Origin of the sequence: Lysinibacillus sp. Y5S-8 (assembly GCF_036894365.1) — a bacterium.
Classification (GTDB): Bacteria; Bacillota; Bacilli; order Bacillales_A; family Planococcaceae; genus Lysinibacillus; species Lysinibacillus fusiformis_D.
In genome coordinates this window covers 235,343-350,685 of the sequence record NZ_CP145889.1, presented here as the reverse complement: position 1 = coordinate 350,685, position 115,343 = coordinate 235,343, and the positions used below count along the sequence as shown (strand labels likewise).

At 38.0% G+C, this 115,343-nt stretch carries 104 protein-coding genes, 18 tRNA genes, 3 rRNA genes, 1 other RNA gene, 1 pseudogene, 3 riboswitches and 1 other annotated feature (1 of these 131 cut by a window edge); of the genes and pseudogenes, 39 read left to right on the top strand and 88 right to left on the bottom strand.

Going from position 1 to position 115,343, the window contains the following annotated elements; genetic code table 11:
- The 5 genes from V6670_RS01725 to V6670_RS01705 form a co-directional block, all read left to right on the top strand.
- Nucleotides 1-1,010, top strand: the final stretch of a protein-coding gene (locus V6670_RS01725) for an ATP-binding protein (RefSeq protein ID WP_338652318.1). It extends 2,032 nt beyond the left edge of the window; the window shows 1,010 of its 3,042 coding nt (coding positions 2,033-3,042); the start codon falls outside the window, past its left edge; its stop codon occupies nucleotides 1,008-1,010.
- A gap of 137 nt (nucleotides 1,011-1,147) precedes the next feature.
- The gene (locus tag V6670_RS01720; RefSeq protein ID WP_338652317.1) at nucleotides 1,148-1,837 is read left to right on the top strand and encodes a response regulator transcription factor; all 690 of its coding nucleotides are present in this window, start codon (nucleotides 1,148-1,150) and stop codon (nucleotides 1,835-1,837) included.
- Nucleotides 1,834-2,820 carry a sensor histidine kinase gene (locus V6670_RS01715; RefSeq protein WP_338652316.1) on the top strand — a complete coding sequence of 329 codons (987 nt, stop codon included), beginning with the start codon at nucleotides 1,834-1,836 and terminating at the stop codon, nucleotides 2,818-2,820. Before V6670_RS01720 ends, V6670_RS01715 begins: the two co-directional genes overlap by 4 nt.
- Before the next feature lie 168 nt (nucleotides 2,821-2,988).
- Nucleotides 2,989-3,750 (top strand): ABC transporter ATP-binding protein, encoded by a 762-nt coding sequence (locus V6670_RS01710; RefSeq protein ID WP_036117879.1) that lies wholly within the window; start codon nucleotides 2,989-2,991, stop codon nucleotides 3,748-3,750.
- Nucleotides 3,740-5,581: an FtsX-like permease family protein gene (locus V6670_RS01705; RefSeq protein ID WP_338652315.1), complete on the top strand. Its 1,842-nt coding sequence runs from the start codon at nucleotides 3,740-3,742 to the stop codon at nucleotides 5,579-5,581. The genes V6670_RS01710 and V6670_RS01705 overlap by 11 nt, the downstream gene beginning before the upstream one ends.
- 152 nt (nucleotides 5,582-5,733) lie before the next feature.
- On the opposite strand, the gene V6670_RS01700 is transcribed toward V6670_RS01705, so the two are convergent.
- Nucleotides 5,734-6,174, bottom strand: coding sequence for a DUF2269 family protein (locus V6670_RS01700; RefSeq protein WP_036117885.1), 441 nt, complete (start codon nucleotides 6,172-6,174; stop codon nucleotides 5,734-5,736).
- Between the two features lie 172 nt (nucleotides 6,175-6,346).
- Here V6670_RS01700 and V6670_RS01695 point away from each other — a divergent pair, with 172 nt between their 5' ends.
- A complete protein-coding gene (locus V6670_RS01695) occupies nucleotides 6,347-6,985 on the top strand; it encodes a YfbR-like 5'-deoxynucleotidase (protein WP_338652314.1) in 639 nt (212 codons plus the stop codon).
- A gap of 103 nt (nucleotides 6,986-7,088) precedes the next feature.
- Nucleotides 7,089-7,601: a zf-HC2 domain-containing protein gene (locus tag V6670_RS01690; RefSeq protein ID WP_141905184.1), complete on the top strand. Its 513-nt coding sequence runs from the start codon at nucleotides 7,089-7,091 to the stop codon at nucleotides 7,599-7,601.
- A 57-nt stretch (nucleotides 7,602-7,658) separates the two neighbouring features.
- Here V6670_RS01690 and V6670_RS01685 read toward each other — a convergent pair whose 3' ends face one another.
- Complete coding sequence (locus tag V6670_RS01685) at nucleotides 7,659-7,997, bottom strand: zinc ribbon domain-containing protein YjdM (RefSeq protein WP_036117890.1); 339 nt, start codon at nucleotides 7,995-7,997, stop codon at nucleotides 7,659-7,661.
- A 246-nt stretch (nucleotides 7,998-8,243) separates the two neighbouring features.
- Here V6670_RS01685 and ssrS point away from each other — a divergent pair.
- A non-coding RNA gene (gene ssrS, locus V6670_RS01680) (6S RNA) lies at nucleotides 8,244-8,436 on the top strand.
- A 274-nt stretch (nucleotides 8,437-8,710) separates the two neighbouring features.
- Nucleotides 8,711-9,169 carry a hypothetical protein gene (locus V6670_RS01675; protein WP_141905185.1) on the top strand — a complete coding sequence of 153 codons (459 nt, stop codon included), beginning with the start codon at nucleotides 8,711-8,713 and terminating at the stop codon, nucleotides 9,167-9,169.
- A gap of 39 nt (nucleotides 9,170-9,208) precedes the next feature.
- Here the strand turns inward: V6670_RS01675 and ytxJ are convergent, their stop codons facing one another.
- The 5 genes from ytxJ to V6670_RS01650 all read right to left on the bottom strand — a co-directional run bounded on the left by ytxJ (nucleotide 9,209) and on the right by V6670_RS01650 (nucleotide 12,468).
- Nucleotides 9,209-9,547, bottom strand: coding sequence for a bacillithiol system redox-active protein YtxJ (ytxJ, locus tag V6670_RS01670; protein ID WP_036117923.1), 339 nt, complete (start codon nucleotides 9,545-9,547; stop codon nucleotides 9,209-9,211).
- A 100-nt stretch (nucleotides 9,548-9,647) separates the two neighbouring features.
- On the bottom strand, nucleotides 9,648-10,061 hold the full coding sequence (locus V6670_RS01665; RefSeq protein WP_338652313.1) for a VOC family protein: 414 nt from the start codon (nucleotides 10,059-10,061) through the stop codon (nucleotides 9,648-9,650).
- A 72-nt stretch (nucleotides 10,062-10,133) separates the two neighbouring features.
- Nucleotides 10,134-10,769 carry a 3-oxoacid CoA-transferase subunit B gene (locus tag V6670_RS01660; RefSeq protein ID WP_036117929.1) on the bottom strand — a complete coding sequence of 212 codons (636 nt, stop codon included), beginning with the start codon at nucleotides 10,767-10,769 and terminating at the stop codon, nucleotides 10,134-10,136.
- On the bottom strand, nucleotides 10,769-11,476 hold the full coding sequence (locus V6670_RS01655) for a CoA transferase subunit A (protein WP_058843972.1): 708 nt from the start codon (nucleotides 11,474-11,476) through the stop codon (nucleotides 10,769-10,771). The genes V6670_RS01660 and V6670_RS01655 overlap by 1 nt, the downstream gene beginning before the upstream one ends.
- Nucleotides 11,477-11,559: 83 nt before the next feature.
- The gene (locus V6670_RS01650; RefSeq protein WP_338652312.1) at nucleotides 11,560-12,468 is read right to left on the bottom strand and encodes a LysR substrate-binding domain-containing protein; all 909 of its coding nucleotides are present in this window, start codon (nucleotides 12,466-12,468) and stop codon (nucleotides 11,560-11,562) included.
- Nucleotides 12,469-13,085: 617 nt separating this feature from the next.
- Between V6670_RS01650 and V6670_RS01645 the strand changes: the two genes are divergently transcribed.
- On the top strand, nucleotides 13,086-13,241 hold the full coding sequence (locus V6670_RS01645; protein ID WP_338652311.1) for a transposase: 156 nt from the start codon (nucleotides 13,086-13,088) through the stop codon (nucleotides 13,239-13,241).
- Nucleotides 13,242-13,353: 112 nt separating this feature from the next.
- On the opposite strand, the gene V6670_RS01640 is transcribed toward V6670_RS01645, so the two are convergent.
- Genes V6670_RS01640 through V6670_RS01630 form a run of 3 tightly spaced genes read right to left on the bottom strand, consistent with a single transcriptional unit; the run spans nucleotide 13,354 to nucleotide 14,850 of the window.
- On the bottom strand, nucleotides 13,354-13,971 hold the full coding sequence (locus V6670_RS01640) for an NDxxF motif lipoprotein (protein ID WP_338652310.1): 618 nt from the start codon (nucleotides 13,969-13,971) through the stop codon (nucleotides 13,354-13,356).
- Entirely contained in the window at nucleotides 13,968-14,534 is a 567-nt protein-coding gene (locus tag V6670_RS01635; protein WP_141905191.1) for a DUF1700 domain-containing protein, read from the bottom strand. The genes V6670_RS01640 and V6670_RS01635 overlap by 4 nt, the downstream gene beginning before the upstream one ends.
- On the bottom strand, nucleotides 14,527-14,850 hold the full coding sequence (locus tag V6670_RS01630; RefSeq protein ID WP_141905192.1) for a PadR family transcriptional regulator: 324 nt from the start codon (nucleotides 14,848-14,850) through the stop codon (nucleotides 14,527-14,529). The genes V6670_RS01635 and V6670_RS01630 overlap by 8 nt, the downstream gene beginning before the upstream one ends.
- Nucleotides 14,851-15,022: 172 nt before the next feature.
- On the opposite strand from V6670_RS01630, the pseudogene V6670_RS01625 reads away from it, so the two are divergent.
- A pseudogene (locus tag V6670_RS01625) lies at nucleotides 15,023-15,319 on the top strand (hypothetical protein); the annotation flags it as partial.
- On the opposite strand, the gene V6670_RS01620 reads toward V6670_RS01625, so the two are convergent.
- Entirely contained in the window at nucleotides 15,291-15,929 is a 639-nt protein-coding gene (locus V6670_RS01620) for a LysE family translocator (RefSeq protein ID WP_141905193.1), read from the bottom strand. The pseudogene V6670_RS01625 and the gene V6670_RS01620 overlap by 29 nt on opposite strands.
- A 241-nt stretch (nucleotides 15,930-16,170) precedes the next feature.
- Here V6670_RS01620 and V6670_RS01615 point away from each other — a divergent pair, with 241 nt between their 5' ends.
- Nucleotides 16,171-16,593: an SRPBCC domain-containing protein gene (locus tag V6670_RS01615; RefSeq protein ID WP_338652309.1), complete on the top strand. Its 423-nt coding sequence runs from the start codon at nucleotides 16,171-16,173 to the stop codon at nucleotides 16,591-16,593.
- Nucleotides 16,593-16,868 carry a metalloregulator ArsR/SmtB family transcription factor gene (locus tag V6670_RS01610; RefSeq protein WP_338652308.1) on the top strand — a complete coding sequence of 92 codons (276 nt, stop codon included), beginning with the start codon at nucleotides 16,593-16,595 and terminating at the stop codon, nucleotides 16,866-16,868. The genes V6670_RS01615 and V6670_RS01610 overlap by 1 nt, the downstream gene beginning before the upstream one ends.
- An 84-nt stretch (nucleotides 16,869-16,952) precedes the next feature.
- Here the strand turns inward: V6670_RS01610 and V6670_RS01605 are convergent, their stop codons facing one another.
- The 5 genes from V6670_RS01605 to V6670_RS01585 all read right to left on the bottom strand — a co-directional run bounded on the left by V6670_RS01605 (nucleotide 16,953) and on the right by V6670_RS01585 (nucleotide 22,564).
- Entirely contained in the window at nucleotides 16,953-17,732 is a 780-nt protein-coding gene (locus V6670_RS01605; protein ID WP_036117946.1) for a YqhG family protein, read from the bottom strand.
- A gap of 17 nt (nucleotides 17,733-17,749) precedes the next feature.
- Nucleotides 17,750-19,264 carry an SNF2-related protein gene (locus tag V6670_RS01600; RefSeq protein ID WP_338654431.1) on the bottom strand — a complete coding sequence of 505 codons (1,515 nt, stop codon included), beginning with the start codon at nucleotides 19,262-19,264 and terminating at the stop codon, nucleotides 17,750-17,752.
- A gap of 104 nt (nucleotides 19,265-19,368) precedes the next feature.
- The gene (locus tag V6670_RS01595) at nucleotides 19,369-20,181 is read right to left on the bottom strand and encodes an AraC family transcriptional regulator (RefSeq protein WP_338652307.1); all 813 of its coding nucleotides are present in this window, start codon (nucleotides 20,179-20,181) and stop codon (nucleotides 19,369-19,371) included.
- Nucleotides 20,182-20,261: 80 nt separating this feature from the next.
- Complete coding sequence (locus V6670_RS01590; RefSeq protein ID WP_338652306.1) at nucleotides 20,262-21,311, bottom strand: NAD(P)/FAD-dependent oxidoreductase; 1,050 nt, start codon at nucleotides 21,309-21,311, stop codon at nucleotides 20,262-20,264.
- 251 nt (nucleotides 21,312-21,562) lie between these two features.
- A complete protein-coding gene (locus V6670_RS01585) occupies nucleotides 21,563-22,564 on the bottom strand; it encodes an iron-siderophore ABC transporter substrate-binding protein (RefSeq protein WP_338652305.1) in 1,002 nt (333 codons plus the stop codon).
- Nucleotides 22,565-22,806: 242 nt separating this feature from the next.
- Here V6670_RS01585 and V6670_RS01580 point away from each other — a divergent pair, with 242 nt between their 5' ends.
- The 4 genes from V6670_RS01580 to V6670_RS01565 all read left to right on the top strand — a co-directional run bounded on the left by V6670_RS01580 (nucleotide 22,807) and on the right by V6670_RS01565 (nucleotide 26,052).
- Nucleotides 22,807-23,394: a dienelactone hydrolase family protein gene (locus tag V6670_RS01580; RefSeq protein ID WP_338652304.1), complete on the top strand. Its 588-nt coding sequence runs from the start codon at nucleotides 22,807-22,809 to the stop codon at nucleotides 23,392-23,394.
- A 2-nt stretch (nucleotides 23,395-23,396) separates the two neighbouring features.
- A complete protein-coding gene (locus V6670_RS01575) occupies nucleotides 23,397-24,353 on the top strand; it encodes a LytTR family transcriptional regulator DNA-binding domain-containing protein (RefSeq protein ID WP_338652303.1) in 957 nt (318 codons plus the stop codon).
- Between the two features lie 146 nt (nucleotides 24,354-24,499).
- Nucleotides 24,500-25,348: an ABC transporter ATP-binding protein gene (locus V6670_RS01570; RefSeq protein WP_338652302.1), complete on the top strand. Its 849-nt coding sequence runs from the start codon at nucleotides 24,500-24,502 to the stop codon at nucleotides 25,346-25,348.
- An 8-nt stretch (nucleotides 25,349-25,356) separates the two neighbouring features.
- On the top strand, nucleotides 25,357-26,052 hold the full coding sequence (locus V6670_RS01565) for an ABC transporter permease (RefSeq protein ID WP_338652301.1): 696 nt from the start codon (nucleotides 25,357-25,359) through the stop codon (nucleotides 26,050-26,052).
- A 16-nt stretch (nucleotides 26,053-26,068) separates the two neighbouring features.
- On the opposite strand, the gene V6670_RS01560 is transcribed toward V6670_RS01565, so the two are convergent.
- The gene (locus tag V6670_RS01560) at nucleotides 26,069-27,220 is read right to left on the bottom strand and encodes an ATP-grasp domain-containing protein (protein ID WP_338652300.1); all 1,152 of its coding nucleotides are present in this window, start codon (nucleotides 27,218-27,220) and stop codon (nucleotides 26,069-26,071) included.
- A gap of 107 nt (nucleotides 27,221-27,327) precedes the next feature.
- Nucleotides 27,328-27,918, bottom strand: coding sequence for a GNAT family protein (locus V6670_RS01555; RefSeq protein ID WP_338652299.1), 591 nt, complete (start codon nucleotides 27,916-27,918; stop codon nucleotides 27,328-27,330).
- A 96-nt stretch (nucleotides 27,919-28,014) separates the two neighbouring features.
- Here V6670_RS01555 and V6670_RS01550 point away from each other — a divergent pair, with 96 nt between their 5' ends.
- Together V6670_RS01550 and V6670_RS01545 are read left to right on the top strand one after the other, a co-directional pair.
- The gene (locus V6670_RS01550; RefSeq protein ID WP_338652298.1) at nucleotides 28,015-29,379 is read left to right on the top strand and encodes a PLP-dependent aminotransferase family protein; all 1,365 of its coding nucleotides are present in this window, start codon (nucleotides 28,015-28,017) and stop codon (nucleotides 29,377-29,379) included.
- 144 nt (nucleotides 29,380-29,523) lie between these two features.
- Entirely contained in the window at nucleotides 29,524-30,330 is an 807-nt protein-coding gene (locus tag V6670_RS01545) for an EcsC family protein (RefSeq protein ID WP_338652297.1), read from the top strand.
- A 49-nt stretch (nucleotides 30,331-30,379) separates the two neighbouring features.
- Here the strand turns inward: V6670_RS01545 and V6670_RS01540 are convergent, their stop codons facing one another.
- On the bottom strand, nucleotides 30,380-31,348 hold the full coding sequence (locus tag V6670_RS01540; RefSeq protein WP_338652296.1) for a zinc-binding dehydrogenase: 969 nt from the start codon (nucleotides 31,346-31,348) through the stop codon (nucleotides 30,380-30,382).
- A 318-nt stretch (nucleotides 31,349-31,666) separates the two neighbouring features.
- Nucleotides 31,667-31,931: a binding site (T-box leader), on the top strand.
- A gap of 66 nt (nucleotides 31,932-31,997) precedes the next feature.
- Here V6670_RS01540 and V6670_RS01535 point away from each other — a divergent pair.
- Nucleotides 31,998-33,230, top strand: a complete 1,233-nt coding sequence (locus V6670_RS01535) for an MFS transporter (protein WP_338652295.1) — start codon at nucleotides 31,998-32,000, stop codon at nucleotides 33,228-33,230.
- A 39-nt stretch (nucleotides 33,231-33,269) separates the two neighbouring features.
- Here V6670_RS01535 and V6670_RS01530 read toward each other — a convergent pair whose 3' ends face one another.
- Entirely contained in the window at nucleotides 33,270-33,983 is a 714-nt protein-coding gene (locus V6670_RS01530) for an IclR family transcriptional regulator (protein ID WP_058843989.1), read from the bottom strand.
- A gap of 240 nt (nucleotides 33,984-34,223) precedes the next feature.
- Here V6670_RS01530 and V6670_RS01525 point away from each other — a divergent pair, with 240 nt between their 5' ends.
- On the top strand, nucleotides 34,224-35,885 hold the full coding sequence (locus V6670_RS01525; RefSeq protein ID WP_141905207.1) for a M20/M25/M40 family metallo-hydrolase: 1,662 nt from the start codon (nucleotides 34,224-34,226) through the stop codon (nucleotides 35,883-35,885).
- Between the two features lie 106 nt (nucleotides 35,886-35,991).
- On the opposite strand, the gene V6670_RS01520 is transcribed toward V6670_RS01525, so the two are convergent.
- The 5 genes from V6670_RS01520 to V6670_RS01500 form a co-directional block, all read right to left on the bottom strand.
- Entirely contained in the window at nucleotides 35,992-36,945 is a 954-nt protein-coding gene (locus V6670_RS01520) for a methyl-accepting chemotaxis protein (protein ID WP_141905208.1), read from the bottom strand.
- A gap of 133 nt (nucleotides 36,946-37,078) precedes the next feature.
- Nucleotides 37,079-38,263: an NAD(P)/FAD-dependent oxidoreductase gene (locus V6670_RS01515; protein ID WP_101966972.1), complete on the bottom strand. Its 1,185-nt coding sequence runs from the start codon at nucleotides 38,261-38,263 to the stop codon at nucleotides 37,079-37,081.
- Between the two features lie 45 nt (nucleotides 38,264-38,308).
- Complete coding sequence (locus V6670_RS01510) at nucleotides 38,309-38,737, bottom strand: DUF1641 domain-containing protein (RefSeq protein WP_036118008.1); 429 nt, start codon at nucleotides 38,735-38,737, stop codon at nucleotides 38,309-38,311.
- Between the two features lie 83 nt (nucleotides 38,738-38,820).
- The gene (locus V6670_RS01505) at nucleotides 38,821-38,964 is read right to left on the bottom strand and encodes a hypothetical protein (protein WP_175400799.1); all 144 of its coding nucleotides are present in this window, start codon (nucleotides 38,962-38,964) and stop codon (nucleotides 38,821-38,823) included.
- Between the two features lie 94 nt (nucleotides 38,965-39,058).
- Complete coding sequence (locus tag V6670_RS01500; protein ID WP_338652294.1) at nucleotides 39,059-39,727, bottom strand: Crp/Fnr family transcriptional regulator; 669 nt, start codon at nucleotides 39,725-39,727, stop codon at nucleotides 39,059-39,061.
- 101 nt (nucleotides 39,728-39,828) lie between these two features.
- On the opposite strand from V6670_RS01500, the gene V6670_RS01495 reads away from it, so the two are divergent.
- Nucleotides 39,829-40,611, top strand: coding sequence for a methyltransferase domain-containing protein (locus V6670_RS01495; RefSeq protein ID WP_338652293.1), 783 nt, complete (start codon nucleotides 39,829-39,831; stop codon nucleotides 40,609-40,611).
- A gap of 61 nt (nucleotides 40,612-40,672) precedes the next feature.
- On the opposite strand, the gene V6670_RS01490 is transcribed toward V6670_RS01495, so the two are convergent.
- The 6 genes from V6670_RS01490 to V6670_RS01465 all read right to left on the bottom strand — a co-directional run bounded on the left by V6670_RS01490 (nucleotide 40,673) and on the right by V6670_RS01465 (nucleotide 45,562).
- A complete protein-coding gene (locus V6670_RS01490) occupies nucleotides 40,673-40,969 on the bottom strand; it encodes an AraC family ligand binding domain-containing protein (protein WP_089933118.1) in 297 nt (98 codons plus the stop codon).
- 2 nt (nucleotides 40,970-40,971) lie between these two features.
- Nucleotides 40,972-41,742, bottom strand: coding sequence for an ABC transporter permease subunit (locus V6670_RS01485; protein ID WP_141905212.1), 771 nt, complete (start codon nucleotides 41,740-41,742; stop codon nucleotides 40,972-40,974).
- Nucleotides 41,717-42,769: an ABC transporter substrate-binding protein gene (locus V6670_RS01480; RefSeq protein ID WP_338652292.1), complete on the bottom strand. Its 1,053-nt coding sequence runs from the start codon at nucleotides 42,767-42,769 to the stop codon at nucleotides 41,717-41,719. Before V6670_RS01480 ends, V6670_RS01485 begins: the two co-directional genes overlap by 26 nt.
- A 19-nt stretch (nucleotides 42,770-42,788) precedes the next feature.
- Nucleotides 42,789-43,475, bottom strand: coding sequence for an ATP-binding cassette domain-containing protein (locus V6670_RS01475; RefSeq protein WP_036118022.1), 687 nt, complete (start codon nucleotides 43,473-43,475; stop codon nucleotides 42,789-42,791).
- Nucleotides 43,476-43,478: 3 nt separating this feature from the next.
- Nucleotides 43,479-44,261 carry a class I SAM-dependent methyltransferase gene (locus tag V6670_RS01470; protein WP_141905214.1) on the bottom strand — a complete coding sequence of 261 codons (783 nt, stop codon included), beginning with the start codon at nucleotides 44,259-44,261 and terminating at the stop codon, nucleotides 43,479-43,481.
- Between the two features lie 680 nt (nucleotides 44,262-44,941).
- Entirely contained in the window at nucleotides 44,942-45,562 is a 621-nt protein-coding gene (locus V6670_RS01465) for a TetR/AcrR family transcriptional regulator (RefSeq protein WP_141905215.1), read from the bottom strand.
- A 125-nt stretch (nucleotides 45,563-45,687) separates the two neighbouring features.
- On the opposite strand from V6670_RS01465, the gene V6670_RS01460 reads away from it, so the two are divergent.
- The 3 genes from V6670_RS01460 to ugpC all read left to right on the top strand — a co-directional run bounded on the left by V6670_RS01460 (nucleotide 45,688) and on the right by ugpC (nucleotide 50,063).
- Entirely contained in the window at nucleotides 45,688-47,874 is a 2,187-nt protein-coding gene (locus V6670_RS01460; RefSeq protein WP_338652291.1) for an MMPL family transporter, read from the top strand.
- A gap of 142 nt (nucleotides 47,875-48,016) precedes the next feature.
- On the top strand, nucleotides 48,017-48,877 hold the full coding sequence (locus V6670_RS01455) for a helix-turn-helix domain-containing protein (protein ID WP_338652290.1): 861 nt from the start codon (nucleotides 48,017-48,019) through the stop codon (nucleotides 48,875-48,877).
- Nucleotides 48,878-48,980: 103 nt separating this feature from the next.
- Nucleotides 48,981-50,063, top strand: coding sequence for a sn-glycerol-3-phosphate ABC transporter ATP-binding protein UgpC (ugpC, locus tag V6670_RS01450; protein WP_338652289.1), 1,083 nt, complete (start codon nucleotides 48,981-48,983; stop codon nucleotides 50,061-50,063).
- 87 nt (nucleotides 50,064-50,150) lie between these two features.
- On the opposite strand, the gene V6670_RS01445 is transcribed toward ugpC, so the two are convergent.
- The 8 genes from V6670_RS01445 to V6670_RS01410 form a co-directional block, all read right to left on the bottom strand.
- The gene (locus V6670_RS01445) at nucleotides 50,151-51,032 is read right to left on the bottom strand and encodes a MurR/RpiR family transcriptional regulator (protein ID WP_141905219.1); all 882 of its coding nucleotides are present in this window, start codon (nucleotides 51,030-51,032) and stop codon (nucleotides 50,151-50,153) included.
- A gap of 50 nt (nucleotides 51,033-51,082) precedes the next feature.
- Nucleotides 51,083-51,988: an N-acetylmuramic acid 6-phosphate etherase gene (gene murQ / locus V6670_RS01440; protein ID WP_338652288.1), complete on the bottom strand. Its 906-nt coding sequence runs from the start codon at nucleotides 51,986-51,988 to the stop codon at nucleotides 51,083-51,085.
- 5 nt (nucleotides 51,989-51,993) lie between these two features.
- On the bottom strand, nucleotides 51,994-53,007 hold the full coding sequence (locus V6670_RS01435) for a BadF/BadG/BcrA/BcrD ATPase family protein (RefSeq protein WP_141905221.1): 1,014 nt from the start codon (nucleotides 53,005-53,007) through the stop codon (nucleotides 51,994-51,996).
- The gene (locus V6670_RS01430; RefSeq protein ID WP_101966979.1) at nucleotides 52,994-53,821 is read right to left on the bottom strand and encodes a carbohydrate ABC transporter permease; all 828 of its coding nucleotides are present in this window, start codon (nucleotides 53,819-53,821) and stop codon (nucleotides 52,994-52,996) included. Before V6670_RS01430 ends, V6670_RS01435 begins: the two co-directional genes overlap by 14 nt.
- A 12-nt stretch (nucleotides 53,822-53,833) precedes the next feature.
- Nucleotides 53,834-54,778 carry a sugar ABC transporter permease gene (locus V6670_RS01425; protein ID WP_141905222.1) on the bottom strand — a complete coding sequence of 315 codons (945 nt, stop codon included), beginning with the start codon at nucleotides 54,776-54,778 and terminating at the stop codon, nucleotides 53,834-53,836.
- An 86-nt stretch (nucleotides 54,779-54,864) separates the two neighbouring features.
- Complete coding sequence (locus V6670_RS01420; RefSeq protein ID WP_141905223.1) at nucleotides 54,865-56,157, bottom strand: extracellular solute-binding protein; 1,293 nt, start codon at nucleotides 56,155-56,157, stop codon at nucleotides 54,865-54,867.
- 17 nt (nucleotides 56,158-56,174) lie between these two features.
- The gene (locus V6670_RS01415; protein WP_338652287.1) at nucleotides 56,175-57,194 is read right to left on the bottom strand and encodes a serine hydrolase domain-containing protein; all 1,020 of its coding nucleotides are present in this window, start codon (nucleotides 57,192-57,194) and stop codon (nucleotides 56,175-56,177) included.
- A 164-nt stretch (nucleotides 57,195-57,358) separates the two neighbouring features.
- Nucleotides 57,359-58,873, bottom strand: coding sequence for a DHA2 family efflux MFS transporter permease subunit (locus tag V6670_RS01410; protein WP_036118147.1), 1,515 nt, complete (start codon nucleotides 58,871-58,873; stop codon nucleotides 57,359-57,361).
- 157 nt (nucleotides 58,874-59,030) lie between these two features.
- On the opposite strand from V6670_RS01410, the gene V6670_RS01405 reads away from it, so the two are divergent.
- Nucleotides 59,031-59,942, top strand: coding sequence for a TetR/AcrR family transcriptional regulator (locus V6670_RS01405; protein ID WP_141905225.1), 912 nt, complete (start codon nucleotides 59,031-59,033; stop codon nucleotides 59,940-59,942).
- Nucleotides 59,943-60,042: 100 nt separating this feature from the next.
- On the opposite strand, the gene V6670_RS01400 is transcribed toward V6670_RS01405, so the two are convergent.
- Both V6670_RS01400 and V6670_RS01395 read right to left on the bottom strand, forming a co-directional pair.
- Complete coding sequence (locus tag V6670_RS01400; RefSeq protein ID WP_338652286.1) at nucleotides 60,043-61,686, bottom strand: HAMP domain-containing sensor histidine kinase; 1,644 nt, start codon at nucleotides 61,684-61,686, stop codon at nucleotides 60,043-60,045.
- Nucleotides 61,683-62,384 carry a response regulator transcription factor gene (locus V6670_RS01395; protein WP_141905227.1) on the bottom strand — a complete coding sequence of 234 codons (702 nt, stop codon included), beginning with the start codon at nucleotides 62,382-62,384 and terminating at the stop codon, nucleotides 61,683-61,685. Before V6670_RS01395 ends, V6670_RS01400 begins: the two co-directional genes overlap by 4 nt.
- Nucleotides 62,385-62,487: 103 nt before the next feature.
- Here V6670_RS01395 and V6670_RS01390 point away from each other — a divergent pair, with 103 nt between their 5' ends.
- From V6670_RS01390 to V6670_RS01380, 3 genes are all read left to right on the top strand, one after another.
- A complete protein-coding gene (locus tag V6670_RS01390; protein ID WP_338652285.1) occupies nucleotides 62,488-63,627 on the top strand; it encodes a DUF418 domain-containing protein in 1,140 nt (379 codons plus the stop codon).
- Between the two features lie 216 nt (nucleotides 63,628-63,843).
- The gene (locus V6670_RS01385; RefSeq protein ID WP_338652284.1) at nucleotides 63,844-64,398 is read left to right on the top strand and encodes a DUF1273 domain-containing protein; all 555 of its coding nucleotides are present in this window, start codon (nucleotides 63,844-63,846) and stop codon (nucleotides 64,396-64,398) included.
- Between the two features lie 111 nt (nucleotides 64,399-64,509).
- Complete coding sequence (locus tag V6670_RS01380; protein WP_036118164.1) at nucleotides 64,510-64,824, top strand: hypothetical protein; 315 nt, start codon at nucleotides 64,510-64,512, stop codon at nucleotides 64,822-64,824.
- Between the two features lie 47 nt (nucleotides 64,825-64,871).
- On the opposite strand, the gene V6670_RS01375 is transcribed toward V6670_RS01380, so the two are convergent.
- The 3 genes from V6670_RS01375 to V6670_RS01365 all read right to left on the bottom strand — a co-directional run bounded on the left by V6670_RS01375 (nucleotide 64,872) and on the right by V6670_RS01365 (nucleotide 68,487).
- Nucleotides 64,872-66,266 (bottom strand): L-cystine transporter, encoded by a 1,395-nt coding sequence (locus V6670_RS01375; protein WP_141905230.1) that lies wholly within the window; start codon nucleotides 66,264-66,266, stop codon nucleotides 64,872-64,874.
- 411 nt (nucleotides 66,267-66,677) lie between these two features.
- On the bottom strand, nucleotides 66,678-67,628 hold the full coding sequence (locus tag V6670_RS01370; RefSeq protein ID WP_141905912.1) for a GGDEF domain-containing protein: 951 nt from the start codon (nucleotides 67,626-67,628) through the stop codon (nucleotides 66,678-66,680).
- Entirely contained in the window at nucleotides 67,606-68,487 is an 882-nt protein-coding gene (locus V6670_RS01365) for an EAL domain-containing protein (protein WP_338652283.1), read from the bottom strand. The genes V6670_RS01370 and V6670_RS01365 overlap by 23 nt, the downstream gene beginning before the upstream one ends.
- A 293-nt stretch (nucleotides 68,488-68,780) precedes the next feature.
- Between V6670_RS01365 and V6670_RS01360 the strand changes: the two genes are divergently transcribed.
- From V6670_RS01360 to V6670_RS01345, 4 genes are all read left to right on the top strand, one after another.
- Complete coding sequence (locus V6670_RS01360; RefSeq protein WP_009373346.1) at nucleotides 68,781-68,966, top strand: hypothetical protein; 186 nt, start codon at nucleotides 68,781-68,783, stop codon at nucleotides 68,964-68,966.
- Complete coding sequence (locus tag V6670_RS01355) at nucleotides 68,956-70,374, top strand: amidase (RefSeq protein WP_338652282.1); 1,419 nt, start codon at nucleotides 68,956-68,958, stop codon at nucleotides 70,372-70,374. Before V6670_RS01360 ends, V6670_RS01355 begins: the two co-directional genes overlap by 11 nt.
- A 160-nt stretch (nucleotides 70,375-70,534) precedes the next feature.
- The gene (locus V6670_RS01350) at nucleotides 70,535-71,695 is read left to right on the top strand and encodes a PucR family transcriptional regulator ligand-binding domain-containing protein (protein WP_338652281.1); all 1,161 of its coding nucleotides are present in this window, start codon (nucleotides 70,535-70,537) and stop codon (nucleotides 71,693-71,695) included.
- Between the two features lie 103 nt (nucleotides 71,696-71,798).
- On the top strand, nucleotides 71,799-72,695 hold the full coding sequence (locus V6670_RS01345; protein WP_338652280.1) for a DMT family transporter: 897 nt from the start codon (nucleotides 71,799-71,801) through the stop codon (nucleotides 72,693-72,695).
- 25 nt (nucleotides 72,696-72,720) lie between these two features.
- Here V6670_RS01345 and V6670_RS01340 read toward each other — a convergent pair whose 3' ends face one another.
- Complete coding sequence (locus tag V6670_RS01340) at nucleotides 72,721-73,299, bottom strand: YitT family protein (protein WP_141905908.1); 579 nt, start codon at nucleotides 73,297-73,299, stop codon at nucleotides 72,721-72,723.
- A 181-nt stretch (nucleotides 73,300-73,480) separates the two neighbouring features.
- On the opposite strand from V6670_RS01340, the gene V6670_RS01335 reads away from it, so the two are divergent.
- Nucleotides 73,481-74,770, top strand: a complete 1,290-nt coding sequence (locus V6670_RS01335) for a DUF2252 family protein (RefSeq protein ID WP_338652279.1) — start codon at nucleotides 73,481-73,483, stop codon at nucleotides 74,768-74,770.
- 49 nt (nucleotides 74,771-74,819) lie between these two features.
- On the opposite strand, the gene V6670_RS01330 is transcribed toward V6670_RS01335, so the two are convergent.
- The 9 genes from V6670_RS01330 to V6670_RS01290 form a co-directional block, all read right to left on the bottom strand.
- On the bottom strand, nucleotides 74,820-75,341 hold the full coding sequence (locus V6670_RS01330) for a DUF2179 domain-containing protein (protein WP_141905906.1): 522 nt from the start codon (nucleotides 75,339-75,341) through the stop codon (nucleotides 74,820-74,822).
- 253 nt (nucleotides 75,342-75,594) lie between these two features.
- The gene (locus V6670_RS01325) at nucleotides 75,595-75,945 is read right to left on the bottom strand and encodes a VOC family protein (RefSeq protein ID WP_141905905.1); all 351 of its coding nucleotides are present in this window, start codon (nucleotides 75,943-75,945) and stop codon (nucleotides 75,595-75,597) included.
- Nucleotides 75,946-76,103: 158 nt separating this feature from the next.
- Complete coding sequence (locus V6670_RS01320) at nucleotides 76,104-77,402, bottom strand: nucleobase:cation symporter-2 family protein (protein WP_141905904.1); 1,299 nt, start codon at nucleotides 77,400-77,402, stop codon at nucleotides 76,104-76,106.
- Nucleotides 77,402-77,986: a xanthine phosphoribosyltransferase gene (locus V6670_RS01315; RefSeq protein WP_141905903.1), complete on the bottom strand. Its 585-nt coding sequence runs from the start codon at nucleotides 77,984-77,986 to the stop codon at nucleotides 77,402-77,404. The genes V6670_RS01320 and V6670_RS01315 overlap by 1 nt, the downstream gene beginning before the upstream one ends.
- A 134-nt stretch (nucleotides 77,987-78,120) precedes the next feature.
- A riboswitch (purine riboswitch) is annotated at nucleotides 78,121-78,222 on the bottom strand.
- A 164-nt stretch (nucleotides 78,223-78,386) separates the two neighbouring features.
- Nucleotides 78,387-80,210: an APC family permease gene (locus V6670_RS01310; RefSeq protein ID WP_141905902.1), complete on the bottom strand. Its 1,824-nt coding sequence runs from the start codon at nucleotides 80,208-80,210 to the stop codon at nucleotides 78,387-78,389.
- Nucleotides 80,211-80,328: 118 nt separating this feature from the next.
- A riboswitch (cyclic di-AMP (ydaO/yuaA leader) is annotated at nucleotides 80,329-80,479 on the bottom strand.
- A 192-nt stretch (nucleotides 80,480-80,671) separates the two neighbouring features.
- Nucleotides 80,672-81,196 (bottom strand): PepSY domain-containing protein, encoded by a 525-nt coding sequence (locus tag V6670_RS01305; RefSeq protein ID WP_141905901.1) that lies wholly within the window; start codon nucleotides 81,194-81,196, stop codon nucleotides 80,672-80,674.
- Between the two features lie 92 nt (nucleotides 81,197-81,288).
- Nucleotides 81,289-81,960, bottom strand: a complete 672-nt coding sequence (locus V6670_RS01300) for a PepSY domain-containing protein (RefSeq protein ID WP_141905900.1) — start codon at nucleotides 81,958-81,960, stop codon at nucleotides 81,289-81,291.
- Nucleotides 81,957-83,252: a HAMP domain-containing sensor histidine kinase gene (locus V6670_RS01295; RefSeq protein WP_338652278.1), complete on the bottom strand. Its 1,296-nt coding sequence runs from the start codon at nucleotides 83,250-83,252 to the stop codon at nucleotides 81,957-81,959. The genes V6670_RS01300 and V6670_RS01295 overlap by 4 nt, the downstream gene beginning before the upstream one ends.
- Complete coding sequence (locus V6670_RS01290) at nucleotides 83,242-83,937, bottom strand: response regulator transcription factor (protein ID WP_141905898.1); 696 nt, start codon at nucleotides 83,935-83,937, stop codon at nucleotides 83,242-83,244. The genes V6670_RS01295 and V6670_RS01290 overlap by 11 nt, the downstream gene beginning before the upstream one ends.
- A gap of 208 nt (nucleotides 83,938-84,145) precedes the next feature.
- Here V6670_RS01290 and V6670_RS01285 point away from each other — a divergent pair, with 208 nt between their 5' ends.
- On the top strand, nucleotides 84,146-85,411 hold the full coding sequence (locus V6670_RS01285) for an Nramp family divalent metal transporter (RefSeq protein ID WP_141905897.1): 1,266 nt from the start codon (nucleotides 84,146-84,148) through the stop codon (nucleotides 85,409-85,411).
- 193 nt (nucleotides 85,412-85,604) lie between these two features.
- Here the strand turns inward: V6670_RS01285 and V6670_RS01280 are convergent, their stop codons facing one another.
- Nucleotides 85,605-87,068: an amino acid permease gene (locus V6670_RS01280; protein ID WP_141905896.1), complete on the bottom strand. Its 1,464-nt coding sequence runs from the start codon at nucleotides 87,066-87,068 to the stop codon at nucleotides 85,605-85,607.
- 82 nt (nucleotides 87,069-87,150) lie between these two features.
- Nucleotides 87,151-87,327, bottom strand: a riboswitch (Lysine riboswitch).
- A gap of 176 nt (nucleotides 87,328-87,503) precedes the next feature.
- Here V6670_RS01280 and V6670_RS01275 point away from each other — a divergent pair.
- Entirely contained in the window at nucleotides 87,504-88,712 is a 1,209-nt protein-coding gene (locus V6670_RS01275) for an MFS transporter (RefSeq protein WP_338652277.1), read from the top strand.
- Between the two features lie 66 nt (nucleotides 88,713-88,778).
- Here the strand turns inward: V6670_RS01275 and V6670_RS01270 are convergent, their stop codons facing one another.
- Complete coding sequence (locus tag V6670_RS01270; RefSeq protein ID WP_141905894.1) at nucleotides 88,779-89,135, bottom strand: hypothetical protein; 357 nt, start codon at nucleotides 89,133-89,135, stop codon at nucleotides 88,779-88,781.
- Between the two features lie 67 nt (nucleotides 89,136-89,202).
- Between V6670_RS01270 and V6670_RS01265 the strand changes: the two genes are divergently transcribed.
- A protein-coding gene (locus V6670_RS01265) for an IS3 family transposase (RefSeq protein ID WP_338652276.1) occupies nucleotides 89,203-90,344 on the top strand; the annotation gives its coding sequence in 2 pieces (ribosomal slippage) (nucleotides 89,203-89,476 and nucleotides 89,476-90,344; 1,143 coding nt in all).
- Here V6670_RS01265 and V6670_RS01260 read toward each other — a convergent pair.
- From V6670_RS01260 to hutH, 31 genes are all read right to left on the bottom strand, one after another.
- A complete protein-coding gene (locus V6670_RS01260; RefSeq protein WP_338652275.1) occupies nucleotides 90,300-90,587 on the bottom strand; it encodes a hypothetical protein in 288 nt (95 codons plus the stop codon). The two genes, V6670_RS01265 and V6670_RS01260, sit on opposite strands and share 45 nt — an antisense overlap.
- A gap of 25 nt (nucleotides 90,588-90,612) precedes the next feature.
- Nucleotides 90,613-91,659 carry a nitric oxide synthase oxygenase gene (locus tag V6670_RS01255; RefSeq protein WP_338652274.1) on the bottom strand — a complete coding sequence of 349 codons (1,047 nt, stop codon included), beginning with the start codon at nucleotides 91,657-91,659 and terminating at the stop codon, nucleotides 90,613-90,615.
- A 318-nt stretch (nucleotides 91,660-91,977) separates the two neighbouring features.
- A tRNA-Glu gene (locus tag V6670_RS01250) sits at nucleotides 91,978-92,049 on the bottom strand.
- Between the two features lies 1 nt (nucleotide 92,050).
- Nucleotides 92,051-92,127, bottom strand: a tRNA-Asn gene (locus tag V6670_RS01245).
- A 7-nt stretch (nucleotides 92,128-92,134) separates the two neighbouring features.
- Nucleotides 92,135-92,208 (bottom strand) — tRNA-Ile (locus V6670_RS01240).
- Nucleotides 92,209-92,212: 4 nt separating this feature from the next.
- A tRNA-Gly gene (locus tag V6670_RS01235) sits at nucleotides 92,213-92,286 on the bottom strand.
- Between the two features lie 6 nt (nucleotides 92,287-92,292).
- Nucleotides 92,293-92,368: transfer RNA gene (locus tag V6670_RS01230), tRNA-Phe, on the bottom strand.
- A 4-nt stretch (nucleotides 92,369-92,372) separates the two neighbouring features.
- Nucleotides 92,373-92,465: transfer RNA gene (locus V6670_RS01225), tRNA-Ser, on the bottom strand.
- A 13-nt stretch (nucleotides 92,466-92,478) separates the two neighbouring features.
- Nucleotides 92,479-92,554: transfer RNA gene (locus V6670_RS01220), tRNA-Ala, on the bottom strand.
- Nucleotides 92,555-92,569: 15 nt separating this feature from the next.
- Nucleotides 92,570-92,646, bottom strand: a tRNA-Pro gene (locus tag V6670_RS01215).
- Between the two features lie 15 nt (nucleotides 92,647-92,661).
- Nucleotides 92,662-92,738 (bottom strand) — tRNA-Arg (locus V6670_RS01210).
- An 18-nt stretch (nucleotides 92,739-92,756) separates the two neighbouring features.
- Nucleotides 92,757-92,829, bottom strand: a tRNA-Lys gene (locus V6670_RS01205).
- 14 nt (nucleotides 92,830-92,843) lie between these two features.
- Nucleotides 92,844-92,918: transfer RNA gene (locus V6670_RS01200), tRNA-Gln, on the bottom strand.
- Nucleotides 92,919-92,927: 9 nt separating this feature from the next.
- Nucleotides 92,928-93,003 (bottom strand) — tRNA-His (locus V6670_RS01195).
- Between the two features lie 47 nt (nucleotides 93,004-93,050).
- Nucleotides 93,051-93,124, bottom strand: a tRNA-Trp gene (locus tag V6670_RS01190).
- A gap of 4 nt (nucleotides 93,125-93,128) precedes the next feature.
- A tRNA-Tyr gene (locus tag V6670_RS01185) sits at nucleotides 93,129-93,212 on the bottom strand.
- A 7-nt stretch (nucleotides 93,213-93,219) separates the two neighbouring features.
- Nucleotides 93,220-93,295, bottom strand: a tRNA-Thr gene (locus V6670_RS01180).
- 9 nt (nucleotides 93,296-93,304) lie between these two features.
- Nucleotides 93,305-93,380: transfer RNA gene (locus V6670_RS01175), tRNA-Asp, on the bottom strand.
- Between the two features lie 3 nt (nucleotides 93,381-93,383).
- A tRNA-Met gene (locus V6670_RS01170) sits at nucleotides 93,384-93,458 on the bottom strand.
- Nucleotides 93,459-93,484: 26 nt separating this feature from the next.
- Nucleotides 93,485-93,560 (bottom strand) — tRNA-Val (locus tag V6670_RS01165).
- Between the two features lie 11 nt (nucleotides 93,561-93,571).
- Nucleotides 93,572-93,687 (bottom strand): 5S ribosomal RNA (rrf, locus tag V6670_RS01160).
- A 66-nt stretch (nucleotides 93,688-93,753) separates the two neighbouring features.
- Nucleotides 93,754-96,681: ribosomal RNA gene (locus V6670_RS01155) — 23S ribosomal RNA — on the bottom strand.
- A gap of 307 nt (nucleotides 96,682-96,988) precedes the next feature.
- Nucleotides 96,989-98,540 (bottom strand): 16S ribosomal RNA (locus V6670_RS01150).
- The 16S, 23S and 5S rRNA genes sit together here with 18 tRNA genes alongside, the layout of an rRNA operon.
- Nucleotides 98,541-98,950: 410 nt before the next feature.
- Nucleotides 98,951-100,804, bottom strand: a complete 1,854-nt coding sequence (locus tag V6670_RS01145) for an SLC13 family permease (RefSeq protein ID WP_058844639.1) — start codon at nucleotides 100,802-100,804, stop codon at nucleotides 98,951-98,953.
- A gap of 164 nt (nucleotides 100,805-100,968) precedes the next feature.
- Nucleotides 100,969-101,583: a nicotinate-nucleotide adenylyltransferase gene (gene nadD, locus V6670_RS01140; RefSeq protein ID WP_338652273.1), complete on the bottom strand. Its 615-nt coding sequence runs from the start codon at nucleotides 101,581-101,583 to the stop codon at nucleotides 100,969-100,971.
- Between the two features lie 5 nt (nucleotides 101,584-101,588).
- A complete protein-coding gene (locus V6670_RS01135) occupies nucleotides 101,589-103,049 on the bottom strand; it encodes a nicotinate phosphoribosyltransferase (protein WP_338652272.1) in 1,461 nt (486 codons plus the stop codon).
- Nucleotides 103,050-103,068: 19 nt separating this feature from the next.
- Nucleotides 103,069-103,623 carry an isochorismatase family cysteine hydrolase gene (locus V6670_RS01130; RefSeq protein ID WP_338652271.1) on the bottom strand — a complete coding sequence of 185 codons (555 nt, stop codon included), beginning with the start codon at nucleotides 103,621-103,623 and terminating at the stop codon, nucleotides 103,069-103,071.
- 80 nt (nucleotides 103,624-103,703) lie between these two features.
- Nucleotides 103,704-104,504, bottom strand: a complete 801-nt coding sequence (locus tag V6670_RS01125) for an NUDIX hydrolase (protein WP_141905300.1) — start codon at nucleotides 104,502-104,504, stop codon at nucleotides 103,704-103,706.
- A gap of 150 nt (nucleotides 104,505-104,654) precedes the next feature.
- Complete coding sequence (gene hutI, locus V6670_RS01120; RefSeq protein WP_338652270.1) at nucleotides 104,655-105,932, bottom strand: imidazolonepropionase; 1,278 nt, start codon at nucleotides 105,930-105,932, stop codon at nucleotides 104,655-104,657.
- Nucleotides 105,929-107,599 carry a urocanate hydratase gene (hutU, locus tag V6670_RS01115; RefSeq protein WP_058844643.1) on the bottom strand — a complete coding sequence of 557 codons (1,671 nt, stop codon included), beginning with the start codon at nucleotides 107,597-107,599 and terminating at the stop codon, nucleotides 105,929-105,931. Before hutU ends, hutI begins: the two co-directional genes overlap by 4 nt.
- A 161-nt stretch (nucleotides 107,600-107,760) precedes the next feature.
- Complete coding sequence (hutH, locus tag V6670_RS01110; RefSeq protein WP_036125650.1) at nucleotides 107,761-109,275, bottom strand: histidine ammonia-lyase; 1,515 nt, start codon at nucleotides 109,273-109,275, stop codon at nucleotides 107,761-107,763.
- A gap of 281 nt (nucleotides 109,276-109,556) precedes the next feature.
- Here hutH and V6670_RS01105 point away from each other — a divergent pair, with 281 nt between their 5' ends.
- Both V6670_RS01105 and V6670_RS01100 read left to right on the top strand, forming a co-directional pair.
- Complete coding sequence (locus tag V6670_RS01105; protein ID WP_141905296.1) at nucleotides 109,557-111,011, top strand: helix-turn-helix domain-containing protein; 1,455 nt, start codon at nucleotides 109,557-109,559, stop codon at nucleotides 111,009-111,011.
- Between the two features lie 308 nt (nucleotides 111,012-111,319).
- Nucleotides 111,320-112,825, top strand: a complete 1,506-nt coding sequence (locus V6670_RS01100; protein WP_036125644.1) for a catalase — start codon at nucleotides 111,320-111,322, stop codon at nucleotides 112,823-112,825.
- 704 nt (nucleotides 112,826-113,529) lie between these two features.
- Here the strand turns inward: V6670_RS01100 and thiC are convergent.
- The gene (gene thiC, locus V6670_RS01095) at nucleotides 113,530-115,308 is read right to left on the bottom strand and encodes a phosphomethylpyrimidine synthase ThiC (protein WP_338652269.1); all 1,779 of its coding nucleotides are present in this window, start codon (nucleotides 115,306-115,308) and stop codon (nucleotides 113,530-113,532) included.
- Nucleotides 115,309-115,343 lie beyond the last annotated feature (35 nt).

The window sequence follows — 115,343 nt, the reverse complement described above, 5'->3', positions numbered from 1 at the left end:
GGCTGTCCACAGTATCAGAAAAGCATTTCAGCATTTTAATGATTGATGATGATCCTACAAATTTAACAACGATGAAAAGTATATTTTCGAAGTCTGAATACAAAGTTACTACTGTTACAAGCAGTGAGAAAGCTTTAGTGCTCATTCAGCAAACATCATGGGATTTAGTGATTGTGGATGCAATGCTGCCCTATATTTCAGGCTATGCTGTAATCGAAAGAATACGAAAACAATACTCACTGCTTGAATTACCTATCTTATTACTAACAGTAAGAAAGCACCCTGAGGATGTTTATACAGGCTTTGCCTATGGGGCCAATGATTATGTAACAAAACCTATTAATGCATTAGAATTAAAAGTAAGAAGTCGCGCCTTAATTGATTTAAAATACAGTATTCAACAACACTTACATTTGGAAAGTGCATGGCTTCAAGCTCAAATCCAACCGCATTTTTTATTTAATACGCTCAATACGATTGCTTCTCTTAGTACCATTGATACCGAAAGAATGATTGACTTAATGCACCATTTTGGTGAGTATTTACATGCCAGCTTTGATGTTCGAAATCTTCAACGAGTTGTACCATTACAGCAGGAGCTCGAGTTAGTTCGCTCTTACCTTTACATTAAACAACAGCGATTTGGAGAATTAATTCATATTGAATGGGATATTGATGAAAATATAGAAATTGAAATACCCCCTATTTCTTTACAGACTTTAGTTGAAAATGCCATTCGACACGGTATTTTAAAGAAGACAGAAGGCGGTACTGTTTGTATCCGCATTAAAGATTACACAACTTATATAGCCATTAGCGTGATTGATGATGGTGTGGGAATTAGCCCTAGTCTATTAGAGGAATTACAAGCAAATCATGAAACTACATCCTCTGGTATAGGTATACGAAATACGGATTTACGCCTTAAAAGAATTTATGGTCAGCGATTACAAATTCAAAGTACAGTCAATCAAGGCACAAATGTAACCTTCCATATTCCCAAAAAATAATAAATAAAAGTCATTACATCCTCTTTCCGAGTTTGGAGTGGCTCTTATTCCTTATTTCAAGTTACAATTCTTCTATAGATTTAAGGAAATCAGGGTACATTATACATATAGAAAGAAGAAAGGAAGGATCGATAGATATGTACAAAATATACATAATAGAGGACGATGCAAATATTGCTTCACTAATCGTTGAGCATTTATCCAAGTACCAGTATGAATGCTATCCTGTCCAACAATTTCAGCACATTATCGAAGAATTTAATGCCATTCAACCCCATCTAGTCATTATGGATATCAATCTCCCAACCTATGATGGCTATTTTTGGTCACGAAAAATTCGTCAGCTCTCAACTTGCCCCATCATCATTGTTTCTGCCAGAGTAAATGATATTGATCAAGTATATGGTATTGAAAATGGTGCTGACGACTTTATCACGAAACCTTTTTCATTAGACGTCTTTATGGCAAAGGTTAATGGATTACTCCGACGCACATATGGTGAATATGCTTCAACCGAAACAACTACCATGACCATAGCTAATACTACATTAAATCCAGATACAGTTCGTCTTCAGTCAGAAGGTAATGAGAGCCTGTTAACATTAAAAGAAATGCAGCTAAGTAAGCTATTATTTGAAGCCTATCCAAATGTTGTGCCACGTCAAAAGCTATTAAGTGCTATTTGGGATGATGAAGCCTTTGTAGAGGAAAATACATTGTCCGTGAACATTGGTCGACTACGTAGAAAAATGGAAGCAATCCACTCACAGCTTGAGATTAAAACCATTCGTGGTCTAGGTTATCAATTAGTGGAGGAAGGTAAATGAAGCTATTCTTTCGAGAACATCTAAGTATTCTTATTCTCTATGGCATAAGCTTTCTGCTTTTACCTTGGATTATTCATACTTTAGATGACCTTGCGTCACACTATGGCTACTTTATCTTTCTTGCCAGCTTTCTGTTTAGTATATGGCTACTAGGTCGTTATTATCGTAGACGAAAGTTTTATAAACATCTACAGAAAGATATCCACACACAGGATGATCTTCATCTGTTTGAACCACGTGCACCAATTGAACAAGTTTATAGCGAAAGATTGAGACAAATACAGTATCTATTTTTAACTCAACAACAACAATTAGAAGAGCAAGCACAAGAAAAGCAATTGGTTCTATCACATTTTGCACATCAAATGAAGACGCCATTATCTGTTATTCAATTAATTGTTCAATCCGCATCCAACAAAACTACTGAAGAATTACTACAATGGCAAACCGTTAATAAAGAATGCGATAAACTGACATTTACACTTAATCAGCTATTAACGTATGAGCGCACATCTCATTTAGTAGCCGATTTAAAAGTTGAACCCATTGTTTTAAAGGAACTAGTGCAGGAGGTCATTAATGATTTGAAGGATTACTTTATCATGAATGACATTTTTCCAAAAATGCTGCTTGCTGAAAACCATATTATTTATTCAGATCGAAAATGGTTAAAAATCGTACTTTATCAAGTGTTCAATAACGCCATTAAATATAGTGACATAGCAAACACAATTCAAATTCATTATGACAACGCCACTTTACACATAAAAAACTATGGTGAAACAATCCCTACTAGCGAAATATCACGAGTGTTTGATTTATTTTATACGGGTATGAAGGGGCGAACGAGTGGCGAAGCAACAGGTATAGGATTATATTTAGTGAAAAAGATATTAACTACATTAGATCACCCCTTCACTCTTCAATCCTCTGACCGTGTTACGACTTTTTCCATAAATTTTTCAAACAGCCAAAAAAAATAAACATAGGAACTGTGTCAGCCAAGAGGGCTTTTTCTACTATGACGTCATCCTTTATCAACATGAACGAGATGACAACTTTGTCATCTTCACGTCATCAAGCGAAATAGGTTATATCCCGCTCCTTTTTTATACTAAAGTTATCTAATGATCATAAAGGAGTTGTTTCAAGTGGGGAATACAATACTTCAAGTAACCAATTTACAAAAAGAATACATCGGTGAGCTCACATATAAAGCGTTAAACGGAATTGATTTTCAGCTAAGTCAACAGGAATTCGTAGCTGTCATGGGTCCTTCTGGTAGTGGAAAAACAACATTTTTAAATAGTGTATCTACTATTGATCGGCCTACTGCTGGTGATATCATCATCAATAATAGAAATCCCTATGTCTTAAATGATGAAGAACTCGCCCAGTTTAGACGCTCTGAACTAGGCTTTGTTTTTCAAGATTTTAATCTTGTGCATACACTAACAGTGAAAGAAAATATTTTATTGCCATTAACATTAGATAGCTTTCCTGCACCCAAAATGCGTCAGCGCTTAAAGCATGTCGCTCAATTTCTTGGTATCGAGGAACTGTTACCTAAACGTATTTATGAAATTTCAGGCGGACAAAAACAACGAGTAGCCATAGCTCGAGCTGTTATTCATGAGCCTAGCCTATTGTTAGCAGATGAACCTACAGGAAATCTAGATTCAAAGGCGGTCAATGATGTGATGAACTTATTTACCTCCATTAATCACGAGCTCAAAACAGCTATTCTCATGGTGACCCATGATCCTTATGTAGCCAGCTTCGCCAATCGAATTATTTTTATGAAAGATGGCAAGTTATATAACGAAATACATCGTGGCAACAACCGCAAGCAATTTTACCAAGAAATAATGGACACGCTTGCTTTTTTAGGTGGTGGGCATCATGAGCTTTAATCACATCGTCCTTCAAAATATTTTACGGGACAAATGGACATACGTTTCTTATTTCTTAAGTAGCATGTTTTCCATTATTATTTTCTTTTTATTTTCTGTGATCGTCTTTCATCCAAGTCTGAAAAGCTTAGACCCCGATTCGACACTTGGTATCTCACTGATGTTAGCTAGTATGCTCGTTTATTTATTTTCTTTTATTTATATCACCTATTCAATTATGGCGTTTTTACGCAAGAAGACCAAAACGCTAGGAATATTTATGATTACGGGAGCTTCCATGAAGCAAATTCGTATGCTTGTATTCCGAGAAAATCTGTTAATTGGCATTTTAGCTATTCTATTTGCAATCGTTCTTGGGCTTGTCATTACGCCACTTTTTTTAATGGGGGCCAAGGTTGTTTTAAAGGCAGAAACGTTTGGTATGTATATGCCTCTACAAGCAATTGGCTTAACGATTGGCTTATTTCTGATTTTATTTGTGGTGATATCGACAGTCATAACGAGGTTCATTAATAAAGAAGCATCTATTCAGCTCTTAAAAAGTGATACGATTATCGAAAAATCGATTAAGCCGCATTATGTGTTGTTCATTTTAAGCATAATGATAACTGGTATATTAGCGTACTTCTTAAAAACCGAGCATGCCATTGTAGACACGCTAGGTATTCTCTATTATCTGTTATTTTTCACTAGTATTCTTTGTACAATTCATTTAGTCATCGCACAGGGCTTGAGGCTATTTTTAAAAATATTTGAAAGGTCCCCTTCCTATCTTCGTAAAACGAATATGCTGTTGGTATCCAATTTAAATGCAAAAATGAAATCACATGCAAATATGCTGTTTCTAGTCACTATCCTATTAAGCGGTGTCTTTCTATGCACTAGCATTTTATTTAGCTCTTATTACAATGTAAAAAAGGACAGTGAAGAAAATTACCCGTATAGCTTTCAATACATTGCTGATCCAAAGGCTGACGACAATATGGTAAAGGCTGATCTTGATTATCTTGAAAATAATCTATCATCGGTTCGTGCACAAAAGTTTTTTATTGAATTTAAATCAAATGAGGATCAACGCATTGGCTATATGGCATTATCGGATTACAACCTGTTACAACAACAGGAAAATGTCCTACATCAAAATGAATTTATTGCTGTAGCAGGAAGTCGAGGTGTAGCGACTATAACAGACAATGCCAGTGACCCGTATATAAAGTCGTTCAAACTTACTAAAACGATTGAGCAAAATCTGCTATCTACTGGTTTCCAGCATAGTTATTTCATTGTACCTGACAGCATCTACCAAGCCATAGACTACCCAGTTTATAAAACCTATATTTATGAGCTAGACAACTGGGCAGCCCATATAGAATTGGCGAACACAATTACTGAAAACATACCATCTCTACCTGGAGAACGTTATGTTACTTCCAAAATTGATTTGTATGACACGGAGATGTTTATCAAAAGCGTCATGTTCTTTATAGGCTCCATGTTAAGTTTAATTTTCTTAAGTGCTGCCATGAGTATACTGTATTTCTATTTGCAAACTACATTACTACAGGAGAAGGAAAAATATATTGGCATCCGTAAGCTAGGGCTTTCCAAAAAAGAATTAGCTACTGTTATTGCCAAAGAGTTAGCGATTCTTATATTTGTGCCGTTCACTATTGCCATTATGCTATTGCTGATGACATTATTGTCTATGCGTACAATGGTCTCTACGGCATTTTTACAGGTTTCCATGGCTAGCTCTTGCTGTTTCTTTGTGCTTTTCCTCATTAGTTACCTATTTATTCGTAAAAGCTATTTTAAACGCCTTGTAAGCTAAAAAGGCTGGACCATAACTTTGGCCATCATGCAATCTAGATACAATTAACAAATAGATATACGCAGAAAACCCGAACTATGACAAGACACTAATTGTGTTTTGTAAAATAGTCCGGGTTTTATTGGCTAAAATCTTTTTGTTCCATGCTCTTTTTACCAGAAAATCGGCTTTGCTACCATTAACCAAAGCATGATAAGCAATAATAAAATATACATCCATGTTTTACGCTGTAAAAGAGAAACAAATTGTTGTTGATTATAAGAAGGCGTATTAAATGTACGTAACGTCGGTTTAAACGCTCTAGCTAAAAATACAATGGATGCAAACATCACAAGGAAGGTCATGACAATCCATGAAGTATTCCAATGATAGCCCGCATACCACATTAGCAAAATACCTGAGGCTACTAGGACATGTCCTGAATGTTTAACAATAGCAATGGCCCCTTTAAACGCTTCTATATATGGTGGCATTTCATCATTGGAAGCTGTGCGCATTTTTTTAACAATAGTTAACACAACGAACAAAGGCCCAATCGAAAGAACGGCACTTAAAATATGTATATAAAGAAGAAGTGTATAAATGGAAAACATGATGTGTACTCCCCTTTTCATCAGTCCTCTACATTATAGCACCCAACCTAAGTCTACTTTATCAGCAATTGTGAATCCTTTGTAAACACAGCTTGAATCATTGTTAACTTGTTTGAAAACTGCACAAAGAGGGTATTGTTTATAGTAACATGCACTTATAAAACAAAAAGGAGTGATTTTTATAGGAATTCATCAATTTTTTACAAGCCTTAATGACTTAGAGCGTATCATTCGCTGTCCTGGTCGCTTCAAGTTCGAAGAGCATAATGTGGCTGCCCATTCTTGGAAAGTCTCACAATACGCCATGTTCTTCGCAACATTAGAAGAAATGAATGGAGCAGAAGTGGATTGGAAGTCTTTATATGAAAAAACCATCAACCATGACTTTGCTGAAGTTTTTATTGGAGATATAAAGACCCCTGTCAAACATGCGAGTCCAGAGCTAAAGCAAATGCTAGCACATGTGGAAGAAAAGATGATGGAAAAATTTATTATCAATGAAATTCCACAAGAATTTCAGGCTATATTCTTTGAACGGATGAAGGAAGGTAAGGACAATACGTTAGAGGGGCGTTTACTCGAATTTTCGGATAAGCTCGATCAATTTTATGAAGCTTTCGCTGAATTAAAGCGTGGCAATACTGACAAAGAATTTGTCTATATGTACCAATCAGCTCTTTCAAAGCTTTTGGCGATTCCACTTGAAGCAACAGTGCAATATTTCCGCACCGAAATTTTAAAGGATGCAGTAAAGGAAAAAACGCATATCGATATTCAAGCCTTAACAGATGAAGTACTAACAGCCGAATAAATAAGATGCATGTACAAGTTTTCCGATTGAAAAATTCACGGAAGGCTTTTTTTATTTTCTAAAAAAATCGTATAATGAAAGGACATGGATTGGAGGGAAAGTATTGTCACAGGAATGCTCGATTGTAGAAGATTTAATACCTCTTTATAAAAAACAAATGCTGCAAGCACTAACGATAGAATTTGTAGAACAACATCTAACAACTTGTCAGCAATGTCAGCGGCTAACCCATTCACAGCCAACTCAAGATGAATACTTACCCATGAAAAGAACATTATCCTTTTTTCACATCATATTTATTGTGTTATCTTTTATGTTTGCCATTAATTCATCCTTACTCGGCAATCAAAAAGGCTTTGTTATCTCGTATGCACTTTTCGGTTGTCTTTCTTACCTTTTCTATAAAAACATCTGGATTGTCTTTATCATAAGCTCCGTGCCTGTATTTGTTTGGGCTATCATTAATAATCTAAATAATGGGCTCTATATTACAACCTATTCCTTCACAGAGATAGGAGCACTCGTGATTGGAGCCAGCTACATCGCTCTTTTACATACAATTTTCGCCTTATTAGGTGCAGCTTTTGCCATTCTACTACGTAGGTTTTTTCAATAAATAGTTATACAAAAAGCACCTTAAACTGATTTCTAAAGTTTAGGTGCCTTTTGTTTTTTATGCTTTTTTCACGAATTCTGACTTTAATTTCATAGCACCAAAGCCATCAATTTTACAGTCAATATTGTGATCGCCTTCTACAAGACGAATACTTTTTACCTTTGTCCCAATTTTTAAAGTGGAAGAACTACCCTTCACCTTTAAATCCTTAATAATGGTAACTGAATCGCCGTCAGCTAACAGATTGCCATTTGCATCCTTTACAATAAGTGCATCCGACTCCTGTTCTGATGCGTTCATACTCCACTCATGTGCACATTCCGGACACACATAGTTTACGCCATCCTCATACGTATATTCAGAATGACATTTTGGACAATTTGGATAAGCTGCCATTTCCGCTTCCTCCTTTACATATTTTCTAGGAAAATCCTCTTTATGCTCCTATCTTTACATAGTCAATCATAATAAGTAAAGACTGTTCGTATTTTTCGTTCGTATTTGTGAAAAAAATATGAAGCAGTGGCACCATTTTGAAGATATTTTTAGATGCCGATTACACCATTTGGAACACTTGCCCATTGACTAATTTGCAGTAATCATCTTACTTGCATGTTCGTCGATCATGCTTTATTATATCCATAAAGGCTGCATTGTTCGTATAATATTAAGTTTTAACCTTTAAGCTGTAAAAGGGAGTTTTATTATTGGAGTTGGAATGACGGGCCTCACACTACGGTGCATGAGGATAAGCAGGAAAACTTCTGCGAACACCCACTTTGAGGAGTGGTGGTTTAAAACTTTCTATAATAACTACGGCATACGCGGCTTTTTTATATTACCTATATAGCACCTTAGCCAATATGGCCAAGGTGCTTTTTTCATCAATGGTGTTAAATTTTTTTTGCAAATACCTTTTTAATATACTTTCCACTTTATAAATTTCATTATAGAAAATGTCATAACCTTTTACATAATATGGAACGTTTCTTCTTTATATAATACGACTAGTTCCCCTCCTAATTTAAAAAGTCTGTACAACCTTTCCATAGCCTGTATAATTCCCTCCCATTTTGCGCATATATGGAGTAACAAGGGAGGTTAGGATATTGAAAAAAATAATTTATTTACTTGTATTCACTTCACTACTTTTAGCAGCCTGTGGAAAAAGTACGGAGCCAAAGGAAGTAGCCGTCGATCAAAACACGACCGTTGAAGATATAGTAGGTGCGATTGTGAAAAATGAATTCTCTGTAGAGGAATCTAAAGATGGTGTTGTCACAATTTCCATTCAGGATACAGATGTGACAGAAGGATCAAAAAGTCAAATGTTGAAGGATTCCACTAAAATTTTTGCTGAATTATCCAAGCTAAAAAGTGTGAAGACACCTGCTATTACTTGGTATGCTCCTCTCACTGAGCCTGATGGTGATAAAACAATGACAGAGGTCTTGAATATTTATTTTAGTGAAGAGGATTATCATAAAATAGACTGGGCAAATTATCTACAGGTGGATATAGAATCTAGCGCTACGAACTATCACGAAGATGAGGCTTTAGAGGATTAACCATTAAGATACCCCACAACCTATTGTGAGGTATCTTTTTTAAGTCGTTGTTTTTACATACTGCTTTATAGCCTCTACTAAAAGAGGTTGTTTTATCTTGTCATGTGTTGCTTGCCAAATTCCCTTCCCATCCTGCAATATTAATAGCTGTGGTGATTCATGCTTCACCTGAAGATCACCTGCAATAGCATTAGAAACCACTCTATCCATTTGGACAATCACAAGATACTTCGGCAATTTTGTTATGAGTGCTTTATATTCCTTTATAGCTGCAATACTGCTCATACATGTCATGCTAATTTTTAATACAAGACATGGCATGTGCTTTGATTGCTCTAAGACCTCGCTCCAATTATCCAATGTCTTTATTCGTTGCATAGCATAACCTCCTTTATAAATCATTATATACCACAATGGGTATTTATCATCATAAAAAAACACGAGACTACATGTATGGCTCGTGCTTTGGATTCTTTAGTTAGATGCCTGCTGTATTCATTAATACAAGACGCCAGCCATCTGGGTCTTCAATAGTTATCCCTTGCTCTGCCCAATAAGGATTTTCAGGCTCCACTTCGGGATATCCCATAAGTTCGAGACGTTCGGTAATACGACGAATGGTTTCATTATTTGGAATATAAAGTACTAAAAGGTTGTCCTTAGTTGGTGCAGGACAAGGACTTCCATCAATATGCGCTGTAAATTCTAGGTGATAGCCTACATTCGGGAGACCAATCATAATCCCATCATAGCCACGGTGTCCCGTAAAAGAGCCTATTTTCTTTAAGCCGACTCCTTCACAGTAATAACGCTCTATTTCTTGTAATTGATCTGTTGGTCTTGCTATTCTAACCTGTGCAACTGCTAATTCATTTGTCCATTGTTGTTCCATCGTTATGCCTCCCTTTTTAAACTATTGTAGAATGAGACAATAATGCTGGAAACAGTCCTAGGTCTGAAGTTATTATGCTAAAGCAACGCTAAACGAAGCAGCAGTCTTCTCTTTTACTTCCTCCAATGTAACACCTTCTGCTAACTCTATCAGTTGCATGCCATCTTTAGTAAAATCAAAAACAGCTAAGTCTGTAATTAAGCGATGTACTACTCCTTTACCTGTTAAGGGGAGCTCACATTGCTTTTTAATTTTAGATTCACCGTTTTTATTTACATGCTCCATTACGACGATCACTCTTTTAGCTCCTACAACAAGGTCCATAGCGCCACCCATTCCCTTTACCATTTTCCCTGGAATCATCCAGTTCGCAAGGTCTCCTGTTTCAGATACCTCCATGCCACCTAAAATGGCAAGGTCAATATGACCGCCTCTAATCATTGCAAATGATTCTGCACTGTCAAAGAAGGATGCTCCTGGAACTGCAGTAACCGTTTCCTTCCCCGCATTAATTAAATCAGGGTCAACGGCTTCCTCTACTGGGTAAGGTCCAATACCGAGAAGGCCATTTTCAGATTGTAACAGCACGTCATAATCGGCTGGGATCACATTGGCAACAAGTGTTGGGATGCCTATACCTAGATTAACATTCATCCCATTTGCTATTTCCTTTACTGCTCTGTTAACCATTTTTTGTCTTGTATCCATTACGCTTCCCCCTTTTTCACCGTTAAACGCTCGATACGCTTCTCATAATTTTCACCTACTAATACACGTTGTACAAAAACACCTGGTGTGTGAATGTGATCTGGATCTAGCTCGCCCACTTCCACAATTTCTTCAACCTCAGCAATCGTAATTTTCCCTGCCATAGCAGCCAATGGATTAAAATTACGTGATGTTTTTCTGTAGACTAAATTTCCTTGCTTATCTGCTTTCCATGCTTTGACAAGGGCAAAATCAGCCACAATGCCTTCTTCCAGAATAAATTCCTTCCCATCAAAAACCTTTACTTCTTTTCCTTCCGCAATTGGCGTTCCAACACCTGTCGCAGTATAAAATCCTGGAATTCCTGCGCCACCTGCACGTAGTCGCTCCGCAAGTGTTCCCTGGGGCGATAATTCCACTTCTAGCTCGCCACTTAAAAATTGTTGTTCAAAAATTTTATTTTCTCCTACATAGGAAGCCACCATTTTTTTTATCTGCTTATTCGCTAAGAGTAGACCTAAACCCCAATCATCTACACCGCAGTTATTACTGACAACCGTTAAATCCTTTGTGCCCTGCTGTACTAGCGCTGCAATCGATTTTTCCGGTATACCACAGAGCCCAAAGCCTCCTACAGCTAATGTGTCTCCATCTCTAATATCCGCAACAGCTTCCTCAAACGAACTCCATACTTTCCCATTCCCCATCTCGAAACCCCCTATAATTGCTCGCTTATTAAGAAAAATTCTACATCATTGCTATTTTACAAGTAAAGGAATTAAATCGAATACTATTTATTCCTCATTGGAATAAATCTATTTTCAGTATTTCTACCAATCGTTTTGAGTAACTGCTTTAATGCATAAGATTGATACGTATTTTTCTTCGTAATAATCCCTAAACGCCATGGCATATGAAATTGATGTAATGGGATCGTTCTCACATTGGCATTTGTTTGCTTCGCGGCAATTGAGAAGGGTAACAGTGTAACACCCAGATTGGAGGATACTAATTCCAAAATCAAATCCCATTGTGAACTTTTATAGCCGACTATCGGTGTAAAGCCGACACTTTCACATGATTTAATAATATAGTCATGGAGCGTGAACTCCTCTACAAAGATAATAAACGTTTCGTTTTTTAAATCCTTCAAAGCTATAGAATCCTCCTTTGCCAATGGATGGGATTCATTCATAAATACAAAAAATTGATCCTCTACAAATGGCTGAACGGAAAATTTCCTTTCATCTGCTGGTAATACAACAATGCCCATATCAACATCACCATTTTCAACTAGCATTTCTACCATTTTCGCGCCTCGTTCGACAAGCTCTAAACGCACCTCTGGGTATAGTTGATGAAATTTCCTAGCGATTTCAGGAAAAAATAATGTGCCAATTAGAGGTGGAATCCCTAATTTGATAGCGCCTGTTTTAATATTCAATAAATCATCCAGTAAAATATGCAGCTCTTGAACACCGTGCAATATTTTTTGTCCCTGTTGAAAGACAATGCTCCCTGCGTCTGTTAGCTCTACATTGCGTGTAGACCTGTTCAACAATTCAACTTGTAATGTTTCTTCTAATTTCTTGATGCTTTTGCTTAATGAAGGCTGAGATACAAAGGAATCATTTGCAGCCTTTGTAAAACTTCCATGTTCAACCACAGCCATAAATGCTTTTAAATCCCGTAATTCCATAAACATCTTCCTCATTTATTCATATTTATTATGAAATGATATGTAGAATTCCTTTTAGTAATAAATTCTCCTCCAATTCGTTTATTCCTCTGCTGTATAAAGGAACAATAAAAAAAGCCCAACATTTGGTGCTGCACCCCAAAAGCTTGATATGCTCTCCAATAAGTAGACAGTTTAAAAAATAAAATCTGTTTGCCTATTGGGGAGATTATTTATGCGAAACTATAGCTTTTCAAAAGAAGAAAAATTAGAGATTCTAAATTTTTATGAAAATAGCCAATTCACTCTTAATGAGGTGGCTGAATTGTATAAAGTTGATTCTAGAACGATCAAAGATTGGTAAAATAATTACTTCTTTTTTGGATATAACGGACCAACCGAGGCTTTTTGGGGTATGCTCAAATGCGAAAAATACTAGTTAAATAAATATGATACATATGAAGCGCTAAAAGAAGCGATGTTAGGATACATTTTGTTTTATAATTCAGAGCGCTATCAAGAAAAATTAAATGGCTTGAGCCCCTTGGAATTCCAGGGTTCAAGCCGCATAAAGCATTTTTATTATTTCCCCTGTCTACTTGACAGGGAGCAATTCAAACTTTTTGGGGTGTTTTTCTATGACAAAATATAGTGATGAATTTAAATTGAAAACTGTTCAAGAATATTTAAATGGGTACCTGAGATACTTATTATTAGCACAAAAATATGGTATTCCATCGCCTATTAAACAGTGGGTAAAGGCTTACAACGAAAAATTGGTTAATGATGAATAACACTTTATGAAACAAACAGGTGCTTCTTATCAAAAAACAGCGATTCCCTACTACATATTCATAAAATTTAAATCAATTCGAAGCACGTCAATTGTATTGTTTTGGCATACTTTTACTTTATGTTATGTTTCCGTCCAAATGCTTTAGTATCAATATTTTTCTTATCAAGAAATTCTTCTATTTTTTTCTGTTCCCTTCCATTCACCACATCACTTTTGTTAATGATTGATTCAATGTTTATTTTTGAAAATACTCCTTTATTTACGTCCTCTGTAAAATTACTAAGGATTTCATCTAGTTCATAAAAAATCTCATTGTAAGCTGTAATGTACTGGCTAATTCTTTCAGCCTCTTTTTGATAACCTTCAGGTAATGTATTATTTAAGATATACTTAGAAAAATTCTCATCATTTTCTTTTGTAAGATTAGTAATTTTGGCCAACTTCTCTAATTCATTTTTGTTTAATTCCTTTTCTTCATCCATCATCTCTTGAAATGGATAACTAGCCTTATCTAATTCTTCATGGCTATCTAGGTATGTTTTGATGCTTACTTTTATTTCTTCTTCGTCAATTACACTATTTTCTTTTTCAGAAGTAAAAATTTTACTAGGAATCTCTACGTTCTGCGTAAGAAGAACTTCATCTTCTGTCGTGTCAATATTTTCTTCCTGCGAACATGCGCTTAATATAAAAAGAATGAAGCAGCTAAAAAGGATTCTTCTCATCATAATCTCTTCTCCCTTGCAATTGACATATTCCATTTCAAGTATTTAATAAATAGTCTAACGAAAGATTTCCCTATATAATATCCTAGGACTGCTAAAATAGAACCGATAATAAGCCCTTTTATGGATTCAAAAATTTCTCCTGTTCCAATGGTGCTAAATCCATTAACAAAGCCCATTATAATTAAAATCAGTGGAGATAGGATCATAATCGGTACTCCAATGATGTAAGCTAATATAAATGGTGTAAGAATTAGCAGTACAAACAGACTCATTAGGATAATAATACAATTAATTACACTTAATCCCATAATCGATATCAATGCCGTATACATACTTTTAATGCTTTTATTCTCTTCGGCCATATAAATGGCATTAACAGCATTTAATTCTTTAGCTAACTGTTTAGGTGAGCCAAGGGCTTCTACAATCTGACTTTCTGTTTTTCCTTCCTCTACACCAATCGTAAAATATTCCTCATAATCTTGTAAGATTTCCTCTATTTCGTTTTTTGGGAGCTTCCGTAAGTACTTTTCCAAGATTGATAAAAATTGTTTTTTACTCATGGGAGATTCCCTCCTTTATTAATTGATTAACTCCCTCAGAAAATTCCTTCCACTCGCCCACTAAATCATGTAAATATTTACGGCCTTTATCTGTAAGCCTATAATATTTTCTTGAAGGACCTTCACTGGATTCTTGTAAATAGGTTGTAAAATATTCTTCTTTTGTTAACCTTCTTAATAACGGATAAACAGAACCCTCCGATATTTCAATTTGGTCAGAAATTTTCTGGACGAGTTCATATCCATATCGATCCTTCTTATCTAGCAGTACAAGCACGCATAGTTCTAGAACGCCCTTTTTAAATTGCACGTTCAATGTATACTCACCTCGTCTCTTCAATGTTTATATACTTTAATATATAGTACCTTTTAATAAACAGTACCTATATAAAAAATAAAGTAGATAATTATATTATAACAACTAGTACTGTTTATTGCAAGGTACCATATATAACTAATATCCTTTAAAAGTGTTATACCGCAAATGATATCCTCAGCTCTATTCAAGAATAGGATTTGCCCACGAATTTGAGAAACTAAGTAAAGATGAAACTCACCATATTGTAGAGTATAAATGGAATTAATTAGGACTATCTATAAAGCTTGAGGACTTTTCTGAGTATGAAGTAATAACGAGCATAATAAAGATTACTGGGGAGAACTTTAGGCTCATCCAGAGACTATTCACTCAAATTGAAAGAATACTTAATGTGAACTGCTCCCTGTCAAGTAGACAGGGAGCAGTTCATCACTACCTTAGTGGGCTTTTTCTAATGCCAGTTTAATACCGAATCCAATTAATACAGCACCCGTTACGCCTTCAATTATTGCCTTCGTCGATGGCTTTTTCATAAAGGCGCTAATTCGATCTAATAGGTACACATAGAAGACAAACCATAACATTGTTAATGCTGTATAAATGAGACCCATTATTAAAAAAGGAAAAAATGTGCCGCTTGTGCTGTCTACAAATTGAGGTAAAAATGTTAGGAAAAATACAGCGACCTTTGGATTAGTCACATTTGTGAGAAACCCTTGTTTAAAGCAGGACTGTTGCGAATATTTGTGATCCATATTTGCATCGTCCTGCACTACAGGTGATTGTGTGCGAATTGTACGTAGTGTCCATAATGTTTTGATACCTAAATAACATAAATAAACTGCGCCAATGTACTTTAAAGCAGCGAATACATAGGCAGATTTCACAATAATAGCAGAAAGACCAATTACAGCTGCACATGTGTGAATGAATAAACCACAACAAGATCCTAAGATCGTCTGTAATCCTCCCTTTCTACTTACAGTCAAGGTATTCTTAGTTGCAATCGCTGTATCAGGACCAGGTAAAATAATGAGTAAAATGCACATAACTAAGAACACGGATATGTTAACCATAATACATCTCCTTTCTATGTCAGAAAATTATAAATAATTTTAACATAAGCAATGACCTACAGAAAGATACAAAATAATATCATCTTTTTCCAGCGACATACAACCATAAGGTGTTATGAATATATAACACCTTATGGTTGTATGTCACTCAATTCTGCAAACGCTTTTGGTTTGAGCAAGCTCGTACCATCTATGTAAAAGCCAAGTGTCATTTCATCAAACAATAAAGGAGTAACTATACATGACTGAAAAATTACAGGATATTGTCAAAATGATTACTTTAAATGCCCCTATTGAAAAAGTGTGGGAGACGGTTGCAACTGCTGAAAAAATTGCTTCATGGTTTATGCCAAATGATTTTCAACCAATCGAAGGACATGAATTCACTATTCAATCACCGTTTGGTCCTTCACCCTGTAAAGTAGAACGTGTCGATGCACCACATTTTTTACGTTTTGCCTGGGATCAAGATGGCTGGTTCGTCACTTTTGAGCTAAAAGAGGTTGGCGATCAAACAGAATTTACGTTAACGCATGGTGGCTGGAAGGAAGCTTCTCATATTATTCCTAAAGCGAATACTGCTGCTGAAGCTATTCGGACAAAAATGGATGACGGCTGGACAATACTTATTCAGCATAAATTAAAAGAGATTGCCGAATCCTAATGACTCAATCAGCCGTAAAATATGATGTTTTTCAAGCCATTGCTGATCCTACAAGAAGGAATATTTTACAGCTACTTGCCGCAAGTGATAGACCTATTTCCAATATTTCTGAGCACTTTGCTATTAGTCGAACTGCTGTCGTAAAGCATTTAAAAATATTAGAGCAAGCTGAGCTCATTTCTGCTGAAAAAAGGGGTCGAGAAAAAATCTATACTTTGCATAGTGAGCGTTTGAAGGAAATTGAAGATTGGCTTCAGTACTTTCATTTATTTTGAGACAATAAATTGGTGCAGCTTCAAAGAATGGTTGAAGATGATTAAAGCAAAAAAGAGCTGTCTTTATACCGGACAGCTCCACATTTAAAAGAGATAAAATACCCCCCCATTAATGATTTCAATTTTAATTTTAGATTCGTATTGCTCCTCTAATGCTTTGCGTTCAATTTCATAGCATTCAGGTTTATCCTCCACATCCTCATAAAAATAATCTAAGACTCGTTGATCTCGTTGCCAACGTTTCTGTGCTTCAATTGCCCATGAATGATCATCTTGTTCAATGATGGCTTCAACTGCTGCATGTAGTCGTTCCAGTGCTCGGAGTGGCTTAATAATATATTGCACATGAAATACATTATCTGCGGGCTCCATGTCGAATTCTGAGGTACAAATCGTTTCATGAAAATCTTCCTTTACCACACCTGTCAATAAATTGATACCAAATGAATAAAGCATTTCTTTTGTACGATCACAGCAATAAGAAACTTTAAAGTTAACACCTAACCAAGGTGTTAGGATGACCTGACCCATTGCACTATCCACCTTTTCAAACAGTTGAACATAGGCTCCTAATTCTTTTGTTGCTACAAATAGCTGATTTAAACGTGGTGAGCCGTAATGAATGGCCTCTCCAAATAAGTTACCAGCTATTGACGTTTGATTTGTTATGAAGGTTACTTGAGCTGGGTTTGGCTCACTATTAGTCGCTTCAATATACTGCCAATAAAATGGCCTATTCATAATCCTTTTATCAATATCCACCGTTAGTTGAACTGTTAAATAATGATCCTCTTCACCTAAAATAGCGCAGTCATTCTCGTTAAAAAATTCTTTTAAATAGTGATGGACTTGTTGCGGATACATGGTTGCCCCTCCTTACCTCATACAGATTCTTTAAAGTTTGTTAAAATGGCATCTAAATCGCCAACCACTTTCTCGAACACATCAATTTTTGTATGAAGTAACTCCAATATTTTTTCTTCAATGGTATTTTCAATCGCAAGATTATAAATATGGACGTCATGCTCCTGTCCCAAACGATGGACACGACCAATACGTTGCTCTAGCTTCATTGGATTCCATGGTAGATCATAGTTGATGACATGATGACAAAATTGAAGGTTGATTCCTTCGCCTCCTGCCTCAGTTGCGATGAGTACCTGTGCTCTCTCTTTAAAGAGATGCTTCATATAATCTCGTTTGCTTTTATTGAACTTCCCATTAAACAAGACACTCGTTATGCCATTAGTATGCAAATACCATTGTAAATAAACTTGAGTAGCCCGATACTCTGTAAAAATAATAACCTTGTCATCTGCTTGTTTTACGATTTCTAGCGTTTTCTCCGCCTTTGAATTTACTTCTAAGGCCATAAGCTTTGCTAAAATCGCTTCAAGTTCTTGTGGCTGCACATGATCATCTAGCATATTCGTTAGTGTTAATGCTGTGGCTTCCTTGCTACTACACATTTCCTTTTGTAAAGTAATTAATGAAAAGGAACCTGTATTTTCAAGGGCTCCAAGCAAATCGTAAACTTCCCTCTCTGCCTCTGTAAATGTAATCGGTACAATTTGAACACAGCGATTTGTCCATTCAATCCCTGTATCTTCTCGCCGATTTCTCACCATTACCTGATTGACCAATTCTTTTAAATAATCATCATGTTCTAAATGATGCTTACTAGCAGAGAAGGCTGATTGGAATGTATCGTAATTCCCTAAATGCCCTGGCTTTAATAAGGAAATTAAATAATACAGTTCGAACACATCGTTCTGAATAGGTGTGGCTGTTAATAATAAGCAAAACTTTTTCTTTAACCCTTGTACGAACTCATAAATTTGTGTTTTATTATTCTTTAATTTATGTGCCTCATCAATAATAATCATGTCGTAATCCTGCTCATAAATGCGCTCTTTATGGGGACTTTTTTTAGCCGTATCCATACTCATAATGAGGACATCGTAGCGCTCTATTGGACAATTTTTCTTATAGGCGATGGCCGGTATATGAAATTTTAAATTTAACTCTTCAATCCACTGATTAATGAGAGAAGCAGGTGCTAAAATTAATGCCCTTTTAACGAGGCCTCGAATAAGGTATTCTTTTAAAATTAAGCCCGCTTCAATCGTTTTACCAAGACCTACTTCATCGGCTAAAATCGCTTTTCCATTCATGCGCTCAATAACTGTTTCAGCCGCTTCTAACTGGTGTACTAATGGTTTTAAGTGAGGTAAATACTTAGTTGCTTGTAATCCCGTAAAATCAGGGATTAATTTCCTTTTCACAACATCATAGTTCATCTTATATAATGTCCAGCTCTGCCATTGTTCAAGATGATTTAATCGATTGCTAAAGCCTTCTTCCCACTCGGACGACCTTTCTATTTTCATGATCATCACCTCATGTCATTTTTTCTAGCTTAGGTTGTCCAAAAAAGGAAAAGATATGTTCTTTTTAGATGAAAAACACCTAATGAAAGTTATTTTTCACTAGGTGTTTGTTAGTTTATATGTTTACGAAATTGGCTAGGCGATAAACCTGTTATTTTTTTAAATACACGGCTAAAATAAAAGTAATCTGTATAACCCACTTTTTCCGCAATTTCTTTAACAGATAAATGAGAAGTTCTCAATAATACTTTAGATTTTTGAATACGCAAAACAGTAAGATAAACATTCGGGCTAACACCCATTTTTTTCTCAAATAGATAGGACAGTTTCCTTCTTTCCATTTTAAAATGATTCGCGATATCCATAACAGTCATATTCTTTGTATAGTTTTCTTGCATATACTCCGTAATTAACGTTATATTTTCTTTTTTATATTGATAATCCCTCATTTTAATGACTAAAATGATTTCTTCTAAAATATTTAAAAAAAGAGCTTTCGATTGAAGAAATGATAAATGACTACCCATGATATAATTTTGTATTAATTGCTGCAACAAATTCATCAATTTTAGCTGCTCTCCTACCTGTAAGGCAAAATGACGATTGTAGAGTGGAAACTTTGAATTTTCTCCGTCTGATAGTTGAAAATGAATGACAGCATACTCGAATTTCGTATCGCTTGTAATTGTTCGTTGGATAGATAAGTTTGGACCCGCATGGATAATCTGCCCTTTTTCTAGTCGGTAATTTTTTCCTTCAATTTTAACATCTGCAACTCCATTGATAGGAAATATTAAACCAGCTGCATTCGTCATCGTCTTGTAATTCGTAACGACCGTTTCGGAGGAAATCTTCTCCGTAATAACATCCAAAAATGTTAATGGAGCAGTTGTGTAGAACTCTATGATTTCTTGTGTATCCATTTTGAATGCTCTCCTTCACTTCATAGTATTAAGACAAAAAGAAAGGAACACCAACAATGCATCAGTGCTCCTAAAATCGATTATTTTAAACTTTCCTGTAGTAGCTTGCGATTACGTTGTTTGAAAATATCATTATGTGAGGAAACGATACCACCCTCAGAAGCATCAGGTTGAATATATTTCTTCGCACTATTTACTGCATGAAGTGCATCGTGGAAGGCAGCTGCAATTAAATGGATTTTACCATCATGGTGAAGAATATCACCTGCTGCATAAAGGCCAGGAATGGACGATTCACTATTAATCGAACCAGCTATAAAATAATCATTTTTACGGTCAATGGCTAACGGACTATTATCTAATAGCTCCTTATCACGTACATATCCATGACTGATGACCACTTCATCAATAGGAATCTCTGTTACAGTGCCTGTTTCATGATTAGTTAAAGAAATAGCTTTAATCATTCCTGCTTGATCGTCTGCAATCAGTTTCGTAATTTCAGAATTGAAATGGCATTCAATAGAACTATTTGTAAGCTCTGTAATTTGAGCCTCATGTGCAGACAATGTATCTTTTCGATATGTTAAATAGACTTTGGAAGCTACTTCCATTAACTCTAATGCCCAGTCTACAGCAGTGTTACCACCACCAGAAATAATAACTGCCTTATCCTTAAATTTTTCATAGGATTTAATTGTGTAATTTAAATTAGAAACTTCAAAGCGTTCAGCGCCTTCAATTTCAATTTTTTGAGGATTCAGGATACCTCCGCCAATAGCGACAATAACCGTTTTGGAATAATGAATATTTCCTGACTCCGCAGTGATCATAAAAATACCATCTTCATTTTTGGCAATGGACAACACTTTTTCATCTGTATAAATAGAAGGGTTAAACGTTAAGGCTTGCTCAACTAATTGCTTAATTAGTTGTCCCCCTGAAATAGGCGTTACACCCCCAACATCCCAAATCATTTTCTCTGGGTAAACATGAATTTTACCGCCTAGCTGTGGTTGTGATTCAATTAGCTTCGTTTTCATTTCTCGTAAACCACAGTAAAAACTAGAATATAGACCTGCGGGCCCACCACCAATGATTGTTACATCATACAATTCTTGTTCTAACAATACTTAACACACCTTTCAATTTGTCATTACCTATCTCAACAATTGGACTAACATTGCATGACAGCCCTACTGTGTATTTCTAATTGTATAAACTGCTTTGAACTTCCTCCTTAATTCCATTATACGATAATGATAATCATTATCAAATAAAATTATTACAAAACATGATAATAATACATATTCTGTCACCATTTTTTAATATTCTTAAAGAAATAGTATGCACTAGGCATACTATTTCATTTTAATCATATTTATTTATCTTTTAACAAATCTACTACTATATCAATTCCATACATAGTTGCAATTGGTGCATCCTGTGCAAATAAAGAACGATCGACTATATAAATATTTTTATTTTTAACTGCATTGATGTTCTTCCATACCGCGCTTTCTTCATAGGATTTTAAAAATTCCTCTTCACTCATGGTAATTCCACTTTTATCAAGGAAAATAAATAGATGATCTGGGTTTAAGACTGACATCCCCTCCATACTTACTTCCTTTGTCATATCTTCTGGGTAATTTTGTGGAACTTTAATTCCTAAACCATGTTCAGGATTCGTTGGCGCAATATTTTTCCCATATATCCAAAACCCTTCTTTCGTATTTACGGATGTAAAGACTACAGTTTCTCCTTTGGCTGTAAAATTCTTCAAAGCTTCTCGGCCGTCTGTGATTTTTTTGCTTACTTCTTCTAGCAGCGCCCTTCCTTGTTCCTCTTTCCCCAATACCTTTGAAATTTCTGTTATAGCTAACTCTTGATCAGTAGACATCGCTCTTTGATTTAAATATACAACAGGTGCTATTGCTGACAATTGGTCATATAGCTGATCATGAACACCTGAAGCAGCCAAAATTAAATCTGGTTTTAGTTCTAGTATTTTTTCAAGACTTGGGCTTCTAACATCCCCAATATCAGTAAATGTTTGTTCTTCCACAAAAGATTGATAGGCTTCCCATAAATTAAACATAGTATCAGCATTTGCTATACCTATTGGCTTGGTATCTAATGCTAATAGAACATCTGGGTATAATACATGCATCAAAGAAATAACACGTTTCGGCTCTTTCTCAATTATTACTTCCTTCCCTAAAGCGTCTGTATATGTTAGAGGATAAATGGACGGTTCTTCCTTCATTTCCTCTTTTTCTTTTTGGGTTTGATTCGCTACCTTCTCTTTGGCATTATTACATGCTACTAGCAAGACTGATAGTAACAAAGTGAACAGCACCATTATCCACGGCTTCTTCATTGTATGTCCTCCTTTAATTTTCTAGCAAAATAATGAGAATCATTATCAAAAAGATGATAGCAAATTCAATTTTTTGAGTACATATAATACTCGATGAACAAATTTGTGTTTTTTTATCCATAAACGTCAGAATGTCCAGCTTTGTACTTTTTGAAGGAGGTTATCACTGTTCATTTTAACGTTAAATATACGTTATACTTACTTTTTGATACACTATTGGAAAAAGATAATAGAGGGCAATAATGAGGAGAAAAATTTTTATATTACATGAAATATATGGAGTTAATCATTTTATAAAAGAACAAGTCCAAACATATAGTGATGAAAACACTTCCGTTTCCTGCATTTCGCTCTATTCTGATGGTCTATCCTTTTCATATGAGCAAGAAAAGCAAGCATATGAATTTTACATGCAGACAGTTGGCTTCGATGCCCCTCTAGAGTTACTTTCTCAAAAAATACTGGAGGCAGCTCAAAATTATAATGAAGTGGTATTAATTGGTTATAGCGTAGGTGCAACTTTGGCTTGGCGATTAGCCACACTCCCCCTACACCGCGTCATTTGTGTGTATGGTTCACGTATCCGTCAATACCTCGATATCCTACCAGCATGTCCAACTTTGGTCGTTTTACCTAGCTATGAAAGTAGTTTTGATGTGCAAATATTAAAGAATGCACTTGGTCGCATACCGAATGTTCAGACCAAACAATATCAGGGTTTACATGGTTTTATGGACGCCTCTAACTCTAATTATTGCCAAAGGATCTACTTGCAGGCACACAATGACATCCGAAGCTTTTTACAAGCTAGAAAATTTCAGGAGGAATAAACATGGAACAAAATATTGATATTCAGGTTGAACCCTATATTGAAGCAGGCAATGTTATTTATCCGAGCTTTCAGCTTTCTTTACAACCTGGCACTATTATCGGCATCTATACAGATATTTCAAAAATACATACATTAATGCAATGGTTTATGAATCGACATGATACATATACTCATTTTCGTGAAAGTGCATTATATGAGCGACTTACTGCTCGTGAATATATCCAGTTTTTATTGAAACTTTTTAACTGTCCAACGAACGAAACGGAGAATCTATTAAAGCTCTTTAGCCTTACTGAACAAAAAAACACTAGAATTAGTCGGTTTTCTCATAGTGAAAAACAGCGATTAAAGTTATTGAATACGTATCTCCATCAAGCACCTATTCAAATTTTAGAAGAGCCCTTTCAAAATATAGATGAATTTTCAAAACAAAATATCCAACAATTATTAAATAGTCAAATAAAACAGCAAAAAACTATTATTTTATTATCGACCAATCTAGAAGATTTAATGATTATGAGTACAGCTATACATAGATTAGACGGAGCTGGCTTGCATGCGTTAGATGTAAAAGAGGATGAAATAGAACAATCACCTCAGCAAATTGAATCTGCACCAATTCGCATTGATAAAATCCCAACAAAGAAAAATGATAAGATTATTTTATTCAATCCACCCGAAATTGATTATATTGAAAGTGTTGAAGGTGATGTTTCTATCTATGTGGCTGGAGAAGCATATCCATGTACTTTATCGCTCAATGAGCTAGAGCAAAAATTGACACCATTCGGCTTTTTTAGAAGCCATCGTTCTTATATTGTGAATCTGCAAAAGGTTCGTGAAATCATTACATGGACACGTAACAGCTATAGTCTAGCACTCAACAGCACTGAAAAGGTCGTTGTTCCACTGTCGAAAAATAAATTGGCAGATTTAAAGGAAATACTCGGAATTTAGTAGATTTCCCAGGAAATAAACGACTCCTGTCACCCTCAATATTGTTTCTCTGAGGATCATTTTTCTGCCTTTCACCCGATTTATACTGTGTACCTTTTGTTTGTTGCTTATAGTGTAGTCATCAACAACAAACAGGAGGTTTACACATGAACACAGTGATTGATGTGCAGCACTTGAAAAAAACATTTAATAAAGAAACAGCATTGCAAGATGTTTCTTTTACAATTCAGAAGGGGGAAATATTCGGCTTTCTTGGTCCAAGTGGCTCTGGTAAAACAACTACTATTAAAATATTAACCGCCCAAACAGATAAGTCGGCTGGTAATGTCCTATTATTTGGGCAACCAGCATCTGAAATGAAGCAAAGTCAAAATCGTAAACGTTTTGGTATTTTAACAGATAATAGTGGTTTGTATACAAGATTATCTATCGAAGAAAATTTATTATTTTATAGTAACTTATATCAGCTATCCCACTCTGCTGTAAAAGAGGCTTTAGACTTTGTAAACTTATATGCGGAACGTAAAAAGAAAATCAGTCAGCTTTCAAAAGGAATGATTCAACGTGTTACCCTTGCTCGTGCTATTATGCATAAGCCTGAATTATTATTTTTAGATGAGCCTACTTCTGCTTTAGACCCTGTCAATACACAGCATATTTATAATGGCTTACGAAAATTAAATGATATGGGGACAACTATTTTTTTAACCACTCATGATATGAGCGAAGCAGAGATACTTTGTGACCGTGTAGCCTTCCTTCATAAGGGAAAAATTCGAGCAATAGGTGCACCAAAGGAATTAAAACAGGAATTTGGCTCTGATTCTATTACAGTTGAACTCAAAAATGGCATGCAAGAGATTATACAAAACGGTGCACAAGATGCAGAGAAGCTTTATCAATGGATGCATTCCAACGAAGTTACAAGAATTAATACAAATGAGCCGACATTGGGTGATATTTTTATGCAAATAACAGGGAGTGATTTAGTATGAATTTTTCAATGACACGTATTCAAGCTATATTGGTGAAGGATTATAAGGAATTTTCACGTAACTATGCTGTATCAACGATGGTGCTTTTGCCACTAATTATGGCTTATTTTTTTAATCAATCCGGTGCCAATACTATTAATACGTATTTTCTATCAATCAACATGGCCTTTGCTGTAGTGACAACATATGTCCAATGTTGCTTAATTGCAGAGGAAAAAGAAAAAAACACGCTTCGCAGTCTCATGCTATCTCCAGCATCACTTGGTGATATTTTAATTGGTAAAAGCTTGTTTGTTTTAATGCTTACAATTATAGCTGAAGCTGTGACTATTATTCTAGCGGGCTATGAACCTGCTAATTTTTTCATCATAGTAATTGCATTATTACTGTCAGCTGTGTTTTATATTGCACTAGGTACAATATGTGGTTTATTTGCTAAATCCATTATGGAGGCATCCTTTATTGTGTTACCTGTAATGTTTATATTCTCTTTCGGTCCTCTTGCCCTAGCTTTATCTTCTGTCAACCCAATCTTAAAAATAGCAGAATGGTTGCCTAGCTCACAATTGTTACTTTTAGCAGAGGCAATAGAAGGTACGTATTCCATGCCAGATGTGATCATTCCTATGTTGGCAATCATTGTATGGACACTTGTTTCTTGGTTTTTCGCAGCAGTTATCTATAAAAAAAGAATGGTCGATTAATGACCATTCTTTTTTACTATAATAATTCCTTCTCTAGCTTTTCAATCTCATCTAGAGTTTCAGCGTACCATATGCCGATAAATCTAGAGGCAACGGGCTCATCAAAGTAATCCCCATCATAGAAAGATAAAGGAAATAATGCTTCCTGTTCTATACATTGCTTAATTGTTTGAAAGAAGTGATCATTCTGTTGTGGATCTTGTGCAGCATAGGAAGCAAATTTATTAATGGGCTTTCCTAAAGCATGATGAAACATCAGCATAGAGGTAGAACCATTCTGACGGAAATTTAAGTCGATGGCTTGGACATCACCAGCCTCTGTCACAATTAAATCAAAGCCTGCCACACCAACAAAACCTTCCTCCACACCACGCTTCATTATATGTTTTCCTGCCTCAATTACTTTTTCAGGTACTTTATCTACCATGATATTTCCTTCATAAATACCGTTGCCATCTGTAATTTGCTGTGAAGCTCCTAAGTATTGAATACCTAGCTCCTCACAATAAATAAATTGGCAGCTATAATTGTCCTTTGTTTGTAAAAGTTCCTCAATAATGATACTTTCAGTGCCAGTCATTCGAAATTGCCGTATACCTTCTGTCAGCTCTTCTTTATTATGGCAAATGATGACACCATATCCTCCCGATGTTGGGGAATCATCTCCAGGCTTTAGTACAACAGGTGGCTGCCAATTTTTTATGGCATCAGAGAGTCTATAGGTTTCTACATTTAAACGACTTGGAATGAATTTACTATCAATTAAATGATCGATATATGCTTTTGTATTCAGCTCATTAAACTTTTCGGCATCCATCCAATAGCATTGACGATCCATATGCTCTAAGTCATGTATATACTGACAAACAATTGTCTTCCCTTCCTCACACCAAGATTGGATCTGTGCCAGATATTCTTCCTGTGTGTCATAGCTATACGGCTGTTCCATCCAAGGTAACCCTGCTAATTGATGAAGCTCCTGGGCTTTTTCTGTTTGTGTGGCTCGGTGTACTAATACGGGGATATCAGCAATAGCTACTTCTCTAGAGGTTAAAGCATCCAGCTTATGAGGATCGTCCATCATCCACGGATTATCACTATACGGCGTTCTTGGCGTATATACAGCATTATCACCATAAATTTGTCTTAAAGTATATTTTGGTTTCAAGTAGATTACCCTCTTTCAAGTTTTAAGTACTCTACCCTTCCCATTACTTTTTGACACTTTTTATAAGAAAAAGCGGTTTTCTAGATTAAAAAAAATCCATTTTATTCCTAATTATAACCAAATTGCACTAATAGCTCTTCTAAATGTTTTTTCACCTTTGACCATTCTTCAATCGTGATACTATACATCACAGTATGCCGCGTTGTTCCATCCTTGCGAATCATATGATTACGCAATATTCCTTCCTTTGTGGCACCTATACGCTCAATGGCCTTTTGAGAACGAATATTTTCATGATCCGTTTTTATTTGAACTCGCTGTAAATGAAGCTGTTCAAAACAATATTGCAGTAATAAATATTTACAATTCGTATTTATAGCTGTACGCCAGTATGCAGGAGTCAGCCATGTATTGCCTATTTCTAGTCGCTGATGCTTATCATCAATATCCATAAACCTAGTTGAACCTATAATATCTCCTGATTTTTTATCCACAATTACAAACGGGAATTCTGTTTTTCCGCTTCTTGTTATTAATGCGTTTTCCACAAAGTTATTCACATCCTCCTTTTTCTTGATTGTTGTGGACATATGTGACCAAATTTCTGGATAACGCCCAGCCTCTATTATTCCCGGTAAATCGTTTAACTCTAAAGGCTTTAGTTTAACCACATCATTTTCTAATGCAATAAATTCCATTACACCTCACTCCTTTTTTACTTATTTAACGATAAAACTGATATGATAGATATAACCAATTACTAAAAAATCGACCATACCAAAGGAGGCATTTTTGTGGAGCTTTCCATTTCATTTACAGGGAATTCAGCGAAATATATACAAATCTACGAAGAAATAAAACACGCTATTATAACGAAAAAAATACACGCACATACGCAACTGCCTTCTAAACGAGCTCTTGCTCAAACATTGGATGTGAGCGTGCACACCATCAAGGAAGCATACGAACAATTACTTGCGGAAGGCTATATTTATAGCAAAGAAAGATCTGGTTGTTATATCGCTCCCTTTGAATTTGATTGGCTACAGCAAGAACAGCCACCTGTTTTTACTCCTAGTATCAGTAACGCAAATGACATTCAATTCGACTTTACGAATGGACATGTGGATAACGAAGCTTTTCCTTATGCTGTTTGGCACAAGCTAATTAAAAAGCATTTTAATAGCAACAACTTATCAACAAGCCCCTGGGAAGGAGAGGCAACTTTACGCACAGAGATTGCTCGCTATGTAGAACGTTCGCGTGGGGTTGTTTGTGCTGCATCACAAGTGTTTGTCTATAGTAGTACACAAAGCCAGCTTCAAGCTCTCTGTCATTTTCTTGGTGGCACGACTCGCGTTGGCTTAGAGGAACCAGGGTTTAAACGAGTACGTGCCGTTTTACAGCAATGTGGATTATCTACAGAGGCGATTCCTGTGGATAATTCAGGGGTTACACTTCCTCCAACAACAATTCACATGTTATACACAACACCAGCTCATCAATTTCCCTTAGGCATGATTATGACGATGGAAAGAAGAGCCGCATTGTTACAATGGGCTAACTCGAACGAGGCTCTTATTATAGAAGATGATTATGATTCTGAATATCGTTATAAAGGGCTACCAATCCCTTCTTTAGCAAAAATGGATCAGCTTCAACGAGTCATCTATTTCGGAACATTCTCAAAAACATTGCTTCCATCATTACGTATTAGTTATATGATTCTACCAAAATCCCTAGTCATACCGTTTATGACTTTTCATCAAGATCAAAAATCAGTTGTCTCCAAAGTAGACCAGCTTGTTTTAGCAGATTTTCTTGCACAAGGGCAATTCGATAAGCATTTGGCAAAAATGCGGACGATTTATCGTAAAAAACAGCAGGCATTACTGGCTGCCATCTCTACACATTTTTCAAATGAATTTCAAGTAATCGGTGAAAAATCTGGGCTCCATATTGTCATAAAGCTACCTCCATATCTTGCCGAAAATAGAGCAATTCAGCTAGCTCAAGAGGTAGGAATTCAAGTCTATCCATGCTCTACCTCCTATCAAAATGGTATGATTGACGCGAAGGTCATTATTGGCTATGGTGGACTGACACTTCAACAAATTAATGACGGCATTGCACTCCTTGCTTCTGTTTGGCAATCATGATGAATTCAATAGTTTGTCTAAATCTTCATTGAATAGAGCGAAACCTTATAAAATTTTTTTCGTATATCCATTACGACTCGCTGAAAATAAACATTGGCTGAATCAAGTTCAAATGATATGGACAAATAAGGGGATTAGAAAATAATGGATAAACGTGAGCAATTAGAACAGTATTTGCAAGAGATTCAATTGTGGGAGAAGGATCAAAAGGATTTATGGTTTTGGGAGAAATTAGGGAGAATACCTTTTAAGATATTAGATAAAATGACGCCTTCCTTTATTCAAAATAAAATGGCTTTATTAGTTGATGAATTAGGCAATTATATTCAATCGGGCGGGAAATATTTAATTAATGAACAAGCCATACTTCAAAAAATCCGCAACCATTCTTCTACACAGCATATTTTGACGATTGCTGATATTGGGCAAATTCCTTTAGAGGACATGATTGCTCTCAGTGATAAATTACAAAATGAACGTGTAAAATTTGCTACGGTACAAGGGGCCTCTACTGGCTTCGGAGGCATTTTTACTTTAGCTATTGATATTCCAGTTATTTTAGGAACTGCTTTAAAAACATTACAGGAAATAGCGATGATTCATGGCTATGATCCGAATGATAAGATGGAGCGTGTTTTCATAGTGAAATGTCTACAATTTACTTCTGCTGATATTGTCGGTAAAGAAGCCATTTTACAGGAGCTTTCAACTATGAATAGCTCGAAAAAGGCTTCTGATAATATGATTTCACAGCTCCAAGGATGGCAGGAAGTATTTTACACCTATCGAGATCAGCTTGGCTGGAAAAAGCTGTTTCAAATGATTCCTATTGCTGGAATGGTCTTTGGAGCCTATGCCAATAAAGGAATGATTCAGGATGTCGCTGAAACGGGCATGATGCTTTACCGAAAAAGACGTATATATGAAAAACTAAATGAATTAGAACATTAATAAAAATGGAAAGATGGCACTATTATTGACGTGTCATCTTTTTGTATTTTTATATTTTAATAAGAATTTTCCCTTGATGCTGGCGGCTTTCCATCAATTCATGTGCCTTTTTCATTTCTTCTAAGGCAAAAATTTTAGCAATGGGGACCTGAAAGCTATCTTCTTTTATTAAAGAAAAAATAGCCTGTGCAACCTGCTGCAACATTTCTGGCTTTGAAGCTCTAGTCGTGCCTAAGCTGAAGCCTTTTATAGTACGGCAGCTACTATGTAAATCTGATGTTTTAATATTGCCTGCTCTGCCTCCACTATTGCCGAATTGAACAAGAGTGCCATAAGGCGCTAAACAATTCAAACTTTCCTCTGTTATAGCACCTGCTATCGAATCAAACACAATATCAACACCACGCCTCTCCGTTAGTTCATGAACTTGCGTACTGAATTGATCATATGTGAGAACATGATCTGCACCAAGCTGATACACAATTGGCGCTTTCTCTAAATTACTCACAGTCCCAATAATCTGCTTTGCCCCTAGCTTTTTTGCCATTTGGATAAGCATTGTCCCTACTCCACCGGAAGCAGCATGTATCAAGACGGCATCATGCTGACCAATAGCTGCTATTTGATGTGTTAGCATATACGCCAAAAATGAAACCGTCGGTACAGCTGCTACCTTGTCAATTGGTACATCACTAGGAATTTTAAAAACCAGCTGTTCCTTAGCTACAACAAATTCTGCATAAGCTCCATTTTTAGGGAATGCGATGACTTGGTCGCCCCTTTGAAAGTTACTGTTATCATCGAAAACCTCTTCTACAACACCTGCAACATCTAAGCCAAGAATCATTGGAAAATTGGCTTTAGCTTTATTACCTGTGCGGTTTTTAATATCTGCATAGTTCACACTCGTATAAGTTGTGCGTATGAGGACTTCGCCTTTAGTCAAAGTAGGCTCTGAACAGTCTATATAGTTTAAAACCTCTGCCGCACCAAACTCATGGATCACAATAGCTTTCATTCATTTCTCCCTCCTTGTTAAGGAAAATTATATACTAAATTTAGAATGGATGGATAATCTTCCTGACAATGGACTGGAGCAATAATGCTAGTCTAAAACAACAAGCGGTTTTGCCAATTAGGACGATTAAAAAAGGCTCGCTATTCACAGAAAAAAATAACACAACTGTCGACATTGGATCTTACCGTTTTGGAGAATCTCGACCACTCACTTGAAGTTGCGTCAAATGTTGCTTTACCATATAGAATCGTCAGTAAAATAATTGACGAAATTTTCAAATCACTCTTTACCAAAATTATGTACATATGCTACACTAGCAAAAATACATTGAAGAGAAGAGTAAATAAGGCTGTTCTTCCCAGAGAGCTCGGGTCGCTGAAAACGAGCAAGAACGAATTATTGAAACAAGTCTCGGAGTAGCGCATTGGACTTCTATTTGAATGATGGTGCGACGGGAACTCCCGTTATAGAGTTACAGTATAAACATAAGTAATTATGTCGTACTGAAAAGGCTATTATGGTGACATAGTAGTGAACTAGGGTGGCACCACGTGAGTATAAATTCCACAATCTCGTCCCTAAGACTAATCGTCTTGGGGGTGGGATTTTTTATTTTGCAGATCATGACTTTGCTTAAGGAGGAATTGATATGAAGAAATATTTAGAGAACTGGCGTTATCCTGCCATCCTATTATGTAGTATTGGTGTTTCCAGTATTGGCGAATGGATTTATTTTATCGCCTTAAATCTTATTGTATTAAATCTTACAAAATCAGCTCTTGCTGTCTCTGGCTTGTATATTGTAAGAGCAATCTCATCTTTGCTCACTAATTTTTGGGCAGGAAGCCTTATCGATCGTTATAATAAGAAACATTTAATGATTATTTTAAATCTTGTGCAATCTATACTAATTGTTATACTTCCCCTCTTCTATAGCTTAGCGTGGATGTATACGCTAGTTTTTATCATTACAGCAGCTAGCTCTATGTATCATCCAACCTCGATGACCTACATCACTAAACTAATACCTATAGCACAAAGGAAACGTTTTAACTCATTACGTAGCTTGCTGGACTCAGGAGCTTTTCTAACTGGACCAGCAATTGCCGGCTTTCTATTTACACTAGGAACAGCCAATATGGCTATATACTTAAATGCCTTTGCTTTATTTTTATCAGCCTGTATAACGTTCAACATGCCGAGTGTTGAAGCCTTTAAACGACTAAAGTTTGATAATGCTATAGAAAAAAAATCCCTTTACCAAGTACTATTTCATGATTGGCAAATGGTCATACGCTTTAGCTTAAAAAATATATATGTAATGAGCGTCTATTTATTGTTTAGTGCTACCATCGTCTTGATGACAGCGACTGATTCTTTAGAGGCTGCCTTTGCAACTCAAATACTTGCTTTATCAGAGGGACAATATGGAATTTTAGTTAGTATTGCTGGAATAGGTGTATTAATTGGCTCATTCATCAATTCAGCGGTTGTTGAAAAAGTGTCCACTGCATGGTTGATTGGTATGGGATCTCTTCTAACAGCATTAGGCTATTTGGTGTTTACTTCATCCTTCACTTTTCTTATTGCTGCTCTAGGCTGCTTTCTATTATCATTTGCGACTGCCTTTGCAAATACAGGATTCTATACCTTTTATCAAAATAATATCCCATCTGAGAGCATGGGGCGAATAGGCAGTATTTATGGATTTTTGGACGCATTTTTCATCATTCTCTTAACAGCCATTTTTGGCATTACAGCTGAACTAATCACAATACGATTTGTGGTCGTGAGTGCCTCCTTTGTTATGATCATTGTCGCTACTATTTTATTGTTTTTGAATATACAATCCTCTAAGTCCCATTACTATGAATATGACTAAAGAACATAAAAATAGGTCTTTTCCTTAAATAGGAAAGACCTATTTTATATGCCCGAGTTCTTGTGAGAGGAGGTAAGCTGTTTTGGTTACTTCTTTCACAATACCCTCTAATTTTTCATCATCTGTATCATATTCAAAGCATTCTGCACTGATAGCTGCAATTGGTTTCTCATCCAAATCAAAAACAGGCGCTGCAACAGAAACGGTTCCCTTTGTTTTTTCACCGTAGCTAATAGAGTAGCCCATCTCTTTAATTTGTTGAAGTTGCTCCATCACTTCATAATTCTCTGAAAAAGTAGCTTGGATTTCTTTGCTTGAAAAGGCTAGTAGCACTTTATTGGCAGCCCCGATTGGATAAGGAATTTTTTCACCAATCATATCTATGATTCGGACGTTTTTTGGGCTATCTACTCTATCAATAATGATTGAGCTAAATTGTTTGGGAATATTTAAATATGTAGTTTCACGAACATTATTTGCAAGCTCTTCTAATAATGGATGTGCTTTTTCTCGAATATTTGTATGATGGTACATTTTCATTCCTAGTTGTAACCAAGTATACCCTAAACGAAATTCCTTTTTTTCCTCATTTCTTTCTACTAAATCGAAAGTTTCTAATGTATACAATAGACGATAAATCGTACTACTCGGTAAATCTGTTTCATTGTAGATATCTTGCACAGAATAGAATTTCTTCGGTTGTTTAGCTAGTACATTAATAATCAACATTGCTCTTTCAATAGATTGAATCATCACTACTCCTCCTTTTATTCATTTTAACGAATTTTTACTCATTTAAATAGACTTCCTAGCGAATAAATTAATAATAAATAACAGAATTTTATAAAAATTAAAATTGACTACTAAGCGTTTTTCTTATATGATATTTTCATATTCCACTATACGGATTAATTTTCATATATTGAAAACAATTGAACTGAAATGGTTGCTAATTTGAATGATATGTAGTCGAACAAAAAAGGAGCAATATACATGTGCCAACAACTAAGTCAATTACCACTTGCAACACATATCGAAGAGCTTACAAAAGAATTAGTCAATATTAATAGCATTAATGGTACACATGGTGAGGGGAAAATCATTGAGTTCATCTATGAAAAAATGCAAGCATTCCCTTATTACCAAGAAAACCCTACATTTCTTTGGACGACAAATGTGAAGCATGATCCGATCGGACGCAAAAATCTCTTTGCTTTCGTAAAAAGTCCTAATGAAACAAAGAAAACAATTATTTATCACGCCCATTTGGATACGGTCGATATAGAGGATTATGGTCATCTAAAGGAGTTTGCTTTTTCCCCTCACAAGCTTGAGGAGTTCTTTGGAAAATATGAAGGAAACGCTGAAGTACAAAAGGATGCTCAAAGTGGCGATTGGATGTTTGGACGTGGGGCTGTGGATATGAAAAGTGGTGCCGCTGTCCATGTGGCGAATATTCAGTATTTCACACAGCATCTTGAAGAATTAGATGGAAACCTACTTCTAATTTTAAATGGTGGTGAAGAGTCAGAGCATAATGGGATTATTGATGCATTAGATGAACTTAGTCATTTAAAAATAGCACATGGGTTGGATTTTCTAATGGCAATCAATACCGATTTTACAACACCATTATACGGGGATGATCCACATCGTTATATTTATACAGGCGTTGCTGGTAAGCTTCTTCCCGCATTCTATATCTACGGACGTGAGGTACATGTGGGTGATACATTAAGTGGTATCGACCCGAATTATATAGCAGCTAAAATTACTGAACGCATTCATAATAACTTAGCATTGACTGAGCAAATTACAGGTGAAACGATACTCCCACCTACTTGCTTATATCAGCGTGACACAAAGGAATCCTACACAGTTCAAACAGCATCTACAAGCCAAATTTATTTTAACTATTTTTTATATGAAGAATCTCCATCTCATGTCGTCAGTAAACTAAAAGCTGTTACACAGCAGGCATGTACTGAAGCAGAACAATACTTACAACTTCAATATGAAAAATATAGTGAATGGTCCAATGTCCCAAAACGCTCTTTGTCCTGGCATATTGAGGTGGTGACGTATGATGAACTGATTTCATACTTGAATGAAAAAGGTGTTCAAACTGAGGCTATTCTTGCAGAGGTAATGAAAAAGAATGAAGGAAAGGAATTACGCCAACAGTCATTTGCTCTTGTGGATGCCCTACAAAAGGCCGATCCAGAACATCAACCTCGTGTTGTCCTATTTTTTGCACCACCATTCTTACCACATAATTATTTAAAGGAAAATGTGGTAAGAGATCAAGTATTGAAACAAACTATTGAGCATATTGTCAAAGAGGTTGCTATGGAAACAGGTGAGCTATTCCAAGTTAAACGCTTCTTCCCTTACTTAGCTGATGGTAGTTTCTTATCTATTCATGCGACAGAGGAAGAACTACAAGAATTGCTTCATAATTTTCCAGAATGGAATACCCTTTATCCCCTACCCTTTGACAAAATAAAAGCACTAAATATCCCTTCCGTTACAATGGGGGTATATGGGAAAGATGGCCACAAATGGACTGAGAGAGTTTACAAACCTTACTCCTTTGGCGTTTTACCAAAACTCATACAGAAAACAACTAAAGCAATATTCCAATCAAACCATTAATCTAATCAAACCATTAATCTAATCAAACCATTAATCTAATCAAACCATTAATCTAATCAAAACACCCTTCGATTCGTTAGGAATCGAAGGGTGTTCTTTTATGTATCTACATATTATTCGGGAAGCATTTCACTTTATCTACAGCCTCTAGTAATTTTTTGGTTACTATTTCCGATTCATCAATATGTTCTGTTAAAACTTTATTCGTTTCATCAAATAGCGCTGTTGTTGTTTGGAATTTACTCATAACATCCTCAGTCGATATTTTTTGACTATCAATATATTGTAGCAATTCCTTCACTTCACCCTGCACATTCATAATGATTTGGAGTAAAGCATTGATTTGCTCAGAAGTATCTGTACTTTTTTGTAGCCCCTCTGTTACTAGCTGCATATTATTTTTATTATCTTCATAGGCTTCGGAGATTTGTTCCTCTATTTTTTTCGTAAGGTTCACAATATCTTCTGTGCTTGACTTTGTATTTTCTGCTAATTTACGTACTTCTTCTGCAACAACTGAAAACCCTTTGCCATGTTCGCCAGCCCGTGCGGCTTCAATTGAGGCATTCAAAGCAAGTAAATTAGTTTGGTTGGAAATCTCACTAATCACTTTGACAATATCCGTAATTTGCTTTGATCGTTCACTTAAATGATTCATGCTATTTGTTGTTTTTCTTGATTGTTCACCTAGCTCATCAATAACATGCTGCACTTCCTTAACCGCTTGTTTGCTATCAATCGATAAAGAAACCATTTTATCTGATGAGACAATTAAAGAACTACCTTTTTCAAGTGCATGTCCAGATATGGTATTTGATTGTATTGTACTATCTTCTACTCTATTAAATTCTTTTAATATTTCAGTAACCATCTCTCCTAAAATGATATGCTGGTTATTGACTATATCATGTTGTCCAATCGTTGAAATTAGTTCTTTATGTAGTTCATTGAGGAAAATCTGAAATTCATGATCCTTCTTATCTAGCTTTGCATTCAGTTCATCAATTTTAGCCTTAAATTGCTCTATATCTTCTTTTTTTGATTGAAACATTGTTAACATAGCCTATCACCCCAGAAAGTAGATTATTGAATATGTATTTAGTTTACTGGATTTAAAGTGATTAATATACATTTTTAGAAAAAAACACTCACTTCTATCAGTGTAATCCCGATAAAAGTGAGTGTTTTATTTATTAATAAGCTAAACCGAATAAAGCTTTAATATGTGTTAAATAACGAATATTTGAAGCTTCTTTCATTAATGTTGCAGGAAGACCTTTAAGCTCTGTGTTGCTTGCGCCAATTGTAGCGACAGCATCTTTACGACCTAAGCTTGCAAGTGTACCTGAGTTTACTGCTGAGAATGATTTCATCTCTTGGTTTCTGTATTGTGCAAATACATTATAACCAGCGCATTCACCCATTTGCCATGCAACTTGTGCAGTTGGAGCGTATAATGGACGGCCTCCATCAGCAGGTAGAGCTACTGATGCATCACCAATAACAAATACATCTTCGTGAGAAGTAGATTGTAAGAATTCATTAATTGTTGCTTTACCACGATCAGCTGCTAGACCTGATTCACCTACGATTGGTAGTGGAGCTACCCCACCTGTCCATACAAGTGTGTTTGCAACGATTGGTTCACGATCTTTTAATGAAATAACATTGCCGTCAACACCCGTTACAGGCGTACCTGTAATAAATTCTACACCGCGTTTTGTTAAGCTTTCTGTAGCGCGTTGGATCAGTGTATCTGGAAGTACTGGTAAGATTTTTGGACCAGCTTCAACAAGTTTAATTTTAAGGTCAGCAAAGTTAACACCGTGTTTTGCAGCGATTTTCGGGAAGTTGTCCACAATTTCACCAACAAGCTCAACGCCTGTTAAACCGCCACCGCCAATAACGATTGTTGCATCTGCTTCATCTTTAGATTGTGCGTATGCTTTAATGCGGTCTTCGATATGCTTGTTAATTTTGTTAGCATCATTTACTGATTTAAGGACCATAGAGTTTTCTTCTAATCCTGGGATACCGAAGAATCCAGTTTGGCTACCTAAAGATACTACAAGCGTATCGTAAGTTAATGTATAGCCATTATCTAAATCAACTTTTTTATTATCTACATTGAATTTTGATACTTTTGCAATGTGTAAGTCGATATCTAAACCTTTAAAGATTTTTTTAAGTGGTAATGCAACAGCACCTTCTGCAATTGTACCACCTGCTAAACGGTGAAGCTCAGTGATAATTTGGTGTGTTGGGAATTGGTTTACTACAGTAATTTTAGCTTCATCAGCTGATAGATACTTACGTGCTGTTAATGCAGTTAAAACGCCAGCGTAACCTGCACCTAAGATGACGATTTCTTTTGACATGATTAATTAATCCTCCGTCCTTACGAATTGAATTTACCTTTAGTCTTATTTAGCTTTGCGTTCTGAGCTTACTTGTAAGAAAGCATTAACAAAACGGAAAACATTTTGAACTTGAGGGTCTTTTAACATTTTCACAAGACCGAATAAACCAATTACTTCTTGGCTTTCAGATGCACGGTCTTTCGCTTCAATTGCAGTTGCTGCAAGGTTTTTCGCAGAGCCTACTACAGGACCAGCCATTTCTGTTACTGCTCCAACAGTATCATTTTTAAGCACTTCGTCTGTTGCAACAGCTTGAGCAAACTCGTATGATTTCGTTAATAATGTCATCATTTCAGTTAACTTTGGTAATTGCTCAACTAAAGTTGTAAGTGATTCTTGAACTTCAGGCTTTAATAATTGATCTAGTACATCTAATTGCTCTTTACTCACAGTTACTTGTTCAGCCTGTGTTTGGTTATTCGTTTCTGACATTTTGAACTCTCCTTTGCCATCACTAGTACTATTTTTTATTGCTTACATGTAAAAAAGACCATTAAGGTAAAACTTAACAGTCGTTACAGCGTATATCTTACACAATCACCAGTCACAAGGGCTGGATAGCGATTCGTATGACTTGTTATTACAATGTTTACTTTAAATCGCAAAAAGCGCATCATAATACCATCCTTATCTTGTCTTGGTGACATTACAACCTTCATTATAAGACTGTTTGTACATTATTTCAATGAGCTATATCACAATTTCGACAATATTTTCAAAACTCATTGATTTTATCAACTATTAACTGTCTTACTATAATAAATTTTCCAAAGCATCATAATTTTTTATGATAATTCTTTTTCCTGTCATCTCTATATAACCTTCCTTTTGAAATGCAGATAAACGACGGCTTAATGTCTCTCTTGTAGTATTCAATAAAGAGGCTAAATCTTTTTTTGTAAGTGTCAATAAAAATGTATCGCTTCCTGCTGTAGCGGCAGATTTTAAAATAAAGGCAGCCAGTCTTTCACTTACCTCTTTAGAAACAGCTTCACTCAATTGATTTTCTGTCTCCTCTAATCGTGAGGAAAGCTGGGCAAGCATATGAAACAGCGTAACAGGCGTACCTGCTAAGATCTTCATCAGTTCCTCACCATCAAGGGAGCAAATTTCAGTTTTTTCTAGTGCCTCTACTGTCGATTTTTGCGGCTCATTATTAAACAATGTAACATCCCCAAAAAATTCTCCTGCTTCCAAAACTCTCATAACGTACTCCCGACCGTCTGTAGAAATATGAAATACTTTTGCACGCCCATACCTTACGATAAATAATTTTTTCTTCCGATCACCTGCGAGTAAAATAATTTCTCCCTTATCAAAATGATGATGTGTAATAATGTGTGAGATTTCTTCCATTTCATGTGCTTTTAGATGTTGAAATATTGGTACCTTTGAAAAACAGTATTGTTTTTGACAGTTCATTTATCTACCTCCAAATTTGACATATATCACAGTAATTAATGTTATATTACCTTTATAATAGTGAGAATAATAATCATTTTCAATAAAAGGAGGATACATAAATGACTAAACAAACCCTAAACTACGAAAAAATGCCTGGTCATTGGCTCTTAGCGAGCTTAGGAAAAACGGTACTTCGCCCTGGTGGCATTCAAATGACATGTCAAATGCTTCAACATTTAGCCATTAAAGAACAGGACTACGTAGTAGAATTTGCACCTGGACTTGGCACTACTGCAAAAATGACATTAGCAAAAAATCCAACCTACATAGCCGTTGAACGTGATGAGGAAGCTGCAAAAAAGGTAAGAGAATATTTAAATGGGGATAATCAACGCTGTATCATTGGTAGTGCTGAGCAAACTGGTTTACCAGATGCATGGGCTACTGTTGTCTACGGTGAAGCCATGTTGACCATGCAATCAACTAAACAAAAAAATGCCATTATTAGCGAGGCAAAAAGACTATTAAAGCCTGGTGGTATCTATGCCATACATGAGATGTGCTTAACACCATCTACTATTACTAGCACTCAACGTGAAGAGATTCGTAAAGATTTAGTCCAAGCTATAAAGGTCAATGCCCTACCATTAACAGTAGAGGAATGGGAAGATGCTTTAAAGCAACAGGGTTTTACTATAGAACATGTAGAAACGGCCCCTATGCATCTCCTCTACCCGAAACGCTTAATTGAAGATGAAGGCTTATTCGGCGTTCTAAAAATCATCAAAAATGTAGTAATAAATTCGAAAGCTCGTAAGCGCGTACTTTTCATGCGTAAAACGTTTATGAAGCATAATCAAAACCTACAAGGCATCTCTATCATTGCGCGTCTAGCTCAATAACATCACTTAAAGTTCAGCTAAAAATGAAGCATAGAAAAAGCTCCATTCTCTAGGAGCTTTTTTATTTCAATTTAATCACAATCAAGCGAACATCTGTAATAGCTTCTAAGCTGTGCTTCTCAGATGGGTTTAAGGCTAAGATGGTATCCTGTGTTAAAATTTCTTCCATCCCTTCAATAATAAAGCGAACTTCCCCAAATTGAACAATAATTAAAACTTCATTGTCTGTATGATGCTCAGGAATTTTTTCACCTGCTCGCAATTGAATGTTTAAAACATCTGCACCCTCAATACTGCCCAATTTACCAATATGCTTTTTCTTCTCTTTTAGCATTGCTTGAACTTGTATAATTGTCATTGTTATTCCTCCCTATTCCATGTCATCATTTTTGCTTTTAATGGGTTTAAAATAAAACTATCGATTGCTAAAATTATTAGTACACTTATCAACGTCCAAGCGAATACTTTATCCGTATTAATATTGATGCGTGCCATCGTTAAAGCCGCTCCAATACCACTATTCGTTCCTAATAGTTCAGCCATAATGGTCATTCTTACTGCACCTCCTGCTGCCAACGAACAGGCTGTAAAAAATGGCACCATCAGACTTGGTAATATGATGAAACGTAACTTTTGCCATGTTGATTTTTGATAGACGGTCGCCATTTGTAAGAGTTGAATATCTATTTGTCGATAACCATTAGCAATATTAATATAAAATGTTGGAAACACTAAAATACTTACGACAAATATTGGTATGATTGAATTAGTACCAAACCATACCATTGCAACTACGACTAAAATAATAGGTGGAATACCTAATAAAAATGCAATAACTGGGCGGAACATTTCATAAATAACTGCAAATCTACCCGCCAATAAACCCGATAAAATTGCCAAAAACATACCGATTGATAAACCTACTACCATACGAACCATTGTTAAATAAAGTTGATGAAGCAACTCACCACTTACTATAAGTTGCCATAGTGCTGTTAGTGTTTCATATGGAGAAGGTATTAAAATGCTCGGGAAATTTAAAGATAATAGTGTCCAAATGAGCACGATGCCACTGCAAGTGCTCATTTGAATAATCAAGCTTTTTTTACGGTTCATAATAGAAATCATCATCCGGTAATTGCCCACCAATAATATCTGGCGATAGTGAAGCTAGTTGTTCAAAGAAAAACTCAAGCTCTTCCTTGGCTTCTTGCGCCGTGACAAATTCGATATTTAAATAAGGTAATAATCCTGCAATAAAGGTTGGATCAAGCCCTTCTTGATACGATGCCAATAGCTCACCAGCAGCTTCAGGATTATCTTTTAAAAATTGAATAGATTCCTCTATTTTTGCTTGTAGCAATGCTACAGTTTTTGGGTGCTCTTGAATTAATGCCTTATCCACAACAAGGCCAGCTTGAGGAATACGCGGTGCCTTTCCTGTTGCTGCTGCCCATTCCTCTTGTAGACTCATTGATTTTTGTAGGGCAATTCCCTCTTTTTTCGCCTTGGCAATAACAAGGGAAGCAGTATGCTCTGGTAATACAGCATATTGTGCTTTGCCAGCCGCTAATAATTGGACAACCTCCTGAGGAGTTGCTGTATATTCCACCGTTAAATCTTTCTCTATATCTAGCCCGTTTTTCTGTAATAAATACTGAAATACTAATGCTGGCATATCTCCCTTAAATGGTACATGGACCGTTTTACCTTTTAAATCCTCCCATGATATTGCTTCACCCTCTGGTCCAATAAAATATAAAATACCCCAAATTAATGTATTTACCAATTGAATGTCTACACCTTTATTGTAAAGGTTGGCACCTACATATGTTGGCACAGCAGACACTTGCACCTGACCTCCACTGATACGTGCACGTAATTCATCAGGAGTATTCCAAGTTAGAAACTCAACATCCTCTGCACCTTCTAGTAACGATTTATCATCAATCATTTTATAGAGTGGTGCAGCAATCGAAATACCTGCCGGTGCCTGAATAGTCATTTTTTCAACCTTTGATACACTTGGTTGTTCAGGAGTAGCTTGTACACTTTTCTCTGGTTCTTGATCTTGCTTTGCTTTTTCTGTATTGCCACAAGCCGTTAAGACAACTGTAAGACATACTATTAAAAGACTTACTATAGTCCATTTTTTCATAGCATACTTTCTCCCTTATTTAAAGTTGTAATAATTGATATTCAATATTTTTTATATAATCAAAGTTACGATGTTTTCTTGGTGTATCTAAAACTATTTCCTTGTAGATTCCTTCATTTGCATACGCAATATTAATAATGCGGTCTGCTACCGTTGCAGCTTCTTCATAGTCATGAGTTACATAAAACATACCTACTTGCTCATTTTCTATTAAATCAATAAGGTCCTGCACAAGTTCTTTTTTTATCCAATAATCTAATGCTGAAAAAGGTTCATCCATCATAATAAGCTTAGGCTTGCATGCAAATGCTCTAACAATTGAAACTCGCTGCTTCATGCCACCAGATAATTGCTTAGGAAACGCATCCATTTCATTGTCAAGCTTAACGCGAGCTAATAGATTCATAATTTGAGATCTATCTACTACACCATTACAGCTAAATGTGACATTTTCATATAATGTACACCATGGTAATAACCTTGGTTCTTGAAATACATAACCCAATTTATCTGTGATGCATGTAATATGACCAGATGTTGGCTGTAGTACATTCGTTGCAAGATGTAAAAAGGTAGTCTTTCCACATCCTGAAGGTCCAACAATAGCCACCACTTCACCTTCTTGCAAACTTAAATGACAATCTTTAATGATTTGCTTCGTTCCAAAAAATTTAGATACGTGTTCAAATTGAATTGCTGTTTTCATTGGCTATCCTTGCTTTTTTGCAATGATGGTAATGTGACCAAAATGATGGCGAGCATGATCAAAATGCTCAATTATTTCAAGGAAATATTGCTCATCATCCGAATTTTTCCGTGCATTTTCAATGATACGTATTAAACCATCTAAGCCCTCATCTCGTATAAGCCCTACCAAAGATACTAAGTGGAGTTCTCCAGTATGCACATCTACAGGTTTGAATCCTGTATTTTCAACTAAAGTTTGCCAATGATGCTTTGATAGTGGCTGTGCCTTCACAACAATGACATTACGCAGTGCCTCAATTTCATCAGTAACACTTTCTTCACTTGATGCTTTAACAACTAAATCATGTGTAGCTAAAATACCGCCTGGCTTCAAAACCCTCCTATATTCAGCTAAAGCCTGTTCTTTTAATTCCTGTGGTAGCATTGTGAGCATCGCTTCATTTATAACCACATCGAAGGTTGCATCATCAAATGGTAATTGTGTAGCATTTCCTTGTTGAATTTGAACGAGATGCTGTACATTTTCACGAATAATAATCTCATTTGCTTTTTGAACTGCCTCTTTATTAATATCAATTCCACTTACTTTAGCATTGTATGCTTTAGCAATATGTATTGCTGTCGCTCCTGTATTCGTAGCCACCTCTAGGACATGGCTATCTTCATGTAGCTGACAAGCCTCTAATATTCGGTTCGTAGCCTCCTTTCCACCTGGACGTAAAATGGTCTTTCCTAACTTCGCTAAAAAGAGATGTGTAGGTAAACGCTGTTCTGTCGAATTCATTTTTTCTCCTCCTCTGTCATCTATAGCTACACTATAAATGAGAACCATTATCAATGTATGTGACCCATATCACATTAAAAGATAATGTCAACGGCAGAAAAACTAACTTTGCAAGGTGAGAGGTTGATTTCCGTTCCGCCAGCGTCCTTTCCAGGGGGCATCCGATGAGCCGCTTCAGCTTCACTCACTAACGTTCGCTCCAGGGTCTCCTCTGGGACGCTAAATCCCCTAGGAGTGACGCTGGCTCCATTCCAATCAACCATTCTGCAAAGTGTCTTTACTTTTTTTCATAGTAGCATAGCGATCAAATAGCCCATTATCTGTATTCTTAGAGGGGATAAACTCTTATTTTCAATATGGAGAAGTGATGCGTGACAACACCTCTTCATAAAAAGTAGTGAACACCTTCACTTTATTTGAAAACTTTGCTAAAAAGGTAACACTTTTGTGGATTAGAGTGGAGGGCTACTTGACTCCCGTGGGATAGCGAGACAGGCGAGCCCTTACACGGAGCGGTAGCGAAGGAAGCGGCTCGGCGCTCGCCCACAGGAAAGCAAGTAGCCTGGAACGGAAATCCATTTCTACCTTTCAATTAACTTTTTTATTTTTTAATACTAAGAAAGGAGTTACCTCAAATAATGAGATAACTCCTTTTATAAAAATTACATAATCATTAAGTTTTATTTATTTTCAACAGACAGCCAAAAGAAATTTGTTACTTCCTTTGCCGTCACATCTACTGAGCCTAGCAAAGTTTTACCGTCGCCATCTTTAAAATATCCTACTGTCATTAATGCCATAAAGTTATGAGCGAAAAATTTAGCATTTCCTTTTCGAATCGTGCCATTATCCATCTCCACTTGCATGGTCTGCTCTATTGTTTGATACATATCATTTTCAGATGCCTGTACTTGTTTCAGCTGTAGTTCCGATAAATTGATGGTTGCCTCTTTCATAAAATTTTTCATATCAATATCGATAGTCGCTGATAAATGAACTGCCACAAGCTGCTCTAATCGCTCTTTAAATGATATAGGCTGCTCTAAAATTTCTAGGATAGATAGCTTGATTCGATCCATCATAGCAATTAATGCAGATGTATATAATTCACCTTTAGTTGGGTAGTAGTAATAGATAGTCGCCTTTGTTACGTTACAAGCTTTAGCTACATCATCCATCGAAATATTTTTGTAGCCTTCTTTAATAAAAAGTCTTGTGGCCGTTTCAAGGACAAGATCTTTTGTTGGTTTCGCATTTCCATCATGGCGAGGTCTCCCGAGAACACGCGGTGATTGTTTCAACAAGTTCGCCTCCTTAAATTAAGCATACTTTTTACACATAGTATAACATATGAATATTTCTAGGTTGATTAATTAACCTTCTAGTATATATAATTAAATCACTTACATGAAATGGAGGTCTTCTCATGAAAAAACATCCACTTGAGCAATGGGGCTCAATGGTTGCAAGTAAAAAGGGTCGCTTATTAGCATTAGCTTTTTGGGTGTTATTAGTAGTGGTGCTGTCGTTTGCATGGCCACAAATCAATAGTATAGAAAGTGAATCCGGTAAAAATTTACCTGATACTGAAATGTCTGAGCAAACAGCGGCGATTATTGCTGAGCAATTCCCTAACGATGCTGGAACACCTTTATTACTAGTTTGGCATCGTGACAGTGGTCTTAGCATTGAGGATTTTACGGCTATCCAAGGTGTTTATAGCGAGCTTCAGGCAAAGCCCTTAGCCCATCAAACAATGATTCCACCATTTGATCAAATGCCACCACAGGCTTTAATGACTTCCGCTTCCGAAAATGGCACAACGATTGTGACACCAGTGTTTTTTGAAAAAGATGTCGCTACAGATATGCTACAGGATAGTTTAGATCATCTGACAAAGGTAATGGAACGCTATCAAGTTCAATTAGATGAGAAATTATCCAGTGATGCACTCCATGTCCGCTATTCTGGACCAGTTGGGATTGCCACTGATGCTGTCAGTTTATTTTCACAGGCAGACGTGAAATTATTAATAGCAACCGTATTGCTCGTTTTAGTATTACTTATTATCATTTATCGTTCACCATTACTGGCTATTATTCCTTTAATTATTGTAGGTCTTGCCTATGGTGTTATTAGTCCGACACTTGGTTTCTTTGCTGACCAAGGATGGATAGAGAAGGATTCGCAAGCAGTATCCATTATGACTGTTTTACTCTTTGGTGCAGGTACTGATTATTGTTTATTTTTAATTTCTAAATATAGAGAAATTCTCTTAGATGTTGAGGATAAGACTGCCGCTATGAAGCTTACTGTCAAAGAATCAGGTGGTGCCATTTTAATGAGTGCTTTGACGGTTGTCATTGGTCTAGCTACTCTTAGTCTTGCTCATTATGGTGCATTCCAACGCTTTGCTGTGCCATTTAGCTTTGGCGTGCTTGTAATGGGAATTGCAGCGCTTGTTGTCCTACCAGCTATTCTTGTCATAATAGGACGTGTAGCTTTCTTTCCCTTCATCCCTCGTACTGAGGAAATGGCAAATAAAAAAGGTAAAAAGCAGCATAAACCTTCACATAAGGTTAGTCATAAAATCGGACGCTTTGTTACACATAAACCATGGATTGTTATTGCTGTAACAGTCATTTTACTCGGGGGATTGGCAGCATTCGTTCCACGTATTCAATACACGTTTGATCTGCTTTCATCCTTCCCAAAAGATATGCCGTCCCGAGAAGGCTTTACTTTAATAGAAGAGAATTTTTCTCCTGGAGAGCTAGCTCCTGTTCAATTGGTTATTGATACTGAAGGTACCGATATTAATTTACAGCAACAACTTGCTGACATCTCTTATATTGATAGTGTTGCAGATGTACAAACTGGCGATAAAAATAAGGCTATTCAATTGTACGAATTAACTTTCAATGTCAACCCCTATGCAAAGGAATCATTAGCCCATATTCCTGAGCTTCAAGCTGAGGTAATTAAAATGTTGGAGGTACAAGGGCTCACTAGTGCTGAGAAGCATGTTTGGATTGGTGGAGAAACAGCCAGCCAATACGATACACAACAAATAACTAAGCGTGATGAAACCGTGATCATGCCAACCATGATTGCTTTAATCGCATTATTATTGTTTGTTTATTTACGCTCTATTACTGCTACGGTTTATTTATTAGCGACCGTTATTATTTCCTACTTTGGAGCATTAGGTGCTGGATGGCTAATTTTGCATCATATCATGGGTGCAGAAGCCATTTCTGGAGCTATACCACTGTATTCCTTCGTGTTCCTAGTAGCACTCGGAGAAGATTATAATATCTTTATGATCTCAGAAATTTGGAAAAAGCGTAAAACTGCTGATCATTTAACAGCTGTAGAAGAAGGTGTCGTCCGAACAGGAAGTGTTATTACATCTGCTGGACTCATCTTGGCAGGTACATTTGCTGTGTTGGCAACTTTACCGATTCAGGTGCTTGTTCAATTTGGTGTCGTTACAGCCATTGGTGTGCTTCTCGATACATTTATTGTACGTCCATTGCTTGTACCAGCAATCACAACAGTACTAGGTAAATATGCATTTTGGCCAGGGAAGTTATTTAAAAAAGAGGCCTAAACAGATAACACGGACATTAGATAAGTATGACTATCATACTTGCTAATATCCGTGTTTTTTCTATTAATACTATAAATATTTCATCATATAATTATACTAATTTAACCTTATTACTCTCCATTCAAATAAAGGAGTGGCATAATTGGACCTTCAAAAACTACAGCAACGCTTCCCATTATTAAACCCCTTTTCAGGTAAAACAGACGGAAACTATGTATTTAATTTTGACAATCATCTTTATGAAATTCCAGCACATACCGTTACACAAAGTGAATTTGAGCTGTTGCAAATTTTCTCAGATCCCATTGCCTTGCCACATGACTACGATAGGATTTGGCTAGATTATTTAACAGACCTAACGGATATTGCTCCATCTATCCTTCCTCTACATCGTTTGTTATTTATTCACTTCGACAAAGATTTTACAGCACCTGCATTACTCCGCACAATCTTTGAAGCTTTACTAGGAAAGGATATTTTCATGCTATCCATACATCCACAATTATTTGTCATAATCGAATGTATTAAGGGTGATGAAATATTAAATTTTGCTCATTATCTTGATCCATTAATCGAAGATTTACAGGCTCATTTTAAGATTTTCGTATCTGATGTTATACCAGACGTAACGACGACTAAGGAGCGATTTAGCTGGTATGTCCACCTTCAACAATTTATTTGGACCTATACACCAAAGCATGTACTCACACAGCAGGAGCTTTTAGTGCCATATGTCCTGCAGCGTATAGAGTCACATGAAAAAGAGATTTTTATTTCCTCTATCTTAAAAAGTGCCACCTCTCAGCCTGAATTACTCCATACGATTAAGCAATTGATTGAATATGAAGGGAATATCACATTAGCTTCTAAAAAAATGTATATGCATCGCAATACACTACAAAATCGCTTAGAAAAATTTCAGCTTTTGACGCAAAAGGACATTCGGCACTTTTCTCATCGACTAGAAGTTTATTTCGCAATTATTTTCTTAGAATCACTTTAGGTTAACTGCACAATTAATGGCCTCAATACTGTGCACTGTTTCTCTATCACTCTATGCTGGAGTTATTTACAATAAAATTATGTCTTACAAAGGGGTGTACATTATGGCGGAATTACGGTTAGAGCATATCTATAAAATTTACGATAAAAATATTCAGGCTGTAACTGATTTCAATCTGCATATTCATAATAAAGAATTCATTGTGTTTGTAGGTCCATCTGGCTGTGGAAAAACCACAACTTTGCGTATGATTGCTGGCTTAGAGGACATATCAAAAGGAGAATTCTATATTGATGATGTCCTAATGAATGATGTCGAGTCAAAAGATCGTAGTATTGCCATGGTATTTCAAAGCTATGCTTTATATCCACATATGACAGTCTATGATAATATGGCGTTTAGCTTAAAGCTCCGAAAGGGCGATAAAAAGGAAATAGATCACCGCGTCAAAGAGGCTGCTAAAATATTAGGTTTAGAGGATTATTTAAAAAGAAAGCCAAAAGCTTTATCAGGTGGACAACGTCAGCGTGTGGCACTTGGTCGAGCTATTGTTAGAGACGCTAAAGTATTTTTAATGGATGAACCTCTTTCTAATTTGGATGCCAAATTACGTGTGCAAATGCGTGCTGAAATCCAGAAACTCCATCAACGAATTCAAACAACTACAATCTATGTTACGCATGACCAAACAGAGGCTATGACAATGGCTACTCGCCTCGTCGTGATGAAGGATGGTCTTATTCAACAAATCGGGACGCCAAAGGAAGTATATAATACACCTCATAACATGTTTGTGGCAGGCTTTATTGGTTCACCATCCATGAACTTATTCCATTGCCACCTTACAGAAACAGAGATCCTTTTAGGAGAGCAGAGCTTCCCTATTCCATCCATGTACGTACCATTGTTAAAGGAAAAAAATTATTTAGGGAAAGAGATTGTTATGGGTATACGTCCTGAGGATTTACAAATTACGGATGTCGTTTCTCCTTTTGCTTTTAAGGCAACTATTGATGTTGCTGAATTACTAGGTGCAGAAACTTATCTTTATTGTTCTTTAAACAATCAAAATTTCATTGCACGCGTACAGGCTGACAATAATTTACACCCATCCGATAGGGTTTCCTTTGTCATGAGGGAGGAAAAAATCCACTTCTTTGACCCTGAAACAGAAGAGCGCCTTTAAGGCATACACTCTAGAGGAAGGTGTCGACTACAGCTGAATCGAAACAAAAAACGAAGACGATACTATGGGATAATAGATCGCCTTCGTTTACTTTATTTTATTTTTTCGTTTCGCCACTTTTTTATGCAGCCCTTGAATGACTGAACGTGTTTCGTCTAAATAGTCAACTGTCTGCTCATAGGCACTCGTCACGACTCCCATAAATAAAATATCAATGACAAGTAGTTGGGCAAGGCGTGAGGAGGTTGCGCCACTTCTAAAAGTAGCTTCAACATTTGGAGATACATATAAGCAAATGTCCGCTAAACTAGCTGCTAAAGAACTACCATAGCGCGTTAAACTAATTGTAGTTGCCGGTGTTTCCCTAGCTATCTCAAGAATTTTAGCCACTTCATGTGTTTCTCCAGAAAAGGAAATGCCCACTACGACATCTCCCTCCTGTGCATTGACTACCGCTGTAGCTCCTAAATGTAGGTCCATAAAAGCTCTACTATTTTTATTGATTCTTAAAAATTTTTGATCTGCATCCATTGCTGCTATACCTGAAGCACCCACTCCAAAAAATATAATTTTACGAGCTTGTGATAAAGCAGTGACGGCACGCTCTAATTCAACTATATCTATTAAATTAGCTGTTTGTGCCAAAATTTCACTACTTTGCATCGTCACCTTTTCTACAATCGATGGCAATGCTTCATTTGCCTCAATATCTCGATCTACTGTTTTTGCATGTTGTAAATCACCAGCGATACGTAATTTCAGCTCTTGAACACCACTTATATTTAACGATTTACACAGACGAATGACAGCCGCACTACTTGTATGACTTGCTTCCCCCAATTCAACCGCAGTCATTTTAATTGCCTGTGTTGGGTAGTCTAAAATAAAGCTCGCTACCTTTTTTTCTGAAAGAGGTAGCTTCTCTCGCATTTCTGCAAGCATAATTAAGCCAGCATTTATTTTGTCCATTCTCCCATCCTCGTCTCTTGTTGAATGGAGGTTTCCACTCACATCTCGCATCAAAACTTTCTTAATTCCACTGCTCTACGTACATGCCCTTCGGATTGGGCTAGTAATTCCGTTGCTTCTTCTATTGTTGTATTCGTCAGTAGCATCACAATTGATAGCTTCACTTGAAAATTAGTTTGCTCCAAAACACTTTCAGCCTGACTATAGGCAACACCTGTCACATCACAAACTATTTGTTTGGCTCGCTCTCGCAATTTAAAGTTACTAGCATGGACATCCACCATTAAATTTTTATAGACTTTGCCAAGCTTGATCATTGTGGTTGTTGTAATCATATTCAGTATTTGTTTATGGGCAGTGGCAGCCTTTAATCTTGTAGACCCTGTCAAAATTTCCGGACCAGTAATCACCTCTATCGCAATGTTCGTATACTGACTAATGGCAGAATGAGAATTACTAGCTAAGCTGATGGTTTTAGCTCCTATTTGTTGCGCATATATTAATGCCCCCTTCACAAAAGGTGTTCTACCACTTGCCGCAATTCCAATCACTACATCGCGGTTTGTTAGCTGTCGTTTCTTTAATTCTGCTTCGCCTAATGACAGATCATCCTCCGCTCCTTCTACGGCAATCATTACTGCCTCTTCCCCACCAGCCAATATTGCCTGTACAAGCGCTGGTAAGGTACTAAATGTGGGCGGACATTCCACTGCATCAAGCAAACCAATTCGCCCACTCGTCCCTGCACCTACATAAAATAAACGGCCACCATTCTTCAGTGCATGAACAATAGCTGTAATAGCTTGTTCAATCTCAGGTAAAACTTTGGCTATGGCTAACGGTATTTTTTTATCCTCTTCATTCATCAGCTTTACAATTTCAGCAGTGGACATTAAATCTAGATTTGTCGTATCTGGATGGTAGCCTTCAGTCGTCAGTTTTGTCATACGTTCCATTGAATTTAAATCCCTCCCACGCTCTTTTCATGGATGCTCATCCAAGTTTCTTTTACCGTTTGCTGTAAAGCTTCTGTCATTTGAATCCCCTCACTCAAAAGCCCATTAATGAAAGCCCCAATAACAGGTGGCACTTCAGGTTGTATGAGCCGATTATGCCTAGTTGCTAGCCGTAATGTCTCTTGAAAACATTGCTTAAAATAAAAATCTTCAAATAAACCTCCACATATGACAATAGGCCAATTTTTCACTTGTGGTTCTTTTTTCAGCATCGTTTGGAGGAATTGCACTAAATGATGAACAGCCTGTTCAATAATATTCTTTGCTTTATCATTCTGTTGTTCAGCTAAACTTAACACCGTCCGAGCTATAGAGGCTATAAGGACACGTGGTTGTGGATGCTCATAAACATAGGTAATGATGTCAGTAGGATTTGTTAATGCTAGCTGCTCTAAAATAGCCGCAGTAAAGACATCTCCATTCATGCCAGAAACATCATAATGCTGGGCAATTTCACGCAATGCCTCTTGCCCAATATAGTAGCCACTGCCTTCATCTCCAAATAAATAACCCCATCCTCCAACACGACTAACTTGATGATCTTTCCTGACAGCGTATACGATGGAGCCTGTGCCTGCTATTACAACGAGCCCTTGCTGGGTAAATGTACCGCTAGTAAGAGCCGCTACTGCATCATTGGTGATCGTTACCTTACAGGAGCTAGCAGGGAAAATGAAACCAATCCATTGCTCCCAGCGATCTTTATCTACTTGTCGATCTCCTCCTGCCACACATAAGAACACAGTCGAAACATCACTCTTTGTTGCAGCTATCTTTTGTAATAACTGGGCTAGTAGATGCTCAATCTGTATCCTTACCTCGTTTGTTGGTGTCGCCTTCATATTTGTTCCAGCTCCTTCAACAACCGCCAGCACTTCTCCTTCTTTCGTTCCGATTACTGCGCGAGTTCTCGTCCCGCCTCCATCTACCGCAATAATGTATTGTCTATTTAATAGCACCAGCCGTCAGCCCTTCCATAAATTGCTTTGAAGCAATAAAGAATAATAGGATCATTGGTAATGATGCTAATGTTAGACCTGCAAAAAGCGAGCCCCAATCTGCGGAATGTTCCCCAAAGAGTGACATCATCCCAACAGGTATCGTCCGTTTCATTTTCTCTGTAATAAAAATAAGCGGGAAGAAAAAATCATTCCATGCAGCGATAAAGTTAATAATGACGACTGTTCCAAGTGCTGGTCTCATTAACGGTAATACCACATGCCAAAGGACTCTTAAGTTTCCTGCCCCATCTATACGGGCAGCCTCCTCCAGCTCATAGGGCATCGTTTTAAAAAAGCCTGTTAAGATCAGCATGGATAATGGTATGCCTGTCGCCATATTCATCAAAATTAAAGACCATAAGGAATTAATTAATCCTAAATCACGCATTAAAATAAAGAGCGGTACAATACCTAGCTTTATAGGGATCATCATGCCTAATAAAAAAATAAAAAACAATGCATGATTCCAAGAAAATTGAAAGCGAGCAATATAAAATGAAGCCAATGAACAAACAACAACAATCAATACAACAGATACAACGCTGACAAACAGACTGTTTAAAAAATACGTTGTAAATGGGATTTTAGATAATAATGTACGGTAAGTCTCTAAGCTAAAGCTAGTTGGTAAGCCTAATGGATTTTTGTAAATGTCCACGCTTTTTTTAAATGAAGATAAAATCATTAACAAAACGGGATATAAACTAATGGTCGCCACCATAAATACCACAAGATAATAAAAAGGTCGAACCCATATTGCACCTTGCTTCATTATATTCACCCCTTACATTTGGACATCCCTTTTATTAGCCAAGCGTAAAAATACCGTGGTACAAACTAAAATAAATAGGAATAGTACCGTTGCTAGCGCAGAACCTAGCCCAATAGCTGTCGCTCCAGAAGCTGTAGAGCTACCAAATGCCAAGCGATAGAAAAACACAGCTAAAGTATCTGTAGAATAATATGGCTCTCCCATGGAGCCCTGCATCGCATATACAAGCTCAAATGCCTCAAAGGACTGGATAAACGTTAAAATTCCCATGATCATAATAGATGGCACCATTAATGGCAAATAAATAGTGCGTAATAATGTAAAGCCTTTGGCACCATCCAATTTTGCTGCTTCAACTAACTCACTTGGAATTCCTTGAAAGCCAGCTAAAAATATTAAAACGCCAAAACCAAGCCCAAACCAACAATTCACTAAAATAATCGCTATTAAAGCTGTTCCAGGATCTCCAAGCCAAGCCTTTTGTAAGGTTTCAAGACCCAATTTCTCTAAAATAACATTTAAGGTACCAAAATTAGGATTCAAGATGAGCTTCCATAAGAAACCTACTACGATTACTGATAATAATCGTGGTAGAAAGAAAGCCGCCTTAAAAAACTCCGCTCCCTTAATTTTTTGGTAGATAATAAATGCAAGAAAGAATGCTAATCCATTCATCACTACCATTTGCAAAACAAAATACAGGACATTATGTTTGAAGGCGTTCCAAAACATGGAGCTATAAGGTTCTATCGTAAAAAGCGTCACAAAATTTTGGAAGCCAATGAAACCGCCACGAGCCATCCCTTTCCATTCAAAAAAACTATAGGATAAAGCTGCTACTATCGGATAAAGCACAAACATTCCGTATACTATTAGTGCAGGGATTGGGAAAAGATGTATTGTCCATTTTGCCCACGATTTCCTCTTTCTTGACGGTGAAGCTGTAGATTCTTTCATGCTGAACAGCCCCCTTTAATCATAATGAGACAACAAGACCCCTATACACCTTAGTGGAGTTTCAGGGGTCTATCTTAATATATTACTTATTGCTGAAAGGGCGTAAACCAAGTTTTAGCGTTTTCCTGTACTTTTTTGGCTACCTCTTCAGGCGTTACCTGATCTAAGTACATGCCCTGTAACTCACTCTCAAGTAAGCTCTTTGTTGTCGGGTCCCCACCAGTAAAATTAGTCACCCACATATACGGTGTTGCTTCATTAGCAGTCGAGTTACTAATGTCATTTAGCAAGGCGTCATCAGAAGTGATGCCAGGAATAGCACTGATCATAGAAAATTCCCTCACAAACAGTTCACCAAATTCCTTTGTTGTTAAAAACGCTAAAAATTCTTTAGCTGCTTCTTTATTTTTTGAATTTGCATTGATCGCAAATGAACCATCTACCCAAGTTGTCACTGTTTTATGACCTTCTTTTGAAGGAATCGGGAAATACCCTAAATCTAGATCTGGATTCATTTCTAAGACAACAGGAATTTCCCAGCTACCGAGCGGGAACATCGCTGCATCCTCTAAAGCGAACAATGTACGAATATCATCCATTCCTAAGCCTTCTGAATTAGCTGGAAAATACTTTTTCAAGTCGTTCATCACTTGTATAGATTCGATAAACTGAGCGTCTGAGAAATCCTTTTCTCCCGTAAGCACTGCTTGATAGAAGTCATTTCCTTCATAAATAGCTGGGCCCACAATACCGTGTAGCAACGATAATAACCAGCCTTCTTTTGTACCCATTGCAATGGGTGTAATGCCCTTTTCTAATAATTGATCATTTAAGGCTATAAATTCATCCCATGTAGTAGGAACTTCGAGATTATTATCTTTAAAAATCTTTTTATTATAGAAAAATTGCGTCGAGCTTAAATTAATTGGTACACCATACTGATTCCCTTGTTCATCACGTGAAGCCATTAATGCCTCTTCAGGATATGCACGCAAACCGCTTAAGTCATTTATTTTCTCAACATAACCCGCCTCTGCAAGCTTCAACCCAGCTGCATATGGACGCAAGTGGAAAATATCTGGTCCTTCCCCCGCTTGTAATGCTGTATTGAGGACTGTGTTATATTCTGTATTTTTAGTTGGGTTAAAGGAAATGTGTATATCAGGATGTTGTTCATTAAATAAAGCAATTACTTTTTCATATTTGGCAACATCTTCTGTCCGCCAACTCCCTATTGTTAGGGAAACCTCTTCTGTTTTCGGCCCGTCTTCTTTACCAGATGTTGTTGCGTTCGTTGATTTCTTATCGGTGTTACAGCCTACTAAAGTTACAACGAGTAATAAAAGAAACGGCAATAACCATTTACTCTTTTGTCTCATACCAACAGATCCACCCTTCATATCAGTAATTTTTCATAAATCATCGTATGAAGCTTCTCCCGAATCCTTCGCAGCTTTGTATTTCTCCCATAATGCACCGCATTCGTTAAGAAAATAACAAATGCCTTGTGAATAGGGTCCATCCAAATACTCGTGCCTGTAAATCCTGTATGACCAAATGAGTTCTTGCTCCACCTCCTACCAAAACAAAATGATGCATCATCCCCTCTCCATACTTCAAAACCAAGTCCCCTATTTTTAAATGTTTTTGTATAGGTAAGCTCCATCCATTCATATGGAATAACCGTTTGTTGCCTGATCCCTAACAAAATTTCCGCATACTTTGCTAAATCCTCCGCGCACGAAAACAAGCCTGCACTCCCAGCAACTCCATCGAGCAATAGAGCTTTTTCATCATGAACAATCCCCTGAACAAATTTCCCTGCAAACATTTCAGTTGATGCCGCAAACCTTCTTTGTTGCTCCTGCAATCGAAAACGAGTATGGTGCATGCCCCATGGCTTAAAAATCTCTTGCTCTACAAAACTGTTGAATGAGCTTCCAGTAACCTGTTCAATCACCTTTCCTAGTAGAATCATGCCTAAATCACTATATAGCACCTGTTCATTTGGCTGACACACTACCTCACTTGCCATTATCTCCTGCATGATGTCACGCCTGTGATTTCGCTCTACCGCTGGTGTTAAATCTGCCGGCAGCCCTGAGCAATGCTGTAATAACTGTTGAATCGTTATATCTGGGTAATGAAATGTAGGCAAAAACGTTTGAACTGGCTCTCTTAATGCTAATTGATTTCGACTTATCAGCAGTAAAATAGCTGGTACTGTAGCTACAACCTTCGTTAAGGAAGCTAAATCAAACAGCGTATGATTTACAATAGCTTGCTTGCTACCATCCTCCGCTGTATAGGCTCCATAACTGCCTGTTAATAGCCTGTTTTGTTGCTGTTGAACAATTAATACAGCCCCTGGCAGTTCCTTTTCGTTCACTAAGTCATTGATATATGCATCTACCACGAAAGCACCTCATTATATAAAAATCTAAATTTTCTGTAAATTAGTATTATCATATAAAATAAAATGATGAAAAATAACAACAATCCTAAAATTTTTTTTCAAATAAACATATAAAAAACCCCCTTCGTTGGTAAATGTTTTACCTATAAAGGGGGTTCTGTTCATTATTTAGTTGGTTTTTTTAAATCCATTGAAGCTGCTGTGCTTTCAACTTTTACACGTTTTAAGAAGAAGGCAAGTACTACTGCAATCACTGTTATACCAGCTGCAATTAAGAAGGAGTGTGTAATACCATCTAATAAGGCTGTTTGCATAATCTGATCTTGCATTTGTTGCATTTGCTCTGCTGTAGGTGCCGCTCCTGATTGTGCAGCATTCGCTTTGGCTTCTACAATTAATTCTTCTGCTTTTGCTTTTGTACGATTATTCATAAATGTAACTAAAATCGCACTACCGATTGCTCCTGATACCTGCTGTAATGTATTGTTAATAGCTGTACCATGAGGATTCATTATTTGTGGTAGTTGATTTAAACCGTTTGTCATAATTGGCATCATGACCATCGACATACCAAACATACGAATTGTATACATTGATACGATATATGTGTAGCTTGAATCAATTTCTAATTTTGTTAAACCAAATGTTGCGATTGTTGTGATTGTTAAGCCAATAATGGCCAACACACGAGGACCAAATTTATCGAAAAGCTTACCAGTGATTGGTGACATAATCCCCATAACAAGTGCCCCTGGAAGCATCATTAAGCCCGCCTCAAATGGTTCAATACCACGAATAGACTGTACATATGCTGGTGTTAAAATCATCCCTGAGAACATCGCCATAGAGATAATAACTGAGATGACAGACCCTAAAGCAAACATTGGGTATTTATAAATACGTAATTCCAGAAGTGGCTCATCCATTTTCAACTGCTTAATGATAAAAATTATTAAAGCGATGAAGCCAACTGTAATTGTTCCATATACCCATGGACTTGACCAGCCTTTATCCCCCGCTGTACTAAAGCCGTATAAAATACCACCGAATGCTACTGTTGATAAAAGGACTGAAGGGAAATCTAAGTGAACTTCACGTGTCTCCATCACGTTTCTTAGTTTCCACACACCAAATAATAAACTAATTATTGCAAATGGAATAATCATTTGGAAGAGCATACGCCAATCATGATGCTCCACAATGTAGCCTGATAATGTAGGGCCAATTGCTGGCGCCATGATCATTACTAAACCAAATATCCCCATTGCTGCTCCACGCTTCTCTTTCGGGAAGCTTGTTAGCATAACATTCATTAAAAGTGGTGACATACTAGAAGCCCCAGCTGCTTGCACCATACGACCTGCTAGCAGCACACCAAAGTTTGGCGCAAAGCCTGCCATAATTGTACCGATTGTAAAGATGGACATCGCTGTTATAAATAGATGTCTATTTTTAAAGCGTGTCACAAAGAATGCTGAAGCGGGCACTAAAATACCGCTCACGAGCATATACCCTGTTGCTAACCATTGTACCTTTGAATAGGTAATCCCAAAATCCTTCATGATTGTTGGTAATGCCACATTCAACAATGTGTTGTTTAGAAAAGCAACAAAAGCACCCACAAATAGAATAGCTATCATGCCGTAAGGGGGCTTTTTCATTGTTTGCTCACTATTCATTTATATCCCTCAATTCTTTCTTGTGTTTTGCGATAAAACTTATTTTATACTCGTAGTCTACTTTTTTCAACAAATAAGTTTATATTTTTTATAAACGTTGATATATAAGGGTTTTAAGTGTAGAATAAGAGTATAATAATATAAAAAAGGTGAGGTTATGAACAAAAGAAAAAGACAGATTATTACAGCAGCACGTGAACTTTTTATTGAAAAGGGTTTTCTAGATACATCGATTAATGACATCATCAATGCAGCTAAAATCTCAAAAGGTACATTTTATAATCACTTTACTTCGAAAAACGAATGCTTAATCGCCATTTTGGATGAAGGGCGTGAAGAAGCTAGTAATCGCCGTCATGAGCTTATCTATGGTAAAGACCCTACAGATTTAGAAGTATTGACACAGCAAGTCGCTGTTCTCATGTATGTCAATCGTGAACAAAATTTAATACAGATTTTCGAATCCGTCTTCCAATCAAGAGATAAAGAACTAAAGAAAATCATTATTAACTACCATTTACAAGAATTAGAATGGCTAGCCAACCGACTAGTACAAGTCTTTGGCGAAGAGATTAGCCCAATTAGCTATGAATGTGCTGTCCAAACACTTGGGATGATTAACCTCACTCTACGTGCTGTCTTTATTGCCGATTATAAATATATCAATCGAGAAGCTATTGTACGTGTAGCATTGCGTAATATTAGCGTAATTATACCCACGATGCTTGAGTCGAAAGAAATCATCGTGAGTGTTGAAATGATCAATACCATTCAAAATGTGGTGAACTATAAAACCGTTACAAAAGAAATGGTTATCGAACAATTACAAGGCTTTACGAAGGGATTGTCGAACAACGAAACAATGGAAGGTTTGGAATATGCTCAATTCTTATTAGAAGAACTACAGCGCGAAAAACCAAAGCTTTTTATCATCGAATCACTTCTTACTCCTTTCCGTAAGGCATTCGTTGGCACAGAACATATCGCAGAAGCCCGCGATATCGCTAATAACTTATGGCGCTATGTTAAAATTGAACAGCCAGCCGAGCGTTGTACGAAAAATAAATAAAACAAAAAGAGGTATCAAATAAAACACTTTGATACCTCTTTACTCTGTTTAATAAGCCTCGTCCTTCAAGAGCATTCCTCTCTAGAAAACGAATCTAATACTAGTGACATTGGAATTTTAGAACGAAGATGGTCCCATCTTGGCCTGAGCGGACACTAATTGTGCCATTGTGTAAATCAATGAGCTGTTTCGTAATGGCTAGTCCTAGCCCTGTTCCTGTTATATCATCTGTCGTATTCGTTCCTCGATAATAGCGTTCGAATAGATTATCGAGCTCCTCCTGCGGAATACCAGGGCCTTGGTCAGCAATGGTTAGCATCACTTCTTTACCCGTATGTTGTGCCTCCACAACGACCTTCGTGCCTTCAGGCGTATATTTTTTCGCATTGGTTATTAAATTATCCATAATCCGCTTAAGTAAAAGCTCATCTGCTTGCAGCAACACATCTCCATAAACCTTTACACATACCTGTTCATCTGCAAATTGTGGTAACCATATGGCTAGCGGTAATAACACTTTATCCAGCTGTATAGCTTTATTTTTTAATTGGTACGTATAGGTTAAATCCTGAATGAGTGCATCCATGTATGTCGCCTTTTCTTGCATGGTTTGTGCAAAAATACGCATCTCATCCTTTGTCCACTCATATTCCTCAGATGCAAGCATAGTGGAATAGCCATAAATGGAGCTTAACGGGGTCTTTAAATCGTGCGATAAGCCTGTTATCCACTCCTCACGTAAATGCTCTGCATGCTTGATTTGTCTTTCATTTGAATCAAGTCGTTCAGATAGATGATTGAGTGACTCCTCTACAGGTTGAAACAGTTTAAATTTCCGTTTTAACTTCCCTGTTTTTTTATGATGGATTTTTTTATCACTAATTTCACTGTAATCAAATTGAGTTAGTCGTTCAATGCGTGATATAACATAGACTAATGGTCGTACAAATTGTCGTGAAATACTGATGGATAAAAAGATAACACCCAACAGCAATATAATATGCCCTCCAAAGAAGATAGAAACGAACAATACCATCGCCTTATTAAAAGGCTCTTCAAAAGGCTTATAAGATGGGTTAGGCATTCGCACAACAAATGTGGCGTCATTAGCTAAAGCTCCACTTTGCTTAAGCTCTTTATGTTCGAAAATATCATATTTTTCCTCTAGTAACTGCGGTTTATTCAGCTTGTCATAGCGCTCCCCTATGACATCAGTCCGATTCCATTGTGCGTCATAAATTTCAACACTCGCTTTATTTTCTTTTAAACGTTGAAGTGTTACAGCTGAAATGTTCCCGGTTGCCATCCAATTTTCAAATGCTTCCTCAAACAGTGATTGGACAGGTGTAGCAGGAATAAATAATAAGTAATAATTCGGAAGTTCCCATGTATGCATGCCCGGTTGTTTCAATGCCAAAAGTTCACTATCAGACTTTCCACATAATCCACATGTATCTCCTGTGTAATCAACGATGGTCATAGCTTGATCGAAAAGGTAGAGCTGTCCTGCATTTCCCTCTGCCCGCTCCACTAAATAATCAGCAATCTTAACTGTTTTCTCTTTCTCTACAACAGCATCATCTTCAATTTCAAAAGAACTCATAAGGTGAATATTGTCGCCAACACGGTCTTTGATAAAGATAGCAAAAAACACCAAACTCATAATAAAACCTGAAATGATCAATAGATAGAATATGATGAAATACGAAACAAAACGGAGTGTTAATTTTCCAGCAGGCTTCATGAAGAAACATCTCCAACAAGTTTATAACCAATGCCTCTGACCGTTATAATGCATGTAGGCTTTCCAGGATTTTTTTCAATTTTCTCCCGCAGCTTACGTATATGTACCATCACTGTATTATCATCAAATAAACAATCTCCCCATACACGCTCGTATATTTGTTCCTTAGATAACACCTGACCCGCATTGTCGCATAGATATTTCAATAAATGAAACAAGCGACCACTAATCATTTCTGTTACACCGTCTACTGATATTTCTGCTGCGTCTATATCGAAAGTAAAACGGCTACAAGTAAATAAATGATTTTCCTGTGCACCCTTTTTCTTCATATACCTTACTAGCTGCACCTTAACTCTTGCTACAAGCTCTAGTGGGTTAAATGGTTTTGTAATATAATCATCTGCGCCATTCATAAAGCCACGGAGCTTATCAGCGTCACTACTTTTAGCAGTTAAATAAAAAATAGGGGCGTCACTTTTCTCCCGAACGATATTGGCAATGTCAAATCCACTACCATCTGACAGCATGATATCTAATAGGTAAAAGTCGAATGTTTTAGTATTAATTTCGTCTTTTGCCTCTTCAATCGTGTTACATAATGTAATATTAGCAATTCCTTCCTTTCGTAAAATGATTTCAATCATTTCAGCAATTGCGCGTTCATCCTCTAACACTAAAATTGATGCGTCCTGCATTTCCTCACCTACTTTTAAGATTAATTTAAGGTAGTCATTATTTCACCATAAGCTTCCTTCACTATTCTATGTATAAGATAACCAATTAAGGAGATAAAACGCAATGACAACTAAACGTGTTACTTTCATTGATACGATGCGTGGATTTAGTTTATTTGGCATCTTAATGGCGAATTTACTGATTTTCCAGTACGGGATGTATGGCAAAGATGAATTAAAAAATCTTTCTACCTTAGATAATGGAGCTTTATATTTTGTAAAAATTGTGATTGAAGGCTCGTTTATGCCCATCTTCACTATATTATTCGGCTTCTCACTTATTAAATTAATTGAATCCATTCGCAGAAAAAAGAATAAAAGTCGCTGGTCTATTTTACGCCGTGCTACTGGCTTGATTGCTCTCGGCTTACTTCATTCCACTTTATTATGGGAAGGCGATATTCTATTTTCTTATGGCTGTATGACTTTATTTTTGATTCCCTTTATTAATCGGAAGCCGAAAACGCTATTTATATGGGCCAGTATCCTTTTCGTCCTAACAACGGCATTAACATACGACTCTATGGAAGCTTCAAAAAAGGAACAAAAAGAGCTAGATACCTATATTGAACAAGCGGATAATGTCTACTCTAATGGAAGTTATTTGGAAATTTTTGATTTCCGAGCAAATGAAGAAGCACCTGGAATGGAAGCCCCAGCCTTCATCTTCATTTTATTAATTTTTGCACCGTTGTTCTACGCACCTCTATTCCTTTTCGGTATGGCACTCGCTAAAAAGCAAGCCTTCATGGAGATGGATAAGGAAATGAAATGGTATAAGCTAGGTACTCTCCTCGTCCCTATTGGGCTCGTATGTAAAAGTCTAAGTTTTATAGAAAGTGCCTTTTCTTCCATCTTATTAATGGGTGGCGCTCAGTTACTAGCGGTTGGCTATGTTTGCCTTGCAGCACTCATTTATAAAACACGTCCTGTACAACTACTTGCACCAGCATTTGAAAGCGTCGGAAAACTGTCATTAACCAATTATTTACTACAAACCATTATTTGTACAACTGTTTTTTATGGCTATGGTCTCGGATTATACGGTAAACTAGGCGTCTTTGGTGGTATCCTATTTGGAATCGTTGTATATGGCTTGCAATGTGTTTTCAGCCTTGCCTATTTAAAGAAATTTAAACGTGGCCCATTTGAGACAATCTTACGGATATGGACGAATTGGTCTTGGACTGGGCAGGTAAAATAAGACTCAATAGATAGGCAAATAAGAAAGGAATTATTTTATATGAATAGTGACACTAAAGAAGACTTTACAGACTCATGGTGGTTTTTAGGTATTTGTGCGGCTGTAGCAGTGATTCTAACACTACTTGCATTTTCATAGACAATTGCATGGAATTCGTTTTCATTTGCCCCCTACTGTATACTAGAACTACAACTATACAGCTTAGGGGGCATTTTGTTGTTACAGCGTATTATGATTACTGGCTATAAGCCACATGAACTTGGTATTTTTAATGATAAACATCCTGGCATTGCCATCATAAAAAAAGCACTGGAAGCCCGTCTACGCACACTACTTGATGAAGGACTGGAATGGGTTATTATCAGTGCTCAGCAGGGTGTAGAATCTTGGAGTGCTGAAGTTGTTTTAATGCTTAAAGAAGAATTTCCACATTTAAAATATGCCGTTATTACACCATTTTTAGAGCAAGAGAAAAATTGGCAAGACCATAAAAAGGAAAAGTATCAAACATTAATTGCCCAAGCCGATTTTGTTACAAGCGTGACCAAAAAACCATACGAAGCACCCTGGCAATTTGTTGAGAAGGATAAATTTATTATTCAAAATACAGACGGACTTTTATTAATTTACGATGAAGAAAATGAAGGTTCTCCGAAATATATTAAGCGACTCGCTGAAAAATATATGGAATCTCATGACTACACTCTATTAATCGTAAATGCCTATGATTTACAAGTAATAGCAGAGGACATACAGCAACAAGATTGGTAGAAAAATATTGATATAATTTTCTGATAATTATATACTAAAATTAATAAAATCCTTATTTGTAACTGGTTCACACACGGACGTTACTAATAATTTGAAAGGAGCTATCATCATTTGAATAAACAGATTGAAATGATTCTTGAAGCTTCTCCCGTAAATGTTGCTCACGATACCTACCGCAGAGAATGCCGCTATACACGAGGAATTCATATTGAAGAACAGGAATTTCTAGCTATTTTAAATACAATGAGCAATGATGCACGCCTCTATTTCGATTTCCATAATCCTCGAAAAGAGATTAAAAAGGGAACCTATTTAAATGGACACTCTGGTCTAGCCTACAATATTTATGATTACTATAAACAAAATTATAAAATTGAGGTTTCCGAATTAATTAACGGTAAAGATTTTTATGTAAAAATAATATAAAATGTAAGCCCCTTTAAAGTTTTACCTTTAAAGGGGCCTCTTTGATTTTATAGATCTGCTACTTGAGCACCTAATTCTTTATCATTGTACATTTCTGTATCTAATTCTTTTGTAATACGTGCTGTTGTAACACCCGCTGTCATTGAACCACTTACATTTAATGCTGTACGTCCCATATCAATTAAAGGCTCCACAGAAATTAATACACCTGCAAGCGCAATTGGTAAATCGAGTGCTGATAACACAAGAATAGCTGCAAATGTCGCACCACCACCAACACCTGCTACACCAAATGAGCTAACCGCTACTACCGCGATAACTGTAATAATGAAGACAGGATCGAGTGGATTAATGCCAACTGTTGGTGCGATCATAATTGCTAACATAGCAGGATATACACCAGCACAGCCATTTTGACCGATTGATAATCCGAATGAGCCTGAGAAGTTTGCAATACCCTCAGATACCCCAAGACGACCTGTTTGCGTTTTAATATTCATCGGTAAAGTACCCGCACTAGAACGAGATGTAAAGGCGAATAATAATGTTTCTGCAGATTTTTTCAAATACGTGAATGGATTTAATCCGCTTAATGTCAGAATTAATAAGTGTACTAGTAAAACAATAAATAACGCCACATAAGAAGCAATAACAAACTTACCTAAATTGTAAATCGCACCGAAATCTGATGTTGCAACAGTACGAGCCATAATAGCCAAAATGCCGTATGGTGTTAATCGTAAGACAATCGTTACGACACCCATTACAAGGGCATAGATTGCATCTAAGCCTTTTTTAATTGTAGCTGCTGTCCCCTCATCCTTACGTGCCACACGTAAATAAGCAAAACCAAGGAATGCTGAGAAAATAACAACCGCAATTGTTGAAGTAGAACGAGCACCTGTTAAATCAAGGAATGGATTTGCAGGGAATAGCTCGATAATTTGTGTTGGTAGATCTGGAGCTGCTAAGCCCGTTGTTTTTTCTTCAAGATATTGACCGCGTGCAGTTTCTGCATCACCTTGTAAAATTTGTGTTGCATCTAAATCAAATACTGTTGCAGAAAAAATACCGACCGCCGCTGAAACCGCTGTTGTGCCAATTAAAATGGCTAAAATAAGAGCTGCCATTTTCCCAAAGTTTTTGCCAATCTTCATTTTCGTAAAGGCAATTAAAATAGAAATAAAGACTAATGGCATTGCTACCATTTGTAGCAATTTTACATATCCTGTACCTATAATGTTGTACCAAGATGTTGTTTTGGCTAACACTTCAGAATCTATACCATAGATAAAATGAAGTCCAAGACCAAGTACAATCCCTAAACCTAAACCTGCAAAAACACGATTTGAAAACTTGACGTGTTTTTTATTCATAACATATAAAATTCCAACGAACACAAGTAACACTGCTACGTTAAGAATGATTTGTAAATTCGACAATGGAATGCCTCCTAAGATGTTTTATAATAATGTAATCGAATTATATACCCATAATCCCTATAATTCAAGTATGTTTTATTAAGATTAATAAATTCCTAAAATAAAAACGATTTCTTCCTTTGATTATGCCCTTAAAATTAAAATCAATAATATTTATTAGCAATAAGTAAAAGGAGCCATTATAAAAGGGAATAGTAGATAGTTATCGAAAACGTTCATGAGGCTAACTTTTAACGTATAGACAGCTAAACTATAAGGCTTGATAGAATTGTTCATTTCAGTTGTATTAATATTCTAGTCAAAAACATAGAAGTTGGTGACAAAATGGTTACCGGAATTTTAAAATTGTTCATATTAACTACAAAATCTATACCCAAAATGCCTTACTGACGAACAAAAAACCTACATCGTTTAATGAACGAAGTAGGTTTTTTGTTCGTTGATAAGGTAACAGCTGCCTGCGATTTTTTTACACTGCTTTTTCACGTGTGTGACCGCATTGGATAATTGTTCGACGGAGTTAAAATACTGATATTCATTCGTAATAACGGCAATGGATAAGGATGTACATGTTAGAGTACCTAGCTCACCCGCTCTATTAGCTACCTGCACATACACTAAATCCTCTAGCTCATAAAAGCTTAAAATATTGGCATCAAAGTCATCTATGATTTTCTGACAAATCTTTTCTATTTCATAATGCGGAAGGATGGCAACAAAATCGTCGCCACCAATATGCCCTAAAAAATCTTCCGCCCCACAGATATATCTTTTTAGTATATCTGTTAAATAACGTAAAATTTTATCCCCTTTATTAAAGCCATATGTGTCATTGTAGGATTTAAAATGATCTAAATCAAAATAGATCAAACTATAGTGTGCTAGCTGTAATGCTTCCTCTAGCTTTTCATCGATTAATGTATTGCCTGGAAGACTACTTAACGGATTTAAAAAACTGGCGATAGCTACTTGTGTATCAACAAGCTTTAACAGTAACTCACGAATGCTAACCATTCCGTCATATAAGTCATTTTTCGTCACAATGATATCATCATATAAGTCTTCAGGAGGTCTAGACATCGCTAGTGTACTAACCTCAGTGATTGGAGTATGGCGATCTACTATTAAAGGATTTTCTTTAATGATAAGTTGATTTTGCCGTTCCATAAATAAATGATAGCCATATTGAGTACCTATTTTTTGATAGAAATGTGTGCGTGTAATTTGTCCAATTGGTTTTTCATCACGAACGACAACAATACTAAGCAATGAAGGATTACTTGTAAAAAGTACATCTACTTCTTTATTTTTCACGAATTCATCAATACATGGAACCTTTTCAATGACTTCCCCTATCTTCATTGTCACCCACCCTTATTTTCCCCAATTGTATTTCCTTTGCGGGCTTTCCTATTGCATAACCTTGTGCATAGTGAATGCCAATATGATGCAGATACTCCAGCTCTTCTTGTCGTTCAATCCCTTCAGCAATCATTTTAGTGTTAGCTTGCTCGGCATACTTCATTAATAAGGTAACGAGTTGTTGCTGTTCGCTGTTTTGATCGATAAATTGAATTAAGGAACGGTCTAATTTAATGAATTCTGGCTTTAAATAAATGAGCGTTTTTAAACTATTATAGCCTGAGCCTACATCGTCCACTGCTATGCGATAGCCCTGTGATCGATAATGTGATAATACACGCTCAAACTCTACAAAATCTATCACGGCACTACGCTCAGTTAATTCAAACACGACTTGCTGCGGCTTAATGCCAAGTTCCTTTAGCAATTGTAGTGTTTCTCCACAATGGTAATTTTTATCTACTAATACATTTGGATGTATATTAAGAAAGACTAAGAAGTTTTTATCCGCCAAATCGTTAGGCATGCGTTCCTTAAATCGTTGTAAGGAAAGATTTCTACAAAAACATTCAAATAAAAATACACAATCTGTTTGTCCAACAAACTCATAAAACTGGTCGACACTATTAAATAATGCTGAGGAAACTGGACGGTTTAATGCTTCAAATCCTATCGTTTGTTTTGACTGTAAATCTACAATAGGTTGAAAGTATGTATGTAAATCGTTGTGCTGAATAATTTGTTTCAATGCTTTTAAACGTTTCATATATAACGTATTGCTTTGATGCTGCCCATATAAATATTTAACAAAAGAAAGTATATTACTAGTTTTTATATTTTGCCCCACAGCAGACTCCATTCTTGCACCTCTTCAATTGGTTATTATGGTTCATTGTACGCTTTGATTGTAAATAGACTGTGAATCGTATGTAAAAAGAGCAAGCTCACACACTAGACTTTTGCCGTTTATTAGCACAGTAAATATTTCATAATATTAAATATATTACAAATAATTTATTTGATATAAATTATTGTTAGTGTATGATTGTAATAATAGGTTTATATTACCTATTATAATATTTTGCGTACCCTATCGATCTTAATAGGGAAACCTATTTAGATATAAAAATTATTCAAGGGAGGATCCTGTTAATGAGCTTGTCTATTCAACAATTATTGGAGAACAAAGGAATTACACCGAAACCTGAACACCTTGAACTATTAAAAACACGCTGGGAAGGCATGCAGTCACTTCGTAGCAATTTAGAAGGTATTGCGATTGATGATGCAGATATCGCGGTACGTAGTATTCCTGGAGGTGATCATATTGACAACTGATTTACATTTAAAATCCGTTGAAGAATTGGCACCCTTACTTGCATCGAAGACACTATCTCCCGTGGAATTAACGAAGGCGATTTTAGATTTTGCTGAGGAAAGTCAGCCTAAAATTAATTCCTATATGGCCTTTTACAGGGAAGAAGCTTTAGCAAAGGCAAAAGAAGTGGAACAGGAAATTCTCCAAGGCCACTATAAAGGCATGTATCACGGGATTCCGATGGCCTTAAAAGATAACTTGTATTTCAAAGATAAGATAACAACGATGTCCTCAAAAATTCATAAGGACTTCGTTTCTGATTATGATGCGACAGTGGTTGAAAAACTTCGTGACGCTGGTGTCATTTTCACTGGAAAACTAAGCATGCATGAATATGCTTGGGGAATTACCAATAACAATCCTCATTACGGACCTGTTCGCAACCCATGGGATTTGGATAAAATCCCTGGCGGTTCTAGCGGCGGCTCTGGGGCGGCTGTTGCAGCAGGGGCAAGTGTTGCTTCATTAGGAACGGATACAGCTGGTTCCATTCGAATTCCATCCTCCGCTTGTGGCATTGTTGGTTTAAAACCTACACACGGTCGTGTAAGTAAATATGGCTGTTACCCACTCGCTTGGAGTTTAGACCATATTGGTCCAATGACAAAGACAGTAAAGGATGCAGCAGGCTTGCTTGAAGTCATTTCTGGCTTTGATCATCGAGACCCTACTTGCATTGACGTTCCAACAGACAACTACGTTCAGCAGCTTTCTGGCAATATCAAGGATCTAGTGATTGGTATCAATGAAGAATACTTCTTTAAAAATGTGGATGCTGATATTGAAAAAGCTGTTCGAGCAAGTATTCAAAACTTAGTAGATCAAGGTGCGAAAGTGGAAGTAGTGCGAATTCCTTCATTACAATATGCAGAATGGGCAGAGCTTGTGACGTCCCTTTCGGAGGCGGCAGCTATACACCATTCCGATTTACAAGAGAGACCACAAGATTTTGGTGACGATATACGTCTACTCTTTGAGCTCGGTGAATTGCCTTCTGCTGTCGATTACTTACAGGCACAACAGGTACGTCGTCAAATCAAACAGGAGTTTACAGAGATTTTTAATAAGGTAGATGTGCTTATTACCCCTACTCTACCTGTTGTGGCTAATACAATTGGTGATGATTTCGCAGAGTTAAATGGTCAAAAAGTGGATTTAATTGATAATATTATTCGCTTTACAGGCCCAAGCAACTTAACAGGCTTACCTGCCCTTTCCGTTCCTTGTGGCTTTAAAGGGAATTTACCAATAGGGCTACAAATTATTGGCCCTGCCTTTAAAGAAGGACGCATTTTAAATATAGGGTATGCCGTTGAGCAAACAAATCCACTGAGAAATAGAAAGCCAAATATTTTTGCTAACATTTAAACGATAAGTACTGAAATCTGCTCACTTCACGGTTTACCGCTGAATGAGCAGATTTTTTTGTGGTGGATATCCATTTACACGAATACAAATGGTTTTTTATGAACAAGTAAATTTATAATAGAAGTTAGTAGCTTACTACAAGAAAGGCAATGGTCCGTTTATGAATGTAGAAAATTTTTTACAATTACCCATTACAAAGAATTTCACCGTTGTCGCTGGCCACAACGGTTTGCATAAAGCTGTTCAAAATGTAGAGATTTTAGACTTTGAATTTTCACCAGACATACACCATGTGCGAGATACAATTTTCACGCCCAACAGCGTTGTATTAAGTAGTTTATTATTTGCCAAACAAAAGCCTGAGTATTTATTAAATGCGTTAAAAAATCTAGTGGAGCTCGGGGCGAGTGCCTTAGCTTATAAGCCTGTTATTTTCAGAGATTTACCTGAAGAGGTTTTGAATTATGCAGAGGAACAAGATTTTCCTATTTTAAGATTTGGTGGAGATGAGTTTTTTGAGAAGATTATTTTAGAAACAATGGCCTACGCTAAAACACAGGATTATTCATTCTTTTTAGAAACGATCTTACGGAGATTGATGGAGGAAGATATTACACAAGAGCAAATCAAATCCATTTTACAGCAGCTCAATAGACCCTTTGAAAAATATGTATTTGTAGCAACTTTACGAGCAAGTGACACATCTCACCATAGCTGGATGCAAGCTATTTTTTCATTAGAGCCACTACTTAAATCAGGTCTGATTTGTTCCTATAAGCAGAGCCTTTTTATCATCATGACACATCCATCCCAGCTGTTTCAATTTGACAAGGTGTTACATGAATGGTTAGCATTATATGCCATCCCAACCGAAAAAATCACTTTTGGCTATAGCAGTAGCTACGATACTCAAACTGGCTTCCCTACTGCTTTACGCGAAGCCTTCTTTGCTAGTATATTAGCTGAGATTGACATGCTGCCTAGCCTTCATTATAAGCATCTGGCATCGGATCGTTTATTAATTGAGTTGTATCGTAAAGACCCCATATTTGCAATGGATTATGTTACTTCTTTTTTAGCTCCTTTACTTGATGATAAGGCTGATCCCGATCTAATGGAAACTACCTTAACCTATATCGTAAAAAAAGGAAATATTAAGGAAGTTGCCGTAGCACAATTTTGTCATCCAAATACAATTCGCTATCGTATGGCTAAAATACGTCATTTAGTAGCACCGACAGATAATGATTATGTTTTTTATGAACACTTAGCTGCAGCCGTTAAATTGTACTTATTACATAGCAAGGTAGGTTTTGAGTAATCGCTTTGGAATAAGTACAAAAAAACGCCTGAATATTTAGAAATAAAATCAAATTCTTTTCCTCACTCCTATGCTATTCTATTGAAGTCAGGAGGAAGAAAACATGAAAACTTACATAGCTGATGGCATGCTATTGATTACTGCAATCGTGTGGGGCAGTGGATTTGTTATAACGGCTATTGCCTTAGAATATTTAACAGCTTATCAAGTGATGGCTGGTAGATTTTTATTAGCTTCCATTATATTATTGGTTTTATTTGGTTCTCGATTAAAAAAAGCTTCGAAATCTGTTATTTGGAAGGGAGCTTTATTAGGCACAATTCTGTATATAGCATTCGCCCTTCAAACCGTTGGACTCCAATATACAACACCGTCTAAAAATGCCTTTTTAACCGCAGTGAATGTCATTATTGTTCCTTTAATAGCCTATGCGGTTTATAAACGCCGCATTGACGGCTATGAAATCATTGGTTCCCTAATTGCGATTGCAGGAATCGGCTTTTTATCACTACAAGGCTCATTAACAATGAATGTTGGGGATGCACTTTCTTTAGCATGTGCCGTTGCTTTTGCCTTTGATATCTTTTATACTAATCTTTTTGTTCAAAAAGAAGATGCCATTGCCCTTACCATTATTCAATTTCTCACGGCATCCTTTATAGGTGTTCTAGTCGTCATTAGCCAAGGGGATATCCCGACATCACTCGAAAAAGAAGCAATCTATTCGATTATTTACCTAGGTATTTTTTCTACGACAATTGCTTACCTCTTCCAAAATGTAGCCAATCAATATACAACTGCTACTAAAGCTGCGATTATCCTATCGACTGAATCTTTTTTCGGTATGGTGTTATCCGTCATTTTTTTGCATGAAATCTTAACAAGTCGCATGGTCGTAGGTGCAGTACTCATTTTACTGGCTATACTCATTGCAGAGATCAAACCAGCACACCCTAAAAAGAAGCTAATGAAAACACTTGATAATCACACGCCAAAATAGTTTCAGTTTTATACTGGGACTATTTTTACGTTCCTGATACTCGACTAGTAATAACGCTTGTCGTAATGCCCACTACCAACACGGTAATAATGGATAATAGGAAGGTCGATGTGGATAATAGGAAGCCTCCTATAACAATAACAATGGAATCAATAAAAAATATTAATATTCCAACATTGATACCTGTCTTGTCACAGATAAATTGAGCGATTAAGTCTGTCCCCCCTGTGCTTGTCTGAAAACGTAGCATCAGACCAATGCCGAAGCCAACAAGTATACCTCCAAAAATTGCACTGTAAAGCGCATCCATTTGGACAAGATTTCGCACAGGCTTTAACAAATCAATAATTACGGAAGATGCTATTAAGCCATGTATACTATTGTAAAAATAGGCTCTATATTTAAACCAAGCAATAATAAAAATGGGAATACTAATAATAATGATCATTAAACCGATTTTGAGCTTATATAGATAATGTAATATAAGCGCTAACCCTACTACTCCCCCATCTAAAATTTCATATGGCGTTAAAAATAAATTAATTCCTAACGACAATGAAATACTTCCTACTATAATGACAAGACCTTTTGTAAAGAAATACATATAACCCCCCTCCGTGATTAAGCATGTCTTATAGTATGAAAATAGGTTATTGAACATGTTATGAAATACCCTTAGATGTATAACCATTTTTATCGAGAACATTTGCTAAATTTCTTCGAAACCTATTCAATTATTTTTCGTATATACAGGTAAATTTTGATTTAACAAAGGGGATTATTGTATGGAGCATGCTTTATTGGAACAAGTTAAACATACTAGAACTTTTTTAAGACAAGAACAATTAGAAACAATCTTTGAAGAATTTGATGTTCAACGAATGAGTTTAACAGAGGGACAGCGCTTGGAAAAATACCGTAAAATGCTTGAAAGCCCATTTCGCTTTTTCCGTGGAAGTGCCTATCTATTTTATTTTGATATGACAAAATCCGCCTCAATCTTCCATACTCCTGATAGAAAACCAACTTGGATTCAAGGTGATATGCATATGGATAACTTCGGTGCTTTTCAAAATGAGGCAGGAGAGATTGTTTTTGATGTTAATGATTTCGATGAGGGCTATGTCGGCTCTTATTTATACGATATTATTCGCATGAGCGTCAGTATTGCGCTCTATTTAGAAGAACAAGGCTTACATAAGACAACTCAGGAAACGGCTATTCAGTATTTTCTCCGTAGCTACATAGATCAGCTAAAACGATTCCAGCGTAAACAGGATGATCCTTTAACACTGATGTTCACAAATGACAATACAAAGGGACCAGCTAAGAGATTATTGAAAAAGCTTGATAAACGCCAGCGATCTCATTTTTTACAGGATATTTCGTATGTAAATGAGGATGGTCAGCGTGCCTTCTTATGGAATGAAGAAATTCAACCTGTTACTAGTGAAGAATACAGCGCCATTTCAAACGCACTTTCTACTTATAAAATAAGGGATATAGCTTATAAGTATGGCTCTGGGACAGCTTCTATCGGTTTAAAGCGTTACTATATTTTAGTGGAAGACGAAAAAGGTGCGTCAGGAGTAGAGGATTTAGTGTTAGAAATGAAAGAGGTACGCACAGCAATTCCTGCCTACTTCCTCCCTTATCAGGAACTATTTTGGGCTCATTATGAGCATCAGGGAGCACGTGTAGTCGGAACTCAAAAAGCTATGCACCATTTAGAGGACCCACATTTAGCCTTTATCACGATGAATGGACAGGAATTTTATATTCGTGAACGTTCTCCTTATAAAAAGAAGATTAAGCCTAAAAACTATAAGGATGTAGAGGATTACTTTACTACAACATCACTTATGGGAAAAATTGCGGCTAAAATACATGCACGAGCTGATATCGATTATTCTCATGTTTTTACCTATCACAGTGAGGAGGAGATTTTAAAAGCGATCGGCAAAGAGCATGATGTATTTATAGAGCATACAATTTTACAAGCCATGAGCTACAAGGAAATTGTCTACACAGACTTTAGCTTATTTAAAGACTGGGTAGAAACAAAATTTAATTAACATCCTAAAAAAGGACCTCGGCATTTAGCAGAGGTCCTTCCTTATTAAATTATTTTTGCTTAGCCTTCATACGAGCAAGTAAAAAGCCGCCCTTAAATGATTTAGGCTCATACGAGATAATAAAGGCATTCGGCTCAAATTGCTCTACTATTTGAAAGAGCTCCCCTTCACGATTTCTCTTCGTTAAGATTTCATATTTATAGCGGTTACTATCTCGACCTTCTCCGATATAAATCGTGACTGCAAACCCTTCGTTACGAAGAAATTTCACAAGCTCTTCATTCTTATTTTGCGTATTAATGGTTGTATAAACATAGCCTATCGCTAGCTTTCGTTCTATTTTTGCTCCTAAAAATATACCTAATCCAAATCCAATTGCATAGATAACCATAGATAACATGCTTTGCTTCCCACTAAAAACGAGTGAAAGGCCAAATACATAAACCAACATCTCCAGCATACCAAATATCGCAGCAAGGAATGTAATATTCTTTACCAAAAATATTGTTCGTAATGTTAAAAAAGGTACATAAACTAATTGAAGAATTAATATTAAAACGATACTTTGCATTTGTACTAGACCTTTCTCAGAGTAGTTATATATAAGTGTATGTTGAAATAGAGAGTTACATTCTATTAAAAACAATCCTAATTTGTAAATTCCCTTATAACCCGATATTAAACATCGAACATAACAAAAAGTGTAATTTTACACCTACACTGTTATATGATATTATCTAAAAGAGTTGAGGAATAACATAATGATGCTGCTATTAATCGTAAGCTTAGGCACGGAAAGTGGTTTTTCATTGATCAATGTTATATTACTTCTCCCAAAGCTCTATACGTCTTCCTTCAGGATCTTCAATCCAAATGAATTGTCCAAATTCATTCATCGTCTTGTCCATTACAAGGGGAATACCCATTTTTTCTAAATGCTTGATGCTATCATCTAGATTTTCCACTTGAAAGTTTAACATTACTTGTTGTTCTGTTGGAAAATAGCTATCACTTTCAGAAAAGAAAGAGAAAACCGTTTCATTGTCTGATTGTGGCTTAATAATAGTACCATTCCAATTTTCAATTTCAATGTTCAAGACTTTACTGTACCATTTTTTGATTTCCTCAAGATTTTTAGTTCTCCAAAAGATTCCTCCAAAGCCCGTTATATTCATAAATAATCCCTTCCTATCCTATTAGTTATTCATTTAAATTCTAGTTTTGAGAGTAAATTCCTTCTATATCTCTGTTCATATCTACTTTTTTACATATAAAAAAAGTCACCTACTTTCAACTAAACTACTAGTCAAAAATAGATAACTTTTAGGATTCTTTATACTTCACCATGCATCGGGTCTTGCTTATGCTTCGGCCCAACCATGTTGAATAAAATATTAAGGATAATCGCTGTGACAGAACCACAGACGATACCGTTTGATGTTAAAATAGAAACTTTTTCTGGTAGTGCATCAAAAATGCCAGGAACCACTGATACACCAACCCCTAAGCTTACTGCAATAGCAGCAATCATCGCATTTTCTGCTGATTCGTTCATAACTGGTACAAGCATACCCATACCCTGTGTAATGACCATACCGAACATCGCAAGCATGGCAGCACCTAATACAGATGTTGGAATAATCGTTGTTAATGCAGCGATTTTTGGTAGGAAGCCAAGTGCTACTAGTAAACCACCTGTGATATAAATGACTTTACGGTCCTTAACGCCTGACATACGTGTTAGTCCCACGTTTTGTGAGAATGTTGTGTAGGGGAAGGCATTGAAAATACCACCGATTACTGAAGCTAGACCTTCTGAACGATAGCCGCGAGCTAAATCCTTTGAATCTAATTTTTTATTACAAATATCACTTAGTGCAAAATAAACACCAGATGATTCAACTAGAGATACCATTGCTACAAGTGTCATTGTAATAATAGCCGTTACATCAAATGTTGGCATTCCAAAGTAGAAAGGTTGTACCATGTGGAATACATTAGCATCTGCTACTGGCGTGAAATCCACTTTGCCCATGAATGCACCTAAAACGGTACCTACTACTAATCCAATAAGAATAGAAATCGCACGAACAAAACCTGTAGAAAAACGATACACGATTAAAATAATGATTAATGTAATAAACGCTAATGCCACATTAGAAGCAGAAGCAAAATCCTCAGCACCTTGTCCACCTGCCATATTGTTTAAAGCTACTGGTAATAAGGAAATACCGATAATCGAAACAACGGATCCAGTTACTACTGGTGGGAAGAATTTCACAAGCTTGCCGAAGAAGCCTGCAATAATCATTACAATTACACCAGAGGCAATAATAGAACCATAAATATCTGTGATACCTTGCTCTGGGTTTGTGCCGATCGCAATAATTGGACTTACTGCTGTGAATGTACAGCCAAGTACTACAGGTAAGCCAATCCCGATAAATTTACCTGAATATACCTGTAAAAGTGTTGCAATCCCGCACATCATAATATCAATTGCTACTAAATACGTCATTTGTGTTGAATCAAAGCCAATTGCTCCACCAATAATCAGTGGCACTAAAATGGCTCCAGCATACATCGCAAGTAAATGTTGAATCGCTAGCGCAGTTGATTTAAAGGTATTCATTACGAGCGAGCCTCCGCAGCAAATGTTACATTGCCATCTTCAAGAGAGTCCACAATCGCTAATGACTCAACGCGAACTCCCTGCTCACGCAATAATTTTCCACCATCTTGGAAGCCCTTTTCAATAACGATGCCCACACCCACAACATGCGCACCAGCTTGTGCAGCAATATCTAGTAAGCCTTTGACAGCTTCACCATTTGCTAAGAAATCATCAACAATTAAAATATTATCGTCTTCATTTAAGAAATTACGTGATACAGAGATATCATTTGTTTCATTTTTTGTAAACGAATGTACCTTTGATGAATAAAGGTTATCTGAAAGTGTTAACGATTTGCGTTTACGAGCAAACACGACAGGTGCGCCAATTTCTAACCCTAACATAACAGATGGTGCAATACCTGAAGATTCTATTGTTAAAATCTTTGTAATCACTTGATCAGAGAAACGGTTTGCGAATTCATGACCAATTTCCTTCATTAACATTGGATCAATTTGATGGTTTAAAAATGAATCAACTTTTAATACGGATGAAGATAATACTTTACCCTCTTGCATAATTTTGTCTTGTAATAACTTCATTTCTTTTATATCCTTCTTTCTTTCAGAGTAATAAAAAACGCTAAATACCTTGTTTCCATTCAGCTACGAGTGGAGCAAAGCATTCAGCGTAAAAACGTCGAAACGAATAGAAAACGTCATTATAATTGAAGTTCTCTAAAAGCATTGCTACCCATAGTCGATTTATTTACGGTAAATCGGTAGAAACTTGCGAGCCCTATTCTCGCTATTATATGAGTGGATTTGTATGAAACTATCAGAATATCCAATTTATCACTTTATTCGGCAAGAACCTATAACTTTAACGAAATAAAGTTTGATTTTTCGGAATTTAATGGTATTTTGCAACTTTTCAATTGCAAACGTTCGTGTTTTCAATCAACGTACTGATTATAACAGACTATTTTCTAGCTTGCTAGCATTATTTTGATAAATGAAAAGGGACTGTCATAATGACGACATTTCTGTGAAATAACAGTGTCGTACGAATGAGTAGACTCGATTGGTTGTGTAGCATATGATGCCACCCTTTTTTCGGTAAAAATTGAGGAATCACAACCGTTACTTTATGATTTGTTTTAGTACAATGATGCTCTACTTTATCAATAAATTTCATCAATGGCTGTGTAATGCTACGATATGGTGAATAGTAAGTCACTAACCGTACATCAGGTTGCCAAGCCTGCCATTTCTCTTCAAAAGCTTTTGCTTCTGCTTGATCGAAAGCTACATAAAAGGCGATCACTTTATCCACCTTAAGTGATTTACCATAATGAAGAGAGTTTTCAACTACCTTTGTTATACCAGCGACTGGCACAATAAACACATTTCCCTCAATAGTAGCTAGCTCCTCCTGATTCAATCTCAATTGTTCTCCAACGGCTTGATAATGGTGCTTAATCCGATGAAATACAAAAATAATAATTGGTAAAAAGACGAACACTGGCCATACTTGGGGCATTTTTGTTACAAAGAACATCATGGCTACAATGAAAGAGATGACTGCTCCAATTGTATTGATAGAAAATTTTGCTACCCAACCTTTAGGTTTTTCACGCCACCATTTTCGCATCATTCCCGTTTGCGCTAATGTAAACGGAATAAATACCCCAACTGCATATAGCGGAATTAAATGCTCTGTGGCTCCATCAAAAAGAATAATTAAGACAATGGCTGCAACACCTAGCATCATGATGCCATTTGAATAACCAAGACGATCTCCACGAATTTGGAATATTCTTGGGATAAAACCATCCTTCGATAAATTTACAGCAAGCAATGGAAATGCTGAATACCCTGTGTTTGCGGCAAGTACTAAAATCATTGCTGTTATACCTTGCACAATATAATAAAAGAGATTTCGACCAACACTAGCTTCTGCTAGTTGGGAAACTACTGTTGCTTCTGCTGTTGGGGCAACCCCCAAAAAATAAGCTAGGCTTACAATACCAATAAATAAAACAGCTAAAATGGCGCCCATTGCTAAAAGTGTTTTAGCTGCATTATTAGGGGCAGGATTTCTAAAATTAGGTATGGCGTTAGAAATAGCTTCTACCCCGGTTAACGCTGAGCTACCTGATGCAAATGCCTTTAATAAAATAAATAAACTAATCCCTGCCACTGGTGTACCAACCTTTGGATGCAGCTCTGCTGGCACCTGACCAGTTGCAACCTGATAGAGCCCAATCCCAATTAACAAGAGCATAACGCCTACAAATAGATAGACTGGGTATGCCAAGATAGAGGCTGATTCTGTTACACCTCGTAGGTTTAAAATTGTTAAAAAAATCACAAAAACGATAGCAATAGGTACATTGTATGGATGAAGGCTTGGAAATGCTGATGTAATAGCATCTGTACCTGCTGAAACACTAACTGCTACTGTTAAAATATAATCAACAAGCAAAGAGCCTCCAGCTACAAGACCTGCATTCACTCCTAAATTTTCTCGCGATACTACATAAGCGCCACCACCATGTGGGTAAGCAAAAATAACCTGACGATAAGATAAAATCAGTGCCACAAGCAGAACGACCACTCCAGCGGCAATCGGTAAAGAATACCAAAGGGCAAGTGTGCCCACTGTCATAAGAACAATTAAAATTTGTTCTGGTCCATAGGCTACTGAAGACAAAGCATCGGACGATAAGATTGCCAATGCCTTTGCTTTACTAAGCTTTTGTTCCCCTAACTCATCGGATCTTAATGGTTTGCCGATTACATAACGTTTGAATGAGGATTTCATTGATAAACACCTTCTAGTTTCATAGAATGTGTTTCGCCTCTCTAAATAACATCAAAAAACGTCTACAAGTCATCACTAAATAAGACTTGTAGACGTTCATCCGTCTGCCAAGCTCCACTTTTCTGCTCTTAACGCTTACGAGGTTAGCTGTCGGATTCGGGCCTGAGTAGCCCTACCCCTCCAAATGGAAGAGATTCACCCCAAGAACGGCTTATGCCATCCGTCAAAATTGGTTCCCCCGCGTTTAGTTGCTTCAGCGATTTAGAAATTTGAAACTTTTATAATGATGTCATATTACGCCTGCTGATTGAAAAAGTAAAGAAGAAAATTTTTCATTTTCACGAGTGAAAAATATAGACTTTTCTCGAGCATATGTTAATACTCGTGATTGCTGCCAATACTCTCGCTACAACAAAAAACTGTCTTAAAAGTATGCTCTACTTTTAAGACAGCTCGCTCTTTTAGTCTTCTATATCTTGTTCAAAATCAACAATGTTCCCTGTCATTGCATCCACATCTACTTCATATTCATACTGACCATCTTTCAATTCTATTTCATATAAGCCATCATCCAGCTTAATTTTTGTCACGGTACCTTTTGCTTTCGTTAAGGCTGTTTCGATAGCCTGTTCTTTTGTAATAATTTTCGCTGTTGGAGTGTTAGCAGAAACGTGATTATCCCAATCATCGTCCTCTCGACGCTCTTTTTTCTGCTTCAGTAATTTTCCCGTATAAGCATCAAATTTTAAATCATATTCCTCTGTATCGCTATGCACCTCTACTTCATAAATAGAGCGGAATTGATTTTGATCAAATTCGATATCCGCAACAGTCCCATCAACTATTGCTAATGCTTTCTTCTCAATCTGCTGCATTGTTAATACCTTATTTTCTTGCGCATTTCCTGATAATAAAGTTGTCGAGCCAATTGCAGCTCCAACCCCAAGAGTAACTACTAATGCTGGAATCATAATTATTTTTTTCATTATTCATCTCTCCTTTGTTTTATCTATTCTTAGCTTAGCAAGCGAAGATGATAGAACTATAAGAGGAACATTAGAATTTCATGAGAAGTGATTTATTGTTCGTCATCCCATGTAACAGACAGAACTTTTCCTGAAACAGCATGAATTTGAAAAGTGGCTTCGTCATCCTGTGTTTCAATTTCAACTAAATAGTAACCCCCCTCTGAGGTTTCTTCAAAATCGACTGAATCCACCTCTCCCTTCAATTGCTCCAGTGCTATTTGAACGGCTTGCTGCTCAGTAATAATAGGCTCTTCTACAGATTGTTCTTGTGGCTCCACCATTTTCTCCGATAATACTTCACCGGAATAGCCATCAAGTGTGATATCTTTTTGCTTGCTATCTTTTTCAACTCGCACTGTATAAATGGATTCTGTTAACATAACACTTTCTACATCTCCATATTCCTGTTTAACCATCTGCCTGATTTGCTTTTCTGTTAACAGTAATTTACTTTGTCCTTCTTTTATTTTTAAATCAGTCACCTGTTGTGTCGTAGCATCAAGCACAGCTGCATACTTGATATGATCTCGCGTAAAGAGCATTTCATAGGTTTTTCCTTGTTTCTTCACCTGAGTAACATGACCTTTATAGATTGTTTCAACATGGCGAATGGCCTCCGCTTCGCTAAGAGGCTCGACTTGAAAATAAAGCGTTTGAATAAACCAAAACGTTCCGCTACCGAGAAGGACAATCACAACAATCATCAACAGCCACTTTCTCATTGTTGTCCCTCCTTTGGTATACATAAGGTAAAGCTTGACCCTTCTCCAATTGTACTTTTTACATCCATCATTATCCCCAATTGTTCTGCAAGCCCATGCGCTATGGCAAGTCCTAACCCAGAACCACCTGTCTTACGGTTACGATCTCCTGTTACACGATAAAATCGCTCAAATAAATGTGGAATATGCTCCGCTGGAATACCAATACCAAAATCTTGGATGGTAATGCATACATGATTAGCTGTTTCTGTTGCGAGAATATGCACTTCCTCCTCACTATATTTCCTAGCGTTATCCAGCAAAATAAAGAGTAGTTGCTTTAATATTTTTTCATCACTATAAACAAAACTTGGCTTCTTCACATCAACTATAAATGCTCGATGATACGCATGCTGCATTTGGGAAGCAACTTTATTCAAGAACGGCGTAAGCTCTAGCTGTTCAAAATGAATGTCCAGATGCTCATTATTTTTAGCTAGTTCTAGCAATTGCAGCACCATTTCATGCATGCGTGATGATTCATTGGCAATAGCTAGTAATGATTCCTGTGCAACTTCCCGATTGTCAAAACCTCTTCTGAGCAGTAATTTTGCATAGCTTTCAATAACCGTAATGGGTGTCTTCAATTCATGGGAAGCATTCGATACAAATTCTTCTTGCTTTCGATAATGCTGTTCAAGCTTTTCCATCATCATATTAAAAGTACGGTTAATATTTGTTAACTCATCCCCGCCTTTTGCTGGTATATCCATTTTTTCATATTTTCCTGTCGATGCACTTTTGCGCATAGTCTCATTTAAACGTTCTAGCGGTAATAAAATAAGTCGCCCAAGTACTAGGCTTGCTAAGAAAATAGGAATCGTTGCAATAACAGATACAATAATCAATATAACCTTTAGCAAACTTAATGTTCGTTCTACTTCTTCCATGGATTGCTGTAATGTGATATCCACAACTGTTCCGTCTATCCAAATAGCAGGCATTGTATAGGTAATGGAAGGGCCTTCTGGCATTTCAAGGGTTGCCTGAACCTTTGTTTTTAAACGTTCTCCATCATAAATGTAGACGGCACCATCTGTCGGCATATAGGCTCTTAACACTTGCTGTAGGTTAGTTTGAGCATTTAACTGACTGAATGTGGAGCTTAAATCATTGGCACGTGTTTGAAGCTGATGATATTCCGTATCATAGGCAGATTTCTCATACAATAAATAAATTCCACTGTTTGTGGCCACTAATATTACTAGCATCAGCAATGTTGTAAGTAGATGAATTTTTGTTTTAAGTCTCATCACGATGTTCCTTCAACACATAGCCAACCCCACGAACTGTTTGGATAATAGGCGTTGCATTAGCAGCTTCAAGCTTTTGTCGTACATAACGAATATAGACATCCACAACATTTGTATCCCCATAATAGTCATAGCCCCATACAGCCTCTAGTAGCTGTTCCCTAGTCAGTACTTGTTTAGGATGCTTTAGTAAATAGAACAATAAATCATATTCACGAGGTGTCAGTTGAATATCTTTATCAAAATATACGACCTCTCTTGTTTGCTCGTTTATCGATAAGTGTCCAAATGCAAGGGCAACTTGCTTTGGACTAGCCTTTTGTGAAAATCGTAAAGCATTGCGAATACGTGCCAGCAATTCTTCAATTTCAAACGGCTTTGTCACATAATCATTGGCTCCTAAATCCAATCCCTTTACTTTATCCTCTACCTCACTTTTGGCAGTAAGCATAATAATGGGTGTCTCGGATTCCGTTGCACGAATCCGCTTTAGCACATCAATGCCACTCATCTCAGGCAGCATGACATCAAGTAGAATCAAATCCCACGGCCGCTCACGGTAACGAAGCAAACCATCTGTCCCTGTATGAGCCATTTCCGCCTCATAGCCTTCAAATTGAAGCTCAAGCTGTAGCACTCTCGCAATATTTTCTTCATCTTCTATAATTAAAATTCGATTGGTCATGTCGAATCCGTCCTTCATCTTTTCTTTTCATCGTAAACGATGCTGGTGGTGAAAGTCTAATTAGAAAATGATGAGAATAGCACATACTTATAGAAACTTAAAGCAAACCACTTCACTTTTTTGATTCCTAGCGTTAGAATACTAATATCTTATTTTCCTATAGGAAACTTTATTTCGTTAATGATACTTTTTGAAACGAGGGAATAATATGGTTTACAAACGTGTCACAAAATCGTCTGCCGAGGCGGTTTTAGATGGAGATATAAAAGGTTGGCGACGCTTTTTACCATTTTTAGGACCTGCATTTATTGCAGCCGTCGCCTATATCGATCCTGGTAATTTTGCTACAAATATTACAGCAGGCTCTCAATATGGCTACCTGCTACTTTGGGTTATAGCCTTTTCTAATTTAATGGCCGTGTTAATTCAATCCTTATCTGCCAAGCTTGGAATTGCGACAGGTAAAAACTTGCCTGAAGTAGCACGCGAGCATTTTTCTAAAAAAACATCCATCTTTTTATGGATACAGGCTGAATTGGTCATCATTGCTACAGATCTCGCTGAATTTATTGGTGCAGCATTAGGGCTTTACTTGCTCTTCAATATCCCTATGCTTCCCGCAGCATTAATTACGGCAGTTGGTTCATTTGCTATTTTAGAACTTCAAAGAAGAGGATTTAGAGCCTTTGAAGCCGGTATTTCGGGCATGGTGTTAATTGTTGTCTTAGCATTTGCTTTCCAAACATTTTTAGCACAGCCAGAATGGGGCGAAGTAGCGATTGGCATGTTCACACCACAGTTTGAAGGTGTAGATTCACTATTATTAGCAACAGGTATTTTAGGAGCAACTGTCATGCCTCATGCTATTTACTTACATTCATCGTTAACGCAAAGTCGTATTGTTGGTCGGAATGAAAATGAAAAAAAACGTATTTTCCGTTTTGAATTTATCGATATTATCATCGCTATGATAATTGCCGGGGCGATTAATATGAGCATGCTGATCATTGCTGCAGCAGTCTTCCACACACAAGGCGTGGTTGTAGAAGATTTAGATGTTGCCTATAATGGCTTAAAAGATGCGCTCGGCCCAATGGCTGCCATTTCATTTGGTCTTGGTTTACTTATTGCCGGGCTAGCTAGCTCCTCTGTCGGGACGTTAGCAGGTGATGTAGTCATGCAAGGGTTCATTCAAAGAAAAATACCACTTTATTTACGTAGAGCGATTACTATGGTGCCGCCTCTAGTCATTATTGCATTAGGCGTGAATGCAACCTATGCGCTCGTTCTAAGTCAGGTCGTTTTATCTTTCGGTATTGCATTTGCTCTTGTCCCTCTTGTTATGTTTACAAGCAAACAAAACATCATGGGCAGTTTAGTCAATCACCGTATTACAACTTTTTTAGGTTGGTTTGTTGTTGTCATCGTTGTGACATTAAATATTTACTTACTGTGGGAAACAATATTTGGATAATAAAAAACCAGGTACTCGAGAATGGGTACCTGGTTTTTATTTGATTAGACATCGACTTTCGAATGGCTAGTTAGTAAATACTAATATTACTATATATGTGATATTATTTTTTGATATTTTTAACGACGGTTAAGACATAAAAAAGCTGTCCCATAAACCAATCATTCATTAGTTTACAGAACAGCCCTACTATTTAATCTTCCACTTTTAAATCACATTCTTGAAGTGAAAGCATTTTTGTTTTGTGCTTGATTTTGTAGCCAAACCATAACAGTAAAAATAGTGGGATTCCAACATAAGAAACTAATATCCCATACCAATCAATTTGGTCTCCCGTAAAGGCCGTGTAATTTTGCCCAATGACCACAATCATACAAACAGTAAAGGCAAATAGTGGTCCAAACGGGTACAATTTTGCTCTATAAGGTAATAGCTTTGGATCTAGGCCCTGTACTTCAAATGCACGACGGAAGCGATAATGACTAAAGGCAATACCTAGCCATGCAATAAAACCAGACATACCAGAGGCATTTAACAGCCAAATATAAACAACGCCATCACCAAAGAAAGACGCTAAAAAAGCTAAACAACCTACAGCTAATGTTGCCATCAATGCATAAATTGGTATTCCTCGACGACTTAGCTTTGTGAAGAACTTAGGCGCATGTCCATCCACTGCTAATTGCCATAGCATACGTGATGATGCATAAAGCCCTGAATTTCCAGCTGACAGCATAGCCGTTAAAATAATGGCATTCATTAACGAAGCTGCAAAGGCAATACCTAAGCGGTCAAACACTAATGTAAACGGTGATACTGCGATATCTTCTGATAATAAGCGTTCATCTGTAAATGGAATCAACATTCCGATTGCACCAATTGCTAAAATATAAAACAAAAGAATACGCCAGAATACGGATTTAACAGCCTTTGGAATATTTTTTCCTGGATCGTCTGTTTCACCTGCTGTAATCCCAAGTAACTCTGTTCCTTGGAATGAAAATCCGGCTGCTAGAAAAATGCCAAATGTAGCTAGGAAGCCACCGTGAAATGGTCCATCACTAATAAAGAAATTAGTAAAGCCTACAGGGGCCTGTCCACCTAAAATACCAAAAATCATTAATAAACTGATAATAATAAAAACAATGACTGTCACTACTTTAATCATCGCAAACCAATATTCACTTTCTCCATAGCTCTTTACAGAAAGCAAATTAAATGACAGTACAACAGCAATAAATAATACTGTCCAAAGGGCTGATGAACTATCAGGGAACCAATATTTCATAATTAAGGATACTGCTGCAATTTCTGCTGCAATAGTGATTGCCCAGTTATACCAATAGTTCCAGCCTAATGCAAAGCCTAGTGCTGGATCTACAAATTTTGTTGCATACGTACTAAATGAACCGGATGATGGCATATAGGCAGCCATTTCCCCTAAGCTTGTCATTAAAAAGTACACCATAATACCAATTAGGGCGTAGGCAAGCAATGCACCACCAGGTCCAGCTTGTGCAATGGCACCACCACTGGCTAAAAATAGTCCCGTACCAATTGTACCGCCTAAAGAAATCATTGTGATATGACGGCTTTTCAATTCTTTTTTCAGCTTTGGCGCTTTATGTCCGAGCTGATTTACTTTTATTTCACTCACGATATAGCTTCCTTCCTATTTACGAGGCAAAAAAATGCCATCACATATACACTGTGATGGCTAAGTTAATCCTCAGTTTTTCCTAAATGATAGCTCAACACGTTGTGCAAACGTGACAGTTCTGTTCCTTTCGGAGACAGCCCCAGCATGAGGTTTTCAAGTCCCCTCACACTTCGGCAATATTCCCTTTCAGCTAATTTCATCAATGCTTGTCATTTCCATTAGCATACTTATAAATATCGCGACCTCTACCTCAATACAAACATGAGGCATATAATTATTAAATTTATGATGCTTATTATATTAGCATAAGACCTTTGACATTTCAATATAACAATAAATGTTCTGTATTTTGTGAATCTTCTACTATTTTTATTGGTTTGTTAAAGTGTTATAGTAGTTCAATTAGAATGGTTACGAACAGGGGGAATTATTTTGACTACAAATGATCATTCCGCTAGTTTTCCGAGTAAAAAAATTAGCTGGAAGGGAACAACCTTACTTTTAGTCTTCGGAGTTATCTTTATAGCCTCTACATTAAGAATGCCACTAACTGTTGTTGGCCCTATTATATCATTTATCCGTGACGATCTTGGTATTTCTAATGTACTTGCAGGCTTTCTAACAACGATTCCATTGCTCGCTTTTGCTACCATCTCACCATTTGCGCCCATTGTAGCACGCAAACTAGGGCTTGAGCTAACACTATTTTTATCCACTATTTTATTAGCCTTGGGGATTGTTCTACGTTCCCTTGGTACAACGGGGTTACTTGTATTTGGTACTGTACTCATCGGCGTAGCCATATCATTTGGAAATGTGCTGATTCCAGGATTATTAAAATTAAAATTTCCATACCATGTTGGTTTATTAATGGCTTTTTTCACCATGTCAATGAACTTAACGGCTGGGCTTGGCGCAGGTATTAGCTATCCTATAGCCAATTCATCATTTGGCTGGCAAGGAGCACTGTCCATTGCACTTGTACTAGTGGTCGTAACGATTTTAATTTGGATACCTCAATTGAAATCAAATAAACCTGAGCCTGCCACTACCTCTAAAATAACAGGTACACCCTTATGGAAGTCTCCTGTTACTTGGGCTGTCACAGGTGCAATGGGGTTACAGTCTTTATTATTTTATACGACAGCTGCTTGGATTCCTGAAATCTATATCGCCCAGGGATTGGCTCCTGACAAAGCTGGCTGGATGTTTTCTATCATGCAATTTTCACAAGTACCAATGGCATTGGCTGTGCCTATCATTGCAAGTAAAATGGCTTCTCAAAGACATCTTGTAGTGATGTTTACATTCTTCTATTTAATAGGCTTTATTGGAGTTGTCATGGAGTGGACAAGTCTTGGGGTACTGTGGATGATTCTTTTAGGTTTAGCAGGAGGTTCTTCATTTGCCTTAGCGATGATGTTCTTTACACTTCGTACACGCACGGCATTTGAGGCAGCAGATTTATCAGGCTTTGCACAATCATTAGGTTATTTATTTGCCGCCATTGGCCCTATTCTTTTTGGCTACTTACATGATTTATTGGGTGGCTGGAATATTGCTGGTTGGCTCTTTGTAGTTGTGGCGACCATTCTTTTCTTTTGCTCAATGAGAGCTTCTAAAGACGAATATGTCCATTAAAATAAAGCAGATGGGATAACTGCTCATGTTCCCCATCTGCTTTACTTCTATATAGGTATAGACGTTTTATTTGTCCAATTGCTGTAGTAAGGTTAACAGTTCAGCAAGATGGTCCGCTGTTTCTTTGTTGTGAGCTATAACTGCTGCAAAAATAGGAACAGCCTCTTGTAAGAGTATATAACTAAAATAATAATAGCTTACAAAAGCTTTCTGCTCATAACCCTTTGGCGTTTCCTCCTCCCATTCCAGCTCATCATTCTCTTCGTGATCCATCCATAAATATTTGACATCTAACAGCTCCTGCATAGTTTGAACTGAATATGATGGGTCTAGATAATCCTCAGAAATTGCATGTGCCACAGCTAAATAAAGCTCTACTTCTTGTACAGAGACATCCCGCACTGACCTAAAAATATGAGACAAATAAAAACACCTTTCGTTGAAAAACGGGTATTGAATACCAAACAATCAACGTGGAGGTGTTTTTTCTATGGGTACAAGAGTAAGTTATCCAATTGAGATAAAAATGAAAGCGATTGAAATGAGGTTAGCTGGTGTGCCAGTGAAGGAAGTGCTTGAGCCATTAAATATTAAAAATCATACGCAACTAAAAGTGTGGATGAAATGGTATCGTGAAGGAGAGCATCAACGATTACAACAACCGGTTGGGAAACAGTATTCATTTGGTAAAGGTCCTGAATACGATACAGAGGAGGCACGTTTACAAGCTGAAATTCGTTTCTTAAAACAACAAATTGAAGTACTAAAAAAGTACAAAGAATTGGAGAGGAAGTGGTTGGACAAGCATTCGTAGACCTCGTAGAAGAATTAAAAGGAACCATGTCTATTCAAACTATTTGTGCACATATGGGCGTGGCGAGGGCTACCTATTACCGTTGGCGAAAACAACGTGGGATACTGTCCAATAAAGATAGTCGAGATCAAGCGATTGGTGAAGCTTGTGCAGCCCATAAATATCGTTATGGCTATCGTAAAATCGCTACTTTATTTCCAGAAATTGCAGAAAAAACGGTACAAAGAGTGATGCAAAAATATAATTGGTCTTGTCGTGTCAAAGTAAAAAAGCGTAAACGTACCGGTCAACCAGCGGACATAGCAGACAATACATTAGCCCGTGATTTTAAGGCAACAGCACCCCTCCAGAAGCTCGTAACCGATATTACTTACTTGCCTTTTGGTCAGTCGATGTTATATCTTTCAAGCATCATGGATTTATACAATGGTGAAATCATTGCCTATACAGTCGGTGATACACAAGATACAACGTTTATCTTAGATACGCTCGCTCAATTGAAGCAGCTGCCTGAGGATATCATTCTGCATAGCGATCAGGGCTCTGTGTATACGTCCTATGTTTATCAAGCAGCAGTAAAAGAAAAAGGAATTACCATGAGCATGTCCCGCAAAGGCACGCCCGCTGATAATTCCCCAATCGAAACGTTTCACTCCTCGCTAAAGTCCGAAACGTTCTATCTCGACGGAATACACAGCACGTCTAATGCTTGTGTGATTCGAATCGTCGAAGAATATATACACTATTATAACAATATCCGTATCCAAACGAAACTAAACAACCAGTCGCCGGTAAAATACCGTCAACTGGCAGTTTAAAAGGTGTTTTTTTACTGTCTCAAAAAAGGTAGTCAGTGCCTCCTTCGTATCTTTGCTAGCAAGCTTTTTTAAAAGGACAAGCAAAACCCATGGTGTGACCTGCCATAGTGTACCTTGATGCTCCACTAACTCAGCTAGCTCTGTATATTGCTCCTGTTCAATCAGCTGCGGGATTGCCGTTCCTCTACCATAAGGTGTCGTCAATTGTAACCACGGGATACTCGAAATTTGCTCATTCAACATAGCGTTTCGTCCTCTCCACAATCAGTTAATAGCATGGTTTTTGATAAAAATAATTGGGTGTATGATAAATATTGATATACGGCTTATGGAAAATATGAGTCGTTGCGGGCGAAAGTGGTGGGATTAGCCATGTCCAGTTGCCTGTAACGTCTCGTCCTGCTGATTCCTCTGCTTCTTCAAACAATTTAAACTGCTGAGCAGCTGTATGATGATCGACAATGCTCACGCCTTGTTCTTTAAAAGAATGAAGGACAGCAATATTAAGCTCCACTAATGCACGATCACGCCAAAGTGAAGCTTGCTTGGTTGTATCAAGATTAAAAACCTCCGCAATAGCTGGTAGCATATTATAACGGTCATGATCTGCTAAATTACGTGCACCGATTTCTGTCCCCATATACCAGCCATTAAAGGGTGCCGCTTGAAAATCAATGCCTGCCATTTGAAAACGCATACTTGAAATAATGGGTACAGCATACCATTTCATTCCTAATTTCTCTACATCCACTGACTCTGGATGACGAATTGGCACCTCTAAAATATATTCTACAGGAATTGTAAACAGCTGCGGAGCTCGCTCATCTACTTGTATAACAAGAGGTAACACATCGAATGGTGTCCTCTCACTTTTCCAACCTAACGATTCACATACTTTAGTAAAAGCAATAGAATGTGCATCACCTATAACGCCAGCTTCCGTTTCATAGCCTGCATAACGAATTAGCTGATGATTCCATATACGCACTCTGTTCGAAGCAAATACTGTTATTGTTGGACGGATCTTTCCACTATTTGTTGCATAATCGATATGCTCCAGTAGTTTTTGAAAAATATCCTGTTCATCTAAAACGGCACGTGCATCTACTACATGCAATGATTGCCAAAACAGACGACCAATACATTTGTTACTATTACGCCACGCCACCCGTGCACCAAAAGCTACCTCCTCTGTTGTTGGGTCGTACTCACCTGCATTCTTAATCTGTTGTAATCTATTCGCTAACCAACGTTCTGATTCATCTTGTTCTGTCTGATATAAACTTAAAAATTGCTGGATCTCCTGTATATTCATTTCGATTCCTCCACTTATCCTCATATTAGAGGAACAAAACGACAAGCACCACGAAAATAGCCATAAAAAAACATACATATTGCATATATGAAATAGTTTGTTCAAATTTACAATGAATCGAATCATGGTTAGAAAATATTGTGAATGAAGAAGGAAAAGTAGTGGGAAACATCTTATTAGAAAGGAGAAACAAAATATTAGTCATGTAAAAAAGCTACTGAACCATTGATAGCGGATTCGTAGCTTTCACTCTTTACTACTATGTCATTTATTGATAAAAGAAAAAGCATGTAACACATATTTGTGCTACATGCTTGATGACCCGTACGGGATTCGAACCCGTGTTACCGCCGTGAAAGGGCGGTGTCTTAACCACTTGACCAACGGGCCGTGGCTCCGAAGGCAGGACTCGAACCTGCGACAACCTGATTAACAGTCAGGTGCTACTACCAACTGAGCTACTTCGGAATAATGATGGGCCTAAATGGACTCGAACCATCGACCTCACGCTTATCAGGCGTGCGCTCTAACCAGCTGAGCTATAGGCCCATTTTGGAGCGGGTGATGAGAATCGAACTCACGACATCAGCTTGGAAGGCTGAGGTTTTACCATTAAACTACACCCGCAAATAATGGTGGGTCAGGACGGAATCGAACCGCCGACACTTAGAGCTTCAATCTAATGCTCTACCAACTGAGCTACTGACCCAAAATGGAGGAGGTAGAGGGATTCGAACCCCCGCGCGGTGTTACCCGCCTGTCGGTTTTCAAGACCGATCCCTTCAGCCAGACTTGGGTATACCTCCAAAAATATTGAACTGGTGGAGCCTAGCGGGATCGAACCGCTGACCTCCTGCGTGCAAGGCAGGCGCTCTCCCAGCTGAGCTAAGGCCCCATTTAACATAAAAAATGGTCGGAATGACAGGATTCGAACCTACGACCCCTTGGTCCCAAACCAAGTGCTCTACCAAGCTGAGCTACATTCCGAAAACATAAATTTATTGGCGCGCCCGACAGGAGTCGAACCCATAACCTTCTGATCCGTAGTCAGACGCTCTATCCAATTGAGCTACGGGCGCAATATTCATTAAAAACGATGAGCCATGAAGGACTCGAACCTTCGACCCTCTGATTAAAAGTCAGATGCTCTACCAACTGAGCTAATGGCTCGTAAAAAAGAAAAATGGCTGGGGTACTAGGATTCGAACCTAGGCATGACGGAATCAAAATCCGTTGCCTTACCGCTTGGCTATACCCCAATTTGAAAATGGGGCGACTGATGGGAATCGAACCCACGAATGTCGGAACCACAATCCGATGCGTTAACCACTTCGCCACAATCGCCACTATATAAATTATAACAGCTGTATATGAACGAGTACCTCAATACCTGGCAGGGGCAGTAGGAATCGAACCCACACCAAAGGTTTTGGAGACCTCTATTCTACCGTTGAACTATGCCCCTAAAATGGTGGAGGGGGACGGATTCGAACCGCCGAACCCTAAGGAGCGGATTTACAGTCCGCCGCGTTTAGCCACTTCGCTACCCCTCCAAGGGAATGGTGCCGGCGATAGGAGTCGAACCCACGACCTACTGATTACAAGTCAGTTGCTCTACCAACTGAGCTACACCGGCAAAAAAAAATGGCGGTCCCGACCGGGATCGAACCGGCGATCTCCTGCGTGACAGGCAGGCATGTTAACCGCTACACCACGGGACCATTTGGTTGCGGGGGCTGGATTTGAACCAACGACCTTCGGGTTATGAGCCCGACGAGCTACCACTGCTCCACCCCGCGATAATACTATACTGTTGTATAAATAATGGTGGAGGATGACGGGCTCGAACCGCCGACCCTCTGCTTGTAAGGCAGATGCTCTCCCAGCTGAGCTAATCCTCCACGAAAAATAAGCGAAGCGATGTCCTACTCTCACAGGGGGAAGCCCCCAACTACCATCGGCGCTAAAGAGCTTAACTTCCGTGTTCGGTATGGGAACGGGTGTGGCCTCTTTGCCATCATCACTTCACTTATTCAGTTGAAAGAGTTGTTCTTTCAAAACTGGATAAACGTGCATTGAATGTTTCAAACGTTTTTGGTTAAGTCCTCGATCGATTAGTATTCGTCAGCTCCATGTGTCACCACACTTCCACCTCGAACCTATCTACCTCATCGTCTTTGAGGGATCTTACTTACTTGCGTAATGGGAAATCTCATCTTGAGGGGGGCTTCATGCTTAGATGCTTTCAGCACTTATCCCGTCCACACATAGCTACCCAGCGATGCCTTTGGCAAGACAACTGGTACACCAGCGGTGTGTCCATCCCGGTCCTCTCGTACTAAGGACAGCTCCTCTCAAATTTCCTACGCCCACGACGGATAGGGACCGAACTGTCTCACGACGTTCTGAACCCAGCTCGCGTACCGCTTTAATGGGCGAACAGCCCAACCCTTGGGACCGACTACAGCCCCAGGATGCGATGAGCCGACATCGAGGTGCCAAACCTCCCCGTCGATGTGGACTCTTGGGGGAGATAAGCCTGTTATCCCCGGGGTAGCTTTTATCCGTTGAGCGATGGCCCTTCCATGCGGAACCACCGGATCACTAAGCCCGTCTTTCGACCCTGCTCGACTTGTAGGTCTCGCAGTCAAGCTCCCTTGTGCCTTTACACTCTACGAATGATTTCCAACCATTCTGAGGGAACCTTTGGGCGCCTCCGTTACCTTTTAGGAGGCGACCGCCCCAGTCAAACTGTCCGCCTGACACTGTCTCCTGCCCCGCTAAGGGGCATGGGTTAGAATTTCAATACAACCAGGGTAGTATCCCACCGACGCCTCCTTCGAAGCTGGCGCTCCGAGATCTCTGGCTCCTACCTATCCTGTACAAGTTGTACCAAAATTCAATATCAGGCTACAGTAAAGCTCCACGGGGTCTTTCCGTCCTGTCGCGGGTAACCTGCATCTTCACAGGTACTATAATTTCACCGAGTCTCTCGTTGAGACAGTGCCCAGATCGTTACGCCTTTCGTGCGGGTCGGAACTTACCCGACAAGGAATTTCGCTACCTTAGGACCGTTATAGTTACGGCCGCCGTTTACTGGGGCTTCAATTCGCAGCTTCGCTTGCGCTAACCACTCCTCTTAACCTTCCAGCACCGGGCAGGCGTCAGCCCCTATACGTCACCTTACGGTTTTGCAGAGACCTGTGTTTTTGCTAAACAGTCGCCTGGGCCTATTCACTGCGGCTCTCATGCGCTTGCACGCTCAAGAGCACCCCTTCTCCCGAAGTTACGGGGTCATTTTGCCGAGTTCCTTAACGAGAGTTCTCTCGCACACCTTAGGATTCTCTCCTCGACTACCTGTGTCGGTTTGCGGTACGGGCACCTCTCACCTCGATAGAGGCTTTTCTTGGCAGTGTGAAATCAGGAACTTCGTCCATACGGACTCGCCATCACAGCTCAACGTTACAGTGTGCGGATTTGCCTACACACACGCCTTACTGCTTGGACGCGCATAACCAACAGCGCGCTTACCCTATCCTACTGCGTCCCCCCATTTCTCAAACGGTGAGGAGGTGGTACAGGAATATCAACCTGTTGTCCATCGCCTACGCCTATCGGCCTCGGCTTAGGTCCCGACTAACCCTGAGCGGACGAGCCTTCCTCAGGAAACCTTAGTCATACGGTGGACGGGATTCTCACCCGTCTTTCGCTACTCATACCGGCATTCTCACTTCTAAGCGCTCCACCAGTCCTTCCGGTCTGACTTCAACGCACTTAGAACGCTCTCCTACCACTGACATCGTAGATGTCAATCCACAGCTTCGGTGAATCGTTTAGCCCCGATACATTTTCGGCGCAGCGTCACTCGACCAGTGAGCTATTACGCACTCTTTAAATGATGGCTGCTTCTAAGCCAACATCCTGGTTGTCTGTGCAACGCCACATCCTTTTCCACTTAACGATTACTTTGGGACCTTAGCTGGTGGTCTGGGCTGTTTCCCTTTTGACTACGGATCTTATCACTCGCAGTCTGACTCCCGTGTATAAATATCTGGCATTCGGAGTTTGTCTGAATTCGGTAAACCGGGATGGCCCCCTAGTCCAAACAGTGCTCTACCTCCAGTATTCTCATCACGAGGCTAGCCCTAAAGCTATTTCGGAGAGAACCAGCTATCTCCAAGTTCGATTGGAATTTCTCCGCTACCCACACCTCATCCCCGCACTTTTCAACGTGCGTGGGTTCGGGCCTCCAGTAAGTGTTACCTTACCTTCACCCTGGACATGGGTAGATCACCTGGTTTCGGGTCTACGACCACGTACTATTTCGCCCTATTCAGACTCGCTTTCGCTGCGGCTCCGCCTTCTAAAGCTTAACCTCGCACGTAATCGTAACTCGCCGGTTCATTCTACAAAAGGCACGCTATCACCCATTAACGGGCTCTAACTACTTGTAGGCACACGGTTTCAGGATCTCTTTCACTCCCCTTCCGGGGTGCTTTTCACCTTTCCCTCACGGTACTGGTTCACTATCGGTCACTAGGTAGTATTTAGCCTTGGGAGATGGTCCTCCCGGATTCCGACGGAATTTCACGTGTTCCGCCGTACTCAGGATCCACTCAGGAGAGAACGAACTTTCGACTACAGGGCTTTTACCTGCTCTGGCGGACCTTTCCAAGTCGCTTCATCTAACTCGCTCTTTTGTAACTCCGTATTGAGTGTCCTACAACCCCAAGAGGCAAGCCTCTTGGTTTGGGCTCTTCCCGTTTCGCTCGCCGCTACTCAGGGAATCGATTTTTCTTTCTCTTCCTCCAGGTACTTAGATGTTTCAGTTCCCTGGGTCTGCCTTCAAGACGCTATGTATTCACGTCAAGATACTACGCGATTAAACGTAGTGGGTTCCCCCATTCGGAAATCTCCGGATCAAAGCTCACTTACAGCTCCCCGAAGCATATCGGTGTTAGTGCCGTCCTTCTTCGGCTCCTAGTGCCAAGGCATTCGCCGTGCGCCCTTAATAACTTAACCTAACAGCTTTCAATACACATCACATTTCGTTGTCAGCTTCACTCGTTCAATCAGTCACGTACTCAAGTACGCTCCTTCATTCACTCGATTGCTTCCTAGAACTGCTCGTGTCTTGAAACCTTTTAATGTTATTAAGCCTATAAAAAAACTTAAAAAATAAATGTGTTTGTTACAATTTCAATGTCGTTTTATCCAGTTTTCAAAGAACAAGTTTTGAAGATTTTCATTCAAGAAGAATGAACCTTCAAAACTGAACGCAAAACGTAATCTTACAAACCCTAGGTTTGTATTCCGAAATAATCCTTAGAAAGGAGGTGATCCAGCCGCACCTTCCGATACGGCTACCTTGTTACGACTTCACCCCAATCATCTATCCCACCTTCGGCGGCTGGCTCCAAAAGGTTACCTCACCGACTTCGGGTGTTACAAACTCTCGTGGTGTGACGGGCGGTGTGTACAAGGCCCGGGAACGTATTCACCGCGGCATGCTGATCCGCGATTACTAGCGATTCCGGCTTCATGTAGGCGAGTTGCAGCCTACAATCCGAACTGAGAACGACTTTATCGGATTAGCTCCCTCTCGCGAGTTGGCAACCGTTTGTATCGTCCATTGTAGCACGTGTGTAGCCCAGGTCATAAGGGGCATGATGATTTGACGTCATCCCCACCTTCCTCCGGTTTGTCACCGGCAGTCACCTTAGAGTGCCCAACTAAATGATGGCAACTAAGATCAAGGGTTGCGCTCGTTGCGGGACTTAACCCAACATCTCACGACACGAGCTGACGACAACCATGCACCACCTGTCACCGTTGCCCCCGAAGGGGAAACTATATCTCTACAGTGGTCAACGGGATGTCAAGACCTGGTAAGGTTCTTCGCGTTGCTTCGAATTAAACCACATGCTCCACCGCTTGTGCGGGCCCCCGTCAATTCCTTTGAGTTTCAGTCTTGCGACCGTACTCCCCAGGCGGAGTGCTTAATGCGTTAGCTGCAGCACTAAGGGGCGGAAACCCCCTAACACTTAGCACTCATCGTTTACGGCGTGGACTACCAGGGTATCTAATCCTGTTTGCTCCCCACGCTTTCGCGCCTCAGTGTCAGTTACAGACCAGATAGTCGCCTTCGCCACTGGTGTTCCTCCAAATCTCTACGCATTTCACCGCTACACTTGGAATTCCACTATCCTCTTCTGCACTCAAGTCTCCCAGTTTCCAATGACCCTCCACGGTTGAGCCGTGGGCTTTCACATCAGACTTAAGAAACCACCTGCGCGCGCTTTACGCCCAATAATTCCGGACAACGCTTGCCACCTACGTATTACCGCGGCTGCTGGCACGTAGTTAGCCGTGGCTTTCTAATAAGGTACCGTCAAGGTACAGCCAGTTACTACTGTACTTGTTCTTCCCTTACAACAGAGTTTTACGAACCGAAATCCTTCTTCACTCACGCGGCGTTGCTCCATCAGGCTTTCGCCCATTGTGGAAGATTCCCTACTGCTGCCTCCCGTAGGAGTCTGGGCCGTGTCTCAGTCCCAGTGTGGCCGATCACCCTCTCAGGTCGGCTACGCATCGTCGCCTTGGTGAGCCGTTACCTCACCAACTAGCTAATGCGCCGCGGGCCCATCCTATAGCGACAGCCGAAACCGTCTTTCAGTGTTTCACCATGAGGTGAAACAGATTATTCGGTATTAGCCCCGGTTTCCCGGAGTTATCCCAAACTATAGGGTAGGTTGCCCACGTGTTACTCACCCGTCCGCCGCTAACGTCGAAGGAGCAAGCTCCTTCTCTGTTCGCTCGACTTGCATGTATTAGGCACGCCGCCAGCGTTCGTCCTGAGCCAGGATCAAACTCTCCATAAAAGAAATTTGAATAGCTCAAATTGTTTTGCTGGCATCATTTTGATGTCCAAAATTTTGTTTCGTTCACTAACCGAAGTTAGTTACTGAAAACTTTATTGATTACGTTTTGCTTGTTCAGTTTTCAAGGTTCATGTTTTGCTTTATTTTAGCGTGTCACCGTGGCGACTTGTATAATACTACACTCTTATTTTTAAAAGGTCAACACTTTTCATGAAAAAAATTTAACTTTTTTCTTGGTAATGAAAAACTTCCTATATATATATCCGTAAAAATAATGACAACCTAAAATTCAATTTTCACAAGTGAGCGCCATGTTATACCGCTATCTAAAAAAGAATTTTATCATACTTTTCGATAAAAAATAATAGATCTTTATATAAAATAAAAAACTCGGTATAGAAACCGAGTTTTTAAAACGGGAAAAAGAATGGGATGGCAATCATCATAACGATAAACATAACAATTTGTAATGGTACCCCTATTCTTACAAAATCCATAAATTTGTAGCCCCCCGCCGTCATTACTAGCGCATTCGTAGGAGAAGCAATTGGCGTAGCAAATGCCATACTTGCCGCAACTGCTACTGCAATCATAAATGTTGTAGGACTAACTTCCATAGCAATAGCTGCACTCATTGCAATGGGCGCGAACAATACAGCAGTTGCCGTATTACTTATAAATTGACCAAATATAGCTGTTAAAATATAAACACCAATGAGCACGCCATAGGGTCCAAAATCACCCAGGGCATTAATAATACCATCCGATAAGATGGTCATGCCTCCAGTTTTTTCTAACGCCGTCGCCATTGGCAACATTGCAGCCACCAGCACAATACTTTCAAAATTCATATTGCTATAGGCATCTTCCATGTTTCGTAAACAGCCTGTTAATATCATCAACACAGCACCAATCATTACTGAGATTACAGCTGGGAAAACTTCGAATGCCATTAAAATAATCATCAACAGCATAATTAAACCGGCAATACCAGCTTTACCTGTAGCGGCTGCCACACTCGCGTGTTCTTTAGGCTGACCGACAACCACGACATCCTGGGTCTCTCTTGCTAACAAGAGAATTTCATCCCATGCTCCCTGTACTAATATGGCATCTCCAAATTTCAATTTATGAGAAACCATATCCTGAAGCTTATAACCGCCTCTGCGATTAATGCCAATGATATTTAAATTATATTTTTCCCTGAATCCAAGAGAGCTAACAGTTTCATTAATAAAGCTCGAATTAGGTGTCAGCAACACCTCTGCAATACCGAGATGTTTCGATACCAATTCGTCAGCTTCTCCTTCCACTAACCCTTGCATCTCAAGATGATAATCCTCAACAAAACGACGAATATCCTCTACTTCTCCTTGAACATACAGCTCGTCCTTGGCATGAATGACACTAGTTGGACCTGCCATTTCCTGATATGTCATCGGCAGTAAATTGATACCCTCCTGTGATTTACGATGAATTTTCATCATACAGAGCGTGTACTTAGCTGGCAGTTTTAACTCTGCTAAAGATGTCTCAATAATCGGTGAGTCTTCAGGAACAGCGATTTTAAATAGACGATTATTTAAATCATATTGCTTAATAATTTTTTTTGGTGAAAGTTTATAGCCTTCATTTGTTTGTGTACGGTTTTGATCCTTTGGTAATAGAATATTACGTACAAGCACTAAATAAGTAATTCCAGCAATCATCCCTACAATACCAATAGGGGTCACTTCAAAAAAGCCAAGTTTATTATAGCCTCGATCAACCAATAACTGACTGACAATTAAATTCGTTGGTGACGCAATCAGTGTCATCAGACCAGAAAGACTTGCTACATATGATAGTGGGAGTAGAAACTTAGACGGACTAACTTTCATACTAATCGCTATACTTACAACGATTGGCATCATTAATGCTACGGTACCAGTATTGCTCATAAAGGCACCAACAGATCCTACAATAATAAGCAGTAGCACAAATAATTTCAGCTCACTATTGCCCGACCATTTAAGTAAGAGTTGCCCTGCCATTCCTGCTAGACCTGTGCGTAATATTCCTGCGCCCACGACAAATAGCCCTGCAATCATTAAAACGACAGAGTTTGAAAAACCAGCTAATGCCTCCGTTGGCGTTAGAATATCCGCAATGACAAATGCTAGAAGTGACACAATAGCTACAAGATCTGCTCGTATTTTATTGGTCACAAATGCAAAAATTGTTGCTCCTAAAATAAGAAATGTTAATGTAAGCTGCACATCCATGAATTCCTTTCTAACATTAATCATTGTAATTATCGTCAGCAAAAAGGGTGTATTCCGCTGCTATTTTTATTATAGCTTACCTAGAGCTACATATGATGAAATTCACCATCTTTTCAAAATTAAAAAAAGTGTGGCATCCAACCACACTTAAAAAAATAATTCCATTATTTTTGATAAAGATGATGCTCTTTAATATAGTCGTAACAAGCAGTAGGCAAGAGGTATCTCGGCTCTCCCCCCATCGCAAATTCCTCCCGAATATAAGTAGAGCTAATTTCCATCGCGAGCCCTTTATCTATCAGATGGAATCTACCATCATCATTATTTCTTAAAATGGGAGAACGGCTAATCGTTGATAGCATATCGATGCCATGTCTAGCCATTACAATAAATTTATTCTCCGCAACTAATGCGTCACCTTTTTTCCACAATCCCGCGCCGATATCCACTAATAAATCAGCGCCCATGATAAAATGCACTTCATCCTCTGGATGTTTTTCTCTAAAGTATTTCATCGTGTCATAAGTATAGATGTTCCAGCCTTCTTGGTCCATCTCATAGGAATCTGCAATAAAACGATCATCCTTAGCAATGGCCAGCTGTAGCATATTCCAACGATGAGTATCTGCTGTTTTTATCGTTTTATCTTTACGTTTGTTTGAACAAGGTAAAAAAATGACTTTATCTAATTTACAGCGGTGCGCGACTGTGCTTGCTGTCCAAAGATGAACATTGGTAATAGGATCAAAGGATGAACCATAAATACCTATTCTCGCCATTGTAGCTACCTCCTATCTTGTGAAATTTTTTCTTTTATGTCCTGTATGCTTGCCATTTTATTGTCCCAACATGCTTGACTTAAATCAACAGGATACTCTTCGGGATTCATTGTTCGTTTATATTCACACCACAGTAAATGTAAATTTTCTTTCACATATGCTTGTGTTTCTTGAATTGTAGGTTCCTCATAAACCACTTTTCCGTTTTCTACGATGCTTTCATGTAAATCTTTTGCAAAAAAATTCGTTACAAATTTACTAATATACGTATGAACAGGGTGGAACATTTTCAATCTTTCTTCTTGCTCTATGTTTTCTCCCTCTAATGCAATATAGTCTCCTTCAGCATGACCATTATCCATACTAATAATACGGTAAACACGTTTACGCCCTGGTGTAGTCACTTTTTCAGGATTTGCTGAAATTTTAATGGTATCTACCATATCTCCACTTTCGTTTTCAATTGAAACTAATTTGTATACCCCGCCAAGAGCTGCCTGATCATAGGCTGTAATAAGCTTCGTTCCGATTCCCCAAGCGTCAATTTGTGCACCTTGCGACTTTAAATGCATAATTGTATATTCGTCCAAATCATTCGAAGCCATAATTTTTGCTTCTGTAAATCCTGCAGCATCTAGCATTTTTCTTGCCTGTTTTGAAAGATATGCTAGATCACCACTGTCTAAACGAATACCAATAAAATTAATATGATCTCCTAGCTCCTTTGCTACACGAATCGCATTAGGAACGCCCGAACGCAACGTATCATAGGTATCTACTAAAAATACACAATCTTTATGTGCCGCTGCATATTTTTTAAATGCAGTGTACTCATCTCGATAGGTTTGAATCATTGCATGGGCATGCGTTCCTGACACGGGGATACCGAACAATTTTCCTGCTCTTACATTACTAGTTGAAGAGAATCCACCTATATAGGCAGCACGAGTTCCCCAAATAGCTGCATCAAATTCATGTGCACGTCGAGTACCAAACTCCATCACGACATCCTCACCTGTCACTTGTTTAATGCGTGAAGCCTTTGTCGCAATCAACGTTTGATAGTTCACAATATTTAACAAAGGGGTTTCAATTAATTGGGCTTCTGCCAATGGGGCTTCAATTCGTAGGATAGGCTCATTCGCAAAGACTAATTCTCCTTCCCTCATCGCCTTAATCGATCCAGTAAACTTAAGCTCCTGTAAATATTGAAGAAATTCCTCTGGATATTTTCCTTCTTCTCGTAAATATTGAATATCACTTTGAGAGAAAACGAAGTTATTGATAAACTCGATAGCTTTTTTTAAGCCTGCAAATACCGCATACCCATTGCCAAATGGAAGGTTTCTAAAATATAGCTCAAAAACAGCTTTGCGTTGATGAGCCCCATCTTGCCAGTAAGTTTGAACCATATTAATTTGATATAGATCTGTGTGTAACATAAAACTATCGTCAGCATATTTCATGTTTTTCCCTCCATTCATGTCAAATCACAGTGGCGCCAAGTGTATGCTCGAAATGTCCTAACGCCCACTCATGGCCTGTTTGATTAAAGGAGGCGACAGCATTCTTATGAATTACGAATTCGAACCCTTTATTATAAGCATCGACTGCTGTATGAAGAACACAGATATCTGTACAAACTCCGATTAAGTGAAGCTCAGTAATGCCTCTTTCACGTAATTTCAGCTCTAAATCTGTCCCTGCAAAAGCTGAGTAGCGCGTTTTATCAATGTAATAGACATGATCCTGCTCTTTATGTGCTTCGTACAACGGTTTTAAAGCGCCAAATAAATCCCTGCCTTTTGTATTTCGAATATTATGTGGTGGAAATAGCTTTGTTTCTGGATGATAAACATCTCCTCGTTCATGAACATCGACGGCAAACACCGTAAACTCACCATTCAATATAAATTCCTTCGTTAAGTCTACATTTGCTTGCTCAAGCAGCTGGCCAGGTTCTCCACAAGTTAAGGCCCCTTCAGATGCAACAAAATCAACTGTATAATCAATATTAATTAGTGCTCGCTTTTTCATCATCTCATCACTCCGTTTTTTAATTAGTAATAGCTAAATTACAAATTACTATATTTAAAATAATCAGGAAAGACGGATCTTTCCTAATGATAAATGGACTCCACCATTTCAAAATTATTAAATCTATATAGTTGCGAAGGTCTGAACGAATTTCGTTTAGTTTTCTTCGGTTTGCCTTCCTCATCCAATACTTTTTCGATAAAAGGTAATTTGGGTGCTTTTGTAAAGAACACCGAATCATTAGAAATTCGAGGATCTTCTCCAACTGTTAAAAGTACTCGCTGTAATTCTGACAAAGTGAACGCTTGTGGTAAAAAATTTTTAGCAACGGTTGTTTGAATCATATCTCTTTTAATAAAATTCAACGCATCTGTAATAATTTTTCTATGATCAAAGGCTAGTTGAAGTGTAAATACACTTTCTATATCAAACAGTTCTACCTCAGCCGCATCATCATTTGCTTGGCGTTGTTCAATATATGTCTCAGGAACAATTGCGTAAAATGCATTTGAAATCATCCAACCACGAGGATCTCGATCGATTTGATCATAAACACCAAAGTGTTGAACATGCAAACCTTCAACATTGGTTTCTTCTTTTAATTCTCGTTTAGCTGCGATATAGGCTGTTTCTTTTTGATCGGCATCTACAAATCCTCCTGGGAGTGCCCATTTCCCTCCTTCAATATTCGGATTTCCATCAGCATCCTTAGCCGCACGCTTAATTAGCATAATTTTAAGCGTCATGTTGGGTGGCGCCTTTTCTTCTGTTTTCTCTGACGTAATTGTAAAAATGGCAATATCTGCGGTATATCCATCAGGTGTTTGATATTTTGAAGAATCATAATGCTCAAGCACTTCTTCCTCAGTACGGAATTTTGTCATTGTATAACCCCTTTAATTGATTACAAGGTTAAGTAATTTGTAATTCAATAATTACTATTTAATTGTATTATAATCTTCCTTAAAGGTAATTGCAACTCAATTTTAAAAAAGCATAAATAAAGCTTCCTCAGCTTTATTTATGCCCATTTTTTATCGATTATTCAGCAGAATGCCGTTTTGTACAACAACTTGCCCATTTTTGATAACTGTATGTGTATGGTTCATACCATAGAAATATTGTAGCTGCTTATAGTTGGCAACATCTAAAATAAGTACATCAGCTTTTTTATTCGCTTCCAAGGAGCCTATTTGTTCGCCTCGATTTAATGCATAAGCTGCATTAATCGTTGTCGCAGTTAATACTTCCTCCAATGTCATGCCCATATGCATACAGGCTAAATTCATAATAAATGGTAAACTCATTGTCGGTGATGATCCCGGGTTAAAATCTGTTGATATTGCTACAGGCACCCCTTCATCAATCATTAGACGTCCTCTTGCATATGGTGCACGTAAAAAGAATGCAGTCCCTGGCAGTAATACAGCAATTGTGCCCGCTTCAGCCATTTTTAGAATTCCTTCATCAGAAGCAACCAGCAAATGCTCTGCCGAAATAGCTCCCACTTCGGCAGCAAGCTCCGCTCCTTGATAAGGCTCGATTTCATCAGCATGTATTTTCGGTGTTAAGCCAAGAGCTTTGCCGGCCTCTAAAATGCGCTGAGATTGCTCTGGTGTAAAGACACCCTTTTCACAAAATACATCATTAAATTCTGCCAGTTTTAGCTCTGCCACTTTGGGCAGCATGTCATGGATTACAACATCAACAAATTCATCCTCACGTTCCTTATAATCGCGTGGTACTGCATGCGCACCCATAAACGTACTAACAATATCAACGTCATGTGTAGCTTGTAATTGTTTTGCTACCTCTAGCTGCTTCTTTTCCGTTTCCCAATCCAATCCATAACCTGATTTTGCTTCAACGGTTGTCACACCATGCTTTAAAAATACATCTAAGTGCTGCATCGTCTTTTCATATAATTCTTCAAAGCTGGTTTCTCGTGTACGCTTTGTTGTAGCATGAATACCGCCACCTGCGTTCATAATTTCCATATAGGTAGAACCATTAAGTCTCATATTAAATTCTTGTTCACGTGTTCCACCATGCACTAAATGGGTATGACAATCCACTAAACCTGGCATCACAATCTTACCAGTAGCATCAATAATGTCTGCTTTCCTTACTAAATCAGGGAAATCTACTTCCAGTTGTTCAAAAGCTCCAACAGCTACAATACGATCTTCTTCAATTAGTACACAGCCATTTTCTACTACCGCAATTTCCTGCATTTGTTCTTTCGTACGCGGTCCTTGTGCATTACTTCTCAAAGTAATTACTTCATTGGCATTTCTAATTAGAATGGTCACTTCACATCACCCTTTAACATTGGTATATGGACACCTTTGTTTTTTGCCGTATTAATCGCAATCTCATAGCCTGCATCAGCATGACGGGCAACACCCATGCCAGGGTCCGAAATCAATACTCGTGCGATTTTTTCAGCAGCAAGCGCCGATCCATCCGCAACTAGTACTTGACCAGCATGCTGTGAATATCCCATTCCTACACCACCGCCATGATGCACACTCACCCAGCTCGCACCACTAGCAGTATTTACAAGCGCATTTAAAATTGGCCAATCCGATACTGCATCGGAACCATCCATCATCCCTTCTGTTTCACGATTCGGTGATGCGACTGAACCTGAATCTAAATGATCACGCCCAAAGACAATCGGTGCTGACAATTCACCATTCGCAACCATTTCGTTTACCTTTAATGCAAAGCGATGACGATCACCATAGCCTAACCAGCAAATACGGGCTGGTAACCCCTGCCATTTAACCATTTTTTGCGCCATATCAATCCAATTGACTAGACCCTCGTCTTCAGCGAACATCTCTTTCGCAAGCGCATCTGTTTTATAAATATCCTCAGGGTTTCCTGAAAGAGCCGCCCAACGGAATGGGCCCTTTCCTTCACAGAATAGTGGACGAATATAGGCTGGTACAAAGCCTGGGAAATCGAAGGCATTCGTTACACCCATTTCTTTGGCATAGGCACGAATATTATTTCCATAATCAAATACTTCTGCACCTGCATCTTGAAACGCTAGCATTGTACGAACATGCTCTGCCATTGTTTCTTTCGCTTTGTGCTCATACGTTTTAACGTCCGATTTCCGAAGTGCTAATGCTTCTTCAAATGTCATGCCATTTGGTACATAGCCATTAATCGGGTCATGTGCAGATGTTTGATCCGTCACAAAATCCGGAATAATCCCTCGATTTAACAGCTCACGATTGACATCTGCACAATTCCCTACAAGACCAATCGAAGCTGGCTCTTTCTGATTACGTAATTTGTCGACTAATGCAATGGCTTCATCCACAGTCTCCACGATGTAATCACAGTATCCTTCTTTTATTTTACGTTCAATGCGGGCACGATCTACTTCAACGACTAAGATTACAGCGCCCGCCATTTTCCCAGCTAACGGCTGTGCACCACTCATACCGCCCATACCACCTGTTAGGATGAATTTACCACGTAAATCCGCAGTGCCAAATACCTTCTTCCCTGCTTCTACGAATGATAAATAAGTTCCCTGTAAAATGCCCTGAGCACCAATATAAATCCAGCTACCCGCAGTCATTTGGCCATACATCATTAAATCTCTGTCCTCTAATTCATAGAAATGATCCCAATTGGCCCATGCAGGCACTAGGTTTGAATTGGCAATTAATACACGAGGAGAATGCTCATGCGTACGGAATACAGCTACTGGCTTCCCTGATTGAATCAGCAGTGTTTCATCATTCTCTAATTCTTTTAAAGAAGCAATAATTTGTTCATAGCTTTCCCAGTTACGAGCAGCCTTTCCAATACCACCGTACACAATCAGCTCATCTGGGTTCTCAGCCACCTCTGGGTCTAGATTGTTCATTAACATACGCATTGCCGCTTCCTGTGTCCATCCCTTACATGTTAGTTCACTTCCACGCGGTGCACGAATATCTGTTTTGAATACCATAAAAACACGCTCCTTTTCATAAAAATACTATTGGTTTGAAAGTGTAGATACTAAAACAAAGACTGAATATTCAGACTCAAAAGCATATAATTATATCCAAAGCAGAGGTGACTCGGATTAACGAGTCTTGCCTCAGCCTTTGCTATTTCATTCAACCCTATTTACACATACTCATTTACTAGATCATTACTTGCTAGTAAATATTTCGCCAATGCTTCAATTTCGTCACCAATTGGTTGATCTGCTAATAAGGGTGGACAGAATTCACGCACTTTCTCTAAGAATTTACGTGTTGTTGGAGATAATTGCTCTTCCGCCTTGTCTAAATGGATTGCCTGAGAAGCACAAATTAATTCTATTGCGATAACGCGAGCCGCATTGTGAACAATCTGACGTACTTGACGGGCCGATGTTGTTCCCATACTTACATGGTCCTCTTGGTTACCTGATGTAGGAATAGAATCCACACTAGAAGGATGAGCTAATACTTTATTTTCTGAGACAATAGAAGCTGCTGTATATTGTGCAATCATTAGTCCACATTCAATCCCTGGGTTTGTTGCCAAGAACGGCGGCAATCCTTCATTAAGATGTGGATTTACCATACGTTCTGTACGACGTTCTGAAATATTAGCCCATTCACTTACACCAATCTTCAAAAAGTCCATTGCCAAGGCAATTGGCTGACCATGGAAATGACCACCCGATAGTACCTCACCACTTTCTAAAACAATCGGATTATCTGTAGTCGCGTTCATTTCAGTTTGAACACGATTCTCCGCGTAGAAAAAGGACTGCCAAGAAGCACCATGTACTTGCGGAATACAGCGTAGCGAGTAAGCATCCTGCATGCGAATTTCGCCTTGCTTTGTGACACGTTTACTACCATCAAGCCACTTACGAATACGCCCCCCCACCAGTTCTAATTCTGGATGTGGCCTTACAGCTAATAGCGCTGGATCAAATGCTGACGTAATGCCCTTTAATGCTTCTAGCGTCAAGCTTGCCGCCATATCCGCTGCAAGTCCAATTCGTTCAGCTTCATTGACTGTTAATACACCAATTCCTGTCATAGCTTGCGTACCATTAACAAGTGCCAGCCCCTCTTTAGCTTGAAGTCGAACTGGTGTTAACTCCGCTCGTTGTAGCGCCTCGCTTCCACTCATGACTTCTCCGTTAAACTCTGCCTTACCTTCTCCCACTAGCACTAATGCCAAATGCGATAATGGCGCTAAATCGCCGCTTGCTCCCACCGAACCTTGTGACGGAACAATTGGATGCACTCCTTTATTAATAAACTCCAATAACAGCTGTACTGTTTCCTCACGAATGCCAGAAAATCCTCTAGCTAAAGCATTGGCACGTAACACCATCATTGCACGTACAACATCAGTAGGGAACGGTTCACCAACACCCGTTGCATCAGATCTTAATAAATTCAGCTGCAATAGCTCAATATCCTCTTGCTCAATTTTTATATTGCTGAGTTGCCCAAAGCCTGTATTCACTCCATAAATCGTTTGTCCTTCAGCTAAGCGTTTCTCGATACGCTCTCTACTTAAACGAATACGTTGTAAACTATCGACAGAAAGTGCAACTGTTGCTTGCCCCTTAACGATTTCCTCAATTTGTTGTCTTGTTAATGTATTGCCATCAAGCTCGATGATCGATTTCACATGACATCCTCCTATTCCCTATCAAACTATGTAAATAAAAACTCCTCATTTATTGGTCGTAATATTAAAAACTTCAGCATTAAATTCCATTTAAGCGTTTTCATTGTACAAGTGGTTTCTGCTGATGATTTATTACTCTATTTACATTGTACTCACTACTTTTTTCAGAATATAGAGAATTTTAAAAGAGAAAAGGAGATTTTTTTCAGATTCCTATGTTATTTTTAATAATATAATCGTATTTTTATATGAAACTGGAATATTTTATAGGAGTTGATGTAATGAAGCTATTATTAATTGATCGTGATCCTACCGACTTGGCAGGCATAAAGTGGTTTTTACATACCTATTTCCCTGGAGACGTCTTCATTGAAATGTGCACAAGTATTTCAGAGGTGCCCCAAAGAATTCGACTATTTGAACCGGACGCCATTCTGTTAAATATCGATCTATTTCCTAATAATCGCTTAACGGCTCTTTATCGTGATTTACAAAAGCTATCTGGTGCCATTCTCGCAATGACGACAGAACCTTTATTTAAAAATGCATTAAAGGCAATAGATTTACAAGTGGCCCATCTCTTTGTAAAGCCCATTGATTTAGAATTATTAAAACAAAAGCTCACAACCATTTCTCTTCGCACACCACAGGTCAAGGAATATGCGCAGGAGACTACAAATGATTCCTTTTATTTTCAATTATTTTTAGATAACAAATCTAGTTCAATTGAGACGACTATACATTTCACGATGATGGAGCCAGAACATACCGAAACTTTTAATAAGCTTTACAATTGGCTACAACAAACACCTATCCACTTCCATATGAAAACCTACCCTCTGTCCAATACAATTGTATGCCTTTTTCAAACAAGTGACATAAAGATGGTAGAAAAGGATGTCCGTGCACTTATGATGGAATGGCGATTAATTAGTAATAGTTCTTTAAATATTGGCATTTATGATGGTCCACCGACAACCATCAAAAACATGTATACATTAACAAAGCGTGCACTACATCAAAGCTTTTACGAAGGCTTTGGTCATATTTTTTATGCAAGCAAACAATTTGAAACGCAGCCCTTCGATCCCTTATTAACACCAGAAGAGCAGCAATTGTTAATCAGTAGTTTGGAAGACGGAAACCTTGAAGCCGTTAAAACATTTTTATATCAGCTATCTAATGAGGGAATATATTATGAGCAAGATGATCTACGTATTCATTTAACAAGTGTTTTAGCACAAATTCGACGCTTTATGTTGAAATATAAGTTACACGAAAAAGCAGCTATCGAGCAGAGCTACCGTCAGCTATTTCACTTAATCATTGAACATCCTATATTTTATACAATTCTCAATGGCATTATTTCTTTCACACAAACATTAATTGAATTAGCGCGGGAAGCTCGAATGGAGAAACGAGCCGATTATGTTGAGCTAGCTTTAGAAATAATTGATCAACAATTTAATGATAGCTCCTTGTCCCTGCCCTTCGTCGCCCATAAGCTCGGAATCAGCCCAAATTATTTAAGTACCATTTTCTCAAAGAAGCAAGGCCTACCATTTAAACGCTATTTACAGCAAATAAGAATTCATCATGCTACTAACATGCTGCTAGAAACAGATTTTTCCATTAGTGAAATTGCCCATTTAAACGGTTTTGATGATCCTAATTATTTCATTAAAATATTTAAACAACAAATCGGCATAACGCCTAATCGATATCGAAAAAACTAAAAATAATTGATTGAAATAATTTTCAATTAGTCCATTTTATTTTCAATAAAGGTTTTTACAATGTAGTCATTATCTTAAAATCCATGTCATTTTCATACCTAATAATTTTTAAAACGAGATTAGAAAAATGGAATTTCTGGTGAAAACTATGTATAAAACGCCTTTCCTTCGCATATATTTATAGTTTATCTTTAAATATAAAAATTCTTTAACGATAATTATTATAATGTACTAGCAATTCTATTTTATCTTTGTTATAGTTATAGATGAAGAGTTTGACTTATATTTTTTTCAGGAGGTAAACTAATATGACAAACGCAAATGATCGTAGCCGTCGTTTTACAACAGCAGGTGGCGCTCCAGTAGTAAGTAACCATGACTCTATGTCAGCAGGTCCACGTGGTCCTCTTTTACTTCAAGATGTATGGTTAGTTGAAAAATTAGCAAATTTCAACCGTGAAGTAATTCCTGAACGTCGTATGCACGCTAAAGGCTCAGGTGCATTTGGTACTTTTACTGTAACGCATGATATTACTCAATATACAAAAGCGAAAATTTTCTCAGAGATTGGCAAGAAAACAGAAATGTTCGCACGTTTCTCAACAGTTGCTGGTGAGCGTGGTGCTGCAGATGCTGAGCGCGATATTCGTGGCTTTGCCCTTAAATTCTATACAGAAGAAGGAAACTGGGATCTAGTAGGGAACAATACACCTGTATTCTTCTTCCGCGACCCATTACACTTTACAGATTTAAACCATGTCGTTAAACGTGATCCACGTACAAATATGAAAAACGCTAACTCCAACTGGGATTTCTGGACTTTATTACCTGAAGCACTTCACCAAGTGACAATTGTAATGTCTGACCGTGGTATTCCAGCTGGTTACCGCAATATGCATGGATTTGGTTCTCATACGTATAGCTTTATCAATGCTGAAAATGAGCGTGTATGGGTTAAATTCCATTTCCGTACAGAGCAAGGTATTAAAAACTTAACAGGTGCTGAAGCTACTGAAGTTATCGGTCAAGATCGTGAATCTTCACAACGTGATCTATATGAAGCTATCGAAAAAGGCGATTTCCCTAAATGGAAAATGTATATTCAGGTTATGACAGAGGAGCAAGCTCGTGAGCTTCCATACAACCCATTTGACTTAACAAAAGTATGGTATAAAAAAGACTTCCCATTAATTCCTGTCGGTGAGTTCGAGTTAAATAAAAATCCGGACAACTACTTTGCAGAAGTTGAACAAGCTGCATTTGCACCATCTAACATTATTCCTGGTATTAGCTTCTCACCAGATAAAATGTTACAAGGTCGTATCTTTGCATACGCAGATGCACAACGCTATCGCCTAGGTGTAAACCACTATATGCTGCCAGTTAACGCACCGAAATGTCCATTCCGTACCTTCCATCGTGATGGTGCAATGCGCTTTGATGGCAACCTCGGTTCTACATTAGGCTATGAACCAAATAGCTACGGTGAATGGGAGCATAACCTAGACCATAAAGAGCCTGAATTACGCATTGATGGTCATGCAGGTATTCACGACTTCCGTGAAGACGATAACAATTACTTCGAGCAACCAGGTAAACTGTTCCGTTTAATGACTACAGAAGAGCAACAACGTCTATTTGAAAATACAGCGAATGATATGGCTTCTGTTGAAGAATTCATCAAACGTCGTCACATCCTTCACTGCTATTTAGCTGACCCAGCATATGGTGAGGGTGTCGCAAAAGCGATGGGTCTTTCGTTAGAAGGTATGGACCTTACAAACCCATATGTAAAACAACCAACCAACGTTTAATAGTCCACTTATTATTGATATCCAAATTCAACTTTTACTCCATGTGAATCTGTCATTCACATGGAGCTTTTTTATGATTAGAAAAGGCTTATGTCTATACTTTGACATAAGTCTTCCTTAGTGTTGATAAACAAAACAGTCAATTGAAAGGAAGAAATGGATTTCCGTTGCAGGCTACTTGCTTTCCTGTGGGCGAGCACCGAGCCGCTTCCTCCACTACCGCTCCGTTTAGAGGCTCGCCTGTCTCGCTATCCCACGGGAGTCAAGTAGCCCTCCATTCTAATCCACAAAAGTGTTACCTTTTTAGCAAAGTTTTCAAATAAAGTGAAGGTGTTCACTACTTTTTATGAAGAGGTGTTGTCACGCATCACTTCTCCATATTGAAAATAAGAGTTTATCCCCTCTAAGAATACAGATAATGGGCTATTTGATCGCTATACTACTATGAAAAAAAGTAAAGACACTTTGCAGAATGGTTGATTGGAGTGGAGCCAGCGTCACTTCTAGGGGATTTAGCGTCACAGATGAGACCCTGGAGCGAGCGTAAGTGAGTGAAGCGGCTCATCGGACGCCCCCTGGAAAGGGCGCTGGCGGAGCGGAAATCAACCTCTCACCTTGCAAATTTGCTTTTTCTGCCGTTGACATCATCTTTTTTCAACAACATGAAAGGCTTATGTCTATACTTTGACATAAGCCTTCCCTCATTATTGATAAATCTGACTCCCCGCTTTTTTAAACTCCTCTGCCTTTTCCTGCATACCTTGATGAATAGCTTCAGTCGTATTTAAATCTTTTTCTTTAGCATAATTACGAATATCCTGTGAGATTCTCATACTACAGAATTTAGGGCCACACATTGAGCAAAAGTGCGCTGTTTTTGCCCCCTCTGCTGGAAGCGTTTCGTCATGATATTCAACCGCACGTTCTGGATCTAATGATAGATTGAATTGATCACGCCAGCGGAATTCAAAGCGTGCTTTTGACAATGCATCATCCCGTTGTTGTGCACCTGGGTGTCCTTTCGCTAAATCAGCTGCATGGGCAGCAATCTTATAAGTAATAACTCCTACTCGAACATCCTCACGATTAGGTAAGCCAAGATGCTCCTTCGGTGTCACATAGCAGAGCATCGCTGTACCAAACCAGCCAATCATCGCTGCACCAATAGCTGATGTTATATGGTCATATCCTGGCGCAATATCTGTTGTTAATGGGCCCAATGTATAGAAAGGCGCTTCCTTACAAACTTCTAATTGCTTGTCCATGTTCTCCTTTATCAAATGCATCGGCACATGACCTGGCCCCTCTACCATCACCTGAACATCATGCTTCCAAGCAATTTGTGTTAATTCACCCAGCGTTTCAAGCTCTGCAAATTGCGCCTCATCATTGGCATCTGCAATGGAACCTGGGCGTAAGCCATCTCCTAAAGAAAAAGCAACATCATACGTCTTCATAATTTCGCAGATTTCCTCAAAATGTGTATAAAGGAAATTCTCTTGATGATGAAATAAACACCACTGTGCCATAATTGAACCACCACGTGACACAATGCCTGTTACACGATCTGCTGTAAGAGGTACATAGCGTAAAAGAACACCCGCATGTATCGTGAAATAATCAACCCCCTGCTCTGCTTGCTCAATGAGCGTATCACGATAAACTTCCCACGTTAAATCCTCGGCTATGCCATTTACTTTTTCTAAAGCCTGATAAATAGGCACCGTTCCCACTGGCACTGCAGCATTTCGAATAATCCATTCTCTCGTTGTATGAATATGTTTACCAGTGGAGAGATCCATAATATTATCGGCGCCCCAGCGTGTAGCCCATGTCATTTTCTCAACTTCTTCTGCTATTGATGACGATACCGCAGAATTCCCAATGTTTGCATTGATTTTCACATGGAAGTTACGACCAATAATCATCGGCTCTGCCTCAGGGTGATTAATATTAGAAGGCATAATAGCCCGACCTGCTGCAATTTCTGAACGAACAAATTCAGGATCCATGTTTTCACGTATCGCCACAAACTCCATTTCTGGCGTTATCATTCCATTTCGTGCATAGTGAAGCTGTGTTACATTTTTACCCCTTTTTGCACGTAAAGGCTTCCGCTCCAATTTAGGGAAGACATTTTCTTGAATGCGCGGATCATCAATACGACGAAAACCGTTATCCTCAGGTTTAATCGTACGCCCCTCATATTCCTCAACATCTTCTCTTTCTTCTATCCATGCACGTCGCAAAGCAGGCAGACCCTTTGTAATATCAACGTGATAATTCGGATCTGTGTATGGACCACTCGTATCATATACTCGAATAGGGGCATTTTTTTCATCCCCAAAGCTACCAGTCGTTGGGCTTAATGCGATTTCACGCATAGGTACTAAAATATCTGGACGTGATCCTTCCACATACACTTTTTTGCTTCCTTCAAAGCTAGACATAATCGTAATGTTCTTTTCACTAACTACTGACATGAGCTACTTCTCTCCCTTAATTGTAATTTGATACA

Coding starts and splice junctions, on each gene's coding strand:
- V6670_RS01430 (WP_101966979.1), bottom strand. CDS start 53,821: ATGAAGCAAGGTGCAATATGGGTTCGACCTTTTTATTATCTTGTGGTA.
- murQ (WP_338652288.1), bottom strand. CDS start 51,988: ATGGAACGTATGACAAAACTGACGACTGAAGGCTACCATCCAGATACG.
- V6670_RS01635 (WP_141905191.1), bottom strand. CDS start 14,534: ATGAGTAAAAAACAATTTTTATCAATCTTGGAAAAGTACTTACGGAAG.
- V6670_RS01720 (WP_338652317.1), top strand. CDS start 1,148: ATGTACAAAATATACATAATAGAGGACGATGCAAATATTGCTTCACTA.
- V6670_RS01420 (WP_141905223.1), bottom strand. CDS start 56,157: ATGAGACAAAAGAGTAAATGGTTATTGCCGTTTCTTTTATTACTCGTT.
- nadD (WP_338652273.1), bottom strand. CDS start 101,583: ATGGCGAGAATAGGTATTTATGGTTCATCCTTTGATCCTATTACCAAT.
- ugpC (WP_338652289.1), top strand. CDS start 48,981: ATGGCGGAATTACGGTTAGAGCATATCTATAAAATTTACGATAAAAAT.
- V6670_RS01100 (WP_036125644.1), top strand. CDS start 111,320: ATGACAAACGCAAATGATCGTAGCCGTCGTTTTACAACAGCAGGTGGC.
- V6670_RS01405 (WP_141905225.1), top strand. CDS start 59,031: ATGAACAAAAGAAAAAGACAGATTATTACAGCAGCACGTGAACTTTTT.
- V6670_RS01605 (WP_036117946.1), bottom strand. CDS start 17,732: ATGTATCCGCAACAAGTCCATCACTATTTAAAAGAATTTTTTAACGAG.
- V6670_RS01305 (WP_141905901.1), bottom strand. CDS start 81,196: ATGAAAAAAATAATTATGATTCCAGCATTAGTAGTTACTCTTGGGGTT.
- V6670_RS01390 (WP_338652285.1), top strand. CDS start 62,488: ATGACAACTAAACGTGTTACTTTCATTGATACGATGCGTGGATTTAGT.
- V6670_RS01400 (WP_338652286.1), bottom strand. CDS start 61,686: ATGAAGCCTGCTGGAAAATTAACACTCCGTTTTGTTTCGTATTTCATC.
- thiC (WP_338652269.1), bottom strand. CDS start 115,308: ATGTCAGTAGTTAGTGAAAAGAACATTACGATTATGTCTAGCTTTGAA.
- V6670_RS01530 (WP_058843989.1), bottom strand. CDS start 33,983: ATGATTCAATCTATTGAAAGAGCAATGTTGATTATTAATGTACTAGCT.
- V6670_RS01700 (WP_036117885.1), bottom strand. CDS start 6,174: ATGTTTTCCATTTATACACTTCTTCTTTATATACATATTTTAAGTGCC.
- ytxJ (WP_036117923.1), bottom strand. CDS start 9,547: ATGCAACGAATAAAGACATTGGATAATTGGAGCGAGGTCTTAGAGCAA.
- V6670_RS01660 (WP_036117929.1), bottom strand. CDS start 10,769: ATGGATACAAGACAAAAAATGGTTAACAGAGCAGTAAAGGAAATAGCA.
- V6670_RS01535 (WP_338652295.1), top strand. CDS start 31,998: ATGAAGAAATATTTAGAGAACTGGCGTTATCCTGCCATCCTATTATGT.
- V6670_RS01310 (WP_141905902.1), bottom strand. CDS start 80,210: ATGAAATCCTCATTCAAACGTTATGTAATCGGCAAACCATTAAGATCC.
- V6670_RS01345 (WP_338652280.1), top strand. CDS start 71,799: ATGAAAACTTACATAGCTGATGGCATGCTATTGATTACTGCAATCGTG.
- V6670_RS01595 (WP_338652307.1), bottom strand. CDS start 20,181: ATGGATACACAAGAAATCATAGAGTTCTACACAACTGCTCCATTAACA.
- V6670_RS01650 (WP_338652312.1), bottom strand. CDS start 12,468: ATGGAATTACGGGATTTAAAAGCATTTATGGCTGTGGTTGAACATGGA.
- V6670_RS01315 (WP_141905903.1), bottom strand. CDS start 77,986: ATGAAGTTATTACAAGACAAAATTATGCAAGAGGGTAAAGTATTATCT.
- V6670_RS01285 (WP_141905897.1), top strand. CDS start 84,146: ATGGTTTACAAACGTGTCACAAAATCGTCTGCCGAGGCGGTTTTAGAT.
- V6670_RS01500 (WP_338652294.1), bottom strand. CDS start 39,727: ATGAACTGTCAAAAACAATACTGTTTTTCAAAGGTACCAATATTTCAA.
- V6670_RS01685 (WP_036117890.1), bottom strand. CDS start 7,997: ATGGCAGCTTATCCAAATTGTCCAAAATGTCATTCTGAATATACGTAT.
- V6670_RS01320 (WP_141905904.1), bottom strand. CDS start 77,402: ATGAATACCTTTAAATCAACTGCGCTAGCGATTCAACATTTACTTGCG.
- V6670_RS01570 (WP_338652302.1), top strand. CDS start 24,500: ATGAACACAGTGATTGATGTGCAGCACTTGAAAAAAACATTTAATAAA.
- V6670_RS01105 (WP_141905296.1), top strand. CDS start 109,557: ATGAAGCTATTATTAATTGATCGTGATCCTACCGACTTGGCAGGCATA.
- V6670_RS01555 (WP_338652299.1), bottom strand. CDS start 27,918: ATGGAATTTATTGCATTAGAAAATGATGTGGTTAAACTAAAGCCTTTA.
- V6670_RS01575 (WP_338652303.1), top strand. CDS start 23,397: ATGGAACAAAATATTGATATTCAGGTTGAACCCTATATTGAAGCAGGC.
- V6670_RS01610 (WP_338652308.1), top strand. CDS start 16,593: ATGACTCAATCAGCCGTAAAATATGATGTTTTTCAAGCCATTGCTGAT.
- V6670_RS01290 (WP_141905898.1), bottom strand. CDS start 83,937: ATGACCAATCGAATTTTAATTATAGAAGATGAAGAAAATATTGCGAGA.
- V6670_RS01135 (WP_338652272.1), bottom strand. CDS start 103,049: ATGAAATATGCTGACGATAGTTTTATGTTACACACAGATCTATATCAA.
- V6670_RS01540 (WP_338652296.1), bottom strand. CDS start 31,348: ATGAAAGCTATTGTGATCCATGAGTTTGGTGCGGCAGAGGTTTTAAAC.
- V6670_RS01350 (WP_338652281.1), top strand. CDS start 70,535: ATGAATGTAGAAAATTTTTTACAATTACCCATTACAAAGAATTTCACC.
- V6670_RS01460 (WP_338652291.1), top strand. CDS start 45,688: ATGAAAAAACATCCACTTGAGCAATGGGGCTCAATGGTTGCAAGTAAA.
- V6670_RS01505 (WP_175400799.1), bottom strand. CDS start 38,964: ATGAAGGTTGTAATGTCACCAAGACAAGATAAGGATGGTATTATGATG.
- V6670_RS01640 (WP_338652310.1), bottom strand. CDS start 13,971: ATGATGAGAAGAATCCTTTTTAGCTGCTTCATTCTTTTTATATTAAGC.
- V6670_RS01545 (WP_338652297.1), top strand. CDS start 29,524: ATGGATAAACGTGAGCAATTAGAACAGTATTTGCAAGAGATTCAATTG.
- V6670_RS01325 (WP_141905905.1), bottom strand. CDS start 75,945: ATGAATATAACGGGCTTTGGAGGAATCTTTTGGAGAACTAAAAATCTT.
- V6670_RS01125 (WP_141905300.1), bottom strand. CDS start 104,504: ATGACAAAATTCCGTACTGAGGAAGAAGTGCTTGAGCATTATGATTCT.
- V6670_RS01565 (WP_338652301.1), top strand. CDS start 25,357: ATGACACGTATTCAAGCTATATTGGTGAAGGATTATAAGGAATTTTCA.
- V6670_RS01410 (WP_036118147.1), bottom strand. CDS start 58,873: ATGAATAGTGAGCAAACAATGAAAAAGCCCCCTTACGGCATGATAGCT.
- V6670_RS01525 (WP_141905207.1), top strand. CDS start 34,224: ATGTGCCAACAACTAAGTCAATTACCACTTGCAACACATATCGAAGAG.
- V6670_RS01395 (WP_141905227.1), bottom strand. CDS start 62,384: ATGCAGGACGCATCAATTTTAGTGTTAGAGGATGAACGCGCAATTGCT.
- V6670_RS01705 (WP_338652315.1), top strand. CDS start 3,740: ATGAGCTTTAATCACATCGTCCTTCAAAATATTTTACGGGACAAATGG.
- V6670_RS01520 (WP_141905208.1), bottom strand. CDS start 36,945: ATGTTAACAATGTTTCAATCAAAAAAAGAAGATATAGAGCAATTTAAG.
- V6670_RS01585 (WP_338652305.1), bottom strand. CDS start 22,564: ATGAAGAAGCCGTGGATAATGGTGCTGTTCACTTTGTTACTATCAGTC.
- V6670_RS01445 (WP_141905219.1), bottom strand. CDS start 51,032: ATGGACAAAATAAATGCTGGCTTAATTATGCTTGCAGAAATGCGAGAG.
- V6670_RS01330 (WP_141905906.1), bottom strand. CDS start 75,341: ATGCAAAGTATCGTTTTAATATTAATTCTTCAATTAGTTTATGTACCT.
- V6670_RS01510 (WP_036118008.1), bottom strand. CDS start 38,737: ATGTCAGAAACGAATAACCAAACACAGGCTGAACAAGTAACTGTGAGT.
- V6670_RS01365 (WP_338652283.1), bottom strand. CDS start 68,487: ATGGAGTCTGCTGTGGGGCAAAATATAAAAACTAGTAATATACTTTCT.
- V6670_RS01370 (WP_141905912.1), bottom strand. CDS start 67,628: ATGAAGATAGGGGAAGTCATTGAAAAGGTTCCATGTATTGATGAATTC.
- V6670_RS01480 (WP_338652292.1), bottom strand. CDS start 42,769: ATGAAAAAATGGACTATAGTAAGTCTTTTAATAGTATGTCTTACAGTT.
- V6670_RS01475 (WP_036118022.1), bottom strand. CDS start 43,475: ATGAAAACAGCAATTCAATTTGAACACGTATCTAAATTTTTTGGAACG.
- V6670_RS01130 (WP_338652271.1), bottom strand. CDS start 103,623: ATGATGAAAAAGCGAGCACTAATTAATATTGATTATACAGTTGATTTT.
- V6670_RS01360 (WP_009373346.1), top strand. CDS start 68,781: ATGAGCTTGTCTATTCAACAATTATTGGAGAACAAAGGAATTACACCG.
- V6670_RS01340 (WP_141905908.1), bottom strand. CDS start 73,299: ATGTATTTCTTTACAAAAGGTCTTGTCATTATAGTAGGAAGTATTTCA.
- V6670_RS01620 (WP_141905193.1), bottom strand. CDS start 15,929: ATGGTTAACATATCCGTGTTCTTAGTTATGTGCATTTTACTCATTATT.
- V6670_RS01485 (WP_141905212.1), bottom strand. CDS start 41,742: ATGATGATTTCTATTATGAACCGTAAAAAAAGCTTGATTATTCAAATG.
- V6670_RS01300 (WP_141905900.1), bottom strand. CDS start 81,960: ATGAGAAAGTGGCTGTTGATGATTGTTGTGATTGTCCTTCTCGGTAGC.
- V6670_RS01335 (WP_338652279.1), top strand. CDS start 73,481: ATGGAGCATGCTTTATTGGAACAAGTTAAACATACTAGAACTTTTTTA.
- V6670_RS01490 (WP_089933118.1), bottom strand. CDS start 40,969: ATGACAATTATACAAGTTCAAGCAATGCTAAAAGAGAAGAAAAAGCAT.
- V6670_RS01715 (WP_338652316.1), top strand. CDS start 1,834: ATGAAGCTATTCTTTCGAGAACATCTAAGTATTCTTATTCTCTATGGC.
- V6670_RS01515 (WP_101966972.1), bottom strand. CDS start 38,263: ATGTCAAAAGAAATCGTCATCTTAGGTGCAGGTTACGCTGGCGTTTTA.
- V6670_RS01580 (WP_338652304.1), top strand. CDS start 22,807: ATGAGGAGAAAAATTTTTATATTACATGAAATATATGGAGTTAATCAT.
- V6670_RS01425 (WP_141905222.1), bottom strand. CDS start 54,778: ATGAAAGAATCTACAGCTTCACCGTCAAGAAAGAGGAAATCGTGGGCA.
- hutU (WP_058844643.1), bottom strand. CDS start 107,599: ATGGTATTCAAAACAGATATTCGTGCACCGCGTGGAAGTGAACTAACA.
- V6670_RS01655 (WP_058843972.1), bottom strand. CDS start 11,476: ATGGGGAATGGGAAAGTATGGAGTTCGTTTGAGGAAGCTGTTGCGGAT.
- V6670_RS01295 (WP_338652278.1), bottom strand. CDS start 83,252: ATGAGACTTAAAACAAAAATTCATCTACTTACAACATTGCTGATGCTA.
- V6670_RS01645 (WP_338652311.1), top strand. CDS start 13,086: ATGACAAAATATAGTGATGAATTTAAATTGAAAACTGTTCAAGAATAT.
- V6670_RS01470 (WP_141905214.1), bottom strand. CDS start 44,261: ATGAATTCGACAGAACAGCGTTTACCTACACATCTCTTTTTAGCGAAG.
- V6670_RS01495 (WP_338652293.1), top strand. CDS start 39,829: ATGACTAAACAAACCCTAAACTACGAAAAAATGCCTGGTCATTGGCTC.
- V6670_RS01600 (WP_338654431.1), bottom strand. CDS start 19,264: ATGATCATGAAAATAGAAAGGTCGTCCGAGTGGGAAGAAGGCTTTAGC.
- V6670_RS01260 (WP_338652275.1), bottom strand. CDS start 90,587: ATGTTGAATGAGCAAATTTCGAGTATCCCGTGGTTACAATTGACGACA.
- V6670_RS01255 (WP_338652274.1), bottom strand. CDS start 91,659: ATGAATATACAGGAGATCCAGCAATTTTTAAGTTTATATCAGACAGAA.
- V6670_RS01615 (WP_338652309.1), top strand. CDS start 16,171: ATGACTGAAAAATTACAGGATATTGTCAAAATGATTACTTTAAATGCC.
- V6670_RS01665 (WP_338652313.1), bottom strand. CDS start 10,061: ATGGAACAACAATGGACAAATGAATTAGCAGTTGCACAGGTTAGAATA.
- V6670_RS01145 (WP_058844639.1), bottom strand. CDS start 100,804: ATGGATGTGCAGCTTACATTAACATTTCTTATTTTAGGAGCAACAATT.